The sequence below is a fragment of the Roseomonas elaeocarpi genome (assembly GCF_042433915.1).
Taxonomy (GTDB): Bacteria; Pseudomonadota; Alphaproteobacteria; order Acetobacterales; family Acetobacteraceae; genus Roseomonas; species Roseomonas elaeocarpi.
This window is the reverse complement of record NZ_JBHLUN010000014.1, coordinates 1-112,096: the sequence shown is the minus strand read 5'-3', so window position 1 is coordinate 112,096 and position 112,096 is coordinate 1. Positions and strand designations below refer to the sequence as shown.

Below are 112,096 nucleotides of genomic sequence, written 5' to 3'. Positions count from 1 at the left end.
CGGTGGCCAGGGTGAAGCCCAGCAGCGCCTCGGTGTTGCGCCCGCCCTGGCCGGGCGGCCCGTCACTGGGTCGCAGCGTCACCGTGGTCTCGCCGCCCGACAGCAGCACGCAGGGCGCACGCACCGGCAGCCCGTGCTCGGCCACCGACCGCGCGATGCCGGCCAGCGCCGTGCCGACGTCGCGCGCCTCGCCCTCGATCGCGTCACCCAGGATCAGGGGCGTGAGGCCCTCGGCGCGCGCCGCCGCGGCCACGGCCTCCAGCGCCATCAGCGGGGTCGCGATCATCCGGAACTCCGCCCGTGCCAGGCGCGGGTCGCCGGGCTTTGGGGTTTCCTCACCCGCCGCCTCCAGGTGGTGCCACACGGCGGGCGGCAGCGCGTCGCGGTGCGCGCGCAGGATCTCCCGCGCCTCGGCGAAGGTGCCCGGATCGGCCACGGTGGGGCCGGAAGCGATGGTGCCCGGGTCGTCGCCCGGCACGTCCGAGATCGCCAGGGTGAGGAGCCGCGCCGGATAAACGGCCGCCGCCAGCCGCCCGCCCTTGATCGCCGACAGGTGCTTCCGGACGCAGTTCATCTGCCCGATCGTGGCCCCGGAGGCGAGCAGCACCCGGTTCACCGCCTGCTTGTCGGCCAAGGTCAGCCCCGGTGCCGGCAGCGACAACAGCGCTGAGCCGCCGCCCGAGGCCAGGAAGATCACCAGGTCGTCCTCGCTCAGCCCATCGCACAGCTCCAGCATCCGCCGCGCCGCCGCCTCGCCCGCCGCGTCGGGCACGGGATGGCTCGCCTCCACGATCTCGACCCGTCGCGTCGGCACCGCGTGGCCGTAGCGCGTGACCACGAGGCCGCCGATCGCCACCTCCGGCCAGGCTTCCTCCAGCGCCGCCGCCATCAGCGCCGAGGCCTTGCCCGCGCCCAGCACCAGCACGCGGCCACGCGCGGGAGGCTCGGGCAGGTGCTGCGCCAGCACCGCGCGCGGGTCGGCGGCGCGCAGGCCCGCCTGGAACAGGCGCAGCAGGGTTTGCAGCGCTGCCGGGTCGCTATCGGTCATGAGGAACTGCTCCGCTTCCCTTGTCGGCGCCGTGAACGACCGCACCGGCAGCCTCCGTCGCTTTCTTGATGAACTGAGATCCAGGGGATGAGCCGGGATCGGGCGCGAGAATGCCAGAGGCAGCCACGCGCTCAACCATGCCGCGGCGCCGGCCGATGCGGGGTGGTGCCGCCGCGGCCCCGCGCGGGTTGCCGGCGATGGGAACCACGGTCGGCGCCGGGACGGACACCCATGATGGTTGCATGCTCCTCGGCGCGATCACCACCTGGGGTGTTTTCGCGACCGGATGTGTACAACTTCCAATCTGGATGACATTCTGTCTGACAGACCGATTGGCTATCATGTGTTTAAGCACTGACATCGACTGCGGGAGGCCCGGCCTCCCCCTACACCAGTGTACAGCTTGAGGGCCGCTGGCATGGACTCATCCTCGCCCTCTCCGTTGCCCGACGCCGTCGAGGCCGACCGGCTCGCCAGCCTGCAGGCCTACGCCGTGCTGGACACGCCGCCCGATCCCCGGCTCGATGCGCTGACCCGCCATGTGGCGCGCCTGTTCCAGGTGCCCATCGCCGCCGTGACCCTGATCGACGAGACGCGGCAGTGGCGCAAGGCTCTCGTAGGCTGCCTGGAAATCGGCACCCAGACCGAGCGCGTCCTGGCGATCTGCTCGCACCTCCTGAGCGGTGCGACGGGGCCGCTGGTGGTGGAGGACCTGTCGCGCGACCCCCGCTTCGCGGCGCATCCGCAGGTCATGATCTGCCCCTCGCTACGCTTCTACGCGGGCGCCCCCCTGATCGGCCGGGAAGGGCTCGTGCTCGGCGCGCTCTGCATCCTCGATACCACTCCCAGGCGGCTTTCCCCGGCCGAGGTCGAGTCCCTGGCCGAGCTCGCCTCCGTGGCGACCGCGCTGCTCGACCTCCATCGCTGCCAGCTGGAACTGCAGGAAAGCGTCGAGGATCACCGCCACTTCGTGGAGCTGAACCCGCAGATCCCCTGGATCGCCGACCCCGAGGGCCGGGTCCTGGACGTCAGCCCGCAGTGGCTGGCGAAAACGGGCTTCAGCCGGGAACGGGCGCTGGGCTCGGACTGGCTCGACGCCGTCCACCCTGACGACCGGGCCGAAACGGTGCGGCAGTGGTCGCTGTCGCTGCGCAGCGGCCAGCCCGTCGACATCGAGTACCGCCTGTGCAACCCGGAAGGGGGCTATCGCTGGTTCCGCGCCTTCGGCGCCCCCCGGCGCGGCGCGGACGGCACGATCCTGCGCTGGTACGGCACCGTCGAGGACGTGCACGACCGCAAGATGAGCCAGGCGCATGTCGAGTACCTGGCCTATCACGACAGCCTCACGGGGCTGTGGAACCGCGCCCGCTTCGACGAGGTCCTGCAGGAACGGGTGGCCCAGGCCAAGCCCGGCAGCTCCTTCGCGCTGATGAGCATCGACCTCGACGGCTTCAAGGCGGTCAACGACTCGCTCGGCCACCTGGTGGGCGACGACCTGCTGCGCCAGATCGGCCAGCGGCTGGACGAATGCGTGCGCGGCGCGGGCCTCGCGGCCCGGGCGGGCGGCGACGAGTTCCACGTCCTCCAGGACGATGCGCTGCAGCCCGCGTCGGTGCGCTGCATGGCGGAGCGCATCCTCCAGGCGCTGGCCTCGCCCCTGAAGCTGGGCGACCACACCCTGACCATCGGGGCCAGCATCGGCATCGCCGCCTGGCCCGCCGCCGGCGAGCAGCCGCTGCAGCTGCTGCAGAATGCCGACCTGGCGCTCTACCGCGCCAAGGCCGCGGGCGGCGGGTGCTACCGCGTCTTCGAGACGGGCATGGGCGAGGAGCTGCGCCGGCGGCAAACCCTCAAGGTCGACCTGAGCGGCGCGATCGAGCGGGGCGAGCTCGAGCTGGCCTTCCAGCCCATCGTCGACCTGCGCTCGGGCCGGGTGGGGAGCTTCGAGGCGCTGATGCGCTGGAACCGCGCGCGTCGCGGCCTCGTGGCGCCGGCGGAGTTCATTCCCACCGCCGAGGAAACCGGGCTGATCCTGCCCATCGGCCGCTGGGCGCTGGAACATGCCTGCACCGAGGCCGCGGGCTGGCCCGCCGAGGTGAAGGTCGCGGTGAACCTGTCACCCTTCCAGTTCCGGCAAACGGACCTGGCACAGGATGTCGCGGCCGCGCTGCGCGTCAGCGGGCTTTCCCCCGGCCGGCTGGTGCTGGAGATCACGGAGTCGCTGCCGCTGCTGGGCAACTGCGAGAACCTCACGGTGCTGCACCGCCTGCGGGAGCTGGGCGTGCAGATCGCGCTGGATGACTTCGGCACCGGCTATGCCTCGCTCGGCTACCTGCATCAGTTCCGCTTCGACAACCTCAAAGTCGACCGCTCCTTCGTGTGTTCCATCACCAAGGGCCGGGAAGCGCGCACCATCCTGCACGCCGTCACGCGCATGGCGCACATGCTGGGCATGACCGTGACCGCCGAGGGCGTGGAAACGCCCGAACAGCTGCGGCACGTGCAGATGGAGGGCTGCGACCACGTGCAGGGATACTTCTTCAGCCGCCCTGTGCCCGCCTCGGAGGTCGGGGCGCTGATCGCCTCCCTGAACGGCGCCGCCATTCCTTAGAACGGGCGGCACCGGGCCGGCGGAATCGAGGCCCAGCGCGTCGAAGGCCCCCGGGGCGGCCGTTTCACGAACAGAACCCTATCGGTCCGGATCACGCAGCTTTATTGTTGTTCCTGACTATCCCCCTCCCAAGGTAGCCCGCCCCCAAATGTTCCAGCACAGTTCACCCGTTGGCAGGCCGGGCCATGCGAACTGGGATGAGGCTTCGGAACAGCTGACCCTGGTCCTGATCCAGTTCCAGGGGCACGACCTGCCGTTGAGCCTGGTGGAACTCCGGGAGCTGACGGGCCTGCGCAAGAACGTGCTGCTTCGCGTTCTTTCCGCCGCCCGGCAGCGCGGCGACCTCGTGCAGGCCGGTCCCTACCAGTGGCGGCTCAGCCAGGGAGGCTGAACGCCGCCGGTGCTGCGCGGGCGGTCTATGCTCCTTCCGTGCTCAGCTTCGGCCCTTCGCCCCGCAGCCTGCCCCACTGCTCCTGCCACAGGTCCTCGTCGTCGAGGATCGCCAGGTCCCCCGCGGCGCGGCAGCGGTCGAGGGCGAAGGCGACGGCCGCCGGCATGGTCATCACGGCGTACTCGTGATCCCCCGGACCCACGACCTCCGCCAGGACCCGGCCGCTCTCGTTGAACAGGATCAGGGTCACGCCGGTCTCCAGGATGTCGCGCGTCGTCCAGAACTCATCCGGGATCTTGGTCATGCGTTGGCCCTCCACCTGCAATCATAGGTTGCATGCGGAAGAACGCCAGACGGTGACGCAACGTCTCGAAACGGAACCGTGGCGCGGCACTGCCGATCGGGGGCGCCCCGGGGCCCGTGCTCCCGGAGGGAGCCTTTGGCCCGTGCTCCCGAAGGGAGGCTTTGGATCGTGCCGGCCGCATCTGGTATCAGGGGCAGGCGCTCGCCCATCCTCCGTCACGCGCCGCACCGCGGGGAACAGCCGACCTTGCCACCCACCCCGCCCGTGCCGGAGCCCGCGTCCCAGTCGCTGGAAGCGCGCATCTACGCCGCCTACGAGGCGCTGTCGCCGGCCGAGAAGAAGCTTGCCACCGTGCTGCTGCAGTACCAGAAGGACCTGCCGAGCTACACGGTGGGGGCGCTGGCGGACAAGGCCGGCGTGTCCCGGGCCACGGCGGCGCGCCTGATCCGCGCCCTGGGCTACGCGACCTATCCGGACGCCAAGCGCCTGATCCGCGCCGAACAGCACTGGGGCTCGCCCCTGGCCCGGCTCGGCGCGCCCGGCGGCGAGATCCCCGGCGCGGTGCTCGGCCAGATGGTGCAGGCCGACCTCGACAACATCCGCAGCACCGTGGAGGGCATCCCCGAGCGCGTTCTGACCGAGGTCGCGCGCGTCATCGCCAGCGCCCGCCGCCTGCGCATCATGGGCCTGCGCAGCGGCTACGGGTTGGCGCACCACGCGGCGCATTACTTCAGCCTGGCGATGGGCGACGTGCAGGTGCTGCCCACCGGCGGCGGCAGCTACTCGCACGAGATCGCCTCGGTCGCGGAGGGCGACGTGCTGCTGGTGATCGCCTTTCGCCGCCGCCCGCGTCTGCTGCCCACCATCCTGGCGGAAGCGCGCGCCAGCGGGGCCGCGACGGTCCTGATCACCGACCTCAGCGCCACCGCCAGCGCCCGGGTGGCGCAGCACGTCCTGCGCTGCCGCTGCCACTCGCCCTCGCCCTTCAACTCCTTCGCCGCGGCGGTGACGCTGATCAACTTCCTGGCCTGGAGCGTCACCACCATGCTGGGCGAGGCGAGCCGCACCAGGCTGCGCCGCATCGACCGGCTGGTGGGCCTGCTGGACGACGTGTCGACGCCGCAGACCACCGCCCCCGGCCGGTAACCCGCACCCGGTAACCCGCGCCCCCTTTACCCATGCCTGCCGAACCCCGCCCGCCAGCTCCCACCTGCCGGGCCGCCTCCGGCGCGGGCGCCGGGCCTCAGGCCACGGCGACATCCTCGGTCGCGCGCAGGTCGATCAGCGTCTCGTAGGGAATGGGGGCCGCGGTGAGGTGGCCGGCGGCGATGCCCCCCTGCCAGCGCTCATAACCGGCACGGTCGATGCGCGGCGTCGTCCACATGCCGGTGCGACGGTACAGATCCACCAGCCGCACCAGCGTGCCCACCTCGAAGCGTGGAAAAGTCTGCGCGAGGAAGTCCCCGAACGACGCGGCCTCGTGCGCCATGATCCAATCCATGCCGCGCCCCAGCGCCCGCACGAAGCGCCGCTGCACCGCCAGCCGCTCCGCGTCGCTCTCGCCCGGCGCGTAATAGACGCTCCAGGGCACGTCGCCGGCGCTCTCGGCCAGGATCGTCGCCACCCGGCCGCCGCCGGCCGCTTCCAGGGTCAGCGCCGAAGGACTGTCCACCACCAGGAAGTCGCCCATGCCGCCGGCGAACAGCGTCGCCAGCATCTTGCCGTCCAGGTCCTGCACGAAGCCGACCTCGCGCGGGTCAATCCCGTGTTCGCGCAGCACCATCTTGATGAACAGCCCGACGCTGGCGCCGTTGCTGCCCTTCATCATGACGACCTTGCCGCGCAGCATGCGCCATTCGAACGGACCGATCGCCTCGCGTCCTACCAGCGCCAGCGGCGCGCGGGCGGACACCTGCGCGAAGGGCGTGTAGCGGGCGGCGCGGTTGAGGTACATCGACGGCACCCAGATGCCGCCCAGCGCCGCCTCGGCCGCGCCCGTGTTGATCTCATCCAGCACCAGGTCCCAGGGCGAGGGCACGGTGGCCGACACCTCCAGGCCTTCGGCGGCGAAGAAGCCCTGCCAGCGCGCCACGTATTCCGGCAGGTAGTTGACGCTGTGGCCCGTGGCGGAAACGCGGAACGGCTGCATGTCGGATCCTCGGTGGCGGAGGTGGTTCAGGACAGGACCGGCACGGCTTCGGCCGCCGCCGCCGCGCGCCCGTCCAGGCGGTGGCCCGACGCGCCGTCGAACCACAGCGCGTCCGCGTCCAGGTAGTCGAGCGAGCAGCGCTGCTCCGGCGTCACGCGCGGATTGCCGGGCAGGCGCACGAAAACCAGGTCGTGCTCGATCAGCGCCGCCTCGCCGTGCTCCTGTCCCGACAGCAGCCGGCACCCCAGGATGGTTTCGGCCCCCAGCCGCTCCACGGTGGCCACCTGCGCCGGCAGCCGTCCGATCCCTTCCGCGTGCAGGCTCAGCTTCTCGGGCCGGATGCCCAGCAGCAGCGCGGCCGAGTGCGGCACCGCGCCCGCGTGCTCCCAGCCCAGCGTGTCCGAAACGGTGAGCCGCGAGCCGCGCGCCACCACGGGAACGAGGTTCATCGGCGGCGCGCCCACGAAGCGCGCGACGAAGGTGTTGGCCGGGTTCTCGTAGATGCCTTCGGGCGTGTCGATCTGCTGCACCACGCCGCCGTTCATGACGATGATACGGGTGGCCATCGTCATGGCCTCGACCTGATCGTGCGTCACGTAGATGAAGGTCTTGCCCACCTTGTTGTGCAGGGCCGAGATCTCGGTGCGCGTCTGCGTCCGCAGCTTGGCGTCGAGGTTCGAGAGCGGCTCATCGAGCAGGTAGAGCGACGGGTCGCGCACCAGCGCGCGGGCCAGCGCCACGCGCTGCCGCTGCCCGCCCGACAGGCTGCCCGGGCGGCGGTCGAGCAGCGGCTCCAGCTCCAGCTGCCGGGCGATGCGTTCCACCGCAGCCGCGATCTCCGGCCGGCGCGTCAGCCGGCGGCGCATCACGCTGCCCACCACCGGCAGGTGGTACCACGGCCGGAAGGCGTCCATCACCAGCGGAAAGGCGATGTTCCCGCGCACCGTCAGGTGCGGGTACAGCGCGTAGCTCTGGAACACGAAGGCGACGCCGCGCCGGCGCGGCTCCCACTCGTTGGCGCGCACGCCGTCGAACAGCAGCTCGCCGGAGGAGATGTCGCTGATCCCCGCGATCATGCGCAAGAGCGTGGACTTGCCGCAGCCCGACGGCCCCAGCAGCACCAGGAACTCCCCGTCCGGCACGGTGGCGTCGAAGGCGCGGATCACCGCGTTGTCGCCGAACGACTTGGAGACCTCGCGGAAGCGCAGCTCAGGCATGGCTCAGCCCTTCACGGCGCCGGCAGTCAGGCCGGCGACGATCTTTCGTTGGATCAGCAGGAAGAACACGAGGGCCGGGATGCTGAACACGAAGGCCGATCCCATCACCGCCGACATCGGCGTCTCGTACTGACCGATAAACGAGGCAAGCCCCACGCTGGTCGGCCACAGCCCGCGGTCGCGCAGGAAGGTCGCGGCGAAAAGGTACTCGTTCCAGCCGGCAAAGAAGGCGATCACCGCCGCCGCCGCCAGGCTGGGCGCGATTAGCGGCAACACCACCAGCGTCAGGATGCCCAGGCGCGGGCAGCCGTCCACCGTGGCGGCCTCCTCGATCTCGTGCGGGACCGCGTCCATCGCGCCCTTGAGGATAAAGGTCGCCACCGGCAGCGAGAAGGCGACGTTGGCCAGCACCAGCCCCGTGAGGCTGTTCAACAGTCCCATGGTGATGAACATGGCGTAGAGCGGCACCAGGATCAGCGCCTCGGGCACCACCTGCGTCATGAACAGCAGGAAGCCCACCAGGCCCCGCCCGCGAAAGCGGAAGCGGCTCAGCGCGTAGCCGCCCACCGCGCCGAGCACGATGCTCAGCACCGTGGTCCCGGCGGCGATCACCGCGGTGTTGGCGAGCCATCCCAGGATCGGCACGGAGGCGAGTTCGCCCAGCAGGGCCGGCAGGTTGTCCGGCCGTGGCCAGAACATCTGCCCGCTGCCGTAAAGCTCGGCATTGGACGACAGCGCCGTGGTGGCCATCCAGTAGACCGGGAAACCCGCGAAGATCACCAGCAACAGGATCAGCAGCGCGCGCAGCACGCCCCGCAAGGCCCGGCCCCTCATGCCCGTCCCTCCGCGCCGGCCCGCCGGCGTTCCACCGCGATGTGCAGCGCCGCCACCAGCAGCGCCAGCACCAGCCCGACCACGCCGTAGGCGCTGGCCAGGCCCAGCTGATAGCCCTCGAAGGCCACCTGCCGGATCCTGACCACCAGCGTGCTGGTGCTCCCGAGCGGCCCGCCGCCAGTGAGCAGGTAGATGATGTCGAAGCGCCGGATCGACCACACCGCCACCAGCAGCGACACCAGCTGCACCGACGGGATGATGTGCGGCAGCGTCACGGTGCGGAACACGTTCAGCGCATCGGCCCCGTCGATCCGCGCCGCCTCGCGCAGCTCGCCCGGCACCGACTGCAGGGCTGCCAGCACCACCAGCATCACGAAGGGCGCCACCTGCCACACCGTCACCAGCAGGATCGAGGGCAGCGCCAGCGTGGTGCTGGTCAGCCAAGCGAAGCGCCCGAGGCCCAGCGCCTCCACCACGGTGTTCAGCACGCCCGACTGCTCGTTGAACATCCACAGCCAGATCAGCGCCGTCGCCACGTTGGGCATGGCCCAGCCGAACAGCAGCACCGACCGCACCACCGCCCGCCCCGGGAAAGGCCGGTCGATCGCCAGCGCCGAGATCACGCCCAGCAGCACGCCCAGCACCACCGACACGGCGGCGTAAACCGCCGTGGTCCAGAGCGAGCCGTAGAAGGACGGGTCGTCCAGCAGCCGCTCGTAGTTGCGCAGGCCGATGAAGCTGCCGCCGTTGGGATTGACGATCCGCGTGTTGGTCAGGCTGATCCAGATCTGCCGCCCCAGCGGCCAGAACATGAAGACGCCCAGGTAGGCCATGGGCGCCGCGAGAAAGGCGTAAGGCAGCAGCGCCCTGCCCGCGCCCCGCCCGCCGGAAGTTGCGCGCGCCACCAGACCCTCCCGTCCGCTCAGAACTGCTGATCGACGCGCCGCTGCGCCTCCGCCAGCGCCGGTTTGGGATCGGCACCGGCGACGATCACCCGCTCCAGCGCTTCCATCACCGGGCGCATGATCTGCGTGGTCTCGACCTCGTAGCCGGGGATCAGCGTGCTGCGCGACGTCTTGGCCAGTTCCACGAAACGGTCCGCCCAGGGGTTGGCGGCGCGGAACTCCTCGGTCACCGGCACGTCGGTCGCCAGCGCGTCGGGGCCCGATGCCTTGCGCAGCGACATCTGCCCGTCCGCGCTCACCAGCCAGCGCAGGAAAGCGATCGCCTCGTCCTTGTGCTTGCCGTTGCCATTCACGCCCAGGAAGATCTGCTGGTGCGCGCCGGGCTTCGGAAAGGGCAGGGGCGCGGCGTAGAGGTCCTTCGCCGCCAGCGCGCCGCCGGACACGATGTTCAGCGTGCCGCCGCTGTTGTCGATGCTGAAGGCGACCTTGTTTTCCTTGAAGCGGGTGCGCTGCGTCGGCATGTTGTCGCCGATCGGCAGGATCTTCGCGTCGTACATCTGCTTGAAGGCGCGAAAGGCCGCCAGCGCTTCCGGCGTGTCGACGGTGATCTTCTGCCCGTCCACCCAGTTCACGCCGTAGCCGTAGGCCCAGTTCTGGAAATCCATGAACCAGCCCGAGAAGTCGGCGATCTGGTGGCGCGCGGTGAAGCCGATGGCCCCCGTTGCGGCCGTGACGGCGCGGGCGGAGGCGATCAGCGCCTCCACCGTCGTCGGCACCGCGGCGTGCCCCGCGTCGAGCAGCGGCTTGTTGTAGATCAGCGCGTAAACGGCGCGCTGCCAGGCGATGCCCAGGCGCTTGCCCTTCACCACGCCGTTGCCGTTGGTCGCGTTGAGGTTGGAAACACCCTGCGCCACGGGCGCGAGGTCCACCAGGAAGCCCGCATCGGCGATCGAGTAGAACAAACCTTCCTGCATGATCGCGATGTCCGGACCCTGCCCGGCACCGAATTCCGTGGTCAGCCGGTTGTCGAACTCGGCGGAGGGGATGGCCTCCTGCTCCAGCGTGACGTGCGGCGCGACCTTCTGATACTCCAGCACCGCGTTCCACAGGCTCTTGCCGCGCAGCGCGTCGAGCCACTGCGAATTGGCCAGCACCAGCGTCACCGGCGCCTTCGCGCCTTGCGCCGCGGCCTTGCCCGCCCGCGCCGCCATCACGCCTGCGACGCCCGCGGCCGCGGCGGCCTTGATCATGGAGCGGCGGTTAAGGTGTTCAAACCCCATCGAACTCTTCTCCTCGGGTGTTGCGCGCCGGCGTGGCGTCAAACGGTGATGCGGTGCGTCTCGAGCGGCGTGTGGCAGCTCAGGTTCTCGAGCCCGTCCGCCGTCACGAGGTAGCAGTTGCCGAGGTTGGCCCCCGCGACCTCGGGCTCCAGCCACTGCGAATGCAGCACGAAGGTCATGCCTTCCTCGAGCACGTCGTGGTTGTTGGAGGCGATGTTGTAGTTCGCGAAGCGCGGCATCGAGACGGAATGGCCGACGTTCGGATTGTGCGGCCCCTGCGTCGCCGGATAAACGTGCATCAGCCGGCGTCCCTGACGCTCCCAGTCCTCGTCGGCGACGTGGCGACGTGGCACCAGGCGCGGGCCGCCATCCTCCGCCGCTTCCCAGTTGTAGGGCATGGTCCGGCTGTCGTGGGAAGCGAGGTAGCCGCGGCGGATATAGGGCTCGAAGGAGGCGTTGGCGACGGTGGACACCAGCGCGCCGGGCCGCGCCGCGGCGGCCGCGGCCTCGACGCCCTCGGTGCACATCCGCAGCACCTCTTCCTGCTTCGCCGTGATGTCGCCCACCGCGATCATCCGCGCGATCTGCGCGTTGTAGCCGTGATAGGTCACGCCCGAGATATACAGGTTGATCAGGTCGCCCGGCCGCACGACGTGGCCGTAGGGCTTGCCGCAATGCGTGCCGTAGCGGTTGATGCCGATCTGGTAGCCGTCGCCGCTCTCGCCGCCACGCGCCATCTGCGCGAAGGTGAAGGCGGCGTAGATCTCGTGGTCGGTCACGCCCGGCCGGATCACGTGATAGGCCGCCTGGATGCCAATGTCCGCGAGCTGCGCCGCGGCGCGCACCTGCTGCTGTTCCAGCGGGGAACGGCGGCGCTGCATGCGGTCGATGATCGCCTCGGCCTTCTCGAAGCGGCAGCGCGGCAACTCCCGCCGCAACCCGTCCCAGCACCCTTGCGACAGCCCGTCACCGATCAGCCCGACCTGCGAGGCCGCGAAGCCCGAACGCTCCAGGAAGCGCGCCACCGCCTCCACCAGCTTGTCCACACCCCGCCCCGGGCGGTTGTAGGTTTCGCGCCCCCAGGTGCCGATCTGCCAGATATCCTCGACCAGCAGCGGCTCGCCCGCCGGCGGCAGCACCACGGAGGAGGAGAAGAACGAGAACATGGTCAGCGGCCGGTCGTCGTCGGTCGGCACCACCAGCAGGCCTTCGCGCGTCCAGTCGCACATGTAGCGCAGGTAGGAGTTCGACACCCGGTACCAGCCGATGCTGTCGGCATGCACCAGCATCACGTCGTGCCCCGCCACCGTGGCCTCGCGCCGGATGCGCCGCAGCCGGTCCGCGAACTCCGCTTCCGGCAGGGGGTTCACGGGCTGGAACTCGAATGTCGGCTCGAAGCCGTCGAGCAGCGCCTCGGCACGGTTGCGCTGCATCCCCGGGAGGGTGTTCGAGGGGGAGGGCAGCGAGGAGGTCATGGGCAGGTTCCGGTCACGCGGCTTTCGCTGCGGCGGATCGTAGGAAATCAAAAATCCGCTGTATACCAAGCCGTTAAGCCAGTTTCTCGCTCAGTTGCTTGCGCCGGAGGCAGATCATCAATATTCGGCCGGCCGGCGCAAAATAATTCCAGCGGCTTCCTGCGCCTGCCCGCGGTAATGGAGCAGAAACATCGCGCTATGCCGCCGTGGCCCGGCTGGCCCTGATGCAAAAAACCCGGATCGACCTGAAAAATGCGTCAGGGATGGTCGCAGGGGATGCACAAAGCATCAGCAGGGGTGGAGGCCGAGGCGCCCACCCCCGCGCCTCGCCCGGGCTCTCGCAACTGATCGCCTCGCGCGTCATGAGCACCCGTTCCGGGGTGGGCGCCGGAAGCGCGCTGATCCGGCGGAAACACCGCCCGGCGGGCGACCGCCACCGCCTGGCCTGCGTCACGCCCGTTCTTCGGCGGAACTGCTGAAACGCTTGCGAACCGGGCTACGGGTCCTGCACATTCGCGTCGCCACGTTCCGCACGCGCCGGGGTTCCCGGCCGCGGACGGTGCGGGCCGCCCCGCACCTGACCGGGGGCAAAACGGCCGGTAAGGAAGTAAGATAGTAAGATGGTAAGGAAGTAAGGCGAACCGGCCGGTCGCTTGACGGGGCGCTTCCCGCGCGGGAAACCCCAGCGCTTCCAACAACAGCAACGGTCTCCACCCCCGATGCAGCGCGTCTTCTCCGGAATCCAGCCTTCCGGCATTCCCACGCTGGGCAACTACCTCGGCGCGATCCGCAACTGGGTGCCGATGCAGAACGGCGACAACTCGCTCTTCTGCGTGGTGGACCTCCACGCCATCACCGTGTGGCAGGACCCGAAGGAGCTGAGCCGTCAGACGCGCGAGATGGCGGCGGCGCTGATCGCCTGCGGCCTCGACCCCGAGCGCTGCATCCTGTTCGTGCAGAGCCACGTCCACGCGCATCACCGCCTGGCCTGGATCTTCACCTGCGTGGCCCGGATGGGCTGGCTGAACCGCATGACGCAGTTCAAGGACAAGGCCGGCAAGGACCGCGAGAACGTGTCCACCGGCCTCTTCGTCTACCCGAACCTGATGGCGGCCGACATCCTGGCCTACCATGCGACGCAGGTGCCGGTGGGCGACGACCAGCGGCAGCACATCGAACTCGCCAATGACATCGCCCAAAAGTTCAACCACGACTACGGCGAGGAGTTCTTCCCCAACATCACGCCGCTGATCCAGGGCGTGGCGGCGCGCGTCATGTCCCTGCGTGACGGCACCAAGAAGATGTCGAAGTCCGATCCCTCGGACCAGTCGCGCATCAACCTGACCGACGATGCCGACACCGTCGCGCTGAAGATCCGCCGCGCCAAGACCGATCCCGAGCCGCTGCCCTCCGAACTGCGCGGCCTCGAAGCCCGGCCCGAGGCGCGCAACCTCGTGGGCATCCTGGCGGCCATGACCGACACCACGCCCGACGCGGTGCTGGCCGAGCACGGCGGCAAGGGCTTCGGCGCCTTCAAGGAAACCCTGGCCGAGGCGCTGGTGGCGAAGCTGTCCCCCATCCAGGGCGAGATGCGTCGCCTCCTCGACGACCCGGCCGCCGTGGACGCCTCGCTGCGCCGGGGCGCCGAGAAGGCCGCGGCCATCGCCGACCCGATCGTGACCCGCGCCGAGGCGCTGGTGGGCTTCCTGCCGCGCGGCTGATCCGTGCGTGGTGCTGTCCCGGGGGAGAGAAGGAATTCTCTCCCCCGGACCCCCACTCATCTTCTTTTGGGACGCTGCCGCGGGAACGGGGCAGGCTGGTCGCGAAAACGGCGGCGGCCGGCGCTACTCAGAAAAACCAAGCTTCCTGTCAGCCCTTGCTGACGCATCCCTCGCTCCGGCTCCATGAGCCGGAGCGCACGGCCCTGACCACGTTCGCGCGGCAGCGTCGGAGAAAGAGATGAGGGAGAGGGGTCCGGGGAGGGGGGGGAACACCTTCTCCCCCTCCCTGGGTCCAGCAACCAGCACCACCCGCCAGATCACCCCCACCGATGACGCGCAGAGCCGCACGGCGCGGCTTCCGCCCGCCCTGGCACTTCGCTAAGCAACACCGCTCCGCCGCGTGGGGACGCGATGGAACCGTGGGGGGCTGGACAAACATGCTTCGGGGCATCCTGACCGTCGGCGTCTGGACGCTGGCGAGCCGCGTGCTGGGTTTCGCGCGCGACATGCTGGTGGCGGCGCTGATGGGCGCGGGGCCGGTGGCCGACGCCTTCTTCGTGGCGCTGAAGCTGCCCAACCTGTTTCGCCGCTTGTTCGGCGAAGGTGCCTTCAACGCCGCCTTCGTGCCGGCCTTTGCCGCGACGCTGGCGGGTGACGGCCCCGGCCCGGCACGCCTGCTCGCCGAGCGCATGGGCACGCTGCTGACGCTGTGGCTGGCGGCGCTGACGATCCTGGGCTGGATCTTCATGCCGCAGGTGCTGACGGTGCTGGCGCCGGGCTTCAGCGATGACCCGCTGCGCTGGCAATACGCCGTCGAGATGACGCGGATCACCTTTCCCTACCTGGTGTTCATCTGCCTCACCGCGCTGGTGTCGGGCGTGCTCAACGGCTTGAACAACTTCGCCGCCGCGGCCGCCGCGCCGGTGCTGTTCAACATCTTCGCCATGGCGGCGCTGCTGGGCCTGACGCCGCACGTCGCCACGGCCGGCCACGCGCAGAGCTGGGGCGTGCTGGCCTCGGGCGTGGCGCAGCTCGCCTGGGTCTGGTGGGCGGCCAAGCGCGCCGGAATGCCGCTGCACTTCCGGCTGCCGCGCCTCGATCCCAACGTGCGCGTGGTGCTGTGGCGGATGGTGCCGGGCGTGCTGGGGGCGGGCGTGACGCAGCTCAACCTCGCGGTGGACGTCATCATCGCCTCCACACTGCCGGCGGGGGCGGTGTCCTACCTGTACTACGCCGACCGCGTGGCGCAGCTGCCGCTGGGCGTGATCGGGGCTGCGGTCGGCACGGCACTGCTGCCGCTGCTGGCCCGCCAGTACCGTGCGAAGCAGCCGCTCTCGGCGCACCGCACCCTCAACCGCGCGGTGGAGTTCTCGCTGGCACTCGCCCTGCCGGCGGCGGCCGCGCAGATCGTGGTGGCGGCGCCGATCGTGGACGCGCTGTTCCAGCGCGGCGCCTTCGGTACGCAAGCCGCCGCCGCCACGGCCGAGGCGCTGGTCGCCTACGGCATCGGCCTGCCGGCCTTCGTGCTGGTGAAGGCCTTTGCGCCCGGCTTCTTCGCGCGCGGCGACACGGCGGCGCCGGTGCGCATCGGCATCGCGGTGGTGGTGCTGAACCTCGGGTTGAACCTCGTGCTCAGCCGCTACCTGGCCCATGCCGGCATCGCGCTGAGCACCGCGATCGCGGCCTGGGTCAACGTGGCGGCGCTGTCGGTGATGTTGCGCCGGCGCGGCGCCTGGCAGATGGACCGGCGCCTGCGCACCAAGCTGCCGCGCCTGATCATCGCCACGGCGGTGATGACGGCGGTGCTCTGGGGCGCGGCCTCCCTGCTGTTTCCGGCCGAGAGCCTGCGCGTGCCCCGGCTGCTGCTGCTGGTGGGGCTGGGCCTCGCCACCTATTTCGGCGCGGCGCATCTCCTGGGCGCGCTGGACCTGCGGGAGCTGCGCGGGATGCGCCGGCGCCGCACCGCCTGAGCCTCCCGGTGCGCACCTGGGCCGCCCGCGCGCCGCAGCGGGCGGATGACCGGTTTGGGCGTGGCCGGTCCCGGAGTTGGCGTCGGGGAACGGCCTCCGCGGGCGGTTCCGAAAGACGGGCAGGATACGGAATTCCCGTGACGCCCACCGATGGCGGCGCCCGGCACCGTTCCGCTCAGCCCTGGCGGACCTCCAGGTCCGTCAGCCCCATCGCCAGGACGCGCAGCAGGTCGGGCAGGGGCAGGGCGACGCAGCCCTCGGTGGGCCGCAGGTCGGGCCGCGCGACGTGGAGGAAGATGGCACTCCCCCGGCCGCGCACCACGGGCGCGTCGTTCCAGCCCAGCACGCCCACCACGTCGTAGAGCCCGTCGGAGCGCCACAGCTCCTCGTGCCGGGCGGGGTGGGGCAGGCGCACCGCGCGGTTGTAGTCGGGGTGGGTGGCGTCGTCGCACCAGCCGTCGGTGGGCGCGATCGGCTCCACCGGCACGGCGCAGCGCGGGGGGCTGAGGCGGTCGGCGCGGTAGAGCACGCGGCGCAGCGGCAGCCGGCCCACCGGCGTGGCGCCGTCGCCCTCGGCCTTGTCGGCGCGGATGCCGCCGGCGCCGAGTGCGCAGGGCCAGCTGTCGCGCTCGATCACCAGGCGCCCGGTGCGCGCGCCCGGGGCGTCGGGCAGGACGAGCGCGATCATCCGAACAGGTGCCCAAAGCGGCGCGCCTTGGTGTCGAGGTAGCCGTCGTTGACGCCGTTGGCCACGAAGGCGTGGCGGACGCGCGCCGCCACCTCGATGCCGCAGGCGGCCAGGCCCGCCACCTTCTCGGGGTTGTTGGTCAGCAGACGCACGCGGGGAATGCCCAGCGCACGCAGCATCTCGGCCGCCACCAGGAAGCTGCGCTCGTCGGCGCCGTATCCCAGCGCCCGGTTCGCGTCGAGCGTATCCAGGCCCCGGTCCTGCAGCGCGTAGGCGCGCAGCTTGTTCACCAGCCCGATGCCGCGGCCTTCCTGCGCCAGGTAGAGCAGCACGCCGCCACCCTCGGCCGCCATGCGCGCGAGCGCGCCGCGCAGCTGCGGCCCGCAGTCGCAGCGCAGCGAGCCCAGCAGGTCGCCGGTGAAGCACTCGGAATGCACGCGCGTGAGCGGCGCGCCGCCCGTCGCCGCCAGGGCTTCCGGCTGCCCCACCAGGATCGCCAGGTGCTCGATGCCGCCATCGGCGGCGCGGAAGGCGACCACCCGGGCCTCGGGCGCATCCTCCAGCGGCACGGAAGCCTCGGCCACACGGGTCAGCGTCGCGGCGGCGGTGCCGGGATAGCTCAGGATATCGGCCGCCGGCACCTCGGTCAGCCCGGGCGGCAGCGCGCCCAGGGGGGTGGCGACCAGGGCCGGCAGCAGGCGGCCCAGCTTGGCCAGCGCCACCGCCGCCGCGGCCAGCGGCGGCACGGGGGCGGGCTGCGGACGCTCCGGCAGCAGTGTTTCCAGCGTGGGGTCGGCCAGCGAGCGCAGCACCTCGGGCAGCAGCAGCGCGGGCGAGGTCCGCAGCGCCACGGGCGCGGCCTCCGCCTCGCGCGGGGCTGCGGGCTGCAGCTCGACCGGGCGCGACAGCAGGGCCGCGGCGCGAACGGGCGAGAGCAGCAGCACCGGCTCCGTGCCGGTGAATTCCGCCAGGCCACGGGCCGAGACGGTTTCCGCCGCGGCCACCAGCAGCCCCTGGCCCAGCGAGGTTTCCGTGCAGACCGCCGTTCCGGCAGGGCTGGCGCCGGGGACGAGGCCGCGGATCAGCACCGGCGTGCCGCGGCGCAGCTCGCCCAAGGCGCGGTGGACGCGCCGCATCGCCATCACGCGTGGGTCCGGCACCTCTGCCTTGCGCTGCCGGCCGGAGGCCTGCGCCTCCCCGGCCCCACGCGGCTCCCCCGCGCTGTCCTGCGTCGGTCCGGAATGTGTCGGCCTGGGGCCGGCAAGACCACTCATTCTACGGCGTTCCCGTTCTCGCGTCCCTCGCGGCGACGCGGGGCCCTGTTCCAGGAGGATCTGGACCAGGGTCCGGTGACTTCGACCCGTGGCTCCGAGACTTCAAGCCACCGCCTCACGGCCAGTGGCATGCGACAGGATGGACGCCAAGGGCCCTTTTCCTGATCTATGGTGGTGCCGAGCGGCCACAATGTGACCTGCATGTCGGGAATGACAGGCACCACCCCTTGCGTTTGCGGCCCCCCGCACGAAATCGCGACCGCACGCCCTTGCACGGCCGTTCGGCGGTCTGCACAATCCGAGAACATGTCCGGGAACCCCCTCAGGGTATTCCGGCCGCCCGAAGAATGAGGATGGTATGTCCGGCCCGCGGCCGATCCTGATCGTGGACGATGATTCATCGCTGCGCGCGACGCTCAGCGAGCAGCTTTCCCTCGAGGGCGAGTTCACCGCTCACGAGGCCGGCACGGCCGACGAGGCGAGCAAGGCACTGCTGGCGCCGGGCGCCCGCTTCGATGCCGTGCTGCTGGACATCGGCCTGCCCGACGGCGACGGCCGCGACCTTTGCGCCCGGCTGCGGCGCGAGGGCGTTCGCGTGCCCATCGTCATGCTGACCGGTGCCGACGGCGAGAGCGACGTTGTGCGCGGCCTCGACGCCGGCGCCAACGACTATATCGCCAAGCCCTTCCGCATCAACGAGCTGCTGGCACGCCTGCGCGCCCAGCTGCGCGTCTTCGACAACAGCGAGGACGCTGTGTTCGTGGTGGGGCCCTACACCTTCCGCCCGGCCTCCAAGGTGCTGCAGGACACGGCCAAGAACCGCCGCATCCGCCTCACCGAGAAGGAGTGCTCCATCCTCAAGTTCCTGTACCGCGCGGGCGGCCGTCCCGTGGCGCGGCAGGTGCTGCTGAACGAGGTCTGGGGCTACAACGCGGCGGTAACGACGCACACGCTCGAGACGCACATCTACCGTCTCCGCCAGAAGATCGAGCACGACCCGGCCAATGCCGCGCTGCTGCTGACCGAGGGCGGCGGCTACCGCCTCGACCCGGCTGCCGGGCGCGCCGTCGCGGCCTGAGGGCCGCCCGGAACACAACACGGACAGCGCTTCTGCCGCGTGCGGCGGGGCTGCTGACCGATCCCCCCCACCGCACACCAGCATTCCTTTCCGGACGCGTCCCGGCCCGTCTCAGCCGAGCGTGAAGTAGCGGTAGCGGTACACCTCGCGCAGCCCTAGCCGCGCGTAGAGCGCCAGGGCCGGAGCGTTGCCCGGCGAAACCTGCAGCCAGGCATGGCGCGCACCCTGTTCCAGCCCCCAGGCGGCGGCACTGGCCAGCACCCCCTGAGAAAGCCCCCTGCGACGCTGGGCCGGCGCGGTGGCCACGTCGAAGAAGCCGCACAGCGAATCGTCCGCCACCGCGTGTGCCGCCGCCGCCGGCTGCCTCCCCACCCGGTGCAGCAGCCAGCAGCCCGGCCGGGCGAGCAGGGCGGCCGCTTCCAGCTTCTCGGCGCGCCGCGCCGGCGTCTGGTGCTCGGCCGTCGCCTGCACGGCGATCCAGTCCTCGCTGGGTTGGGCCAGCCGTTCCCCTAGCGGTGCCGCGGCCGCGGCAACGGCGGCGAGCGGGCCCAGCAGGATGCAGGCGCCCTCCACCTCGCCGTAGCCGCGCGCGCGCAGCGCCGCCTCCAGCCCCGGCGGGTCCAGCGGGGTGGACCGGAAGCGCGGCCGCAACCCGTGGCGGCGGAAATCCCGCTCGATCCGCGCGATCCGGTCCGGCAGCGCCGCGTCGGGCGAGGGGTCGAGGCAGCTCGCGGCGTTGGCGCGGCCCGTGCCGCCCCGGAAAAGGCGCACCACGAATCCCCCGTCCCAGGCCAGGCGCGGCGCGGGCGTGGCGGTCAGCGCGGCGCGCTCCAGCGTCAGGATGTCGGGGATGGCCGGCGCGGCGGAAGGGGGGATGGGATCGCTCATGCTCCGGCCCTCCCACGGGTTTTTCCGCGCGGCAAGGGGGCGCGCCCGATGCCGGTCCCGGCCCGGTGGAGGCGGGGGCTGGGCCGTTGTTTTACCGTTGCATGAACAGGGTTTCCGCCAAGTGACGAAGGCTAAACACTTTTTTCCCTTGACCTGCGCGACGCGGCTTCCCTAATGTCACCTTGCTTCCCAATAGAGGTGCCGCAAGCTCCGTAGAGCCTTGCCTCAGCTTCTACCCTCCTCAAATCCGGGACACCGCCGTTTCCGCCATCCGCGCTGGATGCGTGGTCCATAACGGCAAACAGCGTTCCCGCCCGCGCCCCACGCGCCGGCAGGCCCGCTCAGTGGAAGGGTCCCGCCCTCCCTGTCGAGACGGACACGTCCGCCGCCATGCATCTGTCTGAACTTAAAGCCAAGAGCCCGGGCGATCTTCTCGCCTTCGCCGAGTCGCTCGAAATCGAGAACGCCTCGTCCCTGCGCAAGCAGGACATCATGTACGCCATCCTCAAGACGCTGGCCGAGAACGACCAGGCGATCCACGGGGAGGGCACGCTCGAAATCCTGAGCGACGGTTTCGGCTTCCTCCGCTCCCCCCAGGCGAACTTCCTGCCCGGGCCGGACGACATCTACGTTTCCCCCACCCAGGTCCGCCGCTTCGGCCTGCGCACCGGCGACACGGTGGAGGGCCAGATCCGCGCGCCCAAGGATGGCGAGCGCTACTTCGCGCTGCTGAAGGTCGAGGCGATCAACTTCGAGCCGCCCGAGGCGCTGCGCCACCGCATCAACTTCGACAACCTCACCCCGCTCTACCCCACCCGCCGGCTGCGGATGGAGAACGCGGAGCTTGAGGCGCAGCAGGCCAACAACAAGGGCCCGACCAAGGACAACACGCACCGCGTGATCGACCTGGTGGCGCCGATCGGCATGGGCCAGCGCGCGCTGGTGGTGGCGCCGCCGCGCACCGGCAAGACGGTGATGCTGCAGAACATCGCCAAGTCGATCTCGGCCAACCATCCGGAAGTCTTCCTGATCGTGCTGCTGATCGACGAGCGGCCCGAGGAAGTCACCGACATGGCCCGCACCGTGCGCGGCGAGGTCGTGGCCTCGACCTTCGATGAGCCGGCGACGCGCCACGTCCAGGTCACCGAGATGGTGCTGGAAAAGGCCAAGCGCCTCGTCGAGCACAAGCGCGACGTGGTGATCCTGCTGGATTCCATCACGCGCCTGGGCCGCGCCTACAACTCGGTGGTGCCGTCCTCGGGCAAGGTGCTGACCGGTGGTGTGGACGCCAACGCGCTGCAGCGCCCGAAGCGCTTCTTCGGTGCCGCCCGCAACATCGAGGAAGGTGGTTCGCTCACCATCATCGCCACCGCGCTGATCGACACCGGGTCGCGCATGGACGAGGTGATCTTCGAGGAGTTCAAGGGCACCGGCAACTGTGAGCTCGTGCTCGACCGCAAGCTGTCCGACAAGCGCGTCTTCCCGGCGATCGACATCACCAAGTCGGGCACCCGCAAGGAGGAGATGCTGGTGGAGCGCTCCGACCTGTCGAAGATGTGGGTGCTGCGCCGTATCCTGAACCCGATGGGCACGCAGGACGCGATGGAGTTCCTTCTGGACAAGCTGAAGTACTCCAAGACCAACCACGACTTCTTCGACGCCATGAACACCTGACGCGGCCGGGCAGGGGCGTTGCGCTCCTGCCCTGTCATGGATCGAAAAGGGCGCAGGTTCCTCGCGGGGCCGGCGCCCTTTCTCTGTTCCGGCGCTTCCAGGCCACGGCGCCTGCACCGGCAACGAGCCCATGGCGCCGTCCCACGTGCTGGCAGGCACGCGGCTGTGACGGGGCTGTGCGCGCGATGCCTGATTTCGCCGGCGGCCGATCTGCTCTAAGCCTCCTGCCCGTGGATGCCGACCTTGCCCCCCTGCCGGACGTTGATCACCAGCGCGTGGTGTTCGAGGACGGGATGCTGCTGGACTGCGGCACCGTGCTGGCACCGATGGCGGTGGCCTACCGAACCTACGGGCGGCTGAACGCCGACCGTTCCAACGCCGTGCTGGTGTGCCACGCCCTGACCGGCGACCAGTACGTGGCCGAGACGCACCCGGTGACGGGGCGCGAGGGTTGGTGGAAGGGCGTGGTGGGGCCGGGCGACCCGGTGGACACCAGCCGCTTCTTCGTGATCTGCGCCAATGTCCTGGGCGGCTGCATGGGCTCCACCGGCCCGCGCGAGGAGATGACCGACCCCGCCACCGGGCGCGGGCTGGGCCGGCCCTGGGGCACGGATTTCCCGCACGTCACCATTCGCGACATGGTGCGCGCCCAGGCCAAGCTGGTGGAGCACCTCGGGATCAAGCGGCTGCTGGCGGTGGTGGGCGGCTCCATGGGCGGGATGCAGGCGCTGGAATGGGCGGCGACCTATCCGGAGCGTGTCTTCGCCTGCGCGCCCATCGCCACCGCCGCGCACCACTCGGCGCAGAACATCGCCTTCGACGAGGTCGGGCGCGCCGCGATCCATTCCGACCCGGCCTGGAAAGGCGGCCGCTACTGGGAAGACGGCTCGGTCCCGGCGCAAGGGTTGAGCGTGGCGCGCATGGTGGCGCACATCACCTACCTCTCCGAGGCCGCGCTGACCCGCAAGTTCGGCCGCAGGCTGCAGGGTGCCAAGGCGCTGACCTTCCTGGAGGACGTGTTCCAGGTGGAAAGCTACCTGCGCCACCAGGGCTCCACCTTCGTGCGGCGCTTCGACGCCAATTCCTACCTGACGATCACCCGGGCTATGGACTACTTCGACCTGGCCGCGGAACATGGCGGCGAGCTGTCGACCGCGTTCCAGAACACCGCGACGCGGTTCCTGCTGGCCTCCTTCTCCTCCGACTGGCTGTTCCCGACCGAGGAATCGCGCGAGGTGGTGCGGGCGTTGAACAAGGCTGCGGCCAACGTGTCCTTCGTGGAGATCGCCTCCGACAAGGGCCACGACGCCTTCCTGCTGGATGAGCCGGAGTTCCGTCAGACGCTGGCGGGTTTTCTGCGCGGGGCGGCGGAGAAGCTGGGGGTCTGAGGCCGGGAAGCCCGGGCTGGCGGGGTTGGCCGCAGGCCCGGCAGCCGTGCCGGGGCCTCGGGGGTGGGGCGCTGGAGCGGAGCCTGGCGCCGTCCGACATCGTGGGAAGGTAGCCGGTACGGAAACCTTCCGCCGCGGCTGGCAGAAAGTTCCGGACTGTTAACGAATTTGATTGAGCCGCCCTCCGGCCGAGGCACATCCTCAGCCCGCCGGGGGAGGGTGCCATGGCCAGCGAGAACGAGCCGTTGGGAGTGGGTTTCGATGCCTCGGGCGACAGAACCGAGGACCCGAGGTGGCGCTGGTTCTACAACCTGCTTCCGCCGGCCTTGGTGATCCTGGTCGTGCTCGCCTTCTGGCGCATCATCTTCAGCAACACGGGCGAGGTCTCGCTGCCCCTCGTGCTGTCGGCCTTCCTGTCCGTGTTCCTGGCCTTCCTGCCAAGCCTGATCTGCGTGGTGCAGAACACCAGCAAGCGGCGGCAGCACAACCGCCTTTCCTCGCTGAGGGATTATACCGTGAGCCGCACCGTCCATTACCGGGCGGCCAGGACGATCCTGAACACGGACATCGCCGGCCGGGTGGACCGCGACTACGCGGTGCCGATGTTCTCGTACTTCGTGATCCTGTTCGGCGGCTTCCTGACCGTGTTCATCGGCTTCTTCCACCCGGAATACTTCCGCATCCCCATGGTCGTCCTCGCCGGGATGCGGGTCGAGGCCGGGTCCGACACGACGGCCTACCAGCTCCAATCCTTCTCGATGCTCTCCTTCGCCTTCCTGGCCGCCTATATCTACTCGCTGGGGCGCCTGCTGGACCGGGTGAACAACAACGACCTTTATCCCATCTCGCTCTACTACTACGCCGCGCGCATCGTGATCGCCGTGGTGGTGGCGGCCGTGCTGCGTCACGCGGCGAGCGCCGTCGGGCTGAACGGAAATTCCTGGCTCCTGCTGATCGCTTTTACCGTGGGCTTCGCGCCCGACCTGCTGATCCTGGCCCTCATGCGGCGGGGCTTCCAGGCGATGAAGATCTGGGGGGTGCGCGACGACCCCGCGCCGGACGCGACGCCGAGCAGCTTCTCGCTGCTGCTGATCGACGACCTGAGCCGGGAAAAGATCGACCGGCTCAACGAGCTCGGCATCGACAACGCCCAGGTCCTGTCCCAGCAGAACCCCTTCCTGCTGCTGCCCCGCCTTCCTTACGACCTGGTTCTGATCGTCGAGTGGATCGCCCAGGCGCAGCTCTACTGCCTTGTCGGTGAGCAGTTGCTCGGACGGTTGCGGGCGGACTGCGTGCGCAACATTTGCGACTTGCACGAGCGCCTCCGCGATGCCGCGACGCGCGATGCCTTCGGCGCGAGGGTGGGCCTGCCGGCGGAGACGGCCGGGGCCATTCTCCGCCAGATCGAGCAGACCCCGTCCTTCGGACGGTTGTGGGAGGTCCGGCAGGCGCTGCTGCTCGACCTCCAGCAGACCGACACCCGAACCGCCGCGTGACGGCGCGCCGGGCCGGAACGCCCGCGGAGGAACCACGCGGGGGCCGCGGCGCGGGCGGCTGGCATGCTCCTTGTATGATGCGGAGGCGAAAGGGTGCGGCAAACGCGTCCCGCCTTCGCCAGGATCGAAACGCCATGATGCTTTCCCGTCGCGCCGCCCTCGCCGCCGGTGGCGCCCTCCTCGCCGCGCCTCGCCTCGCGCGGGCGCAGGCGCTGCCCAAGGTCCGCTACTCGCTCGACTGGGCGCTGCAGGGGCCCAACGCCTTCGTGCTGCTCGGCCGCGACAAGGGCTTCTTCCGCGAGGCCGGCGTGGACGTGACGGTGAGCCGCGGCTTCGGCTCCGGCCGCGTGCCGGTGGACCTGGCGGCGGGCGCCTACGAGATGGGGCAGGCCGACATCAACCCCGCGCTGAAGTTCATGGCCGAGAACCCCGATGCCGGGCTGGTGGTCGTGGGCATCTGGGGTGATGCGAGCCTGCTCAGCGCCACGGTGCGGGCCGACGGGCCGATCCGGGCGCCCAAGGATCTCGAGGGCAAAACGCTGGCGGCACCGGAATCCGACGCCGGGCGGCAGATGTTCCCGGCCTTCGCCAAGGCCGCCGGCTTCGACGCCGCGAAGGTCAGTTGGATGACGGTGAACCCGGAGCTGCGCGAGCCGATGCTGGTGCAGCGCCGCGCCGACGGTGTCACCGGCCTGACCACCACCACGGCGCTGTCGCTCAAGGCGCTGGGCATGGACTGGCCGCAGCAGCGCATCCTGTACTACCGCGACCACGGCCTCGACCTGTACGGCAGCTGCTTCCTCACCACCCGCGCCTATCTCCAGCGCGAGCCCGAGGCGGCCAAGGCCACGCTGGCGGCGCTGTTCCGCTCGCTCGTGTATGCCCAGGCGCATCCGGACGAGGCGATCGCGGCGCTGCGCAAAGCCGAGCCGCTGACCGACGTGGCGATCGAGACCGAACGGCAGAAGGTGGTGTTCGACGACATGGTGGCGAGCCCGGCCGCGCGCCGCGACGGGTTGTCGGTGGTGGACGCGGCACGGCTCAGCCGCGCGGTCCGCACCGTCGAGGAAGCCTACGGCCTCACGCCCAGGCTGACGGCGGAGGCGGTTTACACCGACGCCTTCCTGCCACCGCTGGCGCAGCGCCGCCTCCAGGCGTGAGCCCGGGTTAGCTGAACCGGCTTAGCGAGCCCAGGTTAACGCCTGGGCGGCCGCGGCCGGCAGGGGCGGGGAGCCGGCCTGCCAAGCCGGGCACGGCGGTTCCTGCGCCGCAGCCGCCGGGCTCCACCGACATGGCATCCCAGAGGATCAGCCCCCCTGCCGGATCGCCGCGCGCAGCACGGTCTTCATTTCTTCAAGCAGGATTTCCGTGTCCTTGCCCGAGGCTGCGCGTTCCAGCCCCGCGGTGAAATGCTGGGAGGCCAGCAGCACCGCGACCTCGCGCAGTGCGGCCGTGACCGCGCTGATCTGCTGCATTTCCTCGAGGCAGTAGCGGTCCTGTTCCACCATCTGCTGCAGGCCGCGCACCTGTCCCTCGATCCGGCGCAGGCGCTGGAGGATAGGCTCCCGTTCCTCCGGCGTACGGCGGAGGTACAAACGCCCGTCGGTAAATAGATGCTCCACCTTCCGTGATACTCCGTAGGGGTATCTTTTGGAGGAACCGGGCGTTGCTGTGCTGGCGGTTCGGAGCCGCCTCCATCCCCTGCGCAGGACGACCCAATCATGTTCTACCACGATAAGAAGCTGCAATATCCTGTGAAGGTGAGCACACCGGATCCGGTTTTCGCGCGGATGTTGCAGCAGGCCATCGGTGGCGTGGAAGGCGAGATCCGCGTCTGCATGCAGTACATGTTCCAGGCCTGGGGCGCACGCGGCCCGACCACGAAGTACCGCGACATGCTGCTGCACACGGCGACCGAGGAGATCGGTCACATCGAGATGCTGGCGACCGCCGTGGCGATGAACCTCGAGACGGCGCCCACCAAGGTGCAGGAAGCGGGTGCCGCGGACGGCATCGTGGGCACGGTGATGGGCGGCGGCAGCGCCCGCGGCGCCATCGAGGGCATGCTGCACCGGCATATTCTGTCCACCGGCATGGCGGCCTTCCCGGCCAACGCGGAGGGCGTGCCCTTCGACATGTCGCACATCTACGCCAGCGGCAACCTGGCCGCGGACATGTACTGCAACGTGGCGGCCGAGGCGACGGGCCGCGTGCTGGCGGTGCGGCTGTTCAACGCCACCGACGACACCGGCATGAAGGACATGCTGCACTTCATGATCGCCCGCGACACCATGCACCAGCAGCAGTGGCTGGCGGTGGTCGAGGAGCTGGGCGGTGCGCAGGGTGCGCTGCCGATCCCGAACTCCTTCCCGCAGAGCGAGGAGCACCAGAAGTTCAACTACAACTTCTTCGCCACCGCTGCCGACGGTTCCGCGCCGCAGGCCGGCCGCTGGACGCAGGGCCCCTCGATCGACGGCAAGGGCACCTTCAGCGTGTTCCAGAACGTGCCGATGGGTGAGGAGCCGGTTCTGGGCCCGGCCCGTCCGGACAGCGGCGCGCAGTCCGAGCAGATCGCCTGAACGGCGCGTTGCCCCGGCCGGGAGGCCGGGGCAACGCTGTTGCAGCGGCCCTTCGCCGCAGGACCGGGCGCGCATCGCGGCTCTGCCCGGCCACCGTCGCCACGCGCCCGCCGACAGCCATGCGGCCGTGTGTTCCGGCTCCCCACTCTCAGCGTCTTCATCCTCCGGCGGCTCATCACGGTGGCCCGTCCATGATTGAGGGGCCTCGCGCGGAAGCTTCGTGCCTGGACGTCGGGAAGCAGCTTCTCTAAGTCCGGCACGATATCGCGGCGTGCGACGCACCGCCCGCGCTGGGGAGCCTTGCCTTGCCCGACAGCCTGCCGATCCGCTTCGTCGCCAAGAACATGCGGCTCGACCTGCGCCTGATCGCCGACATGATCCCGCAGGGCGCCAAGGTGCTCGACATCGGCTGCGGCGACGGCGCGCTGCTCGACCACCTGACGCGCGAGAAGGATGCCGACGCGCGCGGCATCGAGATCGACATGGCCCAGGTGGCGCGCGCCGTGGGGCAGGGGCTCGCGGTGATCCACGGCGATGCCGATGCCGACCTCGCCTTCTATCCCGACCAGGCCTTCGACTGCGTGGTGCTGTCGCGCACCTTCCAGGCGGTGGAGAAGCCGCGCGAGGTGCTCCGCCAGATGCTGCGCATCGGGCGCACCGCGGTGGTGTCCTTCCCGAATTTCGGGCACTGGCAGATGCGCTGGCGGCTGCTCACCACCGGGCGGATGCCCGACACCGACACCTGGGACCGCCCCTGGTACGAGACGCCCAACATCCACCCCTGCACCATCCGCGACTTCTTCGCGCTCTGCGCGCTGGAAGGCTACGTGGTGGAGCAGTGGCTGGCGGTGGATGAGCGGGGCTTACGCGCCCCGTGGCGGCGCAGCGTGTGGCTGGCGAACCTGTTCGGCGAGCAGGCGCTGTTCCGCCTGCGCCGCGCCTGACGGCAGGCCGGAGCCGCCGTCGGACCCTTGGTCACGCCGGCGCGCGGGGCGCGGTCCTCAGGCCGCGCGGCGGCGGCTGGCCTGGTCGCGCAGCAGGGCGTCGACGGCGCGCTGCAGGTGCTCGGCGGCTTCCTCGGCCCCCATCTCGAGGCAGCGGCGCTCCAGCATCTCGAGCATGCGCAGCATGGCCTGCGGCTCACGGCGCGCGTGCTCGGGCCAGAGGATGGCGGCGATCGGTGTGTCCATGGTCGCAAAGAGCTCCTGCTGCCGTGCCGCTTCGGGGACGGGCGGCGGCGTCCTAGCACCGGCGGGGCTGCCCGCGCCACGTCTTTCCTGCGACCGAGTCCCCCGAAATCCGAAATCATAATGTTTTGTAGACGTAACAGTGAGGCGCGGCCGGGATCTTCTTGGAAACGCTTCGCCGGGGTCGCACCTTGTAAGACACCGAAGCCCGGATGAGATGGAACTGGAGCTCGGTTCAAGGAGGAACCAAGATGGCACGTGTCGCACTCGTCACCGGTGGCCAGCGGGGCATCGGCGCCGCGATCAGCGAAATGTTGCGCGACCAGGGACGCAGCGTCGTCGCCTCCTACGCGGGCAACGAGGACGCCGCGCGCGCCTTCACGGAGCGCACCGGCATTCCCTGTCGCAAGTTCGACGTGGGGGACTTCGAGCAGTGCAAGGCGGCCATCGCCGCCATCAAGGAAGAGTTCGGGCCGGTCGAGATCCTGGTGAACAACGCCGGCATCACCCGCGACGGCACCATGAAGCGCATGAATCGCGACATGTGGGACCAGGTGATCGACACCAATCTCGGCTCCTGCTTCAACCTGTGCAAGCTGGTGTGGGACGACATGACGGCCGGGAAGTTCGGCCGCATCGTCAACATCGGCTCGATCAACGGGCAGGCGGGCCAGTACGGGCAGGTGAACTACGCCGCCGCCAAGTCGGGCATCCACGGCTTCACCAAGGCGCTGGCCCAGGAAGGGGCGCGCGCCAACATCACCGTCAACGCCATCGCGCCGGGCTACGTCGACACCGAGATGGTGCGTGCCGTGCCGCCCGACGTGCTGGAAAAGATCGTGGCGCGCATTCCCGTCGGTCGCCTGGGTCAGGCGGAGGACATTGCGCGCGGCGTGTGCTTCCTGACGGCCGATGACGCGGACTTCATCACGGGCTCGACGCTGTCGATCAACGGCGGCCAGCACATGTACTGAGGCGGTCCGGCACCGGGGCCGCCGCTCGCCCCGGTGCCGGCTGTTTCCCGCAGGGGCAGGTTCCCGGTGGAGGGGCCCCGCCGGGCCGGCTCCGGCCGGCAGCTGGGCCCCACAGGCTGGGCCTGCGGCCCCGAGGAGGCGGAAGAGCCGGACCCGGCTTCACTGGCGCCGGTCGCGCCGGTACTGCTTCGTGCCGGCGAAGCCTGCCGTCCGGGCAGGGCTTCCCGCGAAGCGGAGAAGAACCCATGGCCTTCCTGGTGATCGCCCATGACGGCACGGACGAAGGCGCCCTTGCCCGGCGCATGGCGGCGCGCCCGACCCACTTCGAGCGCGTGACCCCTGAGGCGGAGCGTGGCGTGTTGCTGATGGGCGGCGCGCTCACCGACGCGGAAGGGCGGATGACCGGCTCGATGCTGGTGCTCGACCTGCCCGACGAGGCGGCGGTGCGGCGCTGGCTGGCGGAAGACCCCTACAGCCAGGGCGACGTGTGGCGCGAGGTGCAGGTGACGCCGTTCAGGCCGGCGGCACTGCCCTACCAGCCGCCGCGCGCCGGCTGAGCGCGTCGCGCGGCACCGCCCAAGGCGCGGGCCGGAGCTTGGGTCAGGGCCCGACGCCTCAGAGCCGGTCCGACACCACGCGGCTGGCGGCCCAGGACACCACCGTCACCACCAGCGCGCCGAGAAAGGCCGCGCCGAAACCGTCGACGCTGATCGGCGACAGGGCCGCGGTCAGCGCGAACATCAGGGCATTGATGACCAGCGTGAAGAACCCCAGCGTCAACAGGGTGAGCGGCAGCGACAGCAGCGCGATCACCGGGCGCACCACCGCGTTCACCAGCCCGAACACCACCGCGGCGAAGAGCGTGCCCACGACGCCGGGCAGGTGGATGCCGTCCACCAGCGCATCGGCCACCCAGAAGGCGAGGGCGGTGATCACGGTGCGCAGCAGGAAACCCATGGGAGGCGAAGCCTTTCAGCAGGAATGGCGGGGAGGCTCTACATGGTTCCTCTCGGCCGGTGCGACCAGTGGCGCGGACCCGGCCCGACGGCATGACTGGACGGGCGGGGCCCCGCGGCGCGGCGGTTGCGCGGCATGGCCGGGAACCGGGCGGTGACGGGCCGGGCATCGGCGGGGCGGAGCGGGAAGAGCGCGACGCTGGCCGGGATCGGCGCCCTGGTGCTCTGGGCCTCGCTGGCGCTGCTGGGCCGCCTGGCGGCGGGGCTGCCACCCTTGCAGATCACCGCGATGGCCTTCGCGGTGGGCGGGGTCCTCGGCACCGCGGCCGTGGTGCTGCGGGGAGAGCTGGGGCAGCTGCAACAGCCGGCCCTCGCCTGGCTGCACGGGGTCGGGGGGCTGTTCGGTTACCACGCCCTCTACTTCGCCGCCCTGGCGCTGGCGCCGGCGGTGGAGGCCAACCTGCTGAACTACCTGTGGCCGCTGCTGATCGTGCTGCTGTCGGGCCCGCTCCTCGGCCTGCCGCTGGGCGCGCGCCGGCTGTCGGGCGTGGCGCTGGGCTTCTGCGGCTGCGCGCTGATCGTGGGGGCGGGCGCCTCCTTTCCACCCGGTGCGGGGGCGGGCTTCCTGTGCGCGGCCGCGGCGGCGCTGGTCTGGGCGCTGTATTCCGTCACCTCGCGGCGCATGGCGGCGGTGCCCACCGCGGCGGTGGCGGGCTTCTGCCTCGTGACCGCAGTCCTGGCGGCGCTGGCGCACGCGCTGTTCGAGCGGACGGTGCTGCCGGGGGCGGGGCAATGGGTTGTCGTGGTCCTGATGGGGCTGGGACCCGTGGGGGCCGCCTTTTTCCTGTGGGACATCGGCATGAAGCGGGGCGACCCGAGGCTGCTCGGAACGCTGGGCTACGCGGTGCCGGTGGCCTCGACGCTGCTGCTGATCCTGCTGGGCGGGGGAGAGCTGGGCTGGCGGGTCGTGGTCGCCATGCTGCTGGTGGCGGGCGGCGGCTGGATGGCGGCCAGGGCAGCCTGAGAAGCCTGCCGCCGCGGGCGCAGCCTCGCGTGGCGGCGGTGGGGAGGCGGCCGCTGCCGGTCCCCGGGGGCGGGCACCGGCCTCCGTTCGGATGTGGAGGTTCAGCCCTGCTCCGGCCGCTGCCATAGGCCGCGCACCACCTCCGCCTCGCCCTGGTGGCGCGGGCCCTCGTCGAGGCGCACCGTGCCCTCGAGGCATTCCAGCACGATCAGGTTCCGGAACAGGTGACGCAGCTCCGCCCCGGTGGGCAGCAGCGCCGGGTCGCGCGGGCCACCGGAACGGCGACCCTCCTGCGCAGGGGTGAAGGCCTCCACCGCCAACAGCCCGCCCGGCCGCAGCGCCGCCATCGCCCGATCCGCCACCAACGCACGGTCCGCGGGTGGAAGGTGAACGAAGATCCAGGCCACGAGGTCGTAGCCTTCCGCCGGCCAGCACCAGCGCGTCAGGTCGGCGCACTCGCTGCGCAGCGCGACGCCACGGGCAGCGGCCAGGGTGCGGGCCTTCTCCAACCCGACCTCGGACCAGTCGAGGCTGGTGACCTCCAGCCCTTGTTCCGCCAGCCAGACGCCGTTGCGCCCCTCGCCGTCGCCCAGCGACAGGGCGCGCATCCCCGGGCGCAGGCGCGGCTGGAGGCTGCGCAGGTACAGGTTGGGCGCGGCGCCGAAGGTGAAGCCCTGCTGTCCGTAGCGCGCGTCCCAGGCGCTTGCCTCGCTCATCCGCGCCGCCCCGGCTGCCAGCCGGGCGGGGCCATCTCGAAGCCCTCGAAGCGAAAGGCCGGCGACACGGTGCAGCACACCAGCGACCACGTCGCCGTGCCCGCCGCCGGGCACGAGGACGCCGCCTGCCACCAGCCCGCCGGCACCATGGCCGAGAGCGACTGCCCGGCGCCGATCACGGGGCCGAGCATCGTGCTGGCCGGGTCGTCGCCGTCGCGGCACATCTCGAGCCGGAGCGGGGCGCCGGCCTGCCAGTGCCAGCCCTCGGCGGCGTCCACGCGGTGCCAGTGGCTGCGCTCCCCGGCCGCGAGCAGGAACAGGATGCTGGTCCCGGCGCCCCGGCCGCCATCCGCGGGGTGGTCGCGCCAGGTTTCGCGGTAGCGCCCGCCCTCGAGATGCGGCCGGAGGTCGAGCGCCGCCGCCACCGCCTCGGCCGTCAGGCTCGGGTCCCGCAGGTCCAGCGCGGTTGTGCGGGGTTCAGCCACGGAACACGTCCTTGGCCCGGCGGCGCGCGGCCAGGGTCTGCACGTCCACCGCCCGCAGGAAGGGGTTGGTGGCGATCTCACCCTCGAGCGTGGTGGGCACCGTGGGCTGGCCGGCCGCGCGCTGCGCCTCGGCCTCCCGCACCCGCGCCTGCAGCGCCTGGTTGTCGGGCTCCACGGTCAGGGCGAAGCGGGCATTGGACAGAGTGTATTCGTGGCCCGGGCAGACCAGCGTGTCGGGCGGCAGGGTGCGCAGGCGCTGCATCGACAGGAACATCTCCTCCGCCGTGCCTTCCAGCAGCTTGCCGCAACCCAGCGAGAACAGCGCGTCGCCCGACAGCAGCACGTCACGCTCCCGCCCCGGCGCCTGGACATGGAAGGCGACGTGGCCGCGCGCGTGGCCCGGCGTGTCGATGACGATGGCGCGCGCGGCACCGATCGCGATGCCGTCGCCCGGGTTCAGGGCGTGGTCGAGCGGCGGCAGCCGCACGCCTTCAGCGGGGTGACCGACCGTCTTGGCGCCCGTGGCCGCCACGAGTTCCGCCACGCCGCCCACGTGGTCGCCGTGGTGGTGGGTGATCAGCACGAGGTCGCAGCGCCCCTCGGGCAGGGCGGCCAGCACGGGCGCGGCCTCGCCGGGGTCGCACACCGCCACGGTGCCGGTGTCGGAGCAGGTGAGCAGCCAGGCATAGTTGTCGGACAGGCAGGGGATCGCCCGCACATTCAGGGTCATCGTGGTTCCTTCGGGGCCGTGGTGCCCTATATTCCCGTCCCATGAGCGCTGAGGTCCATGGGTTCGATAGCTTCTACGCCTCACCCACCGGGGTCGTTGCGAAGCGCCTGCTCCGGACGCGGCTGCGCGCCCTCTGGCCCGAGCTGGCGGGACGTGAGGTCCTGGGGATCGGCCATGCCGGGCCCTACCTGCGCCTGTGGCGACGACGGGCGGCGCGCGTGGTGGCCGTGGCGCCGGCGCAGCTGCACCCGGGCACCATGTTGCCCTGGCCGCCCGATGGCCCTTGCGCCGCCGCCCTGGTGGAGGAGGAAAGCCTGCCCTTCCCGGACCTCAGCTTCGACAACGTGCTGATGGTCCACGGGCTGGAGAATGCCGCGCATTCCCGCCGCCTGCTGCGCGAGGTCTGGCGGGTGATGAAGGACGAGGGGCGGCTGTTGGTGCTGGTGCCCAACCGGCGCAGCATCTGGGCCCATCTGGAGCGCACGCCGCTCGGCCACGGGCAGCCCTACAGCCCCGGGCAGCTCGCACGGTTCCTGCGGGCGGGGATGTTCCACGTGGAACGTCGCGACGGCGCGCTGTTCGTGCCGCCCTTCCGCTCCCGCTTCCTGCTCCGCGGTGCCCGCGCCTGGGAGGCAATGGGGCGCAGCGTGGCGCCGAAGCTTGCCGGCGTGACGATCATCGAGGCGCGCAAGGAGGTCTTCGGCGTGATGCCGCTGCGGCCCGAGGCGGCGGGGCGGCGGGTGACGGTGCCGGCCTGGGTCAGCCGCGGCCTCGTCCCGGCCTCCCGCGCCGCGGAGGAACAGCCCAGCGAGGAAGCGGTGGCCCGGAGCGGCAGCCAGGACTAGCGGGCAGGTACGCGCCGGAAGCCGCGAAAGCCCCGGCGCGCTGGTTCTTACGGCGCCGCCTGCGCACCGGCGCCCGGACAGCTCAGACGGCCTCGACGCACATGGCGACGCCCATACCGCCGCCGATGCACAGCGTGGCCAGGCCCTTGCGCGCCCCCTTCGCCTTCATGCCATGGAGCAGGGTGGTCAGTACGCGCCCGCCGGAAGCACCGATCGGGTGGCCCAGCGCGATGGCACCGCCGCTGATGTTCACCTTGTCGGTGTCCCAGCCCATCTCCTTGTTCACGGCGCAGGCCTGCGCGGCGAAGGCCTCGTTCGCCTCGATCAGGTCGAGGTCGGCCACCTTCCAGCCCGCTTTTTCCAGCGCCTTGCGCGAGGCCGGGATCGGGCCGGTACCCATGAGCGACGGGTCCACGCCCGCCGTGGCCCAGGAGGCGATGCGGGCCAGCGGTGTGATGCCGCGCCGCGCGGCCTCGGCCCCCGACATCACCAGGATCGCCGCGGCGCCGTCGTTGATGCCGGACGCGTTGCCGGCGGTGACGGTGCCCGACTTGTCGAAGGCCGGGCGCAGCTTGGCCAGGACCTCGCGGGTGGTGTCGGGCTTCGGGTACTCGTCGGTGGAAACGGTCACCTCGCCCTTGCGGGTCTTCACCGTCACCGGAGCGATCTCCTGGGCGAACAGCCCGCTGCGCATCGCCTCGCCCGCCTTGCGCTGCGAGTTGAAGGCGTACTCGTCCTGCTGGTCGCGGGTGATCTGGTACTTCTCGGCCACGTTCTCGGCGGTGACGCCCATGTGGTAGCCGTTGAAGGCGTCCCACAGCCCGTCGCGGATCATGGTGTCGATCAGGTTCAGGTCGCCCATCTTCTGCCCGGCGCGCAGGTTCGCGCAGTGCGGGGCCTGGGTCATGCTTTCCTGGCCACCCGCCACCACGATACGGGCATCGCCGGTGGCGATCTGCTGCGCCGCCAGCGCCACGCTGCGCAGGCCCGAGCCGCAGAGCTGGTTCATGGCGAAGGCGGTGCGCTCCACCGGGATGCCGGCCGCGACCGAGGCCTGGCGCGCCGGGTTCTGTCCTTCGCCCGCGGTCAGCACCTGGCCCAGGATGACCTCGTCCACCTCCTCGGGCGAGACCCCCGCGCGCTCCAGAGCCGCCTTGATCGCGACGGCGCCCAGTACGTGCGCCGGCAACGTGGCGAAGGCGCCGTTAAAGGAGCCGACCGGCGTGCGAGCGGCGGCGGCAATCACAAGATCGTCCATGGCGTGTCGTTCTCCCAATGGGGGAAAGATGGGATGTTGCCGGGGCACTCCACAAGGCCGCTATCCCGATGCTCCGCACCGGGGACCGCCCCAGCGCGATCGGGGCGCCGCCCGGGGAGACGGCGCCGGCCCCCGCCTCAGCCGCCCGGAACCGGCGCGGCCTCGGGCAGGACGTGCTCGTGCTTCAGCTCCGCCCAGAAATCCGCCGGGATCGATTGCGCCATCAGGGCGACGTTCTCGCGCACGCGCGCCGGGTTCTTGGTGCCGGGGATCACGGAGCAGACCACCGGATGGGCGGCGCAGAACTGCAGCGCCGCGGCACGCAGGTCCACGCCGTGTTGTTCCGCGATGGCGCGCAGCCGGTCCCGGGCCGAGATCTTGTCCGCGGAGGCCGGCTGGTACTCGAAGTTCTTGCCGCCCGCGATCAGGCCGGAATTATAGGGGCCGCCCACCACGACGTGGGCGCCGCGCTCGGCGCAGCGGGGGAAGAACTCGTCCAGCGCCGGCTGGTTCAGCAGGCTGTAGCGGCCGGCCAGCAGGAAGACGTCCGGGTCGGCCTGTTCCAGCGCCATGACGCAGGGCTCCACCCGGTTCACGCCCAGGCCCCAGCCGCGGATCACGCCTTCCTCGCGCAGCTTCGTCAGGGCGACGGCGGCGCCGGTCATGGCGGTGTGGAAGACCTCGCGCCAGTGCTCGCCATGCGCGTCCTCGGCGCAGTCGTGGATATAGACCACGTCGATGCTGGCCAGCCCCAGGCGCTGCAGGCTGTCCTCGAGCGAGCGGCGGACGCCGTCGGCGGAATAGTCGTAGTCCACCCGGAAGGGCAGTCCCTTCACGAAGGGGCCGTGCTGCCCACCCTTGCTCGCGTCCGCGCGCAGGAGGCGACCGACCTTGGTGGACAGCACGAACTCCTCGCGCGGGTGCTGCCGCAGTGCCTGGCCGAAGCGGTGCTCGGAGATGCCCGGGCCGTATTCCGGCGCGGTGTCGAAGTAGCGGATGCCGCTGTCCCAGGCAGCCTCCAGCGTGGCGGCGGCGTCAGCCTCGGACACGACTTCGAACATGTTGCCGAGGGGCGCGCCGCCGAAGCCGAGCGGGCCGGGCGGGGCGTAGTGCTGTGTGGCGGACATGGGGAAGCACCTTTCGGAAGGGTGTCGGGGATGTTCCAAAGGAGTCCTCCGGCGCCCGGAAGTTGCAAGGCCCTGCCTGGGGCAGTCGCGCGGCATGGCTGGCCGCGTGGTCCAGGGCGGGCACGGTCAGGTCGTTTCAGGCCGCCGGGTACGACCTGTTCCACCTGACTCAGGGTGCCACCATCCCGAAGCGCACCTCGGACCAGGGTTCCGCCGGTGCGGCGGCGATGCGTCACGATGCCAGCTCGGGAAGGCCGCCCACCGCGTATACGGAGCCAAGCACGGCCCGAACGCGCTCAGCCCGGCAGCGTGGCCATCCATTGCCGCAGCGGCCGCCACAGCGCCGCTTCCGCGCGTCCGCCCGCGGCCATGCCGATATGCCCGGCCGGTGTTTCGTGCAGCACCGCGCGCGGCAGTGCTGCGGCCAGGGCGCGGGCGCTGGCCGGGGGCACGATCCGGTCGCGATGCGGCACGGCGACGAAGGCCGGGATCTCCAGGCGCCGTGGCGACACCACCTCGCCCGCGATGCGCCATTCCCCGCGGGCCGGCGTGTTGCGGCCGTACCAGCCGCCGAGGCACTCGCGCGCCACGGGGGCGGGCAGGGGCACGCCGTCGTTGAGCCAGTCTTCCAGCGCCACGAAGTGCCGCAACTGCGGCGAGCCCTCGGCCAGGCGGCCGAAGCGGCGGAACTTGCGGGCGATGCTGAAGGGGTCGAGCGAGGCGAAGAGCGACTGGATCACGTCCACCGGCAGGGTGCCGGTGGCGGCGAGCAAGGGTTCGAGCACCGGCAGCAGCGCCGCCAGCCCGCGCGACGCGGCCCCAGCGCCGCCTTCGGACGCATCCCCCGGCTCCTTGCCTTGGGAAGGTGCCCCGACCCAGAAATCCCAGGGCGTGGCGAGCAGCGCGAGGCCCTGCACCCGCTCCGGCTGCCGCAGCGCCGCCGCCAGGGCCAGCAGCCCGCCCATGCAGTAGCCCAGCATCACCACGGGCCCGTCCACGGCACGCAGGGCGCGCTCCAGCCGACCGGCGGTAAAGGCCGACAGGTCCATGGCGCGCTCCGCCTCGCCCGGCATGCCCCAGTCGAGCAGCAGCGGCCGCGTGTCCTGCGCCGCCAGCCAGCGCAGCATGGAGCGTTCGGGCAGGAGGTCCAGCACGCGGGCGCGGTTCACCAGCGAGGGCACCACCAGCAGGCGCGGTCCCGCGCTGGCCCCGGGGGCGTAGTCCAGCAGCCGGCTGGCACCTTCGCGCCAGAGCACCGGTGGTTCCGGCGGCAGCGCAGGCCGGGGATGGCGGCGATACCGGGCGAGGCCGTGCACCAGCGCCGCATCCTCGATCAGGAGGCGCTGCCCGACCGCGGCGGCGAGGTCAGCGGCGCCGAAGCCGGACGCGTCGAGGGCGTCGAGCAGGCGCCTCGCTTCCTTCCGCCCTGCCGTCGAGACCGGCCAGGCGCCGCTCCACGCCGTCCAGTCGTGAGAGCAGGAGGGCGAGGAGCGTGGTGGAAGCGCTGCCAGCGCTGTCCAGCCCCGCAGTGCCGAAAGCCCCAGGTGCAGCGCCAGCGGGCGCGGGCCCAACGGAGGGGAAGCCAGAGGGGGGGAAGCCGGTGGGGGAGAGTCCGGAAGGGCCATGGGGCTGGGGTCCGTAGGGCCAGGCTTCGTGGGGCCAGCCCCCGTGAGGAGAGTGTCCGGCGGCGCGTAGGGTTTCGGCGAGCCAGGGCGGAACGAGGCTCCAGGGGGCGCTGCCGGGCCCGCCGCCCGCCGCCGTGGGACCAGCCTTGGCCGCGTCAACGGCGCCGCCCGTGACCCAGGCGGCGAGGAGGCGCCGCAGCTCCGGCTCGGCCATCCATCCCGCGACTTCCGACTGCCACAACGCGATCCAGTCATCCGCCAGGTGATCCAGCGCCGGGTGGCCTGCTGCCGGATCGTCCTGTCCCGATGGGTTCTGCGCGGGAGGCTCCGCCGATCCTTCCGGATCCCCCGTCATTGCCGCTCCTCTTTGAACTCTTCCGCAGCGCGGCACGATGGGACTAGCATGGGTCACAAATCAGAGGGAGGTCACCCATGGCCGAGCCCAGCAAATTGCGGGAGGTAGCCGGGGAGTCGGGCGAGAGTGCGGCGCCCGCCAGTCCACCGGTCGTGGTCAAGAAGTACGCCAACCGGCGTTTGTATAACACCGAGAGCAGCTCCTACGTCACGCTCGAGGACCTGGCGCGGATGGTGCGCGCGGGTCGCGACTTCGTGGTCTACGATGCCAAGTCGGGCGACGACATCACCCGTTCCGTGCTGACGCAGATCATCGTCGAGGAAGAGGCCAAGGGCAGCGCCATGCTGCCGACCTCCTTCCTGCGGCAGCTGATCGGCATGTACGGCGGCAACCTCCAGGCCGTGGTGCCACGCTACCTCGAGACCATGATGGGTGGCTTCGCGCAACAGGGTGAGCAGATGCGCCGCTCCATGGAAGCCATGAGCGGCGGGGTGGGCAACGGGTTCGGCGCCTTTCAGTCCCCGCTGGCCGGGCTGGAGGAACTGAGCAAGCAAAACATGGCGATGATGGAACGCGCCATGAGCCTGTTCAGCCCGTTTCCCAACGGCGCCAACGGGCGCGGCGCGGCGGAAGCGCCGCCGTCCGAGGTCGAGGTGCTGCGCGAGGAGATCACCTCGCTCAAGCAGGAACTGTCGCGCCTTCGCGGCGGCAAGGGCTGAGGCGCGGCGGCGCGGTCTGCGCCGTCGGTGGCCGGCGCAGACCGCGCCGGCGCCCCGCTGCGTGACCTGATCCTTCCTCGGCACCGGTTGCGCCGAGGGGCGGGAGGTCAGGCGACCGCGCCCAGCAGCGCGGCCAGGATGCGGCCCATCGCGGGCTTGCCCACGATCCGGAAGGGTTCCACCTCGGTCTGGGCGCGGTGCACCACCACGAGGTCGTGCGCCGGCACCACGATCAGGTGGTGCCCGCCCCAGCCCCGCGCGGAATAGGTGCCGGGCGGCACCCGCAGGCCGGGCAGATGCGTGCCGTCGCGCGACAGCCACCACAACCGGCCGTAGGCACCGTCCTCGCCGGCGTCGGAAAGCGGCTCCAGCGAGGCGCGCACCCAGTCCGCCGGCACGAGCTGCCGGTCCCCCCAGCGACCCCGGTTCAGCCAGAGCAGCCCGAAGCGGGCGAGGTCGCGCGCCGACAGGGTGATCGGATAGGCGGGATGCACGCTCTCGGCCGAGGGGACATGCGTGGCGTCGCCGGGGCGGAAATCCTCCATGCCGAGGGGCGCTGCCAGCTCCTCGGCGAAGGCGTCCGGCACGCCGCGGCCGGTGCAGCGCTCGAAGATCGTGCCCAGGGCGTTGAAGTCCCAGTTGTTGTAGCACCAGTGGGTGCCCGGCGCGTGGGCGTGGCGCGGCGCCTTGAGCGTCTTCATCCAGTCGCTCTCGTAGCCGGCCGGGTGCATGATGCCCGAGCGCGCCGCCAGCAGGTCGGCCACCGTGGCGCCGCGCTCCACCTCGCTGAGGCCTTCGCTGTCCTCGATCCCGAGGTCGCGCAGCGTGGCCGCGAGGTCGACCTGCCCGCGTGCCACCGCGATCCCGAACAGGGCGCACAGGATCGACTTTCGGATCGAGCGCGCGTTGGCGCGCCAGGCGGGATCGCCCAGCCCGTTCAGGGGGCGGCCGTCGCGCACCAGGAACAGCCCCGCGGAGCCGAGGCTCTGTGCCAGCGCCGTCGCACGGGCGAAGCGGGCCGGGTCGAAGCCGGCGGCCGCGGGGTTGGGCCAGGATGGCCAGGTTTCGTGCGGCGCGGGGGAAACGAACATCGGGGTATCATGGCGCCCTCCGGCGGAGCGGCCAAGCAGGACGTGCCTTCGGCACCGAGCGGAAGGCCATCCCGTGTTCCGCGCGACGGCTGAGAGTTGGAGGCCCGAACACAATCGGCGGGCACGCACAACTTTGCATCTTCCCCGCAGTTGTTGGGCTGATCGGACGACCGTCCAGCCCTGTCCGTGCGACCGAGCCCGGAACAGGCCCTGGTGGTTTCTTGAACAAAGGAAGCAGCCACCATGCAAAGCCCTACCAGCGGATCGCCCCACGGGGCGAGCTTTCCCGCGGGCACCGGCCCGGCGACCGTCGAGGGGGCGCCTTCCGTCCGCTCCCGCATCTCCTGGGGCGCGATCTTCGCCGGCGCGGTGATCGCGCTCGCGATCGGCCTGATGCTCAACGTCCTGGGCGCGGCCGTGGGCGCCACGCTGGTGGACGCCACCAGCCGGCAAACGCCCGACGCCTCGAGCTTCGGGATCGGCGCCGGGATCTGGCTGCTCGTGGCCAACCTGATCGGCCTGGCAGTCGGCGGCTACGCGGCGGCCCGGCTGTCGGGTACGGCGGACGGAACCGACGGGACGCTGCACGGCTTCGCCGTCTGGGCCGCGACCTTCCTGGTCTCGGCGGTGCTGCTGGGCAACCTGGTCGCGGGCGTCGGCGCCACGGCGGCCAACGGCGTGGCGGGCGTGGTCGGCAGCCTGGGCCGCGGCGCGGGCTCGCTGGTCTCCGGCATCGGCGAGCAGGCGGCGAACCGCACCAGCACCTCCTCCATCCAGTCGGCCACGCAGTCGGTGATCGACCGCGCGCAGAACGCCCTGAGCGGTGGCGGCGGCGATCCGGCGGCCATGAACTCCGACCAGCGCAAGGCCGAGATCGGGACGCTGGTCGGGCGCCGCATCACCGACGGCAACCTGTCGCAGGGAGATCGTGACCGGCTGAATGCGCTGGTGGCGGCCGAGTACAACATCTCGCCGCAGGACGCGCAGGCGCGGGTCCAGGGCGCCGAGCAGCAGGCGCAGCAGGCGATGCAGCAGGCCGAGGAGCGCGCGCGGCAGGCCGCGGACGCCGCGGCCAAGGGGGCATCGGTCGCCTCCTTCTCGGTGTTCGCGACCATGCTGCTGGGCCTGATCGCCGCGGTGCTCGGCTCGCGCCTCGGCACCCGGGCGCTGGTGGCGGCACGCGGCGGGCGCTGACGGCGGAGGGCCCGTGCCCGGCGGGGCGCGGGCCGCCTGACAGGCCGGAACGACGTCGCCTGAGGGATGGCATCAGGAGGGGCATCGTTCCGCCAGGCCGGCGCCGCCTCGCAAAGCAGGGCAGCCGTGGCAGCGGCACACTTCCCAGGCGCGGAGCGGGGGCTTAATCCTCTCCTCCAAATGTCCTCGACCCAGATCTCCCCGCCGGACGGCACGGGCAACGACGCCCCCGCCCGCTACGACTTCGCCCAGGCCGAGCCGCGCTGGCAGCGGCTCTGGGAGGAACGCGGCTGCTTCCAGGTGCCCGACGTGCCGGCACCGGGCACGCCCAAGGCCTACGTGCTGGAAATGTTCCCGTATCCTTCGGGCAAGATCCACATGGGGCACGTGCGCAACTACACGCTGGGCGACGTGATCGCGCGGCACAAGCGCGCCACCGGCCACGCGGTGATGCACCCGATGGGCTGGGACGCCTTCGGCCTGCCGGCCGAGAACGCGGCGCGCGATCGCGGCGTGCACCCGGCGACCTGGACCTACAGCAACATCGCCAACATGCGCGCCGAGCTGAAGAGCATGGGCCTCTCGCTCGACTGGACGCGCGAGTTCGCCACCTGCGACCCGGAATATTACGGCCAGCAGCAGGCGCTGTTCCTCGACTTCTGGCGCGCGGGCCTCGTCGAGCGCAAGGAAAGCTGGGTCAACTGGGACCCGGTGGACAACACGGTCCTGGCCAACGAGCAGGTGATCGACGGCCGCGGCTGGCGCTCGGGTGCGGTGGTCGAGAAGAAGTCGCTGAGCCAGTGGTTCTTCCGCATCACCAAGTTCGCGCCGGAACTGCTGGAAGCCCTGGATGGGCTGGAGCGCTGGCCCGAGCGCGTGCGCACCATGCAGCGCAACTGGATCGGCCGCAGCGAGGGCGCCCGCGTGCGCTTCGCCCTGACCGAGCCGGTGGAGGGCACCGACGAGGTCGAGGTCTTCACCACCCGCCCCGACACGCTGTTCGGCATGAGCTTCCTGGCGGTTGCCGCCGAGCACCCGCTGGCCGCGGCCGCCGCGGCGCGCGACCCGAAGGCCGCCGAGTTCGTGGCCGAGTGCCGCGCCATGGGCACCTCGGAAGCCAGCATCGAGCAGGCGGAGAAGCGCGGCTTCGACACCGGCTTCCGCGTGAAGCACCCCTTCATCGAGGGCGCGAGCTTCCCGGTCTGGATCGCGAACTTCGTGCTGATGGAATACGGCACCGGCTCGCTGTTCGGGTGCCCGGCGCATGACCAGCGCGACCTCGACTTCGCGCGCAAGTACGGCCTGCCGGTGGTGCCGGTGGTGCTGCCGGCCGGCACCGAGGCCGCGACGTTCACGGTGGGCGACACCGCCTTCACCGAGGACGGCACGCTGATCAACTCGGGCTTCCTCGACGGGCTCGACGTGGCGGCCGGCAAGCGCGCGGTGATCGACGCGCTGGAAGCCAAGGGGGTCGGCCGCGGCGTGGTGAACTGGCGCCTGCGCGACTGGGGCGTGTCGCGCCAGCGCTACTGGGGCTGCCCGATCCCGGCCATCCACTGCGAGGCCTGCGGCGTCGTGCCGGTACCCGCCGACCAGCTGCCGGTGCGCCTGCCGGAGGACGTGGACTTTTCCCGCCCGGGCAACCCGCTGGACCATCATCCGAGCTGGAAGCACGTCAGCTGCCCGCAATGCGGCAAGGCAGCGCGGCGCGAAACCGATACCTGCGACACCTTCGTCGACAGCTCCTGGTACTTCGCCCGCTTCACCGCGCCGAAGAGCGACGCGCCGATCCGGCGCGAGGCCGCCGACAGCTGGATGCCGGTGGATCAGTATATCGGCGGCATCGAGCACGCGATCCTGCACCTGCTCTACTCGCGCTTCTTCACCCGCGCGCTGCACAGCATGGGCCAGCTTTCCACGCCCGAGCCCTTCGCCGGGCTGTTCACGCAAGGCATGGTGACGCACGCCTCCTACCGCGCGGCGGATGGCCGCTGGCTCTACCCGGAGGAAGTGGTGGTCGCCGCCGACGGGTCCGCCACCAGCCGCGACACGGGCGAAGCCGTGACGGTCGGACGCGGCGAGAAGATGTCGAAGTCCAAGAACAACACGGTGGACCCACGCGCCATCATCGGCCGCTACGGCGCCGACACCGCGCGCTGGTTCATCCTGGCCGACAACCCGCCCGACCGCGACATGGAATGGTCCGAGGCCGGTGTCGCCGGCGCGCACCGCTTCGTGCAGCGCCTGTGGCGCCTCGTGCACAACGCACTCGACGGGCTGCCGGGGCCGGAACTCGCGCCGGGCGAGGGCGGGCGGGCGCTGCGTCAGGCGACGCACCGCGCCATCGCGGCCGTGACCGAGGCCTGGAGCAACTTCACCTTCAACGTCGGCGTGGCCCGCCTGTACGAGTTCACCAATGCCATCGAGGCCGCGAAGGATGCCGATGGTGCCGCGCGGCGCGAGGCGCTGGAGGTGCTGGCGCAGCTGATCTCGCCCGCCATGCCACACCTGGCGGAAGAGCTCTGGTCCATGCTGCGTCCGAACAGCGACCGGCTGGTGGCGGAGCTGCCCTGGCCCGAGGCCGACCCGGCGTTGCTGGTGGCGGATACGGTGAAGATCGCGGTGCAGGTGCTGGGCAAGCTGCGCGGCACCGTCGAGGTCGCGGCGGATGCCGACGAGGCCACGGTGCTCGCGGCGGCCGAGGCGGAGGAGAACGTGGTGCGCGCCATTGCCGGCAAGCCGATCCGCAAGCGCATCTACGTGCCCGGCCGCATCGTCAACTTCGTCGTCTGAGGAGGGGTCATGACCCGAGGGATCACGCGTCGCGCTCTTCTCGGCTCCACCCTGCTGGGCGGGGCGGGGCTGCTGTCGGGATGCGGCTTCCAGCCGCTCTACGCCACGCGCGACGGCGGGCCGCCCACGGCCGAGCTCGCCTCGGTGCGCGTCGGCCTGATCCCGGACCGCAGCGGGCAGCTGCTGCGCCGCGCGCTGGAACAGCGCTTCGGCTCCGGCAGCGGGGTGCCCGGGCAGTACGAGCTCAAGACCACCTTCCAGACCGGCATCGAGCAGGAGGGCTTCCGCCGCGACGGCGTCGCCACCCGTTCGCGCATCACCGCCACGGCGCCCTGGCAGCTCTACACCATGAGCGTGCCGCCGGTGCTGGTGGCGAGCGGCACCGAGCGGAGCTTCGATGCCTGGAACATTCCGGACAACCAGTTCTTCGCGGCCGATGCCAGTGCCGACGCGGCGCAGCAGCGCCTCGTGGTGGTGATCGCCAGCGACATCAGCGAGAAGGTCGCCCTCGCGCTGCGCGCCCGCAACCGCGGCACGACCTGAGCGGAACGGCCTGGGGACAGGGCACGCTTGCCGAAGATCGAGCCCCGGCGCGTCGCCGCCTTCCTGCGTGACCCCGGCAAGACGCGGCTGGTGCTGCTGCACGGCGACGATGCCGGGCTGGTGCGCGAACGTTCCGACGCGCTGATGCGCGCCGTGGTGGGCGGCGACGATCCCTTCCGCGTGGCGGAGCTGTCGCGCGACCAAGCGCAGCGCGGCGGCGCTCTGGCCGGCGAGGCGGCGGCGCTGGCTCTGACCGGTGGCCGGCGTTTCGTGCGGGTCCGCGACGCCACCGACGCCGTGGCACCGGCCGCGCGCGAGGTGCTGGCCGGCCGTGGCGAGGCGCTGATCGTGCTGGAAGCGGCGGAACTGTCGCGCGGCTCCAAGCTGCGCGCCCTGGCGGAAGGGCCGGGCGAGGCGCTGTCGCTGGAATGCTGGCGCGAGCACGGCGCGGCGCTGTCCGCCAGCATCACGGAGATCCTGGGCGAGGAGGGCGTGACGGTGGAGCCCTCCGCGCTCGACTGGCTGGCCGAGCGCCTGGGCGACGACCGCCGGCTGATGCGCCGCAGCCTGGAAAAGCTCGCCCTCTACGTGGGACGCGGGAACCGGGTGGGCGAGGAAGACGTGCTCGCCTGCCTCGATGAAGGGCTCAGCGCCGAGATCGGCGAGGCGCTGCTGGCCGCCACGGCCGGCGACGTGCTGCGCACCGATGCCCTGTTGGAAGCGGCGATGACCGAGGGCACGCATCCGGTGGCGGCGATCCGCGCCGCCCTGCGCCACGTGCAGCGCCTTCACCTCGCCTCGCTGGCGGTGGCGGCGGGGCAGCCTCCCGGTGCCGCGCTTCAAGCCCTGCGCCCACCCGTCTTCTTTCGCGACAAGCCGGCCTTCGAGCGCGCCCTGCGCATCTGGCGCCCCGCGCCGCTGGCCGAGGCCGGTGCTGCGCTGCTGCGCGCGGAAGCCCGGGTGAAGTCCGGTGGCACCGGTCGCCCGGTGCCGGATGGTGCGGTGGCACGCGAGGTGATCCTGTCGATCGCCCGCCGTGGGGCGGCGCTGGCCCGGCGATAGGCGGGAGGCGTTGATACCGTGGCCAGGAGGGAGAAAGAATTCTCCCTCCCGGACCCACCCTCATCTTTTTCCGGGACGCTGCCGCAGGGCGGTGGGTAGCGGGTGTGACAACTGCAGGCCGGCTCGGATGAACAGGCAGCCCGCGGACAGGTTCGTGCGCCCGAGGTCCATGACCTCGGGCGAGGAACGATGCCGCCTGCGCGAGGAAGCAAAAGCTTCCTAAGCTAAATCATCCCGCGACCACGACGGACGTGGCCCTGCGGCAGCACCCACGCGGGTCTGGGGAGGCCGTTGCCTCCCCAGCGGAGGGTCCGGGAGGCAGCGCCTCTCGGGACAGCGCCACGCAGAAAGATCAGGCGTGCTCGTTCGGCTGCAGCAGCCGGATGATGCCTTCGAGCTGATCCAGATCCTTCCAGGCCAGCACCAGCTTGCCGCCCTTGCCGGCCCGCTTGATCGCGACGCCGAGGCCGAGCCTGTCGCCCAAGCGGCGTTCCAGATCCCGCGTCTCCGGGTCGGAGGCGGTGCGCGCGGCGTTCGGCTTGGCCGGGGTGGCGGCCGCCAGCGCCTCGGTTTGCCGGACGTTCAGGCCGCGCGTCACCACCTGCTCGGCCAGCTTCACCGGATCGGCGGCGGTCAGCAGGGCACGCGCGTGACCGGCGGTGAGGGAGCCGGAGGAAAGGAGGGCGCGGACCTTCTCGGGCAGGTTCAGCAGGCGCAGCGTGTTGGCGACGTGCGAGCGGCTCTTGCCCACCGCCTGACCCAGGCCTTCCTGCTTCAGCCCGAACTCGTCGAGCAGGCGCTGGTAGCCGATCGCTTCCTCGAGCGGGTTCAGGTCCTCGCGCTGGAGGTTCTCCACGAGACCGGCCGCCATAGCGGTGCGGTCGTCGAACTCGCGCACCACCACCGGCACCTCATGGAGGCGAGCCAGCTGCGCCGCGCGCCAGCGGCGCTCGCCGCCGATGATCTGCCAGGTTCCCGAGGCGTCCGGCTTGGGTCGCACCAAGATCGGCTGCAGCACGCCGTGTTCCTTGATGGAGGCGGCGAGCTCGGCCAGAGCCTCGGGCTCCATCGGGCCGCGCGGCTGGAAGGGACCGGGCTCGATCGCCTCGATCGGCAGGTGGCGGGCGATCTCGTTGCCGGAGGTGGCGGCGGGGGCGTCACCCAGCAGGGCGGACAGGCCCATGCCGAGGCGGGCGGGCTTCTTCATGACTTCACCGTTCCGGTGTCCTGGTTTCCGGTTTCCGCCGCACCGGCATCGCCACCCTGTCGGGCCACCGTGCCAGCTTGCCGCTTGCGCGCGCGCTCCCGCTTCAGCAGCTCGTGCGCCAGTTGGATGTAGGCCTGCGCGCCAAGCGAGCGGCTGTCGTAGAGGATCACCGGCAGCCCGTGCGAGGGCGCCTCGCTGACCCGGACATTGCGGGGAATGGTTGTGTCGAAGACCTTGTCCTTGAAGAAGGATCGGACGTCGGCGCCCACCATCTCCGACAGGTTGTTGCGACGGTCCACCATGGTCAGCACGATGCCCTCGAGCTCCAGCGCCGGGTTGAGCCCGCGTCGGACGCGGTCGAGCGTGCGGGCGATCTGCGACACGCCTTCGAGCGCGAAGAACTCCGCCTGCAGCGGCACGATCACCGCATGGGCGGCCACCAGGGCGTTGAGCGTCACGAGGCCGAGCGAGGGCGGGCAATCGAAGATGATGCGGTCGAAGCCGGCCAGCACCTCGGCGCCGGCATCGAGCGCGTCGGCGAGGCGGCGCTCCCGCCGTTCCTCGCCCACCAGCTCCACCTCGGCCGCGGCGAGGTCGGAATCCGCGGCGAGCAGCGACAGGTTGGGGATCGGGGTCGGGTGGATGACCTCGGCCAGCGTCTTCTCGCCGGTGAGCAGGGCGTAGGTTCCGGCGCCGCGGCTGGTGCGCGGCACGCCCAGGCCGGTGGAGGCGTTGCCCTGCGGGTCGAGGTCGATCAGCAGCACGCGCTCGGTGGAGGCCAGCGCGGTGGCGAGGTTGACGGCGGTGGTGGTCTTGCCGACGCCGCCCTTCTGGTTCGCGAGGGCAAGGCGGCGGGCGGGGCTCGCGCGCCTGCGGGATGAAGTCTCAGAGGCCGGCACGTCGTATCCCGGAAATGCGTAGGAGGCTGGCAGCGGGGTCGGTTCGGCTGGGGAACCGCTCCACCGCCATGGACCATGAGGGAAGGGCCGCGGTCAACTCATCCTCGGCGGTTCTTCCTTTGGGAAACAGCGCGATACCCTCGGGTGCCAGGAAGCGCGCCGCCCAGGGCAGCAGTTCCGTCAGGGGTGCCAGGGCGCGGGCGGTCAGGACGCCCAGCGGCGGCAGGCTGACATCGTCGATGCGACGCGGATGCACCGTGACGTTGCCGGCCCCCAGTTCCGCCGCGGCCGCCTGAAGAAAGGCGGCCTTGCGCTTGTCTGACTCCACGAGGTTCCACAGCCGCCCCGGATCGGCCAGCGCCAACACGAGGCCCGGCAGCCCGCCGCCGGAGCCGAGGTCCGCGGCCGGGGCGTTGTTCTCGGGCAGGAGGGGGAGGAGCTGCAGCGAATCCTCGACGTGGCGGGTCCGGAACTCCGCCGCGTCGCGCGGGGCGATCAGGTTGATGCGCTGGTTCCAGCGCAGCAGCATGGCGGCGTAGGCATCCAGGCGCTCCGCTGTTTCACGTGGAACAGGGATCATGCTGCGGTGTTCTCCAGCCTGGGGGAGGTGGCGCGGCGGAGATAACCTGCCAGGGCCGCGATGCCGGCGGGCGTGATGCCGGGAACGCGGGTGGCGCTGCCCAGCGTGGCGGGGCGGGCGAGTTCCAGGCGCTGGCGCATCTCGGTGGACAAGCCGGGCACGAGGTTGAAGTCGAGATCGGCCGGGATGTTCAACCGCTCTTCCCGCTCCAAGAGGCGCATCTCCGCTTCCTGGCGGCGCAGGTAGGGGGCGTAGAGGGCTTCCGCCTCCAGCTGGGTCCGGACATCGCGCGGCAGGTCGCGCAGCCAGGGGAAAGCGGTTGCGGCGTCGAGCTCCGGCAGCGACAGGAGCTCCAGCACGCTGCGGCGGCGGCCATCCTCATTGATCGGCAGGCCCTGGCGCGCGAGCTCGGCCGGCGTGGCGCTCTCGGCCTGGGCGCGGGCGAGGGCATCGCGAACGGCCTCAGCGAAGCGGCGATGGCGTGCCGCGCGCTCCGGTCCGACGCAGCCCCAGCCGATGCCGGTCTCGGTCAGACGCAGCCCGGCATTGTCGGCGCGCAGCGACAGCCGGTGCTCGGCACGCGCCGTCAGCATCCGGTAAGGCTCGCTCACGCCCTGGGTGGTGAGGTCATCCACCAGCACGCCGAGATAGGCCTCGGAGCGCAGCAACAGCCGATCGCCGGAGCCGGAAGCGCGTGCCGCGGCGTTGAGGCCGGCGAGCAGCCCCTGCGCCGCCGCTTCCTCGTAGCCGGTGGTGCCGTTGACCTGCCCGGCCAGGAAGAGGCGAGGGACGGTCTTCACCTCCAGCGTCGGGCGCAGCGCGCGGGGGTCGACGTGATCGTATTCCACCGCGTAGCCGGGCCGCAGGATCACCGCGCGCTCCAGCCCGGGGATGGTGCGGATCATCTCGTGCTGCAGGGCGGCGGGCAGGGAGGTGGAGATCCCGTTGGGATAGACCGTGGGATCGTCCAGCCCTTCGGGTTCCAGGAAGATCTGGTGCCGCTCGCGCTCGGCGAAGCGGGTGACCTTGTCCTCGATCGAGGGGCAGTAGCGCGGCCCGCGCCCGGTGATCTGGCCGGAATGGATCGGCGCGTGATGCAGGTTGCTGCGGATCAGCGCGTGCGTTTCGGCCGTGGTGCCGGTGATGCCGCAGGCCACCTGCGGGTTGGTGACCGCCTCCGTCATCCAGCTCAGCGGCTCGGGCTCCGCATCGCCTTCCTGCCGTTCCAGCGCGGCCCAGTCGATCGTGCGGCCGTCGAGGCGCGGCGGCGTGCCGGTCTTCAGGCGGGCCATCGGCAGGCCCAGCGCCAGCAGCGACAGCGCCAGTCCGACCGAGGGCGCGTCGCCGACGCGGCCGGCCGGCTGGCGCTCGGGCCCGGTGTGGATCTCGCCGCGCAGGAAGGTGCCGGCGGTGATCACCACGGCGCCGGCGCTTAAGTGCTCGCCGCCGTTCAGGATCACGCCGGTCACGGCGCCGGAGGCATCGCGCTCCAGCCCTTCCACCGCGGCGGCGCGCAGCGTCAGGTTCGCGGTTTCCTGCAACAGGCGCTGCACCGCGGCGCGGAACAGCGCCCGGTCCGCCTGCAGCCGAGGCCCACGCACGGCCGGGCCCTTGGAGCGGTTGAGCAGCTTGTAGTGGATGCCGGCCGCGTCGGCGGCGCGCGCCATGATGCCGTCGAAGGCATCGACCTCGCGCGCCAGGTGGCCCTTGCCGACGCCGCCGATCGCCGGGTTGCAGCTCATCTCGCCCAGCCGGTCGAGGCGATGGGTCACGAGCAGGGTGCGGGCGCCGCAGCGGGCGGCGGCGGCGGCGGCCTCGGTTCCCGCGTGGCCGCCGCCAACCACGATCACGTCCCAGGAAGCCGTGCCCCCGGACGTCGTGTTCGGAGTGGTGTTCATGGGGTGGCCCTATAGCGCGAGGCAGGGGTGCCGGTCGCGCCCGGAATAAGCGGGTCGGCTTTACTTGCCGATGCAGAAGCTGCCGAACACCACGTCCAGTACGTCCTCCACCCCGACGCGACCGCTCAGCCGGCCGAGCGACTGGCTGGCCTGACGCAGCGCCTCGGACACCAGCTCCGGCACCGGCGCGTCCGCCGCCGCGGCGAGGTGGCGGGCGGTGTCTTCCAGCGCGGCACGGTGGCGCGGACGGGTCAGCAGGCTGCCGCCGCCGGCGCGGGACGCGACCTCCTCCTCGAGCCGGGCGCGCAGCGCGTCGAGGCCCTGGCCGGTCAGTGCCGAGACGGCCAGCGCCGGCTCGCCCGCCACGGTGGCGGGCAGGGGCGAGGGTGCGAGATCGCAGCGGCTGAGCAGCACCAGGCAGCGGCGCCGGCCGAGGACCGCCAGCGTTTCCCCATCCGGCGGCGCGTCGGCGGCGAAGAGGGCCAGGACGACGTCGGCCTCCTCGCCGCGGCGATGGGCGCGGCGGATGCCCTCGGCCTCAATCTCGTCGGCACCGTCGCGCAGCCCGGCGGTATCGGCCAGCGTCACCGAGACCCCCGCGATGTCGAGACGGGCTTCCACCACGTCGCGCGTGGTGCCGGCGCGGGCGGACACGATGGCAGCCTCCCGCCCCACCAAGGCGTTGAGCAGCGAGGACTTGCCGGCATTGGGCGCACCGAGGATGGCGATGTCGAGGCCTTCGCGCAGCCGCTCGCCGCGCCCGCCATCCGCCAGGGCCGCGGTGATCTCGCACGCCAGGGCGGCGGCACCGGCGCGGACCTCGCCATCAAGGCTGGAGGGCAGGTCCTCCTCGGCGAACTCGATGGCCGCTTCTTCCTGCGCCAGCAGGGTCGTCAGGCGCCCGGCCCAGTCCCGAGCCTGCCGGGCCAGCAACCCGCCCGCCTGCGCCAGCGCCTGTTGCCGCTGCGCCTCGGTCTCGGCCTCCACCAGCTCGGCGATGCCCTCGGCCTCAGTCAGGTCGAGCTTGCCGTGCAGGAAGGCGCGCCGGCTGAACTCGCCGGGCTCGGCCGGGCGGGCGCCCAGTGCCGCCAGCGCCTCGCCTACCGCGGCGATCACCGCGCGGCCGCCATGGAGGTGCAGCTCCGCCGCGTCTTCGCCGGTAAAGGAGCGCGGCCCGGGAAACCAGAGCACCAGGGCGCGGTCCAGTGCCGCGCCATCCCCCCGCCGCAGCGTCCGCAGCGTGGCCATTCGGGGTGTGGGGAGCGTGCCGGCGAGGCTGCGGATCACCGCGGCGCAGTTCGGGCCGGACAGGCGCAGAACCGCCACGGCGGCGCGGCCGGCGCCGGTGGCCAGGGCGAAGATGGTGTCGGCATGGCTCATGGCCTCAGGCAGTTGCGACGGCGGGGGGCCTCTGTCCAGGGCTTCCGGCGGGCGGGCTTCCCCGGTCCGGCAAGCAGCCCCGGTCCGGCGCCCCAGCGACGGGAGTTGCGCAACGGCACGACCGGGCATGGGCTCCGGCAGCTGGACGTGCCCCCGTGGCGGACGCGGCGCAACGTCCAGGGCGCGCGGCGGTTACGGCTCCGACAACCCAGGTGTGGCCCATGTCCTCCGACCGTTTCCCGCCCGAGAACCTCCTGCGCCACGAGGCCAGCCCCTACCTGCTGCAGCACGCCGACAACCCGGTGCACTGGCGGCCCTGGGGCAGCGCGGCGCTGGCGGAGGCCGAGGCGACGAGGCGGCCGATCCTGCTCTCGGTGGGCTACGCCGCTTGCCACTGGTGCCACGTCATGGCCCATGAGTCCTTCGAGGACCCGGACACGGCGGCGCTGATGAACAGCCTCTTCGTCAACGTGAAGGTGGACCGGGAAGAGCGGCCGGAGATCGACGCCGCCTACATGAACGCGCTGCACCTGCTGGGCGAGCAGGGCGGCTGGCCGCTGACCATGTTCCTGACCCCCAAGGGCGAGCCCTTCTGGGGCGGCACCTACTTCCCGCCCGAGGCGCGCTGGGGTCGGCCTTCCTTCCGCGAGGTCCTGCAAAGCATCGCGGCCACCTTCGCGCGGGAGCCGGACAGGGTCGCGCAGAACACCGCCGCGATCACGCAAGGGCTGGAGCGCATGTCGGCCAGCCATCTCGGGGCGCTGCCAGATCCGAAACTGCAGGAACGGGTGACCGAGGCCGTGCTGGGGCTGCAGGATGCGGCGCAGGGCGGGCTGCGCGGGGCGCCGAAGTTCCCCAACGTGCCGGTCTTCCGTTACCTCACGCAGATGGGCTTCCGACTAGGGGAGCCGCGCGCGATGGAGGCCGTCCACCTGCTGCTGCGCCACATGAGCCAGGGCGGCATCTGGGACCATCTGGGTGGCGGCTTCAGCCGCTACAGCACCGACGACCGCTGGCTCGTGCCGCATTTCGAGAAGATGCTCTACGACAACGCCCAGCTGCTGGAACTGCTGGCACTGGCCTACGCACACCGCGCCGACGCCCTTTACGCCACGCGGGCGGAGGAGCTGGTCGCCTGGCTGGAGCGCGAGATGGTGGCCGAGAACGGCGCCTTCGCCGCCTCGCTCGATGCCGACAGCGAGGGCGAGGAAGGGCGCTTCTACGTCTGGACGCGCGCCGAGGTGAACGCGGTGCTGGAGCCCGCCGAGGCGGAACTGTTCAGCGGAGTCTACGACGTTTCGGCCGAGGGCAACTGGGAGGGCCGCTCGGTGCTCAACCGTTCCGCCCATCCCGACCCGCTGCCGGAACCCACCGAAGCGGCGCTGGACGTGGCGCGGGCGAAGCTGCTCTCGGCGCGCAACCGGCGGGTGCGGCCGGCGCGCGACGACAAGGTTCTGGCGGACTGGAACGGCCTCACCGTCGCGGCACTGGCGCGCGCGGCGGCGGTGTTCGACCGGCCGGACTGGCTGGCCATCGCGCGGCGGGTCTTCGGCGCGGTGGTGCTGACCATGGGCGCGCCGGACGGCCGGCTGCACCACGCGTGGCGCGGCGGGCGGCACACCGCGGCGGGGCTGCTGGACGACCAGGCCGCCATGGCGCGCGCGGCGCTCTCGCTCCATGAGGCGACTGGCGAGGATGGCTACCTCGAACAGGCGATCGGCTGGGCCGAGGCGGCGGACCGCCATTTCCGGGCCGCGGATGGCGGCTACCACGGCAGCGCCGACGATGCGGCCGACGTCCCCTACCGCGTCCGCACCGCGGGCGACGGGCCGGTTCCTTCGGGAAACGGGCTGCTGGCGGAGGTGCAGGCGCGGCTGTTTCACCTGACCGGGGAGCAGCGCTGGGCCGAGCGGGCCGAGGCGACCGTGGTGGCCTTCACGGGGCTGGAAGACCACCTCGCGGCGATGCCGACGCTGATGGCCGCCGCCGACCTCCTGCGCGACGGGCGAAGCGTGGTGGTGGCGGGCGAGGGCGCGGCGGCGGCAGTGCTGCTGCGCGCGGCGCTGCGGGCGCCGGACCCGGCCACCGTGGTGCTGCGCGCCGAGGAAGGCAGCAGCCTGCCGCCGCTGCACCCGGCCGCCGGCAAGGGACCGGTGGAAGGCTTGCCGGCCGCCTATCTGTGCCGCTCCGGCCGCTGTGGCCTGCCGCTCACCGCTGCGGCGGCGCTGACCACCGCGCTGCATCAGGCCGACTGAGGCAGGGTCACCCGGCGGGCGGGCTCGGCATGGTTGTCGAGCTCCCGCCCCAGCGCCGCCACCAAGTCGAGGAAGCGGTTGCGCACCTCGCGGGCATGCGGGTTGTCGCGCTCGATCGCCAGGAAGACCTCCTGCGCGTCGTGGCGGACCATCTCCACCGCCTGCATCATCAGCTCGAAGGAGCGCGTGCTCAGGCGGGTGGGAAAGGGCTCCATCCGCACCAGCACCTTGGCGATCAGGTGCGTCAGGCCCTGCACCACCGCGGCCTCGCGGTCATGCGCCTCGGGCGTGCTGAGAAAGGGCCGCAGCCCGAGGCGGGAGCGCAGCAGCGCCGCCAGGCGACGCGCCGGCCGGGTGCCGCGCACCGGGCAGACCGCGACGGAAAGGCCGCGGATGCCGCCGGCGGCGCTCTGCGGTCCGAAGAGCGGATGCGTGCCGACCGCCTCCACGCCAAGTGGCAGCAACTCGCGCAGCAGCGCGGCCGGCCGCTGCTTCACCGAGCCGACATCCACCACGAGGCTGCCCGGCCGCAGGTGCGGGCGGATGCTCTCCAGCACCTCGCGCAGCCGCTCCACCGGCATGGCCAGGATCACCACCGGGCAGGCCGCCGCCCCGGCCAGCGTCGCGAGGCGAACGCCGTCCCGTTCGCCCGCCTGGGGCAGCAGGGGATCGAAGGCGAGCAGCGGGGCATGCGGCTGCAGGTACCGCGCGATCAGCCGGCCGAAGGCGCCGAAGCCGATCAGGCCGACCGTCGGGGGCAGGGCGTGGAGGGAGGAGGGAAAGGTCATGTGAGCATCCGGCGGAGGCTGCGCCGCGGGCGCACCGACCGGATGGGGCAACCGCTGGCAGGCAGCGGTTGGGGAGAAAGAATCACACACCAGGCCGCTTAGGGAAGCAGCGCGTAATACAGTCCGGCGAGGGTGGTGATCATGGGCGGCAGTATGGCGCGGGGGTGGGCGCTTTTGTCAACGGTAGCGGGCCGTGGGTGCCTTTCCGGAGGGGGCGACCTCCCGAACGCTTGACGGCGAGGGGCGGGAAGCAGCCAATCCGCTTCCGACATGCCTCAACTGACCCTCCATACGCCGCTGGGCGAGATCACCCTGTCCGAGGACGAAGGCGCGCTGGTCGCGCTCGATTGGGGACGCGGCCGTGACCAGGACGCGACGCCGCTGCTGCGCGAAGCCCGCGCGCAGCTGCACGACTGGTTCGACGGCAAGCGCGTGGATTTCGACCTGCCGCTGCGCCCGCACGGAACCGCCTTCCAGGGACGTGTCTGGGACGTGATGCGGGCGATCCCGCCTGGCGAAACCCTGACCTACGGCGCGGTGGCCGCCCAACTCAACAGTTCCGCCCGCGCCGTCGGCATGGCCTGCGGCGCCAACCCGATCCCGATCATCATTCCCTGCCACCGGGTGGTCGCGGCCAGCGGCCGGCTCGGCGGCTATTCCGGTGAGGGCGGCGGCGGCACCAAGCGCTTCCTGCTGCGCCTGGAGGCCGCTTCCGCCGGTCTCCTCGCCGGCGCACCCGCCGCCTCACCCAACGACCCATCCGCCACCTCTGTGGGGGAACCCGCCCGATGAACCACGCGATCCGCATCCACGAGTATGGCGGCCCCGACAAGCTCCTGTGGGAGGAGGTGCCGCTGCCCTCGCCGCGGCCCGGCGAGGCGCTGGTGCGGCACAAGGCGGTGGGGCTGAACTACATCGACGTGTATTTTCGCACCGGCCTCTACAAGGCACCCAGCCTTCCCGCGGTGATCGGGCTGGAGGCCGCGGGCGTGGTGGAGGCGGTGGGCGAGGGCGTGACCGCCGTGGCGCCCGGTGACCGGGTGGCCTACGCCTCCGGCCCCATGGGCGCCTATGCCGAGGCTCGCGTGATCAAGGCGGAAGCGCTGGTGAAGCTGCCCGACAGCATCTCCGACGAGGTCGCGGCGGCGGCCATGCTGCAGGGCATGACGGCGCAGTACCTGCTGCACCGCACCTTTCCGGTGCAGGCCGGCCAGACCATCCTGGTGCACGCGGCGGCGGGCGGCGTCGGGCTGATCCTGTGCCAGTGGGCCAGGGCGCTGGGCTGCACCGTGATCGGCACCGCCGGCACGGAGGAGAAGGCCGCGCTGGCACGGGCGCACGGCGCGGCGGAGGTCATCCTGCCGCACGAGGACATGGTGGAGCGGGTGAAGGCCATCACCGGCGGCGCCATGCTGCCGGTGGTGTTCGACAGCGTCGGGCGCGACACCTTTACCGCCTCGCTCGACTGCCTGGCGCCGCTGGGCACCATGGTGAGCTACGGCAACGCTTCCGGCCCGGTGCCGCCAGTGGAGCTGGGGCTGCTGGCGGCCAAGGGATCGCTGTTCCTGACGCGACCGACGCTGGCGACCTACGTTGCCAAGCGGGAAGATCTGCTGCGCACGGCGGAAAGCCTGTTCGGGGCCATCGCCGGGGGCGCGGTGCAGATCCGCGTGAACCAGCACTGGCCGCTGCGGGATGCGTCCGCGGCGCACGAGGCGCTGGAAGGCCGCCTCACCACCGGCAGCACGGTTCTGCTGCCAGGCTGAGAACGCCGCGCTGAGAACGAGGGATCAGACCCTCGGAACGGCGCGCCGGATCAGGGGCGCGCCGCCGGTGGCTTGTGTCAGGCCTCGACCTGCTCCACCGCCACGACCTCGGGCACGTAGTGGCGCAGCATCGACTCGACGCCGTGCTTCAGCGTGGCGCTGGAGCTCGGGCAGCCGGAACAGGCGCCCTGCATCCGCAGCCGCACGATGCCGTCCCGGAAGCCGCGGAACACGATGTCGCCGCCGTCGCCGGCCACTGCCGGGCGCACGCGGGTGTCGAGCAGGTCCTTGATCTGCGCCACCACCTCGGCATCGGCGGGATCGGTGTCCTCTTCTTCCTCGGCATCGAGCGCCTCGGCCAGCACCGGGCGGCCGGCCATGAAGTGCTCCATGATCGCGCCCAGCACCTGCGGGCGCAGCGACTGCCAGTCAGCCTCGTCGGACTTGGTGACGGTCACGAAATCGGCGCCCAGGAAGATGCGCGACACGCCTTCGAGGCGGAACAGCCGCTCGGCCAGTGGGGAACGCTCGGCACCCTCGGCCTCGGCGAAGTCGGCGGTGCCGCGGCTGCCCATCACGTCCTGCCCGGGCAGGAACTTCAGCGTGGCGGGGTTCGGCGTGGATTCGGTTTCGATGAACATGGCGGGATCCTCTTCCTCCGGCCATGTGGGGGCAGCCGTGTGACGAAGCAACACGAATCCGCCAGGCGGGCAGCCGCGACGGCGCGTGTCTGCTTCCACCGGGGAACGACCCGGCTTCCCTCCTGAAGAGCCTCCCCCGGACGTTCCGCCCGATACTCCCAGGCGGAACGTCCTGGGGGAACCGCCGCCGGCTGTCGGCGTTCGGATAGACACCGGCTTCCCCGGCCGAACCCGGGGTCCGAACCCGGAGGCTTTGAGAACAGCATGGCGCAACGGTCGATCCCTGCCGGTCAGGGGCAGGATTTCTCCCTTCTCACAGGCCACGTCCAGAATGTCGGCGGGTTGGAACGCTGGGTGTCGGGCATCGCCGGCGGCCTGCTGGTCGTGGCGGGGCTGCGGCGCGGCGGGCTCGGCGGCACGGCGCTGGCGCTGGGCGGCGCGGCGCTGGCCGGGCGCGGGGTCGGGGGCTACTGCCCCGTCACCGCCCGCCTCGGCGCCAAGCCGGCCGAGCGCCGGGTGGCGGAGAAGCTGGGCTGGCGAACCGCCGCGGCGGTGTCGCGCAGCGTCACGATCGCGAAGCCGGTGGAGGAGGTGTACCGCTTCTTCCGCGACTTCCGGAACCTGCCCGGCTTTATGGAGCACGTGGAGCGCATCGACGTGCGCGACGACACCCATTCACACTGGGTGGTCCGCGCACCCTTCGGACCCCCGGTGGAATGGGATGCCCTGGTCACCGAGGACCGCCCCAACGAGAGCATCTCCTGGCGCTCCGAGGAGGGGGCCGACGTGCGAAACACCGGCACGGTGGAGTTCCTCAAGGCGCCGGGCGAGCGCGGCACCGAGGTGCGCGCCACCATCGCCTACGAGCCTCCGGCCGGACAGCTCGGCCGCGCCCTGGCGAAGCTCTGGGGCGAGGAGCCGGGCAAGCAGGCCCATGACGACCTGCGCCGGCTGAAGCAGCTGCTGGAAACCGGCGAGATCCCCACCCCCGTCCTGCGCGCCGCCGACCGCTCGTCCGGCACGCCCGACAGCGCCTGAGGAGAAAGCGACCGATGCGTGCCCTTTGCTGGAACGGCGTCAACGACCTGCGCGTCGAAACGGTGCCCGACCCCGAGATCGTCAACCCGCGCGACGCGATCATCCGCGTCACCAAATCCTCGGTCTGCGGCTCCGACCTGCATCTGCTGGGCGGCTACATCCCGGCCATGAAGCCCGGCGACATCATCGGCCACGAGTTCATGGGCGAGGTGGTGGAAACCGGCCGCGGCGTTTCGGGGCTGAGCAAGGGTGATCGGGTGGTCGCCATCTCGATCATCGGCTGCGGCGGCTGCGAGCACTGCAAGCGCACGGCCTTTTCCTGCTGCGACAATTCCAACCCCAAGCCGCTGATGGCGGAACAGGTCTGGGGCCACAGCTCGGCGGGCATCATCGGCTACTCGCACATGCTGGGCGGCTATGCCGGCAGTCATGCCGACTACATCCGCGTGCCCTATGCCGACGTGAACGTCTTCAAGATCCCGGAAGCCATTCCGGACGAGAAGGCGCTCTTCGTGTCGGATGCCTGCCCGACCGGCTTCATGGGCGCCGACCTCGCAGGCATCGAGGGTGGCGACGTGGTGGCCGTATGGGGATGCGGCGGCGTCGGGCTGATGGCGATCCAGAGCGCCTGGATCCTGGGTGCCGGCCGTGTCATCGCCATCGACCGCCTGCCCGAGCGGCTGCAGCTCGCCGAGGAGCACTGCAAGGCCGAGGTGCTCGACTACTCCAAGGTGGACGTGTTCGAGGCGCTGATGGCCATGACCGGCGGTCGCGGCCCGGACCGCTGCATCGACTGCGTGGGGATGGAGGCGCACGACTACTCCGCCTCCTACCTTTACGACCTCGCCAAGCAGCAGGTTCTGTTGACCGAGCGCATCACCGCGCTGCGCCAGGCGATCGAGTGCTGTCGCAAGGACGGCACGGTGTCGGTGATGGGCGTTTACGGCTCTTTCGTGGACAAGTTCCCGATGGGGGCGGTGGTGAACAAGGCGCTGACCATCCGCTCCGGCCAGCAGCACGGGCAACGCTACGTCGAGCGCCTGTTCGGCCACATCGAGCGGGGCGAGATGGACCCGTCGCCGCTGCTGACCCATCCCATGTCGCTGGAACAGGGGCCGCAAGGCTACGACCTGTTCAAGAACAAGAAGGACAGCTGCCTGCGCGCGGTGTTCATGCCCTGACAGGGGGAACAGGCGGCGCGGCAGGCAGGGGAGACGCGGCCATGGCGCAGGATCGGCCCGTCCGGCCGGAGGTGGTGGCCTTCGACATCATCGGCACCACCTTTCCGCTGGCCCCGCTGCGGCCCCTGCTGACGGCGCTCGGGCTCCCGCCCGCGGCGCTGGAGGCATGGTTCGCCGCCGGGCTGCGCGATGCCTTCGCGCTGAGCGCCACCGGCAATTTCCGGCCGCTGACCGAGGTGCTGTCGGGCGGCCTCGACCAGCTGCTGGCGCAGGAAGGGCTTTCCGCATCCCATGGCGAGAAGTCGGCCGTGCTGGAGGCGATGGGGCGGCTGCCGCCGCGCCCGGACGCGCGCGAGGCTTTCGAAACGATCACGGCCGCGGGGATGCGGGTGCTGGCGCTGAGCAACGGCGCGGCGGATGCGACGCGGGCGCTGCTGCGCGCCGGCGGGCTGGAACACCTCGTCGGTCCGGTCGTGTCGGTGGAGGAGGTCCGGCTCTTCAAGCCGCGCCGCGAGGTCTACGAGCACGCGGCCCGGATCGCCGGGGTTCCGGCGGGACGGATGGCGCTGGTGGCGGTGCATTCCTGGGATATCCAGGGCGCCGGGGCCGCCGGCCTGAGCACCGCCTACGTCTCGGCGGAACAGCCTTTCTCAACCGTGATGCGCCGGCCTGACCTTGAGACCCCGACGCTCGCCGCCGCGGCGCGCGCCCTGATCGCGCTTTAAAGAACGGCTGGGCGATCGTTTACCGGCTGCTCAGGTGACGCGTTCGAGATCCGCGTCGCTCAGGCTGCCCGGCACCACCGTCACGGGGCAGCTCATCCGGTGGGCGAAGCGGCTGGTGACGGCGGTGATCAGCGGGCCCGGGTTGCTGCCGGAGGTGGCGGAGGCCAGCACCAGGATCGAGATGCGCGGGTCCTCGGAGATCAGCGACAGGACCTCCTCCACCGGCTCGCCTTCGCGGATGATCAGCAGCGGCAGGCCGCCGGTGATCTCGTTCACCTCGGCCGCCAGCGAGGACAGCAGCTGCTCCGCCTCCTCGCGCCGTTCCTCCTGCATCAGCTGGCCGACGCCGGCCCATTCCTGCAGCCCCACCGGCTCGGTGACGCGCAGCAGCGCCACCCGGCCGCCGGTCTTGCGGGCGCGCAGGCAGGCGTAGCGCAGCGCCACCACCCGCTCGGGGCTGTCATCCACCACCACCAGGAAGACGCGGTCGTTGGCCAATCGACGGTCCTTACGTTCGTTGGGGCAAAGCCCCTGGGACTTTCCTTGGGGCTGAAGCCCCCGGGACTTTCCTTGAGGCTGAAGCCCCGGGCTTTCCTCGGACTAAAAAAACCCCCGGCACCCGCCTCAGCGGCGGAACAGCACGCTGCCGAGCCACCCGGCCAGGGCCGCGAGCGCGACGCAGGCCGAGCCATACAATAGCGGCTGGCCGCGCGAAACATCGGTGATCTCGGCTGCGGTGCCGACGCGCTGGACGCGCAGTGGCAGTTCCTGGCGCGCGGCCACGCGGCCGTCGCGGATCAGCAGCACCTGCACCAGGTAGTCGCCGGTGGGCGCGGTGGAGGGCAGCGGCAGGCGCGCGTGGAACAGCCGCCCGCCCGACACGACCACGGGGTCCTCGTCCTCGTTCCACAGGTCGGCCGCGACCTTGCGCTCCAGCAGCGCGTCGCGGAAGTCCGGGTCGCTGCGGCCCACGGCCCGGCGCGCCAGGGCGTTGAGGCCCAGCTGCAGCGCCCGCCGCTCGTTCTGGGCCAGCAGGTCGCGCAGCGGCTCCGTCCCGGTCAGCGTGTACCAGGAGGGCACGTCGTCGAAACGGGCGGAGGGACCGTTGATCCAGGCGCCCAGGACCCGCACGCGGCGGCGCACCACCTGCGACTGCGCGGGACCGATGCCCACCACGATGACGTTGTCGCCCTGCGGCCCCAGCAGCCGCTCGGTGGCGCCGAACACCAGCACGTCGGTGCCGGCAAAGGCGGTGGTGACCTGCACCTGCGGGTCGCCCAGCTGCGCCACCAGGGCCGGCACGCCGACGGTGGGCTCGGCCGGTGGCGGGGGCGGCAGCAGCGGGCGGGCCGGCGCGGGACGGGGGGCGGGTGCGGCCGGCGGACGCGCAGGCTGCGCCAGAGCCGGCGCCACGAAGTGCGGAAGCAGCGCGCTCCAGGCGGCACCCCCGCGCGACGCCGGGTCCGGCGGAACACCGTCCCGCGCCCCGGGAGGAGCCGCCAGCAGCGTCGCCAGCAGAACCAGCGCCGGGACGATCGCCCTGCGTGCCGTGGTGGGCCGCTGCGCGGACGGTTCCGGCGCCACGGGGGCCGAGGCACCGGCCCGCGCCGGATCGGACCTCAACCGCCCAGCCCTCAACGAACCGGGCCGATCACGTAAAGGCTGTCAGGCGTGCGGAACAATTCCCAGAGCAGGCTGAGCGCCACCGCCAGCACCAGCGAGCCCAGCAGCGCCCGCATCTCCTCGCCGCGCAGCCGGTTGCCCATGGAAGCGCCGAACTGCGCACCTACCACGCCGCCCACCAGCAGCAGCAGCGTCAGCACGATGTCGACCGACCCGGTCTGCAGCGCCTGCAGCAGCGTCACGCTGGCGGTCACGAAGGTCACCTGGAACAGCGAGGTGCCGATCGTGGTCGAGGTCGGGATGCCCAGCGTGTAGATCATCGCCGGCACCAGCATGAAGCCGCCGCCGACGCCCATGATGGCCGAGAGCAGGCCGATGCCCGCGCCCACCGCGAAGGGCGGTATCACCGACATGTACAGGCGCGACTTGCGGAACCGGACCTTGAAGGGCAGCCCGTGCGCCCAGGAATGCTGGTGCAGGCGACGCGGCGCGGCACCCCGCCTGCGGCGCAGGATGGCGCGCACGCTTTCGCGCACCATCAGCAGCCCCACCGTGCCCAGCACCACGATGTAGAAGAGAGAGATGGCGAGGTCGGCCTGGCCGAGCCGGCGCAGCAGCACGAAGATCTGCGTGCCCAGCGTGGAGCCCGTCAGGCCACCGGCCAGCAGCACCAGCCCCATGCGCACGTCGACGTTGCCGCGCCGCCACTGCGCGATCAGCCCCGACACCGAGGAGCCCAGCGTCTGGTTGGCACCCGAGGCCACCGCGACCGGCGGCGGGATGCCGATCAGGATCAGGATCGGCGTCAAGAGGAAGCCGCCGCCCACGCCGAACAGGCCCGACAGGAAGCCCACCGCCGCGCCGATGCCCAGTAGCACCAGGGCATCCACCGACATCTCGGCGATCGGCAGGTAGACCTGCATCGGCGTCCTTACATCCTGGCGTCACGGCATCGGCGGAACGACCCGGGCAGGGCCCTCCGCGTCGCCGGCTGGCAGCGCACGCACGAAACGGGCCAACGCCGGGCCGCGGGGCGCCGTCGTTGCCGTTCCTGTCCGCTATTCAACTTTCGGATCGTGGCAGGTTTCCGGCTAATGAGAGAAGAATGTGACCTGTTGGTCCCGGCTGGAGCTCCGAGCCTTGCAGAACCCTCCTCCCTCCTTGCTTCCCACCCGCGGCGGGCTGTCGCGCCGCGGGCTGCTGGCCGCGACCCTGGCGCTGCCGCTGGCCGCGCCGGCGCTGCGCCGCGCGGCGGCCGAGCCCACGGGGCGCATCTCGGTGGTGCACTTCAACGACTTCCATTCGCACCACGATCCCATCGTCGCCGGCGGCGCTGCCTGCCGCGAAGGCAAGACCTGCTACGGCGGTGCCGCGCGGCTGGCCACCGCCATCAAGGAGGCACGCGCCGCGGCCGTGACGGACGGGCGGGCGCCGCTGACGCTCGATGCCGGCGACGAGTTCACCGGCACCCTGTTCTACACGCTGCACCGGGGCGCCGCGGAGGCCGCGGTGCAGAAGGCGAATGGCGTGCAGGTCATGACGCTGGGCAACCACGAGTTCGACCAGGGTCCGGCCAACCTCGCGCAGTACCTGGCCATGCTGCCCTTCCCGATCGTGTCGGCGAATCTCGACCTCGCGGATGAGCCGCAGCTGCGCGACCGGGTGATCCCCTGGACCACGCTCGACGCCGGCGGCCGCAAGGTGGCGATCATCGGCCTGACCACGCAGGAAACCGCGGTCACCTCCTCGCCGGGACCGACCATCCGCTTCGGTGACCCGGCCGCGGCGCTGGAGCGCGTCTTGCCGCAGGTCCGCGCGCAGGGTGCCTCCACCGTGCTGGTGCTGTCGCACCTGGGGCTGGAGAACGACCGCAAGCTGGTCAAGCAGGTGGGCGGCATCGACCTGATCGTGGGCGGCCACTCGCATACGCTGCTGGCCAACGGGCTGGAGGGCGCCGAAGGTCCGGACCCGGTGATGGAGGAAGGCCCGACCGGCCTCGTGCGCATCGTGCAGGCGGGCTGCTACAGCCGCTACCTCGGCCGGCTCGACCTCGACCTGTCGCCCGAAGGCCGCATCCTCGCCCATAACGGCGTGATGCGGGAGCTGACCATGGACGTCGCCCCCGACCCCGAGGTCAGCGCCATCGTGGCGAAGTTCGCGGCCCCCCTGGAGGAGCTGCGCCGCAAGCCGGTGACCACCATGCCCACCACCCTGTCGAACGGGGGCTGCACCCAGGGCGAATGCGCGCTGGGCAACCTGATGGCCGACGCCATGCTGGCCGCGGCGCCCAAGGCCGAGATCGCCATCAACAACGGCGGCGGCCTGCGCGCCGGCCTGGTGGAAGGCACGGTGACCATGGGCGACATCCTGGCGATGCTGCCCTTCAACAACACCCTGGCCACGGTGACTGTACGCGGCCATGACCTGCAGGCGGCGCTGGAGAACGGCGTGTCGCAGATGCCGGGCGCGGCGGGCCGCTTCCCGCAGGTCGCCGGCATGACCGTGGTCTGGAGCCCCGACCGGCCGAAGGGCAGCCGCATCATCCGCGTCGAGGTTGGCGGCCAGCCGCTCGATCCGGAGCGCGCCTACCGCGTGGTGACCAACAACTTCATGCGCAACGGCGGTGACGGCTACGACAGCTTCCGCGACGCGGCGCTGGAGTATTACGACAACGGCTCGCCGCTGGAGGATACGCTGATCGACTACCTGTCGGCCGGCAAGCCGGTGCCGGGCGTCCAGGGGCGCATCGTTCGCGGCTAGGCTGAGGGCGTTGCCCTGTCCCGGGTGAGAGAAAGAATTCTCCCCCCCGGACCCCCTCTCATCTTTTTCTGGGAGTGCTGCCGCGCGGTGGGCGGAGACCGGTCGCGATACGGCGCCGCCGGTGCTGCTGAAATAAACAAAGCTGCTGTTCAGCGCGGGCTGCGATGTCGCTCGCTCCGGCTCGATGAGCCGGAGCGCACAGCATCAGCCACGTTCCCGCGGCAGCGTCTGAGAAAAAGATGAGGGGCGAGGGGTCCGGGGAGGGGGAGAACACCTTCTCCCCCTCCCTGGCCACGGCGACACACCCCTGCCGGGCAAGAGCCTCAGGCGTGGCCCGCCGCCGGCGCCGCCATGCCGCCGCGGCGCGACTGCCACAGCGCCACGAAGTCGATCGGCGTCAGCAGCACCGGCATGAAGCCGCCTTCGCGCGTCGCATCGGCCAGCACGTTGCGGGCGAAGGGGAAGAGCAGGCGCGGGCATTCCACCAGCAGCACCGGCTCCAGCGTGTCCTCGGGCACGTTCACGGTGAAGATGCCGCAATACACCAGCTCGGCGATGAAGGCCGTGGTCTCGCCCGACTTGGCGTCGCAGCGGATCTGCAGCGACACCTCGAACACGTTGCTCGGGCCGCCTTCGGCCGGCGGCAGCGGACGCGCCTGGACGTCGAGGCCGATATCGATGCGCGGCTGTTCGCGCAGCTGGGTGAAGACCTCCGGCGCGCCGGGCACCTCGAAGGACAGGTCCTTCACGTACTGCATGTTGACCACCAGCGGCGCGGCCGGGGCGGCGTCGGGGTTGGCGGGCAGGGTGGGGTCGGACATGGGGTGCCTGCGGTCGGTTTGGGGTGAAGGGTTGGTTCTGACGCGCGGAAAGCCAGCGCGGTAGCACGCAGCGGCCCGTGCCGGAAGGCGCCGCGCGGTGCGTGCGCTCGTGCGGCCGGAGGACCGCTCCTACTGGGCCGGACGTTCGCCGAAGATGGCGGTTCCGACGCGGACATGGGTGGCGCCCGCGGCGATCGCCGCCTCGAAATCGCCACTCATGCCCATGGACAGGGTGTGCAGCCCGTGCCGGGCGGCCAGTTCGGCCAGGTAGCGGAAATGCGGCACCGGGTCCTCGCCGGCCGGCGGGATGCACATCAGGCCGTCGATCCGCAGGCCGTGCTCCTCGCGGCACTGGCGGAGGAAATCCTCCGCCCCGGCGCGCGCCACCCCGGCTTTCTGCGACTCGTCGCCCGTGTTGACCTGCACCAGCAGGGTCGGCGCGCGGCTCTCCCGCGCCATGGCCTCCGCCAGCGCGGCCGCGAGCTTGGGCCGGTCCAGGCTCTCGATCACGTCCGCCACCCGCACCGCGTCGCGCGCCTTGTTGGTTTGCAGCGCCCCGATGATGTGCAGCCGCAGCGCCGGATGCTCCGCCCGCAGCGCCGGGAACTTCGCCTGCGCCTCTTGGACGCGGTTCTCGCCGAAGTGGCGCTGGCCCGCCGCCAGTGCCTCGGCGACGCTGGTTGCCGGGTGGAACTTCGAAACGGCCACCAGCTCCACCGATCCCGGCGGACGGTTGGCGCGGAGGCAGGCCTCGGCGATGCGGTCGCGGATCCGGCGCAGGCCTTGCGCGATCGGGGCGTCGGCGGTGTCGGTGGGGCTCATGGAGGGGGAAACTAGGCCTTTGCGGGATACCGGAACAGCGCGGGCCGCGCGGCAGCTGCGCGGGAAGCGGCCGCGACTCGGCGCGCAAGCACCGCTCGCGGTCAGGGCGGCGCTGCCGGTGTCGTCGCGGCGCCGAGTCGCGCCGAACCTTTGGCTCGTGACCGATGCGCGCCGCCTGCCGGACCCGCTGGCCGCCGCGCGGTGCCTGCCACCCGGCGCGGCGGTGCTCGCGCGTGACCTGGCGCCCGACGTTCTCTTCGGGCTGGCCCGGCTGTGCCGGCAGCGACGGCTGCAGCTGATGGTGAGCGGCGACGGTCGCCTGGCCCTGCGGCACCGGGCCGGGCTGCACCTGCCGGACCGGCGGCAGGTACGGGGCCTGCTGCCTTTCCTGCGACTGTGGCGCGGCGGCCGCGGTGGCCTTCTCTCGGCGGCGGCGCATGGCAGGCGAGGCCTCGGACGCGGCCGCCGGCTGCGGGTGGACGCCCTGCTGCTGTCGCCCGTCTTTCCGACCCGGAGCCATCCCGGCGAGGGCGCGCTGGGACTGCTGCGCTGGTGTGCGCTGGCGCGGGACGCGGCGGGGGCGGTGATCGCGCTGGGCGGCATGAACGCCGCGGGCACCCGGCGCCTGCCGCGCTGGGTCCACGGCGTCGCGGCGCTGGAAGCGCTGTTGCCTCCTCGCCACAGTGTCTCACGGATGTCGCGTGAGATCGTTACCGGCCATTGCTCGGGGCGAACGGGCTGAACCATAGTCCGCCCGGGCCTGGCTTCAACAGGTGCATCTCAGGGATGCGCTTTGCGGGAAGCAACCTTGTCAGGGGGACAGGCGGGCCGAGGGAATGACCGGGTGGTGCGACCTGGTTCGTGAGGAGGGATTTTTTGGATGCGTAAGCTTCTTCTGGGCAGCACCGCGGTCGCTGCCGCGGCACTGATGACGCCGCAGGGTGCCAAGGCTCAGGGTGCGGATCCGTTCCTGCCCGCCGGCCCGCCGATGGTGTCGCACCGCGCGCTCGAGGTTCGCGTCGGCGGTTACTTCCGGTTCAACTACTCCTACACGGATGAGGGGCAGAACCAGAACAACACCGACAGCCGCCCTGGCGCGGCGACGGTCAGCGGTCCGTTCACGACCACGAGCACCGGCGTGAACGCGGGCACCAACGGCGCGAACCAGACCACGGTCACCAACTCCCCGGCTGTCCAGACGGCGCGCCGCGGCAAGTCCGACCTCGCTTCCGACGCCGAAATCCACATCGTCGCCAACGGCAAGGCCACCAACGGCCTGCGCTACGGTGTCGCGATGGAGCTTGAGGTCGACTACAACAACGCGAACTACAGCACGAGCTCGGGTACGCGCGCGGCCAAGACCGCGATCGATACCGATGAGATGTGGATGTACATCGCTGGCGACTTCGGTCAGTTCCGCTTCGGTGACGAAGACAACGTCATCAACCTGATGAGCGTCGGCCACGTCGCGAACTTCGGCACCGGCGGCATGGACGGTGACCAGAACGACACGATCACCACCAACAGCCGCTTCGCCACGACCTGGACGTCGGACACGGGCGACAACACCAAGATCATCTACATGTCGCCGCAGTTCTTCGGCTTCGACTTCGGTGGCTCCTTCGCCTTCAACACGGGCGAGGGCGAGGATACGGGTTGTAACCTTGGCTACGTGACCTCCGAGTGCGACTCGGCCAACGCCTTCACCGGCAGCTCCCCGCGCCGTCGCAACGAAGTGGCGGCGATCGTGCGCTGGCGCGGCTCCTTCGGCGGCGTCGGCCTGCAGGCGGCCGGTGGTCTCTGGCACTCCGACGTGACCAAGGTGCTGGGCGTCACCAGCACCCGCGGCATCGGCCTCGGCAAGGAAATGAACGTCGGCTACGCCGCCGCTCAGGCGACGGCCTACGGCTTCACGGTCGGCGGCGAGTATTACTGGGGCTCCACCAACGCCACCTTCAACCCGCTGGTCCGCAGCGACATCAGCCAGCAGAACCTGAAGAACTTCTTCGGCGGCATCTCCTACACGATCGGTCCGGTGACGGTGGGTGCCAACTACGCCCGTCAGCTCTCGGCCGGCAGCCAGTCCGTCGCGGCGGTCCGTCAGGAAGGCGGCTGGGCGATCGGCGCCACCTACGTCCTGGCCCCGGGTCTCTCGCTGGTGGCCGACTTCGTCGACCAGAGCCGCAAGGAGCGTGGCTTCAACTTCTCCACCGCTTCGGCTGGCGCTTCCAACAACCGTGCCGACGTGCGCTCGGTCCTGATCGGTACGCGCATCGCCTTCTGATCCCGCTTTCGCAGGATCATCTTGTTACGGGGCGGCAGGGCAACCTGCCGCCCCGTTCTTCATTTCGGGGGTAAGCCCCTTGTCAGGACGGTGGCGCCCCCTATCGTGCGCCCGCCATGACAAAGACCCGCATCGCCTTCCTGTTGCTGCCGGTGCTGCTCGGAGCCTGCTCCTACGGCCGCACGGTGAACAATGACGAGTACACCGACGACAGCCGGCGTGCCCGGGTGCGCGGTCGCCTCAACGGTTCCGACGGCGTGCTGCTGCTCGGCACCGACCGCACCGGCCGCAACGGCCAGGATGACGGCACGGGCACCGGCCTGGGCGTGAACGCCTATCTCTGGCGCGCGGCGCTCAACACCCTGTCCTTCATGCCGCTCAGCTCGGCCGATCCCTTCGGCGGCGTGATCATCACCGACTGGTACTCGCCCCCCGCGGCCGAGGGCCGGGAACGGTTCCGGGTCACCGCCTACATCCTCGGCCGCCAGCTGCGCTCCGACGGCGTGCGCGTTTCGGTGTTCCGGCAGGAGCTGCGCAACGGAACCTGGCAGGATGCCGAGGTCGCGGCCTCCACGGGTCCGGACTTGGAAGACAAGGTCCTGGCCGAGGCGCGCGAGCTGCGGAGCCAGACGGCCTCGAACTGAGCGCCGTCACCTCTTCGCCCGATCCAACGAGAAAGGCCCTTCCGGTTTCCCGGAAGGGCCTTTCGCTTGATCTCACCCGCCCTTCGCGAACGGTGCCCCGGCTTACCAGTAGGCGGCGCGCGTTTCCGGGTAGACAGGGGCCGCGCGGTAGACCACCGGCGGCGGCTGATACACGACCGGCGGCGGCTGGTAGACCACGGGCGGGGGCGGGGCATACACCACCGGCGGCGGCGGCGCGTAGTACACGGGCGGGGGCGGTGCGGCCTGGTTCAGGGCCAGCGCGCCCAGCACGCCGACACCCAGGCCGAGGGCCAGGGCCCCGCCGGCGCCGATGCCGCGGTCATGGCCACGGTAGTAGCCACCACCATGGTAGTAGCCGCCGCGGCGACCCCAGTAGGGATCGGCATGGGCCGTGGTGGAAAGGGCTGTCCCGAAGGACAGGGCGGTCAGGGCAGCGATGCCAAGCTTGGTGAAGCGACGCATGTCTTTTGCTCCTCGACCGTGAAGATGGGGAGCGGGCGTGGCGGAATCGAGGCGTGTCTGCCACGCGGTCGAGGCGAAGTGATTCAGACTGTAACCGGATCGACGGGCCGGACAGGCTCGGGCGCGATGATCTCGCCGGCCTGAAGCAGCAGGTCCTCGCGGTAGCGCCCGGCCACCAGCTGCACCCCCATCGGTGCCGGCGCATCGCCCGAGGTGGCGACGCTCAGCCCCGGCAACCCCATCAGCGGCAGTCCCACCTGGGTCAGCTGCGCCTCGACCACGCGCTCGAAGCCGTCCGGCGTGGCGATGTCCAGGGCGTCCACGAAGGGCGGCTCGGCGGAGACCGGCAGCAGCACCACGGGATAGCGTTCCAGGAAGGCGATCCATTGCCGCAGGAAGCCCGCGCGGGCGGTGAGCGCGTCCGCGACGCCGTGCTGTTCGGACGGCGGCGCCAGGCGCTCCATGGCTGCCAGCACCGCCAGGGATTCCGGCTCCGCCTCCTCCGCGAAGGCACGGTTGCCGCCCCGCCGGCTCTCGGCCAGCCAGAGCACGGCCTGCAGCCGGGCGGGTTCGCGCAAGGGCGGGCAGGGAGTTTCCGCCACGGTCCAGCCGGCCTCCTGCAGCTGCAGCGCCGCCGCCCGCAACGCGGCCTCGACGGCGGGGTGGGTGGCAAGCCCTTCCGGCCGGACGCAGAGCGCCGCGCGCCTGGGCGCCGGCGGCCCTTCCAGCGGCGCCGGAACCCACCAGGGATCGCGCGCGTCCGGCGCCGCCATGGCGGCCAGCGCCAGGCGCAGGTCGGGGATCGAGCGCGCCAGCGGCCCGGACACCGCCATCAGCTGCGCGCCGATCGCGCGCTCGGGGCTGCTGGCGTTGAAGGCGGCGACGCGGCCCAACGTCGGGCGCAGCCCGTGCACCCCGCAGGCATAGGCCGGGTAGCGGATGGAGCCGCCGATATCGGTGCCGTGCGCCAGCGCGCCGATGCCCGCCGCCAGCGAGGCCGCCGCCCCACCCGAGGAGCCGCCGGGCGTCAGCGCGGGGTCGCGCGGGTTGCGGGTGTTGCCGTGCAGGGCGTTGCGGGTGAACCAGCGCAGCGAGAAGGCCGGCGTGTTGGTGCGGCCCAGGATCACCGCTCCGGCACGGCGCAGGTTGGTCACCACGGGGTTGTCGTGCTTCGCGATCAGGTCGCGCTGCAGCCGCAAGCCGTTGGTGGTGGCGTGGCCGGCCTGGTCGGCATTGACCTTGATCGTGACCGGCACGCCAGCGAGCGGCCCCAGCGCTTCGCCGGCCGCACGCCTGGCGTCGAGGGCGCGTGCCTCGCGCAGGACCTCCTCGGGCTGGCAGTCCACCACGGCGTTGATGGCGGGGTTGGCCTGCTCCAGCCGTTCCAGCGCATCCCGCGCCACAGCCTCGGCCGACAGTGCGCCGGAGGTGACCCGATCGGCCAGTTCCGCGGCTCCCAGACGCCAGAATTCCGTCATCCGCCTCTGCTCCCGCCCCGGTCGTGCCGCGGCGCAGTGTCGGACGGTGCGGGCGCGGTTGTCGAGCCTGCCCGGCACGGACCTTCCTCCGGGCGCGACACCCTCGCAGCGGTTCCTCCAGCCTGGGCTACCTCGAGGCGAAAGGCCTCCAGCGGGAGGCTCCAGGCGGGCAGCCGTGGACATGTGCCTCCTTCGGCGTAACCCTTACGGACTAATCCCGCTGAGGGCTAACACCGGAGGACTGGTCCAGGGATCGAACCCCGGGCGCCGTCCCCAGGGTTCGCTTCTCAGCGCAGGTTGGTGGGCGGGTGCAGCCGCGTCTGGCCGGGCTCCTGGCCGTGCAGGACCCGCAGCAGCTGCGCGGCCAGGGCCGCGTCCTCCAGCGCCCCGTGCAGCGCCGTGTCACGCCCCAGGCCCAGCGTGGCGGAAGCATGTGCCAGACCCGCCTTCTCGCCGGGACGGAAGCGGCGCCAGGCGCGCAGGGTGCAGTAGTCCGCTTCCCAGGGCAGCGGCTGGTCGAGCAGCGCGTATTCCCGGCACAGCATCCGGCGGTCGAAGCTCAGGTTGTGCGCGCAGGCCACTGCGCCCCGGAAGAAGCGCGCGATCTCCCGCGCATGAACCTCGAAGCGCGGCTGACGCGCCAGGAAGCGGTCGCTCATGCCATGAACGCGCGCCGCGCCGGGGTGGCAGGGGCGCCCGGGCGCGAAAACGAGGTGCAGGCTGTCCACCACCTCGAACCCGGCATCGAGGCGCAGGGCGCCCAGCGACACCACACGGTCGCCAACGGTGCAACCAGTGGTTTCTGTGTCGAAGACGACGGCCTCGGCGCCGGGCGGCAGTCTGGGTGGTGGCTGATCTGGAACAGGGGGCATCTTGCTGGGGCGGAGCTTAGCGTCCCTCGCCCCAACAGAACAATTCCCGAACCGCGGGCCTCCTCCGCCGCGGCGGGCACCGGGCGCCTTGTTTCACGTGAAGTCGGAAGCGGCGGCCCCGACCTGCGGTGGCGGAAAGAACCCGTCGTCGTTCAGCGCACCGGCCCGGTGCCTGGACCGCCGCCCGTGTCGGACGAACCGGCGTTCGAATTGTCGCGCGGCGTGGAGCCCGCACCGCCCGAGGTGGTGGGCGTGCTGGGTGAGGGCGAGGTCACGGCGGGGCTGGAATTCGTCGAGGACCCGCCGCGCGGCGTGTCGTCGCGCATCGGCTGGGTGGTGGGGGTGGACGCGCCCGGCTGCGACGTGCCGCGCGAGGAACCCGCGCCGGAATTGTCGGTGGGCGTGGACCCTACGCTGGGCTGGGTGGTCGGCACCTGCGCCATGGCCGTGCCGGTGGCGAGAAAGATCGCGGCCGCGACGGGAAGGAAGCGCATGACGTTCTCCTGCTCCGGCCATCGGATGCGCGGGCAGGGGGGACCCGTGCCCGACGCCCCGCGCCGCTGTGTTGCAGGCTTAACGATGCAACCAGGGGATGGTTGGACCGGATGGTTGGACTGGCGCGACCCGCAGCCGGGTGCCGGCCGGAAAACGGACCCGGGGGCCGGCTCACCCGGTCAGGCGCGTCGCCCCTTTCCCAGCGGGTGCGTCGGACGCCTCAGAACGGCTTCACGATCACCATGATGACGATCAGGATCAGCAGGACCGTCGGGATCTCGTTCACCATGCGCCAGAACCGACCGGAGTAGCGGCGCTCGTCGCGCTCGAAGCCCTTCCGCTGCGCCGCCAGGAAGCCGTGCGTCGCGGTCATGGCCAGGAAGCCGAACATCTTGCCGTGCCACCAGCCGGCGCTCCAGTCCACGACGCCGGGCGTCATCACCAGCGTCAGGCCGAAGATCCAGGCCAGGATCATCGCCGGGTTCATGATGCCGCGCAGCAGGCGCCGCTCCATGGTCTTGAAGGTTTCGCTGGTGGCGGAACCGACCGGCTCGGCGGTGTGATAAACGTAGAGGCGGGGCAGGTAGAACATCCCGGCCATCCAGGCGATCACCGACAGGAGGTGCAGCGCCTTGGTCCAGGGATACAGCAGCGCCAGGTCCATCACGCCGCTTCCCGCCGCAGGCCCAGCAGCGCCGGCAGGTCCCGCATCTGCGCGAACAGCGCCGCGACGCCCACGGCCCGCAGCGCGTCGGGGTCGGTCTCGCGGCAGAAGCCCAGAACGCGGCAGCCGGCGGCAACACCCGCCCGGGCGCCGGTGGCGCTGTCCTCGATCACCGCGCAATCCGCAGGGCGGGCGCCGCAGGCCGTGGCCGCGGCCAGGTAGATGTCCGGGTGCGGCTTGGCGCGCGCCACGTCCTCGTAGGAGAAGACGCGGTCCCCGAAGTAGCGGCCGAGATCCAGGCGCTCCAGCTTCGCCCGCAGCTCCACGCGTGAGGAGTTGGAGGCCAGCGCCACCGGCACGCCCGCGGCCAGCAGCGCGTCCAGAACCTCGCGCGCGCCGGGCACGGGCGGAACCTCGCGCGCCATGGTGTCGGTGATGCGCAGCTTCAGCGCCTGCGCCCAGTCGGGCGGCAGGGCGCCGACCCGCGCCTCGATCAGCGGCACCATGTCCGGCAGCGCCATGCCGAGAAACACCGTGCCGGCCTCGTCCGGCGTCAACGGCCAGCCGCGCGCCGTCAGCTCGGCCGAGACGACGCGGTTCACCAGGTGCTCGCTGTCGGCCAGCACGCCGTCGCAGTCGAACAGCACGGCGGTGGGACGCCAGCCGCTGGGAAGGATCTGGGTGGTCATGCGGCGCGCTTGGCTTCCTGGGCTCGGGCGTGTGGGCAGTCGCGTTGACCCTTAGGACACTGCCGCCCGCCTGCCCAGGAACACAGGCTGCGGCCGGAACCGCGGGCATGGCGCACCAGCCCGGCCAGCGAGGCGATGAAGTCGCCATCGGTGTTCTGCGTCGGCACGCGGAAATAGCCGGGCACGCCGTCCTTTTCCGCGACTTCGCGGTATTCCACGTCCAGCTCCACCAGGGTTTCGCTGTGTTCCGACACGAATGCGATGGGGCAGACCAGCACCGCCACCTTGTCCCGGCCCGCCGCGGCGATGGCATCCTCGGTGGAAGGGCCGATCCATTTCTGCGGCGTGGCGCGCGACTGGTAGCAGATGGCGTGTTCCGCGCCCTCGATCCTTAAGCGTTCACACACCGCGGCCACGGTGCGCTCGACCTGCCACTGGTACGGGTCGCCATGCCGGACGATGCTTTCCGGCAGCCCGTGCGCCGAGAACAGGATGCGCAGGCCCGTTTCCGCCGGCAGCTTGGCGCGCGCCTCGTGCCAGGCCCGCCGCACGATCGCCGCGGTGCTCTCGGCGAAGGCAGGATCGGAATGCCAGCAGCACAGCGTCGTGGTCGGCAGCGCCAGCCCGGCCTTGCGGCAGGCCTCGTTCCAGTCGTCGATGCTGCTGCCGGTGGTGGTGGTGCTGAACTGCGGATACAGCGGCAGCAGCACGACCTCCTCGGCGCCCCACTCCCGCACCGCCCGCACGGTCTCCTCCGCGAAAGGATGCCAGTAGCGCATGGCGATGAAGCAGCGCGCTTCCATCTCCGGCTGCAGCACCGCTTCCAGCGCGCGCGCCTGTTCCTCGGTCAGCTCCAGCAGCGGCGAACGGCCGCCCAGGATCGCGTAGTTCTCGGTGGCGGGCTTCAGCCGACGCGCGGCGATGAGGCGCCCCAGCGCCGGGCGCAGGAATCCCGGCACGCGCAGGATCGCGGGATCGGTGAACAGGTTCACCAGGAACGGCTTGATCGCCGCCGGCGAGTCCGGGCCACCGAGGTTGAACAGCACCACGGCCACCTTGCGGCTGTTCTGACTACCAGGGCGGGGCGGAAGAGAAAGGTCGTTCATGCGTGCGGCGGAGATGACACGCGACGGCAGGAGGTCAAGTGACGTTCTCGGGGGTGGTGTTGGGGGAGGCGCTGTGTCGGGGGATGGCTCCGCCTTCCCCCGGAACCCCCAGCCGCCAGGAACCTGAGGTTCCTGGACCTCCCGGGAATTAGCGCTCCGAGGCTCAGACGCGTGCCCGTTCCCCGGTCAGCTCACGCCGGAGAGCCTGGCTCTCCGGCGACTGCCAGGGCAGCCCGCGCGGCCTCATAGATTCTTTTCTGGCCCTTTGCCGGCAGCGTTTCGCCCGCTTCCGGAATGGCGCACGCGTTTACGGCGCAGCGCGCTTCACGGTCCTGTCTAAACACGCGCATCACCCGATCGGACCGCAGCGCCCCGGCTGCCACGCGGCACCAAGCCCCCGGCGGGGTCTCGGGGTGGCCCGGCCACCCCGAGCGGAAAGGGTCCGGGAGAGGCAGCGCCTCTCCTGGCCACGGCACGACGGCGCCGGCGGCAGAAACCGGCGCCCAACTCTCAGCGCGGCGTGACCTTCGCCTCGATGGCATCCCAGATGGCGCGCTCGAGGAAGATGTTGTCGAAGCGCGCGATTTCCTGGAGGCCCGTGGGCGAGGTGACGTTGATCTCGGTGAGGTAGTCGCCGATCACGTCGATGCCCACGAAGATCAGCCCGCGCGCGCGGAGGTCGGGACCGATCCGCGCGCAGATCTCGCGCTCCTGGTCGGTCAGCGTGGTCTGGGTGGCCTTGCCGCCGACATGCATGTTGGAGCGGCTTTCGCCCTCGGCGGGCACGCGGTTGATGGCGCCGCCGATCTCGCCGTCCACCAGGATGATGCGCTTGTCGCCCTTTCGCACGGCGGGGACGTATTTCTGCACCATCAGCGGCTCACGCGAGCGTTCGGTGAACATCTCGAGCAGCGAGGCGATGTTGGGGTCGTCGGGGCGCAGGTGGAACACGCCGGCGCCGCCATTGCCGAAGAGTGGCTTCAGGATGATGTCGCCGTGCTTTTCCCGGAAGCGCAGGATGGCGCGGCGGTCCGCCGTCACCAGGGTTTCGGGCATCAGCTCCGGATACTGGAGGACGTAGAGCTTTTCCGGCGCGTTGCGGACCTCGGCCGGGTCGTTCACCACCAGCGTCTTGGGGTGGATGTGCTGCAGGATGTGGGTGGCCGTGATGTAGGCCATGTCGAAGGGCGGATCCTGGCGCATCAGCACCACGTCGACCTCGCCGAGGTCGAGCTCCACCGTCTCGCCCAGCGTGGCGTGGTTGCCGTGCTCGCGCCGCACCTCGACCGGCTGGGCCCAGGCGGTGACGCGGCGGTTGCTCATCGCCAGGTCGCGCGGGTGGTAGTGCCAGAGCTGGTGGCCGCGATTCTGCGCTTCCAGCATCAGCGCGAAGGTGCTGTCGCCCTTGATGTCGATGCCGCCGATCGGGTCCATCTGGACCGCCACCTTCAAGCTGCGCGTCATGCACCTGCTCCTCAAGCCCCGAGCGGGGGCAAACCCTGTGCGAGTGGCGATCTTGGTGGCATCCCTGCGCGCGCAACACCAGGGGGAGGCTGAGAGGTGCTGACAGGCAAGGCGAAGCTCGCGGGCGTGATCGGCTGGCCGGTGGGGCATTCGCGGTCCCCGCGCCTCCATGGTGCCTGGCTGGAGCGCTACGGGATCGACGGCGCCTACGTGCCGCTCGCCGTGCCGCCCGGCCGGCTGGAGGAGGTGGTGCGCGCCCTGGCGCTGGCGGGGTTCCGGGGCGCCAACGTCACCATCCCGCACAAGGAGGACGCCTTCCGCGCCTGCGACGTGGTGGAGGAAAGCGCCCGCCGCGCCGGGGCGGTGAACACGCTGGTCTTCGAGGACGGGCAGATCATCGGGGGCAACACCGACGGCTGGGGCTTCCTCGAGAACCTGCGCGAACAGGTGCCGGGCTGGGACGTCACGGCCGGAACCGCGGTGATCCTGGGGGCCGGCGGTGCGGCGCGGGCGATCGCGGCGGCGCTGCTGGATGCCGGCTGCCCGCGCCTGGTGATCGTGAACCGCAACACCGCGCGCGCCGAGGCGCTGGCCGCGGCGCTGCGCCAAGGGGGCGCAGGGGATGGCGAGGAGGCCGGGCGGATCCGCGTGGCCGCCGCGCCGCCACTGGCCGAGGCCGCGCTGCTGGTGAACACCACGCCGCTGGGGATGCAGGGGCAGCCGCCGCTGGAGATCGACCTCAGCCCCCTGCCGGACACGGCGGTGGTGGCCGATATCGTGTACGTGCCGCTGGACACCGCCCTGCTGCGCGCCGCCCGGGCACGGGGCCTGCGCGTGGTGGAGGGGCTGGGGATGCTGCTGCACCAGGGCCGGCCCGGCTTCCAGCGATGGTTCGGCGTGCTGCCGGAGGTGGACGCGGCGCTGCGCACGCACGTGGCGGCGGACATCCCGCGCGAGGGTTGAGAGATGCCGGTTCCAGGATGGACGCGGGCGTTTTCCACCGCGCGGGCGGGCCTTTCCGGCGGCCTGCCGCCGCCGTCGGTCGTAGCCGGTCTCGGTGCCCCGAGGGCCCCTGCCCCTGCCGCCCCGCGCGCGCTTTCACCCCGCCCGTTCACCTTGGCGGCATGAGGCAGCCGGAGGGTGACGGCCTGCCCATCTTGCCGCGATCGGGCGCAGGGCGACATGCCCGCCGCGATGGCGCGTCAATGAGGGTGTATCCTTGAAAATCCTGGGCCTCACCGGCAGCATCGGCATGGGCAAGTCCACCGCCGCCCGCGCGTTCCGCCGCCTGGGCGTTCCGGTCTTCGATGCCGACGCGGCGGTGCACCGCCTCCAGGCGCGCGGCGGGCGCGCCGTGCCCGCCATCGACGCGGCCTTCCCGGGCGCGGTGCAGGACGGCGCGGTGAACCGCGAGGCGCTGCGGCGCGCCGTGATCGGCAACGACGCCGCGCTGAACCGGCTGGAGCGGATCGTCCACCCCCTCGTGCGCGCGGAGGAACGGCGCTTCGTGGCGGCGGCGCGGCGGCGCGGGCGGCCGCTGGTGGTGCTCGACATCCCACTGCTGTTCGAGACGGGGGCGGAGCGCCGGGTGGACGCGGTGGCCGTGGTTTCCGCCCCCGCGGCCGTGCAGCGCGCCCGGGTGCTGCGCCGCGCCGGCATGACGCCGGATCGGCTGCGCGCGATCCTGCGGCGGCAGGTGCCCGACGCGGAAAAGCGCCGCCGCGCCGACCACCTCATCCCCACCGGCCTGTCGCGCCACCTGGCCCAGCGCGCGGTGCGGATGCTCGTGCGGCGGTTCCAGGGCGGCCAGGCCTGACGGCAGCGCCCGCAGCCGCGTGACCCTGGGCTGCGGGAAGACCAGGGATGCGGGACGCAAGGCCGCGGAGGCCGGATCGCGTTCCTCTCGCCCTCCACCGAACAGTGCCCGGGTTGGGCGGCCGTGCTAGGATGGCGCCATGCGCGCCCTGATCCTGGATACCGAAACCACCGGCCTGGACCCCGCCACCGGCGACCGCGTCCTGGAGGTCGCGGCGATCGAAGTGATCAACTTCATGCCGACCGACCGGACCTTCCACAAGCTGATCGACCCGGAGCGCGACGTGCCCGAGGAAGCCGCCCGCGTCCACGGCTTCACGCGCGAGATGCTGATCGGCAAGCCGCTGTTTGCCGAGATCCTGCCCGAGCTGCTGGACTTCCTGGGCGACGACCCGGTGGTGGCGCACAACGCGCCCTTCGACTTCGGCTTCCTCGACCACGAGTTCCGCCGCTGCAACGTGCCGGTGATCGACCGCTCCCGCATGGTGGACACGCTGGCGCTGGCCAAGAAGCGCTTTCCAGGCCTGCCCAACAGCCTCGACGCGCTGTGCCGGCGCTTCGCGATCGACAACTCCATGCGCACCTCGCACAACGCGCTGCTCGACGTGCAGCTGTTGTCGCAGGTCTACCTGGAGCTGATGGGCGGCAAGCAGCCAGGCCTCAGCCTGGGCATCCAGGGCAACGGGCCGATGCTGGTGGCCTCGGCCGGGCCGGTGGGGCCGCGCACGCCGCGCCCGATCCTGCCCTCGCCTGAGGAGCTGGAGCGCCACGCGGCCTTCGTGGGGCGGCTGAAGGACAGCCTTTGGTCCAACTTCCCGCCTGCCGGGGGGTGAGGGCGCGCGGTGGCCAGGAGAGGCGCTGCCTCTCCCGGACCCTCTCCGCTCAGGGTGGCAGGGCCACCCCGAGACCCCGCCGGGGGTTTGGTGCCGCGTGGCAGCCGGGGCGCTGCGGGCTGATCGGGTGATGCACGCGTTCAGGCAGGGCCGTGAAGCGCGCTGCGCCGTAAACGCGTGCGCCATTCCGGAAGCGGGCGAAACGCTGCCGGCAAAGGGCCAGAACAGAATCTATGAGGCCGCGCGGGCTGCCCTGGCAGTCGCCGGAGAGCATGGCTCTCCGGCGTGAGCCAACTGGGGAGCAGGCAAGCGCCTGATCGCGGAGGCACCCCTTCCTGGGAGGTCCAGGAACCTCAGGTTCCTGGCGGCTGGGGGTTCCGGGGGAAGGCGGAGCCATCCCCCGACACAGCGCACTATCCGAACCTCAGGACGCTCAGGGCTGCAACCCGAGCGCCGCGCGCAGCTCCGCCCGCGCCTTCGCGAAATCGGCCTGGAAGGCAGGCTTGGTCATCATCACCGCCGCCGCCGCGGTGCCGGCGCGGTAGCCGGCCTCGATGTCGCTGGCGTAGTGGATACCGCCCACGAGGCGGCTCTGCCCGTATTCCTGCACCCGCGCCAGGATGGCGTCGTGGCGTTCCGGCACCATCGCCGCCAGCACGATCCCGGTCATGGTGCCGCGCGTGGTGTGTCCCGACGGGTAGGAGCCCGAGGTGGACAGCGGCACGATCGGCTTGATCTCCGCATTCACCAGGTGCGGCCGCGGCCGGCCGAAGCCCTTCTTGGCGGGGTCGGTCAGCACGTCCTCGTTCTCGGCGACGTGGGCAAGGAAGGCGATCGTCAGCGGCAGTTTGGCGGCGGTGAAGTCCGGGCCCATCACGGTGCCGAACATGGCTTCCGGCGTTTCCGTGGCGTCGTGCACCGCCAGCGCCGCGCGCTCGGGCGAGCGGCTGCGCTGGATCTCGAGAACCTGCGCGATCTCGGCCTGATCCAGCGCCGAGTTGCGCGCGGGCGGCGGGGGCAGCAGCAGCAGGAAGTTGACGTCGGCCGCCGTGACGTAGGGCGCATCCTCGGCCAGGACCGGCAGGGCGGCGAGAAGGGGCAGCGACGCGGCGGCGGCGAGCAGGCTGCGGCGGAATGTGGACACGGAAGCGACCTCACGGCGGATGGACGCCCGGGGCGGGCGCCTCGCGCGCATCTCCGGGCAAGACGCCGCGCGGTCAAAGGACAGATTGATGACAGGGTATCCCGGCGCCGGGCATCCGGAACGGGGGCGAGACGTCACGCAACTGTCTCGCGACCGCCGCGGGTTCCGCTGGCAACAAGCGCGACCCGAAAACGGAGACGCGACGATGGCGGCGGCCAGCCCGGACAACAAGCCGTCCACCCCGAAGCAGCTCGGCCTCGAGCCCCTGATCCACGCCACGGCCGAGGTGCGCAACAGCAGCTTCGGCCATTACTGCGAGGTCGGCGCGCGCACCAAGGTCGTCGACAGCCGCTTCGGCGACTACAGCTACGTCGCCGAGAACAGCGACATCATGGACACGACGCTGGGCCGCTTCTGCTCGGTGGCGGCGCAGGTGCGCCTCAACCCCGGCAACCACCCGCTGGAGCGCGTGGCGCTGAGCCACTTCACCTATCGCTCCGCCAGCTACGGCCTGGGCGAGGACGACGCGGCGTTCTTCGCCTGGCGGCGCTCGACGCCCGTGACGCTGGGCCACGACGTGTGGATCGGCCACGGCGTGACGGTGCTGCCCGGCGTCACGATCGGCGACGGTGCGGCGATCGGCGCGGGCGCCGTGGTGACGCGCGACGTGCCGGCCTTCGCGATCGCGGTGGGCGTGCCGGCGCGGGTGCTGCGCTTCCGCTTCGAGGCGCCGGTGATGGAAAGCCTGGCCCGCATCCGCTGGTGGGACTGGCCGCACGAGCGGCTGGGCGAGGCGCTGGAAGACTTCCGGCACCTGGGCGCGGCGGCGTTCTGCGGGCGCTACGACCCGGGTTTCGAGGATCGGGCGTAGCGTCCGGGGGGCCGTGGCCAGGGCGGGGGAGAAGGAATTCTCCCCCGCCCCGGACCCCAACCCCCTCATCTTTTTTCGGGACGCTGCCGCGGGATTGTGGTGGGGGTGTGCGCTCCGGGTCGATGACCCGGAGCGAGGATCGCCTCAGCACACCGGGAGGAAGTCTGCCCGTTTATCAGAGGAACGGCCTGACCCGTTCCACGACCGCCCACAACCGCCCTGCGGCAGCGTCGGGAAAAAAGATGAGTGGGGGTCCGGGGGAGAGAATTCCTTCTCTCCCCTGGGACGCGCCCAACCCATTGAGGCATGGCCTCAGCCGAAGCTGGTGCCCGCCGCGTAGTGGCCGGTGCGGCTGTTGCGGGTCAGGTCGATGCCCAGCCGGTCCAGCGCCCGCCACACGGCCTCGAGCGTGGCCGGACGGACGCGGCGATGGCCGCACTCGATGCGCGACACGGTGGAGGGCGAAAGCCCCGCCTCGGTCGCCAGTTGTTCCTGATCCAGGCCGGCCAGCATGCGACCGGCGGCGATGACCCTGCCCTGGGCCACCAGACTGTTCATCTGCATGGGAATCTCCAAGTCTCGGTTGCTTCGAGAGATGGTGATTGCAGCGTTCCGGAACAAGGATGAACGGGGCTTAGGGCACAGTTCGGAAAGGATTTTTCCGGCATCCGGGGCACCGCGTGGGCACCGGTCGGAGGCTCGTCGCAGCAGGGCGCCGGGGGTGGTGGCAGGACGCCTCGCCGACCGCGCCAGAGGGGGCGCCGGCAGCCGCCGGCACGCCCCGTGCCGGAATCAGACCGCGGCCTCGTCGAAGATGCGCCGCACGTCGCCGTTCCAGACGGTGCGCGAACGCTCCAGCCAGTGGTCGGCCTGCGTCATGCCGCTTTCCGCGATCGCCTCGACCGGGGCCAGCAGCACCTCCTCGCCCAGGCCCCGCGCCCGCAGCCCGTCTCGCGCGATGCGCACCACGTCCCGCGCCACGTCGCGCAAGGACCGGCCGCCGACGGTGGCGCGCAGCCCCAGCTTCGGGACCTCCGCGCGCAGGCGCCGCATCTCCTCGACGCTCCAGCCGCGCACCAGCTCCAGCCCCGCCTTCTGCGCCGCGTCGTCGTAGAGCAGCCCTGTCCAGAAGGCCGGGTGCGCCACGATCATCTCGGGGCTGCCCACGTCGGCGCCGCGCATTTCCAGGAAGCGCTTGAGGCGAACGTCGGTGAACACCGTGGTCACGTGGTCGGCCCAGTCGCCCATCGTGGCCCGGATCTCCGGCCGGCCCGGCAACCCGTCCGCCATGAAGCGGCGGAAGCTGGTGCTGGTGGCGTCCACGAAGGCGCCCTCGCGCATCACGAAGTACATCGGCACGTCGAGGACGTATTCGACGAAGCGCGCGAAGCCGAAGCCTTCCTCGAACACCACCGACGGGATGCCGGTGCGGTCCGGGTCGGTGCGGGTCCAGACCTCGCCCCGCAGCGTCAGGAAGTCGGTGGCAGCTCCTTCCCGGAAGGGCGAGCTGGCCCAGAGCGCGGTGGAGAGCGGCTGCAGCGCCAGCGAAAGGCGCAGCTTCTCCACCATGTCGTTCTCGTCGCCGAAGTCGAGGTTGCTCTGCACCGTGCAGGTGCGCAGCATCATGTCGAGGCCGAGCTCGCCCACCCGCGGCATGTAGTCGCGCATGATGGCGTAGCGCTGCTTGGGCATCCACGGCATGTCGGCGCGGCGGGCGAGGGGATGGAAGCCCACCGGCAGGAAGGCGATGCCCAGCGGTTCCGCGACCTCGCGCAGCTCCGCCAGGTGGGAGTCGAGCTCCCGCTTGGTGGCGTGCACGTCGGCGACCGGCGCGCCCGACAGCTCCGTCTGCCCGCCCGGCTCCAGCGACACCGAGGCGTTGTCCCGCACGAGGCCGATCGGGTTGCCGCGGTCGAGGATCGGCTCCCACCCCTTGGCGGCCACGCCTTCCAGGATGGCGCGGATGCCGCCGCGCGGGTCGTCATAGGTCGGTGCCGAAAGGTCGTCGCGGCGGAAGCCGAACTTCTCGTGCTCGGTGCCGATGCGCCAGTCGCCGCGCGGCTTGGAGCCGGCGGCGAACCAGTCGGCGAGTTGGCGCACGGAGGTGATCGGCGTCAGATCGGCCTCGCCGGGATTGGACATGCTTCGCTTCCGTGTGCGCTCTCGGGCAGGATGCCCTTCGAGCCGGCGCCGCCCCGGAGAGGGCGAACCGGCTCGCGTTGGTGTTGTTGCGTGTTCCGGCCCCTGGCGGTGCCGCCCGGCCGGAAAGCGCGTCAGTTCCGGCCGTGGCCGAGGTCGCCGCAGATCGCCTGCAGCACCGCCAGCCCCGAGACCGCCGCCGTTTCGGCCCGCAGGATGCGCGGGCCCAGGGCAGCTTCGACAACAAAGGGGCGCCGCCGCATGGCGTCAAGTTCCACCGGTGTGAAGCCGCCCTCCGGCCCGGTCACCAAGCCGACAGGCATGGCCCGGCCCTCCTCGGCAAGCCTGGCCGCCGCCACGGGCAGGGCAGGGGCCGCGCCGCGCTCGGCCAGGAGGAACAGCGGCACCGCCGGGTCCCAGCGGTCCAGCGCCGCGTGCAGCGGCAGCGCGTCCGCGATCGCGGGGATGTCCAGCCGCTCGCACTGTTCCGCCGCCTCGCGCGCGATCAGCCCCAGCCGGGCGAGGTTCACCTTGTCGGCCACGCAGCGCGCCGTGATGACCGGCTGGATGGCCGCGACGCCGAGCTCGGTGGCCTTTTCCACCACCCATTCCATCGCGTCGCGCTTGATCGTGGCCAGCAGCAGCTGCGGCCCGCCCGGCTCTGGCTGCGCCCGCAGCCGGGCACCCACGGTGAAGCGCGCCTCGTCCTTGCGGATCGTGCTCACCGTGGCGGCGAACTCGCCGTCGCGGCCATTGAAGACCACCACGGGATCGCCCGGCCCGCGACGCAGCACGGAACCGAGGTAGCGGCCCTGGCCGGGCAGGGCGGGAACCTCCTCACCGGGGCTGAGGGGCGCATCGAGGAACAGGCGTGGGATGGACATGGCGTGCTGGGAGGAGACACTAGCACGCATGGCCGCTTTCACCGACATCCGGGCAGAGGGGTGGGTTTCCCACCTGCCCGCCGCTGCCCGCCCCTATGCTCTGCTGGCCCGAATGGACCGGCCGATCGGCTCCTGGCTGCTGTTCCTGCCCGGGCTCTGGGCCTTCGCGGCCGCGGCGCCGGACTGGGGCACGGGGCTCTGGCTCACGCTGCTGTTCGCGGTGGGGTCGGTGGCGATGCGCGGGGCCGGCTGCGTGGTGAACGACCTGTGGGACCGCGACATCGACCGCCGGGTGGAGCGCACCGCCGGCCGCCCGCTCGCCTCGGGCGCGGTGCGGCCGCGGCAGGCGCTGCTCTGGCTGGCGGCGCTGTGCCTGGTCGGCTTGATCATCCTCTTGCAGCTCAACCGCACCGCCATCCTGCTGGGCGTGCTGTCGCTGGTGCCGATCGCGCTCTACCCGCTGGCCAAGCGCGTGACGGACTGGCCGCAGGCGATGCTGGGCTTCGTGTTCTCCTGGGCAGCGCCCACCGGCTGGGCCGCCGCCACTGGCGCCCTGCCGCCCGCCGCCGTGGTGCTCTGGGTGGCCGCCTTCTTCTGGATCCTGGGCTACGACACGGTTTACGCCCACCAGGACCGCGAGGACGACGCGAAGGTCGGCATCGGCTCCTCGGCGCTCACACTCGGCGAGCGGACGCGGCCCTTCCTGCTGGTGGTCTACGCGCTGGTGGTCGCGCTGCTGGTGCTGGCGGGATGGCTGGCCGGGCTGCGTCCGCTCTTTATTCCGGCGATGATCCTGCCGGCGGCGCTGCTGCTGCGGCAGGTGGTGCAACTGCGGATCGACGACCCTGCGCTCTGCCTCGCGCTGTTCCGCTCCAACCGAGAGGTCGGGCTAGCCGTCGCGCTCGCCTTCCTGATCGGCCGCCTGTGAACGATCCCGGCCAGAACAAACCCGGCCAGAACAGACCCAGCCTGGGCGGCGTCAGCTCCGGTGAACCCGGCTCGGGCGAAGCCAACCCTGGTGAATCCATTCAGGGCGAACCCGGTCGGGGCGAACCCAGCCGGGATGAGCTTGGCCCGGATGCATTGAGCCGGGATGAACCCGGAACCGGGACGGCGGCGCACGGCCCCGCACCGGCGCCGCGCGACGCCGCGGCCGACGAGCGCTTCGTGCGCGACCACACGGTTCTGGCCCGGCCGCCCCTGGTCCCGGAGATCGAGCTCCACCTCGCCACCGAGATCACGCCGATCTGGCAGGCCACCGAGCGCTGGCTGGCGCAGGAAGGCATCGAGCCACCTTTCTGGGCCTTTGCCTGGCCCGGCAGCCAGGCCCTGGCACGGCTGGTGCTGGATGAGCCCGCGCGCGTCCGCGGCCGGCGCGTGCTGGACTTCGCGGCCGGCGGCGGCCTCGCCGCGATCGCCTGCCATCGCGCCGGGGCGACGGTCGTGGAGGCGGCCGAGCTCGACCCGCTGGCCTGCGCCGCCACCCGCCTCAACGCCCGGCACAACGGCGCCCCCGTGCGCGACATCTGCGGCGACGTGGTGGGCGAGGGGCTGCGGGGTGCGCCCCGGGATTCGTCGGGCGAGGCACTGCGGCGCTGGGACGTCGTGCTGGCCGGCGACGTCTGCTACGAGGCGCCGATGACCGGCCACATCCTGCCCTGGCTGCGGCGCCTCGCGGGTGAGGGGGTTGAGGTCTGGGTGGCCGACCCCGGCCGTGCCTACCTCCCGCGCGAGGGGATGGAGGCAGGCCCCCGCTTCCTGGTGCCCACGACTCGGGAGTTAGAGGACCGCGACCAGCGCGAAGTCACGGTCTGGCGCCTGCGGCCCTGACCGGCGCGCCCCGGCACCGGGGTGCTGACCCGATCCGGGCGCCGGGCTGCCTCGCCGCTGCCGGAGGCGGAACCGTCCCGCTCCCGCCCGGCCTTCCGGGTGGCCGACGCGCGCAACCGTTGCGCCCGTCGCACCGCTGCCGGATGATCCCGGCCGCACCGTGGCCCATCCTCTTACGCACTGTATCGCCAGGGCCCGCAGCAGCGTGGCCCTCGCCATCGGCCGGGTCGCCATTGGACGCGGCCACTTCCGTGTTTCGCGGCAACCGCGAGGCGACACCGGTCGGGCGGCAACCGCCCGAGGCGAAACGTTCTTCTAATGTTCCGGAAGAAGCCAGGGTGCCGCTTCGCTAAAGGCGCAAGACATTTCGCGCGACGTATGTATCTCGATGCTCGGCAGCACGCATATTCCTGTGCGCGTGTCTTGCCGGCACCTTCTCGTTTCGGACGCGAACGAAAGCGTCGTTCGGCAAGACAGTGACAGTCTATTCTGCCGAACACAACCAGAGCGAGAAAATATACATGTCATTTCTTCCCTCCCGCCAGCCGGATCCGGCGCAGCTTCACTCCGCCTCTTTCCTGCGTGACGACCCGCGCGGGCGCATGGCCGAACGCCTGCCCCGCGCGATACAGCCCTTCCTGACCTGGATCACCGCCAAGCCCGCTCCGGGCGAGGATGCGCCCGAGCGCCCGGCGCACAGCTTCGTCGCCGGCGCGCTGGGCGCCATGGCGGCGGGCGTGCTGCTGAGCGTGCTGGCGCTGGCGGTGGCGATGCCGCTGTGGCTCGCGGCCGCGATGCTGTTCGTGGGGCTGACCGCGACCTCCTCGGGGCTGGGCGTGTTCCAAGTGGTGATCTTCCACCACTGCTCGCACGGCACCGTCTTCAAGACGCGCGAGCGCAACCGCACCGTCGGCCGCCTCGTCTCGGCGCTGCTGCTGTTCAAGCGCTTCGAAGACTACCAGCGCGAGCACATGCTGCATCACTCCGCCAACAAGATGCTGACCGACGAGGATGAGTTCACCGGCTTCGTGTTCGGCATCTGCCGGCTGGAGCCTGGCGTCAGCAAGCGCGAGCTGTGGCGCCGCGTGGTCGTGAACCTCGTCTCCCCGAAGTTCCACGGCACCTTCATGATCAAGCGCATCAAGTCCGCGATGTTCGGCGGTGACCGCCAGCACGACTGGACCAGCCGTGCCGCCTACGGCGCCGCCTTCGCCATCGCCGCGGCGACCGGCACGCTGACGGAGTTCCTGGTGGCCTGGATCCTGCCGCTGACGGTGCTGCTGCAGATCGCCACCGTGTTCCGCATCCTGTGCGAGCACCGCTTCCCCGAGGTCGAGCTGATCCAGGCGCGCGGCAAGGCCTTCGTCTGCGCCTCCACCACCGGCGTCTTTCCCGGCGCCATGCCCCCGGCCGAGCGCGCCACCACGCTGCGCGGCTTCGTGCTCTGGGCGTTCTGGTGGGCCAACACGCTGACCGCCACGCTGTTCTCGCGCGTCTTCGTGATGGTGGGCGACGCCCCCTGCCACGACTTCCACCACCGCCGCCCGGCCAACCGCAAGTGGACCACCTACGCCCACGCGCGCCAGCAGGACTCCGACGCGGGCTCGCCGGGCTTTCCGGCCGGCTACACCGAGAACTGGGGCCTGCTCCGCGCGGTGGACGCCAACCTCGCGACCCTGGCCGCCACGCCGCCCGGCATCGTGGCGTGAGCCACGTGGGACAATCCGACGGCGTGAGCCGGGTGAGAAAACCCGGTGGCATGAGCCGGGTGGGGAAACCTGATGGCGTGAACTGGGCGAAGCAGCCCGATGGTATCAGCCCTGCGGGACAGCCCGGTGATGCAGGCCGCCCGGAAAACTCCGGCGGCACGGGCCGCCCGGGGAAAGCTGCTGAACGCCATCCGGGAAGCACCCGGGGCCCTGGCGCCACGGCGCGTAGCCCCGGCGGGAGGGCTGCGCGAACAGGTCGCGACGGGGGCCGCGTGGTGCCGCGTCACGGCCCGGATCAGGCGGCGCTCACCCCGCCGCGCGGCCGGAGGACGTGCAGACATCCTGCCCGAACCCGGCCTCGCGTACCGCTCCGGCCGCTGCGGGCCGGGCTACGGCCGCCACGGCGTGCCGCGACCTGTGCGCCGCCGACGCCCGTCGGGCATGGCAGCCGTCAGGCGGGGGGCTCGACGCCGTGGTGCACCCGCGCGGCCGGCAGGATCACCGTCACGGTGGTGCCCACCCCCGGCGCGCTCTCGATCTCGAGCCTGCCGTCATGGGCCTCCACCAGCCCCTTGGCGATCGGCAGGCCCAGACCGGTGCCGGGCGAGGAACGGCTGAGCAGGTCGCCCACCTGCTGGAAGGGCTCCAGCGCCCGCGGAATGTCCTCGGGCGCCATGCCGATGCCGTTGTCGGCGATGGCGATGCGCAGCGGCTCGGCGGGATCGGACTGGGTGACGCGCAGCACCACCTTGCCGCCCGGGGGCGTGAAGCGCAGCGCATTGCCCAGGAGGTTGTCCAGGATCTGCCGGAAGCGGGTCCGGTCCATCCGCACCCAGCACAGGGCCTCCGGGTCGATCCCCGGCTGGACCGGAAACTCCATCAGGATCTGTAGGTCGCGGTCCGCCGCCATGCCGCCCGCGGCGCTCGCCGCGTCGCGGACCATCTCCACCAGCGGCAGCCAGCGCAGCGCCAGCGGCGTCCGCCCGCCGGCCAGGGCGGAATAATCCAGGATCTCGTTGATCAGCGACAACAGGTGCCGGGCCGAGTTCAGGATGTGGCGGTTGTATTCCCCGCGATCCGCCTCCGAGGGCGTGAAGGAGGAGCCGGTGGCCATCATCTCGCTGAAGCCGATGATGGCGTTGAGCGGCGTGCGCAGCTCGTGCGTCAGCGTCGCCAGGAAGCGCGAGCGGGCCGAGCTCGCTTCCTCGGCCACGCTCTTGGCCTGGCGCAGCTCCACCTCCGCCTGCTTGCGCAGCAGCACGTCGATATAAACCGACAGCGCGCCCTCGATCAGCTCCTGGTCCGCTTCCTCGAAGGGACGCGACACGTTGCTCTCGCTCTGGTTGCCCAGGATCAGCGCGATGCCGGTGGCGGCGTCGTAGGCCCACAGGATGTAGGGCAGGCGCAGGATGCCGGTCAGCTCGTAGGCCGGCGGCTCGAGCCGGGTGCGCGAGGTGGTGAAGAAGAAGGCGGGCGGCGAGGGGATCGACACCCAGGCGCCCGGGCCCTCGCCGCCGTGCTCTCCCCCGAGGCCCATCGCGTGGGTCAGCCGGAAGCGCTGGCTGCCGCGGGGATGTTCCTGCAGCAAGGCCGCGCGGTCGCACATGGCGTTGTCCACCACGATCTCGAGCATCGGCTCGCCGATCTCGGCGGGCGAGGTGTTGCGGTCCGCCAGGCGATAGGCCTCGCGGATCAGCTTGGCCACGGTGCGCGACCGCCGCGCCTCGCGGAAGGCCTGGCTCTGTTCCTCCTGCAGGCGCAGCAGCCGCGCGCCCAGCGCGTTGCACTCGCGCCGGTAATAGGCGAGCTCGCGCTCGAGCTGCCCCGCCGGGCCGGGCACGGGGGTTCCGGGGATCGGTCCTCCGGGTACCGGCCCACCGGGGGGCGGGGTGGCGGCGGGGGGATAAACCGTCACGCGTCCTCCGCCCGCCCCTCGCCGACGCGCAGCACCGTCATCACGCCGGTCCAGTCCAGCGGCCGGCTGTAGCCCTCGAAAGGCGCGATCTCCACGCCCGAATAGAAGCCGGCGAAGGGCACGCCGGGCGGCAGGCCGCGCAGCACCATCTCCACTTCCTCGACCGGGGCGCCGGAACGCGCGCTCGCCCGGCCGGCGCAGTCGATATAGAGGGCGAGGAAGCAGGACGGATCGCTCAGCGCCGAATGCAGGCCCGCCATGCCGGCGCGCACGGAGTCGAGCATCAGCATGTTGTCGCGCGCCATGATCTGCACCAGCGCGCCCTGCCGGAAATCCGGTTCAAACAGCGTCACCGAGCCGGTCTCGGGATTGGCACTCAGGATCAGGCGGTTGACGTAGTCGTTCTCGTCGTAGTCGCCGAAAGGGTCACCCTGCTTCTGTCCCAGCGTCGCCAGCAGCGACAGCTCCTGCCCGCGGGTGGCGCCCAGCGACAGGCCCAGCATCCGCTCGATCACGCCCAGCGCCGGCTGGCCGTCCAGCTCGTATACCTCGGCACCCTCGACGCGGGTGATCTCCATGAAGGTGCTAACCGGGCGGCAGCCATGGAGGATCGCGGTTTCCACCGTGACCTCGGGCGGAAACACCAGCGCCACCGCCAGGTGCCGGTGGACCTGCCCGTCGTGGAACACCCAACCGTCCGACAGGTTCATGTCCGTGAGCGTGCCGCCGCCCACGAGTCGCACCGGGTGCCCGTCCAGCCCCTGGCCGAAGCCTTCCACGATCAGGCTGCCGGGATGCAGCCGCAGCGGCGACCGGCTGGCCACGCTGTCGAACAGCATCAGCACCGTGGCATCGGGTGCCGCCGTGGCGCGCACGCGCTCGCCCAGCAGCCGGCCGCCGGCGACCTCGTCGGGCAGCAGCTCGGCCGACACGATCTGGGGGAGGGGGTCGTCCTCGCCGAAGGCCAGGACCAGCAGCTCCAGCCCGCTGTAGCCGAAGGCCGCGCGCGACACCGCGCCCGCCGCCGCCCCGCCCACCACGGGCACCGGGCCCAGCCGCTCATGGAGGACGCGCAGCACGGTTTCGCCGTCCAGCTTGCCGCCGCAGAAGACGATCAGCAGGCGCGGCACGGCACCGCCCAGCTCATCCAGGCAACGGCCTGCCGCAACGGCCGCGTCCCCGTGACGCTGAAACGCGACCCGGATCACATCTTCACTCCCGCCTGAAACACTGTCCGCCTGCCTTCGCGCTGCCGCAAAATCTTGGTCTTGGCAATTGGGAACCGCCGAACGGAGCCGCAGATCCTTTCGGCGCCTCACGTCACTATCGCCATGGTTGTGGCTGCAACATAAATTTTACGGCATCGTATCTTTTGTGAGATTGATGATTGACGAACGGTTAAGCTAGAAACCAGTGCCGGTGTCAGTCATGGTCACGCCGGTGCCGTTGCCGAAGACGACGGCCTCCAGAAAGGGGGAACGCGTCCGGTCGCTTTAGCGGAGGACGATGAGTTGGGTGACGGATCCTCCATGTCCGGAGACATCCCGCTGGTGCGCGAAGGACAGACCAAGATTTCCGCGACCACGCCGCACATCGTGCTCGACGTGTCGCGCCTGCTGGCCTCGGGCGGCAAGATGGCCCCTTCGGGCATCGACCGCGTGGAATTCGCCTATGCCCGGCGCTGGGCCGGGCTGCCCGCCTCGCGCTGCACCTTCGTGGCCGGCACGCCCGCCGGCGGCTGGAGCGTGCTGCCCCACGCCGCGGTGGTGGAGCTGGTGGTGGCGCTGAGCGCCGCCTGGTCCGGGCAGCTGGAAGGCGAACCCGGTCCCGAGGCCCAGGCCGCCAAGCGGCTGGCCGGCCGCCTGCGCCTGCGTACCACGCTGGGGTTGGGCGTCGGGTCGCTGCGGTCCGTGCTGAACCGCCCCGGTCCGAAGGCCTTCCTGCTGGTGTCGCACCGCGCGCTGGAGCGTCAGGGGCCGATCCGCGCCCTGCGCGCGCGGGGCTGCGCCTTCGTGCCGCTGATCCACGACCTGATCCCCGCCACCCACCCGGAATATGCCCGCCCCGGACAGTCGGGGCGCCACCTGCGCCGCATCGCCACCACCGCGGCGCTGGCCGACGGGGTGATCGCCAACTCGCTCGACACCGCCAACGTGCTGGCACCCCACCTGCGCGCCCGCGCCCTGCCGCCGCCGGTGCTGGTCGCGCCGCTGGGCATCGAGCCGCCCGCGCCGATCCCCGGGCCCCCGGTGCGGCAGGAGCCCTACTTCATCACCATCGGCACGATCGAGCCACGAAAGAACCATCTTCTCCTGCTGCACCTGTGGCGCGACCTCGTGCGGGTTTACGGCGCCGAAACGCCGCGCCTGCTGATCGTGGGCCGCCGCGGCTGGGAGAACGAGAACATCGTCGACATCCTCGACCGCTCCGCGGTGCTGCGCGGCACGGTGCACGAGCTCGGGCAGCTGCCCGACCGGCGGGTGTCGGACCTGCTGCGCGGCGCCCGCGCGTTGCTGTTCCCTTCCTTCGTGGAGGGCTACGGCCTCCCGCTCGCCGAGGCGCTGGCGCTGGGCGTGCCGGCGATCTGCTCCGACCTGCCCGCCCTGCGCGAGGTCGGCGGAACCGTGCCCGACTACCTCGACCCGCTCGACGGTGCCGGCTGGCGCGAGCTGGTGCTCGACTACGCGCAGCCCGACAGCCCGGCCCGCGCGGCGCAGCTGTCGCGCCTCGAGGGCTGGCACGCGCCCGGCTGGGACGATCATTTCCGCCGCGTGGACGCGCTGCTGGCGCGCGTCACGGGCTGCGAAACACCGGGCGGCGCCGCGCGGCAGGCGAAACCGCCGGAACACGATTTGCATGAGAGTATCCTGACCAACGCTCTGGTCAGCGACCGCACTGCAACGTAAAGTTTTAGAAATGCGCAGAACGCAACGGCGGGACAAGGATCAGACGGTTCGCCCCCTGGCACCCCAGGCCGTGGCGATCGTCGGGGCAGGGTGCCGTTTCCCCGGCGCACCTGACCTGGAGGGTTTCTGGCAGCTGCTGGTGGAAGGCCGCGACGCGGTGTCCACCCTGCCGGAGAGCCGCTTCAACCAGCGGCTGTTCCACCACCCCCGCAAGGGCGAGCCCGGCCGGTCCTACACCTTTGCCGCGGGCCACCTGGGCGACGTGTCGGGCTTCGACGCCGTGGCCTTCGGGCTTTCCCCGCGCGAGGCGGCCGAGGCCGACCCGCAGCAGCGCCTCCTGCTCGAGGTCACGGCGGAAGCCTTCGAGGATGCCGGTTGGCGCCCTTCCGCGGTGGCGGGGCGCGAGATCGGCGTGTGGATCGGCGGCTCCTCCACCGATTACGGCGAGTTGCGGCTGAGCGACCCTTCGGGCGCCGACCGCTACTTCATGACCGGCAACACGCTGTCGATCCTGGCGAACCGGCTGACCAACGTGTTCGACCTGCGCGGCCCGGCACAAACGATCGACACCGCCTGCTCCTCGGCGCTGGTGGCGCTGCACCACGCGGTGCAGGCGATCGCGCGGGGCGAGGTCGAGGCGGCGGTGGTGGGCGGCGTGCAGCTGCTGCTCTCGCCTTACGCCTTCAGCGGCTTCTCCAAGGCGTCGATGCTGTCGCAGGTCGGCCGCTGCCAGGCCTTCGACGCCGCGGCCGACGGCTATGTCCGGGCCGAGGGCGCGGGTGCGGTGCTGCTCAAGCCGCTCGACCAGGCCATGGCCGATGGCGACCGCGTGCGCGCGGTGCTGCTGGCCACCGGCGTCAACAGCGCCGGGCGCACCATCGGCCTGTCGCTGCCCAATGCCGAGGCGCAGGCCGCGCTGATGCGCCGCGTGCTCAACCGCGCCGGGGTGAAGCCCGCGCGCGTCAGCTACTTCGAGGCGCACGGCACCGGCACCGCCGCGGGCGACCCGGTGGAAACCTGGGCCATCGGCCAGGCCGTGGCGCGCGAACGCCGCACGCCGCTGCCGATCGGCTCGGTGAAAACCAATATAGGCCATACCGAGCCCGCTTCGGGCATGGCCGGGCTGCTCAAGGCGATGCTGGTGCTGGAACACGGCACCATTCCGCCCAACCTCCACTTCCGCAATCCCAACCCGAACATCGGCTTCGACGCACTGAACCTGCGCGTGCCGACCGTGGCCGAGCCGCTGGTGGGCCCGGGCCGCGGGGTGCCGGTGGTGGGCGTGAACTCCTTCGGCTTCGGCGGCACCAACGCCACCGTGCTGCTGGCCCCGGCGCCGCCCGCCGCCCGCACCCGCGCGGAGGCCGCCGCCCCGATCACCCTCGCGGACGCTGCCCAGGCCCCGCTGCCGCCGCTGCTGCTTTCGGCCGCCTCGGTTGCCGCGCTCAAGCCGCTCGCCGCGCGCTGGCGCGAACGCCTCGAGGCCACCGAGCCCGCCGCCCTGCCGGCGCTGCTGCGCGGCGCCGCCCGCTTCCGCGACCTGCGGGCGCATCGCCTCGCGGTGCGTGGCGACAGCCCGGCCTCCCTGGCCGAGGCGCTGACGGACTGGGCCGAGGGCCGCCGGCCGCTGGCGGTCACGGAAGGCCAGGCCGGCGCGCCCGGCAAGCTCGCCTTCGTGTTCAGCGGCAACGGCGCGCAGTTCCCCGCCATGGCGCGCGACGCCATGGCCAACAGCCGTCACTTCCGCGACGGCATGGCGGCGGCCGACGCCGCGCTGCGCCCGCTGCTGGGCTGGTCCGCGGCCGAGCGCATCGCCGAGGGCGTGACGGAGGAAGCGCTGCGCGGCACCGACGTGGCGCAGCCGCTGCTCTTCGCGGTGCAGGCGGCGCTGCTCCACGCCCTGGCGGCGGAAGGGCTGCGGCCCGACCTCGTGCTGGGCCATTCGGTGGGCGAGGCCGCGGCGGCGCTGGCGGCCGGCATCCTCGACCTCGACGGCGCGGCCCGGCTGGTGGTGGCGCGCTCCGCCGCCCAGCACCGCACCGTGGGGCAAGGCCGCATGGCGGCGCTGGCGCTCTCGGCGGAAGAAGCGGCGCCCCTGCTGGCCTCCTGCGGCCCGGGGCTGGAGATCGCGGCCTTCAACGCGCCGCGCGCCGTCACCGTGGCCGGCCCCGCCGAGGCCGTCGCCCGGCTGGTGGAGGCCGCCAAGGCGCAGCGCGCCAACTGCATCCCGCTCGACCTCGACTACGCCTTCCATTCCGCCGCGATGGACCCGGTGCAGGGCGAGCTGCTGCGCTCGCTGCGCAACATCGCGCCGCGCGGCGGGGCGCTGCCCTTCATCTCCACCGTCACCGGCGCCATCCTTCCGGGCGAGGCGGCGGATGCCGACTACTGGTGGCGCAACCTGCGCGCGCCGGTGCGCTTCCGCGAGGCCGTGGGCGCCGCCGCGCACGAGGGCGCGCGGCTCTTCCTGGAGATCGGCCCCAACCCGGTGCTGCAATCCTACCTGCGCGAGGGCACGCGCGCCGCGCAGGCGCCGTCGCAGGTGCTGTTCAGCCTGTCGCGGCGCGACAAGCCGGAAAGCTTCCACGCCAATGACGCGGTGGCCGCCGTGGCGGACCGCGTCACGGTGCGCGGCGCCGACCCGCGCGAAGGCCCCGCCTATGGCGGTCCGGCCGAGCGCCGCCTGCCGCTCTCGCCCTTCGCGCGGGAACGCCACTGGCTGAGCGGCACGCACGAGAGCAACCGCCTGCACGACGCCAGCCACGACCACCCGCTGCTGGGCGTGCGGCGCGACAACGAAACCTTCCGCTGGACCCGCGACATCGACACGGCGCTGGAGCCCTGGCTGGCCGACCACCAGCTGGGCGGCGAGGCGGTGATGCCCGCGGCCGGCATGGTGGAAATGGCGGTGGCCGCCGCGGCGCTGCGCTTCCCCGACGCCGCGGTGATCGAGCTCGCGACCTTTCAGATCCTGCGCCCCCTGCCGCTGGCGGCCGACGAGGCGCGCCAGCTGCGCTGCCGCCTGGGCGACGACGGCGTGGTCACGATCGAGAGCCGCCGCCGCCTGGCCGAGGAAAGCTGGACGCTGCATGCCCGCGGCCGGGTGGGCGAGGCGACAACCGCCGCCCTGCCCGAGGGCGCAGCCGCCCTGCTCCCCGCGTCGCGCCGCGTCGAGGGGCCCGAGATCACCGCGCTGGCCGCCCGCTTCGGCCTCGACTACGGCCCGGCCTTCCGGCCCGTCGAGGACGTGCTGACCGGCGAGAACCGCGCGCTGGTGACCCTGACGCTGCCCGAGGCGGCGCCGGCCGACCAGGGCTTCCACCTCCATCCCGTGCGCCTCGACGGGGCGCTGCAGGGGCTGATCGGACTGCTGGCGCCGCGCGTGGCCGCTGCCGCCGCGGCCGGCGAGGCCCTGGTGCCGGTGCGCTTCGAGCGGCTGCTGGTGCGCCGCGACGGCGCCGCCGCGGCGCAGGCGGAACTGATCCTCGACCGCGCCGGCGAACGCTCCGCCGCCGCGCGGCTGGTGCTGCGCGACGCGCAAGGCGCCGTGGTGGCGCTGGCCGAGGGCGCCACGCTGCAGCGCGTCCGCCTGAACCGTGGCGAGGACGCCCAGGCCACGCCCTTCCGGCTGGAAGACCTGCCCGCGGCCGACCCGGCGCTGCCGCCGCCCGAGCCCGCGCTGGCCGCGGCGCTGCTGGCGGCCGACCGCGCCGACGAGATGCTGGACCTCAGCGAAGCCTCCATGCTGCTGGAAGGCTGGGCCGGCGCGGTGTCGCACCGCGCGCTGGGCACGCTGGCGCAGATCCCGGCGCAGTCGCCGCTGGCCGCCGCCCTCCTGCGCGCGCTGGAAGAGGACGGTCTGGCGGAATCCGATGCCGGCGTCTGGCACCTGCTGGCCGACGAGGACCTGCCGGCGCCCGAGGAGATCTGGCAGCAGGTCATGGCCGAGCAGCCGGCGATGGCGCACGACCTCGCCACCCTGGCCCTGGCGGCCGAGCGCCTGCCGGCCGCGCTCTCGGCGCAGCCGCACGGCAGCGCGCCGACCCTGCACGAGGAAGCCGGCGGCTTCGACCGCCTGGCCGAGGTCCTGGCCGCCGCCGCCGGGGCGCTGGCCATGGCCTGGCCGGCGGAACGCCCCTTGCGCGTGCTCGACCTCGGCGGCGCGCCGCTCACCCGTCGCCTCGGCGGCGTCCTGGCCGCTTCGGGGCGCGAGGTGCTGCACATCGTGGCCGGCGAGAACCGCGCCCTGCCCACGGCGCGCGGCAATGTTTCCGTGGAAGCGCTGAACTGGGACCCGGCCGGTGAGGCCGCCTGCCCGGTGGCGGTGGACCTCGTGGTGGGCATCGGCACCGCGCTGCGCGCCCGCTCCGGCACCGCGGTGCTCGGCCGCCTCCTGCCGGCGCTGCGCGAGGGCGGCGCCCTTCTGCTCGCCGAGCTCCTGCCCGGCCGGATGCTGGACTTAGTGCTGGGGCAGGAGGCCGGCTGGTGGACCAGCCGTCCGCTGCCCGCCCTGCCGGAATGGCAGGACGCGCTGGCCGACCCCGCGGCGGAATGGTCGCAGGGCCGTGCCGAACCGCTGCGCGCCGCACCCTGGCCGACGGTGCTGCTCTCGGCCCGCCGCGTCGCGCCGGCGCAGGCCCTGCCCACGGTGGCCGAGCCGCTTCCGTCGCTGATCTTCGCCGACACCGGCGCCACGGCCTTGCGCGACGCGCTGGCCGATCTGCTGCCCGGCGCCACGCCCGCCGGCCTGCGGCTGGAGGACGCCGCCGCCCTGCCGCCGCGCCGGTTGCGCGACGCCGCCGTGATCGCGGTGTGCAACCCCGACAGCGCGGCGCTGCCGACCACGCTGGCGGCGCTGGCCCGCCTGGCTTCGGCGTCGCAAGGGTCGGCGAAGCGCTTCACCGTGGTGATCGAGGGCGACGACACCCATCCGCAGGCCGAGGCGGTACGGGCGCTCTGCCGGACGCTCGCCAACGAGATGCCCGACCTCGCGCCGCGCCGCATCCTGATCGACGCCGCGCTCTCGCCGGCCGCGGCCGCGGCGCGCCTCCTGCCGGAGCTGCTGCTGCCGGGCGAGGAGCCCGAGCTCCTCCTGGCGCAGAACAGCCGCCGCGCCCCGCGCCTGCGCGCCGGTCTGGCCGACAACGGGCCGCCGGAAAGCCCGTCGCGCCTCGCGGTCCGCCATCCCGGGCAGCTCGGCACGCTGGAATGGGACACGCTGACGCCGGCGGCGCCGGGTCCGGGCGAGGTTTCGGTGCGCGTCGAGGCGGCCGGGCTGAACTTCCGCGACCTGATGTGGGCGCAAGGGCTGCTGCCGGAAGAAACCCTGCAGGACGGCTTTGCCGGCCCGGGCCTGGGCATGGAATTCGCGGGCACGGTGGAAGCGGCCGGCCTCGGCGTGTCGCTGCGGCCGGGCATGCGCGTCTTCGGCTTCGCGCCGCGCGCGCTCGCCAGCCACGCGCTGACGCGGGCCGAGGCGATCGCGCCGATCCCCGAAGGCCTGGGCTTCGCCGCCGCCGCGACGGTGCCGGTGGCCTTCCTGACCGCGGCCTGGGCACTGGAATCCTGCGCCCGCGTGCTGCCGGGCGAGCGCGTGCTGGTGCATGGCGGCGCCGGTGCCGTGGGGCTGGCGGCGCTGCAGGTGGCGCGCGCCGCCGGGGCGCGGGTGGCGATGACCGCGGGCACCGAGGCCAAGCGCGCCTTCCTGCGCGCGGCGGGCGCCGAGCTCGTGCTCGACAGCCGCGACCCGGGCTTCGCCGACGTCTTGCGCCGCTCCTGGCCTGAGGGCGTGGACGTGGTGCTGAACTCGCTCGCCGGCGAGGCGATGGAGCGTTCCATCGCCCTCTTGCGCCCCTGGGGCCGCTTCATCGAGCTGGGCAAGCGCGACTACGCCGAGGACCGCCGCATCGCCGTGCGGCCATTCCGCAAGAACATCTCCTACTTCGGCGTGGACGTGGACCAGCTGCCCGCCGCGCGGCCGGCCGAGGCGGCACGGATCATCGAGTCGCTCTGCGCGCGGCTTGCCTCCGGTGAGCTGATGCCGCTGCCGCGCATCACCCGCCGGGCCGAGGAGGTGGAGGAAGCCTTCCGCACCCTCCAGGCCAGCGCGCATATCGGCAAGATCGTGGTGATCCCGCCGCGGGTTGCCGCCGCCGAGGCGCCGCGCTGGCAGGCGCCGCAGGGTGCCGTGGTGATCACCGGCGGCACCAACGGCTTCGGGCTGGAATGCGCCAAGTGGCTGGCGGCCAACGGCGCCTCGCGCCTGGCGCTGGTGTCGCGGCGCGGCGCGGCCGCCACGGGCATCGAGGCGGCGGTCACGGCGCTGGCGGCGCTGGGCGCGCGCGCCTCGGTCCACGCCTGCGACGCGACGGACGCGGAAGCGCTCGGCGCGGTGCTGCGGGCGCTGCGGGCGGAAGGGCCGATCGGCGGCGTGGTGCACGCGGCCGCGGTGTTCGACGACGGCGCGGTGGAGGCGCTCGACACCGCGCGCTTCGCCCGCGTGCTGCTGCCCAAGCTCGCGGCGGCGGAAAACCTCGACGTGCTGACGCGCGAGGATGCGCCGGAACTGTTTCTCCTGTTCTCCTCGGCCACCACGCCGCTGGGCAATCCGGGACAGGGCAACTACGTCGCCGCCAACGCGGCGCTGGAGGCCATGGCGCGCGCGCGCCGCGCCCGCGGTCTGCCGGCGCTCGCCGTGGGCTGGGGGCCGATCAGTGACGCCGGCGTGCTGGCGCGTGACACCGGCACCGCCGCCACGCTGGCGCGGCGCTTAGGGGTCGAGAGTATGACGGCGCGCGACGCGCTGGACCGCCTGCCGGAGCTGCTGTCGGGCCCGCGCCCGGTGGTGCACCTGGCGCGGCTGGGCTGGCGGCGCCTGGGCGCCGCGCTGCCGGTGCTGCGCGAGCCCGCCTTCGCCATGGTGCGCGAGGCCGGCGGCGGCGCGGCCGAGGTCGAGGACATGCGCGCCCACCTGACGGCGCTGCCGGTCGAGGAAGCGCGCACGCTGCTGGTGCGCCTGGCCGCCGAGGAGCTGGGCCGCATCCTGCGCCTGCCGGTGGAGGCGATGCCGGCCGACATGCCGGTGGCGCGCCTGGGGCTGGACAGCCTGGGCGGGCTGGAGCTGCGCGGTGCGCTGGAACAGCGGCTGGGCCTTTCGGTGCCGCTCGCGGCCGTGACGGAGGATCTGACGCTGGGAAGCCTGGCCGCACGGGTGATCGAGGGGCTGCACGGCGGCCGCTCGGAGGAAACGCAGGTGGCGGTGCTGCTGGAACAGTTCGAGCCTTCCGCCGCGCAGCGGAACGACGTGGTGCAGGAAGCCGCCGAGTGACTCAGGGATTCGGCCTTTCCGCCGGCGCGCGCATCGCCCTGCTGCAGCGCCTGGCCAAGCGGCGGGCGCGGCAGGACGACGCGGGCGAGGCCGCGGCGCCCGGCCGCGCGAAGCGGCGTGGCTTCTCGGACCTGCCGGGGATGCGCGACTTCGCGCTGATGCAGACGGCGGTGGAGGAGCTCGACATCGAGAGCCCCTTCTTCCGCGCCCATAACGGCATCGCCGGCGCCACCACGGTGATCGGCAACGCGGAATACCTGAACTTCTCCTCCTACAACTACCTCGCGCTCAACGGCGATCCGCGCGTCACGGGGGCGGCCGTGGCGGCGGTCGGGCGCTACGGCGTGTCGCCCTCCGCCTCACGCCTCGTGAGCGGCGAGCGGCCGATCCACCACGAGCTCGAGGCCGCGATCGCCGCGAACTACGAGGCCGAGGCCGCGCTGGTGATGGTGTCGGGCCACGCCACCAACGTCACCGTCATCGGGCACCTGATGGGCGCGCGCGACGTGATCGTGCACGACGCCTCGATCCACAATTCCTGCACCGAGGGCGCCCGCCTGTCGGGCGCGCGGCGCATCCCCTTCGCGCACAACGACTGGCGCGCGGCGGAGCGCGAGATGGCGGCGGCGCGTCGCAACGCCGGGCGCGCGCTGCTGGTGATCGAGGGCCACTACTCGATGGACGGCGACGTGCCCGACCTCGCGCGCTTCGTGGAGATCGCGCGCCGGCACGACGCCTGGCTCATGGTGGATGAGGCGCACTCGCTGGGCGTGCTGGGCGAAACGGGGCGCGGCATCTTCGAGGCACAGAACGTCGATCCGGGCGAGGTCGACATCTGGATGGGCACGCTGAGCAAGACGCTCTCGGGCTGCGGCGGCTTCATCGCGGCGGGGCGCGACCTGATCGAGTGGCTGCGCCACACCGCACCCGGCTTCGTGTATTCCGTGGGCCTGCCGCCGGCACTCGGCGCCGCGGCGCTGGAATCGCTGCGCATCATGCAGGCCGAGCCCTGGCGCGTGCGGCAGCTGCAGCACAACGCCCGCTTCTTCCGCGACCGGGCGCGGGCGAGGGGCTTCGACACCGGCGCCTCGGAAGGGCTGGCCATCGTGCCGATCATCACGGGCTCCTCCGTGCGGGCGGCGCGGCTGTCGAGCGCGATGTTCGCGCGCGGCGTCAACGTGCAGCCGATCGTGTTCCCGGCGGTGCCCGAGCAGGCGGCGCGGCTGCGCTTCTTCATATCCTCCGAGCACACCGAGGCGCAGCTGAGCCGCGCCGTGGACGTGCTGGCGGACGCCACGGCGAGCCTGTCGCCCCTGGAACTGCATGGCTGAGCCATGGGGGCGCCGGTCTTGCGGCGCGCCGGTTCCGGGTGCAGAGGGCAGGTCCACCCTGCCGGACACACTACGCTGAGCACCACCATCGAGGTCCGTGAGGTCACCGGTGCGGCGGAGGCCGAGCTCTGGCTGGCGCTGCCGTCGCGCCTCGGCGGCGAGGCGGCCGGCTGGACGGTGCCGCTGCTGTACGAATCGCGCCGCGTCTTCGACCCCGGCTTCAACACCGCACTCAGCGAGTGGCACCTGGCGCGGCTGCTGGCCTGGCGTGATGGGCAAGCTGTCGGTCGCCTCGTGGTCGCCCTGCCACGCGACGGGGCGACGGCGGGGATCGGCAATTTCGGCTTCCCCGCGCTGGTGCAGGACCCGGCGGTGCTGCGCGCGCTGCTCGACGCCGCGGCGGAGCGGCTGCGGCGCTGGGGCGCCACCGCGATGCGCGGGCCGGTCTCCTTCTCGGTCAACCACGAGGTCGGCGCCCAGATGCCCGGTGGCGATGGGGAGCCGATGCTGCGGATGCCCCGCAACCCGCCCTGGCTGACGGCCATGCTGGACGACCCGGCGGCGAATGGTGGCCTCGGGCGGGAACAGGACGTGGTGGCCTGCACGCTGACCGTGGCCGAGGAGCGGCACCGCGCCCGCTTCGCACCCGTGCTCGCCGCCTGGCCCGGGCGCGACCGGCTGCGGGTGCGTGGCATGAACCTCGCGCGGCTGGGCGCCGAGATCGCCATCCTGCGCGACATCTACACCGACGCCTGGGCCCGCAACTGGGCGGCGCAGAGCGTGTCCGAGGCCGAGGCCGGGGTGATGCGCAAGCTGCTCACCCCGCTGCTGGGCACGGGCCGCGTGTTCTTCGCCGAATGGGACGGCGTGCCGATTGGGCTGTGCTCGGTGGTGCCCAACCTCGAGGAAGTGTCGCAGCACCTGGACGGGCGGCTCTGGCCGACGGGCTGGGCGGCGATGGCGGGCGCGCTGATGGGCCGCGTCGGCTCGGCGCGCATGCCGCTGCTGGGCGTGCGGCAGCAGTGGCGCGGCACCACCGTCTCGGCCATGGCGGTGGGGGCGATGCTCAGCCGCGCGATTGATCTCGCGGAGCGGCGCGGCTGGGGACGGCTGCAGATCTCCTGGATCCTGGAAGACAACGCCGCGATGATGGCCACCATGCGCCGCCTGCCGGCGCCCGAGACCGGCCGCTGGCGCATCTGGCGCCGGTCCCTGGACGGGGCCGCGGCGTGAGGGCGGACCCCACCCTGCCGCGCGGCGTCGCGCCACGCCCGGCGATGCCCGGGGCCGCATCCTCCGGCCTCATCGCCACGTCGCGGAGCGTCGATCGGCCGTGACGGAGCGGCGCTCCTTCGTGTTCCTGCAGGGTCCCATCAGCCCCTTCTTCCGCGAGGTCGGCGCCGGGTTGCGCGCGCTGGGCCACGCGGTGGTGCGGGTGAACCTGAACCTCGGCGACTGGCTGATCTGGCACGGCGCGGATGCGCTGAACTACCGCGGCCGCTTCGGCGACTGGGCCGACTGGATCACCAAGCTCTTCGAGGAGCGCGGCGCCACCGACCTCGTGCTGCTGGGCGAGCAGCGGCCGATGCACAAGATCGCCATCGCCATCGCGCGGGAACGCGGGATGCGCGTGGTGGCCACCGATTTCGGCTACATCCGCCCCGACTGGATCGTGCTGGAGCGCGACGGCATGAATGCCGAGAGCCAGTTCCCGCGCGACCGCGAGACCATCGTCAACATGGGCCGCGCGCTGCCGCCGCCGGACTTCGTGGTCCACCACCGCGATAACTTCCGCAACCAGAGCATCTGGGACATCGCCTACCACTTCGCGATGATCGTGCGCGTCTTCTTTCCGCACTACCGCAGCCACCAGCTCTACGGCCCCTTCGCGGTGTACGGCGGCACGCTGCTGCGGCTGCTGTCGCGCCGCTACGACAACCGGCGCGCCGACGCGATCGTGCGCGAGCTGCAGGGCAAGGGGCCGATGTTCCTCTTCGCCATGCAGATGGAGACCGACTACTCGCTGCGCGCCTACTCGCATTATCCGGACATGGACACCGCGATCACCGAAACGGTGGAATCCTTCAGCCGGCACGCGGCGCCGGAGGCCAAGCTGCTGCTGAAGGTCCACCCGCTCGATCCGGGGATGAAGCGCTGGAGCCGGCGCGTCGCCCGCATCGCCGAGCGCTTCGGCGTGGCGGACCGGGTGTACTACCTGGGCGGCGGCAACCTCGGCGACATCGTCGAGAGCGTGCAGGGCGTGGTGACGGTGAACAGCACCGTGGGCCTGCGCGCCATCATCGACAACCTGCCGGTGCACGCGCTGGGCCAGGCGATCTACCGCATTCCCGGCCTCGTGCATTCCGGGCCGCTGGATGCCTTCTGGAAGCTGCCGCCGGTGCCGGACATGGAGCTGCGCGAAGCCTTCCTGCGCGGCATCGCGCACTGCCTGCATATCCGCGGCGTGTACTACGCCCGGCCCGGCCTCGATCAGGCGGTGCGGCAGGCGGTGTTCCGCCTCCACCACGACCGCGTCAACGAGCCGGTGCTGGACTTCACCGCCGCGTCCTGAGCCGCGCCCCGGTTCACGGGGAATTCGCCTTACTTCCTTACTATCTTACCATCTTACTATCTTACCGGCCCGCCGCCGTGCCGCTTCCCGGCGCGGTTCGTGGTGAACCGGGTGGGGGATGCGCGGCATGGACAGGGTGGAACGGGCGGAGGCGGCGCGGCAGCCCTCGGTGACGGATCGGCCGGGCCTCGCCTTCAACGGCTACGTCGCGCTGTTGCTGATGCTCGTGCTCGCGGGCTGCGGCGTGGCGCTGGGGGCGGGCAGCGTGCTGGTGAACCGGCCGTTTCTCAGCCCCGGCGGCGTGGTGCTGCTGGTGCTGGCCGCCTTTCTGCTGCGCGGGTTGTACGTGCTGGCGCCCAACGAGAGCGCGGTGTTCCAGCTCTTCGGCTCCTATGCCGGCAGCGACGGAACCATGGGGCTGCGCTTCACCAACCCGCTCTACACGCGCTCGAAGGTGTCGCGCCGGCTGCGCACGCACGAGATCGCGGCGCTGAAGGTCAACGACGCGGTGGGCAACCCGATCGAGATCGGCGCCGCGGTGGTGTGGTCGGTGCGCGACGCCGCCGCCGCGCTGCTGGAGATCAACAGCTACGAGAGCTTCGTCCGCGTCCAGAGCGACACCGCGCTGCGCCGCATCGCGGGTTCCCACGCCTATGACGCGGCGGAGGTGGAGATGGTGGAGGCCGCCGACGATCTGCCCGCCACGGGGCCGGGCACGGGCGGCGCTGCGACCGCACCCGGCACGGGCGGGATGCCGCTTCCGGCGCGAAGCGCGGCGCGGGCGCCGGCGACGCTGCTGGACGGCGGCGACGAGGTGATGGGCGCCCTGGTGCGGGAGCTGCAGGACCGCGTGCGCCGCGCCGGCATCACGGTGGAAGAGGCGCGCATCACCCACCTGGCCTACGCGCCCGAGATCGCCGGCGCGATGCTGCGGCGGCAGCAGGCGGAAGCGGTGCTGGCCGCGCGGCGCAAGATCGTGGCGGGTGCGGTGGACATGGTGGAGGACGCGCTGACGGCGCTGGAGCGCAAGGGGCTGGCGCTGGATGCCGACCGGCGGGCCTCGATGGTGGCCAACCTGCTGGTGGTGCTGGTGGGCGACAAGGACACCACGCCGGTGATCAATGCCGGGATGGCGACCACGCGCTGAGACGGAGGGCGCGGGTGGCGCTCACCGGGCAGCGGGGGCGGGACGGGAGCGGAGTTCAGAACAGGATATAATTCCTATATCTCGCGTGCTGCCGCTTGGCAAGGCTTTCCTGCGCCTCGCCCCCGCCACCATCACCGCGGCCGCAGCAGCGACCTGATCCGCGCCGCGTCCTCCGGCGTCGAGGGGTTGTAGACCACCATGCCGAGGTCAGGCCGCCCTTCCACCACGAAGGAGGAGTATTCCAGCGCGACCGTGCCGGCGACCGGGTGGCGGATGCCCTTGGCGCCCTCGCCGTGGCCGCGAACCTCCTGGCTGCGCCACATCGCCGCGAATTCGGGGCTGCGCTGGCTGAGCTCCGCCACCAGCGCGTCGCGCTGCGCGGTGGCGCCGGCGCGCGCCGCGTCGGCCCGGAAGGCGGCCACCACGAAGCGGGCGACGCCTTCCCAGTCGAGCTGGGCGGCGCGCACGCGCGGGTCGAGGAAGACGAGGCGCAGGACGTTGCGCCCTTCCGGCGGCAGGGCGGCGTAGTCGGTCAGCAGCACTGCGGCGGCCCGGTTCCAGGCGATCACGTCCCAGGTGGCGGTGCGCACCAGCGCCGGGCTGAGCTCCAGCGCGTCGAGCACGCGTTGCAGCCTGGGCGTCACGCTGCCGGGCTGGTAGCGCACGGCGGGCGGGCGGCCGAGGCCCACCAGGAACAGGTGCTCGCGCTCGACCTCGGTCAGCATCAGGGCGCGGGCGAGGCGGTCGAGCACCTCGGCCGACGGGGCGCCGCCGCGGCCCTGCTCCAGCCAGGTGTACCAGGTGGCGCTGACATTGGCCTGCTGTGCCACTTCCTCGCGCCGCAGCCCGGCGGTGCGCCGGCGCGTGCCGGTGATGCCGAAGGCCGCGGGGTCGAGCCGGGTGCGGCGGTCGCGCAGGTAGCGCCCCAGGTGGTTCTCGTTGCCGTCGGGCATGGGCAGCCTGTTAGGGTTTATACCCGTGTAACCTTTCGGCTTCACCGGGATGAGCCGCGCCCCGAGATTGCGCGCGGATCATCCGCGGAGGCAATCACCATGCGTATCTTCGTCACCGGCGCGACCGGCTTCGTCGGCACCGCCGTGGTGCGGGAACTGCTGGGTGCCGGGCACCGGGTGCTGGGCCTCGCGCGCTCCGACGCCGGCGCCGCGGCGCTGCGGGCGGCGGGTGCCGAGGTGCAGCGCGGCACGCTGGAGGACACCGAAGGGTTGCGCCGCGCCGCGGAAGGTGCCGACGGCGTCATCCACACCGGCTTCAACCACGACTTCTCGCGCTTTCTCGAGAACTGCGCGCTCGACCGCCGCGCCATCGAGGCGCTGGGCGCCGGGCTGGAAGGCAGCGAGCGGCCGTTGCTGGTGACCTCGGGCCTGGCGCACCTGGCCACCGGCCGCCCCGCCACCGAGGCGGACCGGCCGCCGCCGCCGGATCGCTTTCCCCGCGCCTCGGAAGCGGCGGCCGAGGCGCTGCGGGCGCGCGGGGTGCGCGCGGGCGTGGTGCGGCTGCCGCCCTCGGTGCATGGCGAGGGCGACCACGGCTTCGTGCCGATGCTGATCCACCGCGCGCGCGAGGCTGGGGTCTCGGCGTTCGTCGGCGACGGGGCGAACCCGTGGTCGGCGGTGCACCGCCACGACGCCGCCCGGGTGTTCCGGCTGGCGATCGAGCGCGGGGCGGCGGACGGGCCTTATCACGCGGTGGCCGAGGAGGCCGTGCCGTTTCGCGACATCGCGGCGGCGATCGGCCGGGGCCTGGGCGTGCCTGCGGTGTCGCTGCGGCCCGAGGCGGCGGAAGGGCATTTCGGCTGGCTCAGCCGCTTCGCCGGGGCGGAGATGGCGGGTTCGGCCGCGCAGACGCGGGCGCTGCTCGGCTGGGCGCCGCAAGGGCCGGGGCTGATCGAGGATATCGGGCGGGCGGGCTACTTCGGCGGCTGAAGCCGGGGGGCGGTGCGGGTGCCGTCGGGCCGGAGGGTGGATCGAGCAGCGGCAGCCTGGGCCCTCACCCCGGGTGCCTGCCCATGCATGCGCGGGCTGGCGCGCTACTTCACGGCGTTTGGAAAAGATGGAGCGTGCTGCGAACCTATTTGGCGGTCGTGCCTGCATTCGATGTGAGAACGCCTGGGACACGCACCCCCCAACCTAGCTACGCTGCCGACAGCAGGTCAGGCAGGGAAAGCACGTGGATTGGATCATAAATCAAGGTCACCGGGCACGGCTTATCAAAAGCATTTCCACACATGCTTTGTCTCGCGACGGAATGAAGCATTTGGAGGCAATGCGAGGGGAGGCTGAGGCGCTCCGTGCCAGCTCCGAGTGGATGTGGCGTGGGTTGGTGCTATCTTTTTCCACGGTTCAGAATAAAGGAAACAGAGTCTGGAAAAATGTCGAGGCGAGATTGCCTTGCATAGCCTTTTCAAATGTGGCGGCCATTCATGATGAGGCTGCGCGCAAAGGTTTTCTCGCTGAACAACTACACGGTGTTGGCTATCGCTATCCTGATCGGTTTTGTGGCTATCTGACGCATGCCGTGCAAATTTTTGAAGCGGCGGGTGGTCCTGCGAAAGCTGCCACAGATCTCTTGGGAGCGTCTGACACCGAGAAGATTGCCTTCATGTCTCAGTTTAAAGGAATAAGCCACAAGTATGCGCGCAATATGTGGATGGACAGCCATCCTGATAGCTTAAAAAAAGCATTCGCTATTGATAGCAACATTTTGCAAATAGTTCTGGCGTTGTTCAATCAAGTTCCACGAGGTGTTAAGCCCACTGGCATTGCAAACTCGATACGCTACCAAGAGGCTGAAGCTCATCTGGCAGAGATCTCGCATGAAGCAAACGTGACAACATGGGAGGCTGATCGCCTAATGTACCGATTTCGAACCGCAATTCTGAACGACATGAGCGATGCCTAGAACCCGCTCATCTTGGGTCGAATTTGGCGGCGCGGCGGGGATCCTCCCCTTTCCGCACCGCCACCCTGGTCCGTGATCCCTGCCGTGCCTCAGCTCGTCGGCGAACCCGCCGCGGTGTCCTGGGCCACGGGTGCGGCGCGCACGCGTTCCACCGGCAGGGGGATGAACTCCTGGTCGTCGCCGGGCACCGTGCCGAAGCGGCCGGCGCGCCAGTCCGCCTTGGCCTGCTCGATCCGGTCGCGCGAGGAGGACACGAAGTTCCAGAACAGGTGGCGCGGCCCGTCCATCACCGCGCCGCCCAGCAGCAGCAGCCGCGCGCCCCGCGGCCCGGCCCGAAGCGCCAGCCCGTCGCCGGTGCGGAACACCAGCATCCGCCCGGCCTCGAAGCGGTCGCCCGCCACGGAAACCTCGCCTTCGACGACGTAGGCGCCGCGTTCCTCGTGCTCGTCGGGCAGGGGAATGGCGGCGCCGGGGGCCAGCACCGCGTCGGCGTAGAACAGGTCGGAGGGCGTGGCGACGGGGGATCGCGCGCCCCAGCCGTGGCCCGCCACCAGCCGCAGCCGCGCGCCGCCGGCCTCGATCACCGGCAGGGTCGCGCCCGGATGGTGCACGAAGCCTGGCGCCGTTTCTTCCTGGTCGCGCGGCAGGGCGACCCAGGACTGGATGCCGAAGAGGCGGTTGCTGTGGGTGCGCAGCTGCTGGTCCGTGCGCTCGGAATGCACCATGCCGCGGCCGGTGGTCATCCAGTTCACGTCGCCCGGGCGGATCGCCTGATCGGTGCCCAGGCTGTCGCGGTGCTGGATCTCTCCGTCGAACAGGTAGGTCACGGTGGACAGGCCGATATGCGGGTGCGGCCGCACGTCGAGGCCGCGCCCGGTGAGGAACTCGCCCGGCCCCACCTGGTCGAAGAAGATGAAGGGGCCGACCATCTGCCGCTCGGTCGCCGGCAGGGCGCGGCGCACCTCGAAGCCGCCGATGTCGTGGGCGCGCGGCACGATGACCTGCGCCACGGGAGCGGCGGCATCGCCGGTTGGCATCAGCCCGGCGGGATCGGTTTCGACGCTCATGCGGATTCTCCCGGCAAGGCCGCGATCCAGTCGCGGGCGAGGTTCACGTCGGTCTGCGACAGCCCGTGACCGGTGGGCAGCGTCCGGTGCGTCACCGCGGCGCCCGCATCCGTGAGCATGGCGGCCAGCCGCGCGCTGACGGCCGCCGGTACGATGGGATCGGCCGCGCCCGAGAGCAACAGCACCGGGGTTCCGTCGAGCTGCGCCGGGGGCGCCACGCGGAAGGGCACCATGGCGCGCAGCAGCACCGCGCCGCGCAGCAGCGCCGGGTGGCGCAGCAGCAGGCTGGCCGCGATGTTGGCGCCGTTGGAGAAGCCCAGCGCCACCGGGGCGGCGAGGCCGTGCCGGTGCTGCATGTCCCGCACGAACGCCGCGAGGTCGTCGGTGCGGCGGCGCAGGTCGTCCTCGTCGAACACGCCTTCGGCCAGGCGGCGGAAGAAGCGGGGCATGCCGTTTTCCAGCACCGTGCCGCGCGGCGAGACGAGGGTGGCGCCCGGCGCCACGAGGCGGCCCAGCGGCAGGAGGTCGTTCTCGTCGCCGCCGGTGCCGTGCAGCAGCAGGATCGGCGGGCGGGCGGCGTCGGTGCCGGGCTCGAAGCGGTGGGGCGGGAGGAGGAGCGTCTGGCTCATGGGGTGTCGGGCTCCCGGGCCGCACCGGGGAAGGGGTGCGGCCCGCGATGGGGGTGTCCGGCCGGGGAAAGGCCGGCCGGGAAGGGTTCAGGCGAGGGCGGGCAGGGCCTGCTCGATCTCGCGGCGGTGGGCTTCCAGGAAGCGCGGCAGCTTCAGCGCCTGGCCCAGGCTGTCGGCGGGCTCGTCCACCGCGAAGCCGGGGATGTCGGTCGCGATCTCGAACAGCACGTGGCCGGGCTCGCGGAAGTAGACCGAGCGGAAGTAGTCGCGGTCCTTCTGCTCGGTGGTGCGCAACCCGTGATTGGCGGCAAGCTTGCGCACCATCTCCATCTCGGCCGCGTCATCCGCCGCGCGGAAGGCCAGGTGGTGGACGGAGCCGCGACCGAGGCGGCCGGGCGCCAGGCCCGCCACCGCGCGCAGGTCAACGATGCCGCCGGGCACGCCGGGCTGGTCGGGCACCTGGAAGCGCAGCGTGTCGCCGTCCTTGGCCGCCTCGCGGAAGCCGAACACGTCGGTCAGGATCGCGCCCGTCGCCGCCGTTGCGCCCAACGTCAGCGTCACGCCGTGGAAGCCGCGCAGCGCGTGCTCGGCCGGGACGGCGTCGCTCGAGGAGGCGCCGCCATGGGTGGTGCTGTCCCAGGCGGGCTCGTTCTCGATGCCCGGGATCGCCACCAGCGAGAGCGGCAGCCCGTCGGGGTCTTGGAAGCGCAGCACGGTTTCGCCGAAGCGCTCGGTCCGCTGGAGGCCGTGATCCATCAGCCGCCCGGTCCAGTAGCCGACCGCGCCCTGCGGGATGCGGAAGGCGGTCTCGCTCAGCTCACCCGCGCCGGCACGGCCGGGGGCGGCGTGTTCCCAGGGAAAGAAGGTCAGGATCGTGCCGGGGCTGCCGGCCGCGTCACCGTAGTAGAAGTGGTAGGCGCCGGGGTCGTCGAAGTTCACCGTCTTCTTCACCAGCCGCAGCCCGAGGGTGCGGGTGTAGAAGTCGAGGTTGCGCCGCGCGTTGCCGGCGATGGCGGTGACGTGGTGGATGCCGTGGATGGGAGTGGCCATGGGAGGTGCCTCTGCTTCGGGGTGGAGCCCGGCGGCTCCGTTGCCGCCACAGATGCGCCGGGGCAGGGCGGAAAGACAGGGTGAAGTGATTGCACCCGTGCAATGCCGATCTTGCGGTAAGGGTGATGGCATTGTTCCGTGGCCGGCATCAGGGTGCCGCTCCGTCCGCTGGACGATGTGGAGCTTTCCCGGTGTTCGACCCCCTTCTCACCTCCTACGCCATGACCCTGGCACGCCTGGCGCCCAGCCTGCTGGTGGTCGCCCAGGCCTGGATGAAGGTGAGGGGCCTGGTTCTGCCAGACCTCCTCCTCCCCCTGCTGGTGCACGGGGTTCTGCCCCTGCTGCCGGCCCGGCCCGCTCTCGCGCCCAGCCTCGCAACGGTGGCGGCGGGGCTTTCCGGCAGGCGCCGCGCCGCCCGCGCGCCCCGGCACCAGCGCCACGCCGCGCCATGGATGCCCGCGTGCCCCTGCGCCGCCACGGGATGAGCGGGCGCGGCGTGCTATTCCTGCCGGCCGACGGAGGAGGACGCCCTTGAAGGAACCCGCCCGGACCCTGGCCTGGGACGATTTCCGCCTGATCGACGCGGTGGCGGCCACGCGCAACCTGCCCGCCGCGGCGGCGCGGCTCGGCATCGACCATTCCACCGTGTTCCGGCGGCTCAAGACGATCGAGGAAACGCTGGGGCAGCCGCTGTTCGAGCGGCACCGCGCCGGCTACGCGCTGACCGCCGCCGGCGAGGAGGTGGCGGCGCTGGCCGCGCGGGTGGACCGTGACATCACCGACGTGACGCGCCGGCTCGCGGGGCAGGCGGTGGCGCCCTCGGGCGAGGTGCGGATCGCCACCAGCGACACGCTGCTGGCCGACCTGCTGATGCCGATGCTGAGCGAGTTCTGCCGCCGCAACCCGGCGATCCGCCTCGACGTCGTGACCGGCAACGCGTCGCTGAACCTGTCGCGGCGCGACGCGGACGTGGCGGTGCGCGCCACCGACGCCCCGCCCGACACGCTGGTGGGCCGCCGCGCCGCGCGGATCGCCTGGGCGCTCTACGGCGCGGCGGGGCCGGCCTCCGGGGCGGGAGCGGCGTCTCCCGGGGCGGCGCCGTCCGATGCGGGACCGCCAGAGGCAGCGCCACCCGGGGCGGCGCTGGCGGCGGGGGGTGCGCGCTGGGTCGGGCTGGGCGACAACCTCGGCGCGCTGAAGGTCGCCCGCTTCACGCAGGCGCTGGCGGCACCCGCCCGGCTGGCCGCGCGCTTCGACACGGTGATGGGGCTGGCGCAGGCGGTGGCGGCCGGGGTCGGGATCGGCCACCTGCCCTGCTTCGTGGGCGACGCGCGGGCCGACCTCGTGCGGCTGGCGCCGCCGGAGCCGGACTTCGCCACCGATCTCTGGCTCCTCACCCATCCCGACCTGCGGCACACGCCGCGCGTGCGGGTGCTGCTGGATCACCTGGCCGAGGCGATCGGGGCGCGGCGGGCGCTGATCGAGGGTCAGGCGCCACGGCAGGTGGAGGAGGTCGGCGGGGTTTTGGCCTGACCGTGCGGGCGCCAGGGCGGCGTCGCCGGGGGAGAGAAGGAATTCTCTCCCCCGGGCCCCCACTCATCTTTTTTCGGGACGCTGCCGCGGGAAGGCTGAAAACCGATCGCGGTACGGCGCCGCCGACGCTGCTGAAATGAACAAGGCTCCCTGGCAGCGCTTGCTGACCTGTCCCTCGCTCCGGGTCCATGACCCAGAGCGCACACTCCCGGCCACCTTCCCGCGGCAGCGTTCCGAAAAAAAGATGAGTGGGGGTTC

At 71.8% G+C, this 112,096-nt stretch carries 99 protein-coding genes (1 of these 99 cut by a window edge); 48 read left to right on the top strand and 51 right to left on the bottom strand.

The window, feature by feature from the left end; all coding sequences use genetic code 11:
* A protein-coding gene (locus tag ACFFGY_RS18815; RefSeq protein WP_377046064.1) for a glycerate kinase type-2 family protein crosses the window boundary here: on the bottom strand, positions 1–1,048 show its 5' portion. The gene continues 242 nt to the left of window position 1, outside the view; the window shows 1,048 of its 1,290 coding nt (coding positions 1–1,048); its start codon is at positions 1,046–1,048; its stop codon lies beyond the left edge, outside the window.
* A 418-nt stretch (positions 1,049–1,466) separates the two neighbouring features.
* Between ACFFGY_RS18815 and ACFFGY_RS18810 the strand changes: the two genes are divergently transcribed.
* A complete protein-coding gene (locus ACFFGY_RS18810; RefSeq protein WP_377046063.1) occupies positions 1,467–3,659 on the top strand; it encodes a putative bifunctional diguanylate cyclase/phosphodiesterase in 2,193 nt (730 codons plus the stop codon).
* Positions 3,660–3,807: 148 nt separating this feature from the next.
* On the top strand, positions 3,808–4,050 hold the full coding sequence (locus ACFFGY_RS18805) for a hypothetical protein (RefSeq protein WP_377046062.1): 243 nt from the start codon (positions 3,808–3,810) through the stop codon (positions 4,048–4,050).
* Positions 4,051–4,075: 25 nt separating this feature from the next.
* Here the strand turns inward: ACFFGY_RS18805 and ACFFGY_RS18800 are convergent, their stop codons facing one another.
* Complete coding sequence (locus ACFFGY_RS18800; protein WP_377046061.1) at positions 4,076–4,354, bottom strand: hypothetical protein; 279 nt, start codon at positions 4,352–4,354, stop codon at positions 4,076–4,078.
* 246 nt (positions 4,355–4,600) lie between these two features.
* On the opposite strand from ACFFGY_RS18800, the gene ACFFGY_RS18795 reads away from it, so the two are divergent.
* Positions 4,601–5,500, top strand: a complete 900-nt coding sequence (locus ACFFGY_RS18795; RefSeq protein ID WP_377046060.1) for a MurR/RpiR family transcriptional regulator — start codon at positions 4,601–4,603, stop codon at positions 5,498–5,500.
* A gap of 97 nt (positions 5,501–5,597) precedes the next feature.
* Here ACFFGY_RS18795 and ACFFGY_RS18790 read toward each other — a convergent pair whose 3' ends face one another.
* The 6 genes from ACFFGY_RS18790 to ACFFGY_RS18765 are packed head-to-tail and all read right to left on the bottom strand — an operon-like array spanning position 5,598 to position 12,214.
* Complete coding sequence (locus ACFFGY_RS18790) at positions 5,598–6,503, bottom strand: ABC transporter substrate-binding protein (RefSeq protein ID WP_377046059.1); 906 nt, start codon at positions 6,501–6,503, stop codon at positions 5,598–5,600.
* A gap of 26 nt (positions 6,504–6,529) precedes the next feature.
* Positions 6,530–7,720 (bottom strand): ABC transporter ATP-binding protein, encoded by a 1,191-nt coding sequence (locus ACFFGY_RS18785; protein ID WP_377046058.1) that lies wholly within the window; start codon positions 7,718–7,720, stop codon positions 6,530–6,532.
* Between the two features lie 3 nt (positions 7,721–7,723).
* The gene (locus ACFFGY_RS18780; protein ID WP_377046057.1) at positions 7,724–8,554 is read right to left on the bottom strand and encodes a carbohydrate ABC transporter permease; all 831 of its coding nucleotides are present in this window, start codon (positions 8,552–8,554) and stop codon (positions 7,724–7,726) included.
* The gene (locus ACFFGY_RS18775; RefSeq protein WP_377046056.1) at positions 8,551–9,459 is read right to left on the bottom strand and encodes a carbohydrate ABC transporter permease; all 909 of its coding nucleotides are present in this window, start codon (positions 9,457–9,459) and stop codon (positions 8,551–8,553) included. The genes ACFFGY_RS18780 and ACFFGY_RS18775 overlap by 4 nt, the downstream gene beginning before the upstream one ends.
* Before the next feature lie 17 nt (positions 9,460–9,476).
* A complete protein-coding gene (locus ACFFGY_RS18770; RefSeq protein WP_377046055.1) occupies positions 9,477–10,739 on the bottom strand; it encodes an ABC transporter substrate-binding protein in 1,263 nt (420 codons plus the stop codon).
* 38 nt (positions 10,740–10,777) lie between these two features.
* Positions 10,778–12,214, bottom strand: coding sequence for a M24 family metallopeptidase (locus ACFFGY_RS18765; protein WP_377046054.1), 1,437 nt, complete (start codon positions 12,212–12,214; stop codon positions 10,778–10,780).
* A 719-nt stretch (positions 12,215–12,933) separates the two neighbouring features.
* Here ACFFGY_RS18765 and trpS point away from each other — a divergent pair.
* Positions 12,934–13,935: a tryptophan--tRNA ligase gene (trpS, locus tag ACFFGY_RS18760; RefSeq protein WP_377046053.1), complete on the top strand. Its 1,002-nt coding sequence runs from the start codon at positions 12,934–12,936 to the stop codon at positions 13,933–13,935.
* Between the two features lie 437 nt (positions 13,936–14,372).
* The gene (gene murJ, locus ACFFGY_RS18755) at positions 14,373–15,905 is read left to right on the top strand and encodes a murein biosynthesis integral membrane protein MurJ (protein ID WP_377046052.1); all 1,533 of its coding nucleotides are present in this window, start codon (positions 14,373–14,375) and stop codon (positions 15,903–15,905) included.
* Between the two features lie 175 nt (positions 15,906–16,080).
* Here murJ and ACFFGY_RS18750 read toward each other — a convergent pair whose 3' ends face one another.
* A complete protein-coding gene (locus ACFFGY_RS18750; RefSeq protein WP_377046051.1) occupies positions 16,081–16,593 on the bottom strand; it encodes a L,D-transpeptidase family protein in 513 nt (170 codons plus the stop codon).
* Complete coding sequence (locus ACFFGY_RS18745) at positions 16,590–17,867, bottom strand: GTP cyclohydrolase II (protein ID WP_456316174.1); 1,278 nt, start codon at positions 17,865–17,867, stop codon at positions 16,590–16,592. The genes ACFFGY_RS18750 and ACFFGY_RS18745 overlap by 4 nt, the downstream gene beginning before the upstream one ends.
* Before the next feature lie 358 nt (positions 17,868–18,225).
* Here ACFFGY_RS18745 and ACFFGY_RS18740 point away from each other — a divergent pair, with 358 nt between their 5' ends.
* A complete protein-coding gene (locus ACFFGY_RS18740) occupies positions 18,226–18,945 on the top strand; it encodes a response regulator transcription factor (RefSeq protein WP_377046050.1) in 720 nt (239 codons plus the stop codon).
* Between the two features lie 111 nt (positions 18,946–19,056).
* Here the strand turns inward: ACFFGY_RS18740 and ACFFGY_RS18735 are convergent, their stop codons facing one another.
* On the bottom strand, positions 19,057–19,833 hold the full coding sequence (locus tag ACFFGY_RS18735; RefSeq protein ID WP_377046049.1) for a GNAT family N-acetyltransferase: 777 nt from the start codon (positions 19,831–19,833) through the stop codon (positions 19,057–19,059).
* Positions 19,834–20,223: 390 nt separating this feature from the next.
* Between ACFFGY_RS18735 and rho the strand changes: the two genes are divergently transcribed.
* The 4 genes from rho (at position 20,224) to ACFFGY_RS18715 (ending at position 25,551) form a co-directional block, all read left to right on the top strand.
* Entirely contained in the window at positions 20,224–21,507 is a 1,284-nt protein-coding gene (gene rho / locus ACFFGY_RS18730; RefSeq protein WP_377046048.1) for a transcription termination factor Rho, read from the top strand.
* Positions 21,508–21,692: 185 nt separating this feature from the next.
* Entirely contained in the window at positions 21,693–22,895 is a 1,203-nt protein-coding gene (gene metX, locus ACFFGY_RS18725) for a homoserine O-acetyltransferase MetX (protein ID WP_377046047.1), read from the top strand.
* Between the two features lie 224 nt (positions 22,896–23,119).
* Positions 23,120–24,391 (top strand): hypothetical protein, encoded by a 1,272-nt coding sequence (locus tag ACFFGY_RS18720; RefSeq protein ID WP_377046046.1) that lies wholly within the window; start codon positions 23,120–23,122, stop codon positions 24,389–24,391.
* 134 nt (positions 24,392–24,525) lie between these two features.
* Entirely contained in the window at positions 24,526–25,551 is a 1,026-nt protein-coding gene (locus ACFFGY_RS18715; RefSeq protein WP_377046045.1) for an ABC transporter substrate-binding protein, read from the top strand.
* A gap of 147 nt (positions 25,552–25,698) precedes the next feature.
* Here ACFFGY_RS18715 and ACFFGY_RS18710 read toward each other — a convergent pair whose 3' ends face one another.
* Positions 25,699–26,013: a metal-sensitive transcriptional regulator gene (locus ACFFGY_RS18710; RefSeq protein WP_377046044.1), complete on the bottom strand. Its 315-nt coding sequence runs from the start codon at positions 26,011–26,013 to the stop codon at positions 25,699–25,701.
* A 99-nt stretch (positions 26,014–26,112) separates the two neighbouring features.
* Here ACFFGY_RS18710 and ACFFGY_RS18705 point away from each other — a divergent pair, with 99 nt between their 5' ends.
* Positions 26,113–26,970 carry a manganese catalase family protein gene (locus tag ACFFGY_RS18705; RefSeq protein WP_377046043.1) on the top strand — a complete coding sequence of 286 codons (858 nt, stop codon included), beginning with the start codon at positions 26,113–26,115 and terminating at the stop codon, positions 26,968–26,970.
* 344 nt (positions 26,971–27,314) lie between these two features.
* A complete protein-coding gene (metW, locus tag ACFFGY_RS18700) occupies positions 27,315–27,914 on the top strand; it encodes a methionine biosynthesis protein MetW (RefSeq protein ID WP_377046115.1) in 600 nt (199 codons plus the stop codon).
* 57 nt (positions 27,915–27,971) lie between these two features.
* On the opposite strand, the gene ACFFGY_RS18695 is transcribed toward metW, so the two are convergent.
* Positions 27,972–28,160, bottom strand: coding sequence for a soj family protein (locus ACFFGY_RS18695; protein ID WP_377046042.1), 189 nt, complete (start codon positions 28,158–28,160; stop codon positions 27,972–27,974).
* Between the two features lie 248 nt (positions 28,161–28,408).
* Between ACFFGY_RS18695 and phbB the strand changes: the two genes are divergently transcribed.
* Positions 28,409–29,131, top strand: coding sequence for an acetoacetyl-CoA reductase (phbB, locus tag ACFFGY_RS18690; protein ID WP_377046041.1), 723 nt, complete (start codon positions 28,409–28,411; stop codon positions 29,129–29,131).
* Between the two features lie 245 nt (positions 29,132–29,376).
* Entirely contained in the window at positions 29,377–29,688 is a 312-nt protein-coding gene (locus tag ACFFGY_RS18685) for a YciI family protein (protein WP_377046040.1), read from the top strand.
* A 58-nt stretch (positions 29,689–29,746) separates the two neighbouring features.
* On the opposite strand, the gene ACFFGY_RS18680 is transcribed toward ACFFGY_RS18685, so the two are convergent.
* The gene (locus ACFFGY_RS18680) at positions 29,747–30,088 is read right to left on the bottom strand and encodes a phage holin family protein (protein WP_377046039.1); all 342 of its coding nucleotides are present in this window, start codon (positions 30,086–30,088) and stop codon (positions 29,747–29,749) included.
* A 153-nt stretch (positions 30,089–30,241) separates the two neighbouring features.
* On the opposite strand from ACFFGY_RS18680, the gene yddG reads away from it, so the two are divergent.
* On the top strand, positions 30,242–31,111 hold the full coding sequence (yddG, locus tag ACFFGY_RS18675) for an aromatic amino acid exporter YddG (RefSeq protein ID WP_377046038.1): 870 nt from the start codon (positions 30,242–30,244) through the stop codon (positions 31,109–31,111).
* Between the two features lie 101 nt (positions 31,112–31,212).
* Here the strand turns inward: yddG and ACFFGY_RS18670 are convergent, their stop codons facing one another.
* From ACFFGY_RS18670 to gloB, 3 genes are read right to left on the bottom strand one after another with little or no spacing between them, the layout of a single operon-like run.
* The gene (locus ACFFGY_RS18670) at positions 31,213–31,827 is read right to left on the bottom strand and encodes a class I SAM-dependent methyltransferase (protein WP_377046037.1); all 615 of its coding nucleotides are present in this window, start codon (positions 31,825–31,827) and stop codon (positions 31,213–31,215) included.
* Complete coding sequence (locus ACFFGY_RS18665) at positions 31,824–32,312, bottom strand: cupin domain-containing protein (RefSeq protein ID WP_377046036.1); 489 nt, start codon at positions 32,310–32,312, stop codon at positions 31,824–31,826. The genes ACFFGY_RS18670 and ACFFGY_RS18665 overlap by 4 nt, the downstream gene beginning before the upstream one ends.
* Positions 32,305–33,042: a hydroxyacylglutathione hydrolase gene (gene gloB / locus ACFFGY_RS18660; protein WP_377046035.1), complete on the bottom strand. Its 738-nt coding sequence runs from the start codon at positions 33,040–33,042 to the stop codon at positions 32,305–32,307. Before gloB ends, ACFFGY_RS18665 begins: the two co-directional genes overlap by 8 nt.
* Positions 33,043–33,083: 41 nt before the next feature.
* Here gloB and ACFFGY_RS18655 point away from each other — a divergent pair, with 41 nt between their 5' ends.
* Positions 33,084–33,887: a class I SAM-dependent methyltransferase gene (locus ACFFGY_RS18655; protein ID WP_377046034.1), complete on the top strand. Its 804-nt coding sequence runs from the start codon at positions 33,084–33,086 to the stop codon at positions 33,885–33,887.
* A gap of 82 nt (positions 33,888–33,969) precedes the next feature.
* On the opposite strand, the gene ACFFGY_RS18650 is transcribed toward ACFFGY_RS18655, so the two are convergent.
* From ACFFGY_RS18650 to ACFFGY_RS18640, 3 genes are all read right to left on the bottom strand, one after another.
* The gene (locus tag ACFFGY_RS18650; RefSeq protein WP_377046033.1) at positions 33,970–35,145 is read right to left on the bottom strand and encodes an acetyl-CoA C-acetyltransferase; all 1,176 of its coding nucleotides are present in this window, start codon (positions 35,143–35,145) and stop codon (positions 33,970–33,972) included.
* 137 nt (positions 35,146–35,282) lie between these two features.
* Entirely contained in the window at positions 35,283–36,272 is a 990-nt protein-coding gene (locus ACFFGY_RS18645) for an aldo/keto reductase (protein ID WP_377046032.1), read from the bottom strand.
* Between the two features lie 296 nt (positions 36,273–36,568).
* On the bottom strand, positions 36,569–37,843 hold the full coding sequence (locus ACFFGY_RS18640; RefSeq protein WP_377046031.1) for an alpha/beta fold hydrolase: 1,275 nt from the start codon (positions 37,841–37,843) through the stop codon (positions 36,569–36,571).
* A 486-nt stretch (positions 37,844–38,329) separates the two neighbouring features.
* Here ACFFGY_RS18640 and phaR point away from each other — a divergent pair, with 486 nt between their 5' ends.
* The gene (gene phaR / locus ACFFGY_RS18635) at positions 38,330–38,971 is read left to right on the top strand and encodes a polyhydroxyalkanoate synthesis repressor PhaR (protein ID WP_377046030.1); all 642 of its coding nucleotides are present in this window, start codon (positions 38,330–38,332) and stop codon (positions 38,969–38,971) included.
* A gap of 107 nt (positions 38,972–39,078) precedes the next feature.
* Here phaR and ACFFGY_RS18630 read toward each other — a convergent pair whose 3' ends face one another.
* Complete coding sequence (locus tag ACFFGY_RS18630; RefSeq protein WP_377046029.1) at positions 39,079–40,062, bottom strand: serine hydrolase domain-containing protein; 984 nt, start codon at positions 40,060–40,062, stop codon at positions 39,079–39,081.
* A gap of 243 nt (positions 40,063–40,305) precedes the next feature.
* On the opposite strand from ACFFGY_RS18630, the gene ACFFGY_RS18625 reads away from it, so the two are divergent.
* From ACFFGY_RS18625 to holA, 4 genes are all read left to right on the top strand, one after another.
* A complete protein-coding gene (locus ACFFGY_RS18625) occupies positions 40,306–41,256 on the top strand; it encodes a hypothetical protein (RefSeq protein ID WP_377046028.1) in 951 nt (316 codons plus the stop codon).
* Between the two features lie 180 nt (positions 41,257–41,436).
* Entirely contained in the window at positions 41,437–44,049 is a 2,613-nt protein-coding gene (leuS, locus tag ACFFGY_RS18620; RefSeq protein WP_377046027.1) for a leucine--tRNA ligase, read from the top strand.
* A 9-nt stretch (positions 44,050–44,058) separates the two neighbouring features.
* The gene (lptE, locus tag ACFFGY_RS18615; protein ID WP_377046026.1) at positions 44,059–44,592 is read left to right on the top strand and encodes an LPS assembly lipoprotein LptE; all 534 of its coding nucleotides are present in this window, start codon (positions 44,059–44,061) and stop codon (positions 44,590–44,592) included.
* A 27-nt stretch (positions 44,593–44,619) separates the two neighbouring features.
* Complete coding sequence (holA, locus tag ACFFGY_RS18610; protein ID WP_377046025.1) at positions 44,620–45,654, top strand: DNA polymerase III subunit delta; 1,035 nt, start codon at positions 44,620–44,622, stop codon at positions 45,652–45,654.
* A gap of 352 nt (positions 45,655–46,006) precedes the next feature.
* Here the strand turns inward: holA and ACFFGY_RS18605 are convergent, their stop codons facing one another.
* The 5 genes from ACFFGY_RS18605 to mnmE are packed head-to-tail and all read right to left on the bottom strand — an operon-like array spanning position 46,007 to position 51,618.
* Positions 46,007–46,861 carry a ParB/RepB/Spo0J family partition protein gene (locus ACFFGY_RS18605; protein ID WP_377046024.1) on the bottom strand — a complete coding sequence of 285 codons (855 nt, stop codon included), beginning with the start codon at positions 46,859–46,861 and terminating at the stop codon, positions 46,007–46,009.
* Positions 46,858–47,760, bottom strand: coding sequence for a ParA family protein (locus ACFFGY_RS18600; protein ID WP_377046023.1), 903 nt, complete (start codon positions 47,758–47,760; stop codon positions 46,858–46,860). The genes ACFFGY_RS18605 and ACFFGY_RS18600 overlap by 4 nt, the downstream gene beginning before the upstream one ends.
* Complete coding sequence (gene rsmG / locus ACFFGY_RS18595; protein ID WP_377046022.1) at positions 47,747–48,340, bottom strand: 16S rRNA (guanine(527)-N(7))-methyltransferase RsmG; 594 nt, start codon at positions 48,338–48,340, stop codon at positions 47,747–47,749. The genes ACFFGY_RS18600 and rsmG overlap by 14 nt, the downstream gene beginning before the upstream one ends.
* Positions 48,337–50,238, bottom strand: a complete 1,902-nt coding sequence (gene mnmG / locus ACFFGY_RS18590) for a tRNA uridine-5-carboxymethylaminomethyl(34) synthesis enzyme MnmG (RefSeq protein WP_377046021.1) — start codon at positions 50,236–50,238, stop codon at positions 48,337–48,339. The genes rsmG and mnmG overlap by 4 nt, the downstream gene beginning before the upstream one ends.
* A 60-nt stretch (positions 50,239–50,298) precedes the next feature.
* A complete protein-coding gene (gene mnmE, locus ACFFGY_RS18585; RefSeq protein ID WP_377046020.1) occupies positions 50,299–51,618 on the bottom strand; it encodes a tRNA uridine-5-carboxymethylaminomethyl(34) synthesis GTPase MnmE in 1,320 nt (439 codons plus the stop codon).
* A 221-nt stretch (positions 51,619–51,839) separates the two neighbouring features.
* Here mnmE and ACFFGY_RS18580 point away from each other — a divergent pair, with 221 nt between their 5' ends.
* The gene (locus ACFFGY_RS18580) at positions 51,840–53,873 is read left to right on the top strand and encodes a thioredoxin domain-containing protein (protein ID WP_377046019.1); all 2,034 of its coding nucleotides are present in this window, start codon (positions 51,840–51,842) and stop codon (positions 53,871–53,873) included.
* Here ACFFGY_RS18580 and ACFFGY_RS18575 read toward each other — a convergent pair.
* Positions 53,861–54,661: a prephenate dehydrogenase/arogenate dehydrogenase family protein gene (locus tag ACFFGY_RS18575; RefSeq protein ID WP_377046018.1), complete on the bottom strand. Its 801-nt coding sequence runs from the start codon at positions 54,659–54,661 to the stop codon at positions 53,861–53,863. The genes ACFFGY_RS18580 and ACFFGY_RS18575 overlap by 13 nt on opposite strands.
* 270 nt (positions 54,662–54,931) lie before the next feature.
* Here ACFFGY_RS18575 and ACFFGY_RS18570 point away from each other — a divergent pair, with 270 nt between their 5' ends.
* Positions 54,932–55,453 carry a methylated-DNA--[protein]-cysteine S-methyltransferase gene (locus tag ACFFGY_RS18570; RefSeq protein WP_377046017.1) on the top strand — a complete coding sequence of 174 codons (522 nt, stop codon included), beginning with the start codon at positions 54,932–54,934 and terminating at the stop codon, positions 55,451–55,453.
* Positions 55,450–56,427 (top strand): quinone oxidoreductase family protein, encoded by a 978-nt coding sequence (locus ACFFGY_RS18565; protein WP_377046016.1) that lies wholly within the window; start codon positions 55,450–55,452, stop codon positions 56,425–56,427. Before ACFFGY_RS18570 ends, ACFFGY_RS18565 begins: the two co-directional genes overlap by 4 nt.
* A 77-nt stretch (positions 56,428–56,504) precedes the next feature.
* Here the strand turns inward: ACFFGY_RS18565 and ACFFGY_RS18560 are convergent, their stop codons facing one another.
* A complete protein-coding gene (locus tag ACFFGY_RS18560; RefSeq protein WP_377046015.1) occupies positions 56,505–57,068 on the bottom strand; it encodes a NifU family protein in 564 nt (187 codons plus the stop codon).
* A 264-nt stretch (positions 57,069–57,332) separates the two neighbouring features.
* On the opposite strand from ACFFGY_RS18560, the gene ACFFGY_RS18555 reads away from it, so the two are divergent.
* From ACFFGY_RS18555 to ACFFGY_RS18545, 3 genes are read left to right on the top strand one after another with little or no spacing between them, the layout of a single operon-like run.
* A complete protein-coding gene (locus ACFFGY_RS18555; RefSeq protein WP_377046014.1) occupies positions 57,333–58,106 on the top strand; it encodes an SRPBCC family protein in 774 nt (257 codons plus the stop codon).
* A 14-nt stretch (positions 58,107–58,120) separates the two neighbouring features.
* Positions 58,121–59,287: a zinc-dependent alcohol dehydrogenase gene (locus ACFFGY_RS18550; RefSeq protein ID WP_377046013.1), complete on the top strand. Its 1,167-nt coding sequence runs from the start codon at positions 58,121–58,123 to the stop codon at positions 59,285–59,287.
* 41 nt (positions 59,288–59,328) lie between these two features.
* Positions 59,329–60,012: an HAD-IA family hydrolase gene (locus tag ACFFGY_RS18545; RefSeq protein WP_377046012.1), complete on the top strand. Its 684-nt coding sequence runs from the start codon at positions 59,329–59,331 to the stop codon at positions 60,010–60,012.
* Between the two features lie 30 nt (positions 60,013–60,042).
* Here the strand turns inward: ACFFGY_RS18545 and ACFFGY_RS18540 are convergent, their stop codons facing one another.
* From ACFFGY_RS18540 to ACFFGY_RS18530, 3 genes are all read right to left on the bottom strand, one after another.
* On the bottom strand, positions 60,043–60,510 hold the full coding sequence (locus ACFFGY_RS18540) for a universal stress protein (protein WP_377046011.1): 468 nt from the start codon (positions 60,508–60,510) through the stop codon (positions 60,043–60,045).
* 126 nt (positions 60,511–60,636) lie between these two features.
* Positions 60,637–61,635, bottom strand: a complete 999-nt coding sequence (locus ACFFGY_RS18535; protein ID WP_377046010.1) for a TIGR02186 family protein — start codon at positions 61,633–61,635, stop codon at positions 60,637–60,639.
* 11 nt (positions 61,636–61,646) lie between these two features.
* Positions 61,647–62,558 (bottom strand): sulfite exporter TauE/SafE family protein, encoded by a 912-nt coding sequence (locus ACFFGY_RS18530; protein WP_377046009.1) that lies wholly within the window; start codon positions 62,556–62,558, stop codon positions 61,647–61,649.
* Positions 62,559–62,796: 238 nt separating this feature from the next.
* Here ACFFGY_RS18530 and ACFFGY_RS18525 point away from each other — a divergent pair, with 238 nt between their 5' ends.
* Positions 62,797–64,395, top strand: coding sequence for a bifunctional metallophosphatase/5'-nucleotidase (locus tag ACFFGY_RS18525; RefSeq protein WP_377046008.1), 1,599 nt, complete (start codon positions 62,797–62,799; stop codon positions 64,393–64,395).
* Positions 64,396–64,718: 323 nt separating this feature from the next.
* Here the strand turns inward: ACFFGY_RS18525 and secB are convergent, their stop codons facing one another.
* Positions 64,719–65,216, bottom strand: coding sequence for a protein-export chaperone SecB (gene secB, locus ACFFGY_RS18520; protein ID WP_377046007.1), 498 nt, complete (start codon positions 65,214–65,216; stop codon positions 64,719–64,721).
* 129 nt (positions 65,217–65,345) lie between these two features.
* Positions 65,346–66,038 carry a YggS family pyridoxal phosphate-dependent enzyme gene (locus tag ACFFGY_RS18515; protein WP_377046006.1) on the bottom strand — a complete coding sequence of 231 codons (693 nt, stop codon included), beginning with the start codon at positions 66,036–66,038 and terminating at the stop codon, positions 65,346–65,348.
* 157 nt (positions 66,039–66,195) lie between these two features.
* Between ACFFGY_RS18515 and ACFFGY_RS18510 the strand changes: the two genes are divergently transcribed.
* The 3 genes from ACFFGY_RS18510 (at position 66,196) to ACFFGY_RS18500 (ending at position 68,966) form a co-directional block, all read left to right on the top strand.
* The gene (locus tag ACFFGY_RS18510; RefSeq protein WP_377046005.1) at positions 66,196–66,780 is read left to right on the top strand and encodes a thiamine phosphate synthase; all 585 of its coding nucleotides are present in this window, start codon (positions 66,196–66,198) and stop codon (positions 66,778–66,780) included.
* Between the two features lie 138 nt (positions 66,781–66,918).
* The gene (locus ACFFGY_RS18505) at positions 66,919–68,322 is read left to right on the top strand and encodes a porin (protein WP_377046004.1); all 1,404 of its coding nucleotides are present in this window, start codon (positions 66,919–66,921) and stop codon (positions 68,320–68,322) included.
* A gap of 116 nt (positions 68,323–68,438) precedes the next feature.
* Positions 68,439–68,966 (top strand): DUF3576 domain-containing protein, encoded by a 528-nt coding sequence (locus ACFFGY_RS18500; protein WP_377046003.1) that lies wholly within the window; start codon positions 68,439–68,441, stop codon positions 68,964–68,966.
* Between the two features lie 102 nt (positions 68,967–69,068).
* Here ACFFGY_RS18500 and ACFFGY_RS18495 read toward each other — a convergent pair whose 3' ends face one another.
* From ACFFGY_RS18495 to gshB, 8 genes are all read right to left on the bottom strand, one after another.
* Positions 69,069–69,449: a hypothetical protein gene (locus ACFFGY_RS18495; RefSeq protein ID WP_377046002.1), complete on the bottom strand. Its 381-nt coding sequence runs from the start codon at positions 69,447–69,449 to the stop codon at positions 69,069–69,071.
* An 83-nt stretch (positions 69,450–69,532) separates the two neighbouring features.
* Positions 69,533–70,927 carry an amidase family protein gene (locus ACFFGY_RS18490; RefSeq protein ID WP_377046001.1) on the bottom strand — a complete coding sequence of 465 codons (1,395 nt, stop codon included), beginning with the start codon at positions 70,925–70,927 and terminating at the stop codon, positions 69,533–69,535.
* Between the two features lie 287 nt (positions 70,928–71,214).
* Positions 71,215–71,799, bottom strand: coding sequence for a 3'-5' exonuclease (locus tag ACFFGY_RS18485; RefSeq protein WP_377046000.1), 585 nt, complete (start codon positions 71,797–71,799; stop codon positions 71,215–71,217).
* A gap of 152 nt (positions 71,800–71,951) precedes the next feature.
* Positions 71,952–72,293: a hypothetical protein gene (locus ACFFGY_RS18480; RefSeq protein WP_377045999.1), complete on the bottom strand. Its 342-nt coding sequence runs from the start codon at positions 72,291–72,293 to the stop codon at positions 71,952–71,954.
* 221 nt (positions 72,294–72,514) lie between these two features.
* Positions 72,515–72,958 carry a protoporphyrinogen oxidase HemJ gene (gene hemJ / locus ACFFGY_RS18475; protein ID WP_377045998.1) on the bottom strand — a complete coding sequence of 148 codons (444 nt, stop codon included), beginning with the start codon at positions 72,956–72,958 and terminating at the stop codon, positions 72,515–72,517.
* Positions 72,958–73,647: an HAD family hydrolase gene (locus ACFFGY_RS18470; RefSeq protein ID WP_377045997.1), complete on the bottom strand. Its 690-nt coding sequence runs from the start codon at positions 73,645–73,647 to the stop codon at positions 72,958–72,960. The genes hemJ and ACFFGY_RS18470 overlap by 1 nt, the downstream gene beginning before the upstream one ends.
* Positions 73,644–74,753 (bottom strand): ferrochelatase, encoded by a 1,110-nt coding sequence (hemH, locus tag ACFFGY_RS18465; protein ID WP_377045996.1) that lies wholly within the window; start codon positions 74,751–74,753, stop codon positions 73,644–73,646. Before hemH ends, ACFFGY_RS18470 begins: the two co-directional genes overlap by 4 nt.
* Before the next feature lie 510 nt (positions 74,754–75,263).
* Complete coding sequence (gene gshB, locus ACFFGY_RS18460) at positions 75,264–76,217, bottom strand: glutathione synthase (protein WP_377045995.1); 954 nt, start codon at positions 76,215–76,217, stop codon at positions 75,264–75,266.
* A gap of 96 nt (positions 76,218–76,313) precedes the next feature.
* Between gshB and ACFFGY_RS18455 the strand changes: the two genes are divergently transcribed.
* The 3 genes from ACFFGY_RS18455 to dnaQ all read left to right on the top strand — a co-directional run bounded on the left by ACFFGY_RS18455 (position 76,314) and on the right by dnaQ (position 78,865).
* Positions 76,314–77,180 (top strand): shikimate dehydrogenase, encoded by an 867-nt coding sequence (locus tag ACFFGY_RS18455; protein WP_377045994.1) that lies wholly within the window; start codon positions 76,314–76,316, stop codon positions 77,178–77,180.
* A 256-nt stretch (positions 77,181–77,436) separates the two neighbouring features.
* On the top strand, positions 77,437–78,033 hold the full coding sequence (gene coaE, locus ACFFGY_RS18450) for a dephospho-CoA kinase (RefSeq protein ID WP_377045993.1): 597 nt from the start codon (positions 77,437–77,439) through the stop codon (positions 78,031–78,033).
* Positions 78,034–78,172: 139 nt separating this feature from the next.
* A complete protein-coding gene (gene dnaQ / locus ACFFGY_RS18445) occupies positions 78,173–78,865 on the top strand; it encodes a DNA polymerase III subunit epsilon (protein ID WP_377045992.1) in 693 nt (230 codons plus the stop codon).
* A 433-nt stretch (positions 78,866–79,298) separates the two neighbouring features.
* Here dnaQ and ACFFGY_RS18440 read toward each other — a convergent pair whose 3' ends face one another.
* Positions 79,299–80,009: an acid phosphatase gene (locus ACFFGY_RS18440; RefSeq protein ID WP_377045991.1), complete on the bottom strand. Its 711-nt coding sequence runs from the start codon at positions 80,007–80,009 to the stop codon at positions 79,299–79,301.
* 205 nt (positions 80,010–80,214) lie between these two features.
* Here ACFFGY_RS18440 and ACFFGY_RS18435 point away from each other — a divergent pair, with 205 nt between their 5' ends.
* A complete protein-coding gene (locus ACFFGY_RS18435) occupies positions 80,215–80,880 on the top strand; it encodes a DapH/DapD/GlmU-related protein (RefSeq protein WP_377045990.1) in 666 nt (221 codons plus the stop codon).
* Positions 80,881–81,192: 312 nt separating this feature from the next.
* Here ACFFGY_RS18435 and ACFFGY_RS18430 read toward each other — a convergent pair whose 3' ends face one another.
* The 3 genes from ACFFGY_RS18430 to ACFFGY_RS18420 all read right to left on the bottom strand — a co-directional run bounded on the left by ACFFGY_RS18430 (position 81,193) and on the right by ACFFGY_RS18420 (position 83,933).
* Complete coding sequence (locus ACFFGY_RS18430; RefSeq protein WP_377045989.1) at positions 81,193–81,444, bottom strand: helix-turn-helix domain-containing protein; 252 nt, start codon at positions 81,442–81,444, stop codon at positions 81,193–81,195.
* 228 nt (positions 81,445–81,672) lie between these two features.
* Entirely contained in the window at positions 81,673–83,022 is a 1,350-nt protein-coding gene (locus ACFFGY_RS18425) for a glutamate--cysteine ligase (protein ID WP_377045988.1), read from the bottom strand.
* 131 nt (positions 83,023–83,153) lie between these two features.
* Positions 83,154–83,933 carry a 16S rRNA (uracil(1498)-N(3))-methyltransferase gene (locus ACFFGY_RS18420; protein WP_377045987.1) on the bottom strand — a complete coding sequence of 260 codons (780 nt, stop codon included), beginning with the start codon at positions 83,931–83,933 and terminating at the stop codon, positions 83,154–83,156.
* Here ACFFGY_RS18420 and ubiA point away from each other — a divergent pair.
* From ubiA to ACFFGY_RS18405, 3 genes are all read left to right on the top strand, one after another.
* Positions 83,932–84,831, top strand: coding sequence for a 4-hydroxybenzoate octaprenyltransferase (gene ubiA / locus ACFFGY_RS18415; RefSeq protein ID WP_377045986.1), 900 nt, complete (start codon positions 83,932–83,934; stop codon positions 84,829–84,831). The two genes, ACFFGY_RS18420 and ubiA, sit on opposite strands and share 2 nt — an antisense overlap.
* 155 nt (positions 84,832–84,986) lie before the next feature.
* On the top strand, positions 84,987–85,733 hold the full coding sequence (locus tag ACFFGY_RS18410) for a class I SAM-dependent methyltransferase (RefSeq protein ID WP_377045985.1): 747 nt from the start codon (positions 84,987–84,989) through the stop codon (positions 85,731–85,733).
* 521 nt (positions 85,734–86,254) lie between these two features.
* A complete protein-coding gene (locus ACFFGY_RS18405) occupies positions 86,255–87,442 on the top strand; it encodes a fatty acid desaturase (RefSeq protein ID WP_377045984.1) in 1,188 nt (395 codons plus the stop codon).
* A 451-nt stretch (positions 87,443–87,893) separates the two neighbouring features.
* Here the strand turns inward: ACFFGY_RS18405 and ACFFGY_RS18400 are convergent, their stop codons facing one another.
* Both ACFFGY_RS18400 and ACFFGY_RS18395 read right to left on the bottom strand, forming a co-directional pair.
* Positions 87,894–89,282, bottom strand: coding sequence for a sensor histidine kinase (locus ACFFGY_RS18400; protein ID WP_377045983.1), 1,389 nt, complete (start codon positions 89,280–89,282; stop codon positions 87,894–87,896).
* Between the two features lie 71 nt (positions 89,283–89,353).
* Positions 89,354–90,487 (bottom strand): FIST signal transduction protein, encoded by a 1,134-nt coding sequence (locus ACFFGY_RS18395; protein ID WP_377045982.1) that lies wholly within the window; start codon positions 90,485–90,487, stop codon positions 89,354–89,356.
* Between the two features lie 399 nt (positions 90,488–90,886).
* Between ACFFGY_RS18395 and ACFFGY_RS18390 the strand changes: the two genes are divergently transcribed.
* From ACFFGY_RS18390 to ACFFGY_RS18365, 6 genes are all read left to right on the top strand, one after another.
* Positions 90,887–92,263, top strand: a complete 1,377-nt coding sequence (locus ACFFGY_RS18390; protein WP_377045981.1) for a glycosyltransferase family 4 protein — start codon at positions 90,887–90,889, stop codon at positions 92,261–92,263.
* Positions 92,264–92,333: 70 nt separating this feature from the next.
* Positions 92,334–99,590 (top strand): SDR family NAD(P)-dependent oxidoreductase, encoded by a 7,257-nt coding sequence (locus ACFFGY_RS18385; protein WP_377045980.1) that lies wholly within the window; start codon positions 92,334–92,336, stop codon positions 99,588–99,590.
* On the top strand, positions 99,587–100,921 hold the full coding sequence (locus tag ACFFGY_RS18380) for an aminotransferase class I/II-fold pyridoxal phosphate-dependent enzyme (RefSeq protein ID WP_377045979.1): 1,335 nt from the start codon (positions 99,587–99,589) through the stop codon (positions 100,919–100,921). Before ACFFGY_RS18385 ends, ACFFGY_RS18380 begins: the two co-directional genes overlap by 4 nt.
* Before the next feature lie 3 nt (positions 100,922–100,924).
* Positions 100,925–102,154, top strand: coding sequence for a GNAT family N-acetyltransferase (locus tag ACFFGY_RS18375; RefSeq protein ID WP_377045978.1), 1,230 nt, complete (start codon positions 100,925–100,927; stop codon positions 102,152–102,154).
* Positions 102,155–102,254: 100 nt separating this feature from the next.
* Positions 102,255–103,493: a capsule biosynthesis protein gene (locus ACFFGY_RS18370; protein ID WP_377045977.1), complete on the top strand. Its 1,239-nt coding sequence runs from the start codon at positions 102,255–102,257 to the stop codon at positions 103,491–103,493.
* Positions 103,494–103,620: 127 nt separating this feature from the next.
* On the top strand, positions 103,621–104,640 hold the full coding sequence (locus tag ACFFGY_RS18365) for an SPFH domain-containing protein (protein ID WP_377045976.1): 1,020 nt from the start codon (positions 103,621–103,623) through the stop codon (positions 104,638–104,640).
* Positions 104,641–104,771: 131 nt separating this feature from the next.
* Here the strand turns inward: ACFFGY_RS18365 and ACFFGY_RS18360 are convergent, their stop codons facing one another.
* Positions 104,772–105,593: a helix-turn-helix transcriptional regulator gene (locus ACFFGY_RS18360; protein ID WP_377045975.1), complete on the bottom strand. Its 822-nt coding sequence runs from the start codon at positions 105,591–105,593 to the stop codon at positions 104,772–104,774.
* 99 nt (positions 105,594–105,692) lie between these two features.
* Between ACFFGY_RS18360 and ACFFGY_RS18355 the strand changes: the two genes are divergently transcribed.
* The gene (locus tag ACFFGY_RS18355) at positions 105,693–106,583 is read left to right on the top strand and encodes an SDR family oxidoreductase (protein ID WP_377045974.1); all 891 of its coding nucleotides are present in this window, start codon (positions 105,693–105,695) and stop codon (positions 106,581–106,583) included.
* Positions 106,584–106,827: 244 nt separating this feature from the next.
* On the top strand, positions 106,828–107,559 hold the full coding sequence (locus ACFFGY_RS18350) for a hypothetical protein (RefSeq protein WP_377045973.1): 732 nt from the start codon (positions 106,828–106,830) through the stop codon (positions 107,557–107,559).
* 89 nt (positions 107,560–107,648) lie between these two features.
* Here the strand turns inward: ACFFGY_RS18350 and ACFFGY_RS18345 are convergent, their stop codons facing one another.
* The 3 genes from ACFFGY_RS18345 to ACFFGY_RS18335 form a co-directional block, all read right to left on the bottom strand.
* Positions 107,649–108,626 (bottom strand): pirin family protein, encoded by a 978-nt coding sequence (locus tag ACFFGY_RS18345; RefSeq protein ID WP_377045972.1) that lies wholly within the window; start codon positions 108,624–108,626, stop codon positions 107,649–107,651.
* Complete coding sequence (locus ACFFGY_RS18340) at positions 108,623–109,255, bottom strand: alpha/beta hydrolase (RefSeq protein WP_377045971.1); 633 nt, start codon at positions 109,253–109,255, stop codon at positions 108,623–108,625. Before ACFFGY_RS18340 ends, ACFFGY_RS18345 begins: the two co-directional genes overlap by 4 nt.
* Before the next feature lie 87 nt (positions 109,256–109,342).
* Entirely contained in the window at positions 109,343–110,305 is a 963-nt protein-coding gene (locus ACFFGY_RS18335) for a ring-cleaving dioxygenase (protein ID WP_377045970.1), read from the bottom strand.
* A gap of 191 nt (positions 110,306–110,496) precedes the next feature.
* Between ACFFGY_RS18335 and ACFFGY_RS18330 the strand changes: the two genes are divergently transcribed.
* Entirely contained in the window at positions 110,497–110,790 is a 294-nt protein-coding gene (locus tag ACFFGY_RS18330; RefSeq protein ID WP_377045969.1) for a hypothetical protein, read from the top strand.
* A gap of 46 nt (positions 110,791–110,836) precedes the next feature.
* Positions 110,837–111,838, top strand: coding sequence for a LysR family transcriptional regulator (locus ACFFGY_RS18325; RefSeq protein ID WP_377045968.1), 1,002 nt, complete (start codon positions 110,837–110,839; stop codon positions 111,836–111,838).
* Positions 111,839–112,096 lie beyond the last annotated feature (258 nt).

Excerpts from the sequence above, each read along its gene's own strand:
- ACFFGY_RS18810 (WP_377046063.1), top strand. The coding sequence starts at position 1,467 with ATGGACTCATCCTCGCCCTCTCCGTTGCCCGACGCCGTCGAGGCCGAC.
- ACFFGY_RS18805 (WP_377046062.1), top strand. The coding sequence starts at position 3,808 with ATGTTCCAGCACAGTTCACCCGTTGGCAGGCCGGGCCATGCGAACTGG.
- ACFFGY_RS18800 (WP_377046061.1), bottom strand. The coding sequence starts at position 4,354 with ATGACCAAGATCCCGGATGAGTTCTGGACGACGCGCGACATCCTGGAG.
- ACFFGY_RS18790 (WP_377046059.1), bottom strand. The coding sequence starts at position 6,503 with ATGCAGCCGTTCCGCGTTTCCGCCACGGGCCACAGCGTCAACTACCTG.
- ACFFGY_RS18785 (WP_377046058.1), bottom strand. The coding sequence starts at position 7,720 with ATGCCTGAGCTGCGCTTCCGCGAGGTCTCCAAGTCGTTCGGCGACAAC.
- ACFFGY_RS18780 (WP_377046057.1), bottom strand. The coding sequence starts at position 8,554 with ATGAGGGGCCGGGCCTTGCGGGGCGTGCTGCGCGCGCTGCTGATCCTG.
- ACFFGY_RS18770 (WP_377046055.1), bottom strand. The coding sequence starts at position 10,739 with ATGGGGTTTGAACACCTTAACCGCCGCTCCATGATCAAGGCCGCCGCG.
- ACFFGY_RS18765 (WP_377046054.1), bottom strand. The coding sequence starts at position 12,214 with ATGACCTCCTCGCTGCCCTCCCCCTCGAACACCCTCCCGGGGATGCAG.
- trpS (WP_377046053.1), top strand. The coding sequence starts at position 12,934 with ATGCAGCGCGTCTTCTCCGGAATCCAGCCTTCCGGCATTCCCACGCTG.
- murJ (WP_377046052.1), top strand. The coding sequence starts at position 14,373 with ATGCTTCGGGGCATCCTGACCGTCGGCGTCTGGACGCTGGCGAGCCGC.
- ACFFGY_RS18750 (WP_377046051.1), bottom strand. The coding sequence starts at position 16,593 with ATGATCGCGCTCGTCCTGCCCGACGCCCCGGGCGCGCGCACCGGGCGC.
- ACFFGY_RS18745 (WP_456316174.1), bottom strand. The coding sequence starts at position 17,867 with ATGAGTGGTCTTGCCGGCCCCAGGCCGACACATTCCGGACCGACGCAG.
- ACFFGY_RS18740 (WP_377046050.1), top strand. The coding sequence starts at position 18,226 with ATGTCCGGCCCGCGGCCGATCCTGATCGTGGACGATGATTCATCGCTG.
- ACFFGY_RS18735 (WP_377046049.1), bottom strand. The coding sequence starts at position 19,833 with ATGAGCGATCCCATCCCCCCTTCCGCCGCGCCGGCCATCCCCGACATC.
- rho (WP_377046048.1), top strand. The coding sequence starts at position 20,224 with ATGCATCTGTCTGAACTTAAAGCCAAGAGCCCGGGCGATCTTCTCGCC.
- metX (WP_377046047.1), top strand. The coding sequence starts at position 21,693 with ATGCCTGATTTCGCCGGCGGCCGATCTGCTCTAAGCCTCCTGCCCGTG.
- ACFFGY_RS18720 (WP_377046046.1), top strand. The coding sequence starts at position 23,120 with ATGGCCAGCGAGAACGAGCCGTTGGGAGTGGGTTTCGATGCCTCGGGC.
- ACFFGY_RS18715 (WP_377046045.1), top strand. The coding sequence starts at position 24,526 with ATGATGCTTTCCCGTCGCGCCGCCCTCGCCGCCGGTGGCGCCCTCCTC.
- ACFFGY_RS18705 (WP_377046043.1), top strand. The coding sequence starts at position 26,113 with ATGTTCTACCACGATAAGAAGCTGCAATATCCTGTGAAGGTGAGCACA.
- metW (WP_377046115.1), top strand. The coding sequence starts at position 27,315 with ATGCGGCTCGACCTGCGCCTGATCGCCGACATGATCCCGCAGGGCGCC.
- ACFFGY_RS18695 (WP_377046042.1), bottom strand. The coding sequence starts at position 28,160 with ATGGACACACCGATCGCCGCCATCCTCTGGCCCGAGCACGCGCGCCGT.
- phbB (WP_377046041.1), top strand. The coding sequence starts at position 28,409 with ATGGCACGTGTCGCACTCGTCACCGGTGGCCAGCGGGGCATCGGCGCC.
- ACFFGY_RS18685 (WP_377046040.1), top strand. The coding sequence starts at position 29,377 with ATGGCCTTCCTGGTGATCGCCCATGACGGCACGGACGAAGGCGCCCTT.
- ACFFGY_RS18680 (WP_377046039.1), bottom strand. The coding sequence starts at position 30,088 with ATGGGTTTCCTGCTGCGCACCGTGATCACCGCCCTCGCCTTCTGGGTG.
- ACFFGY_RS18670 (WP_377046037.1), bottom strand. The coding sequence starts at position 31,827 with ATGAGCGAGGCAAGCGCCTGGGACGCGCGCTACGGACAGCAGGGCTTC.
- gloB (WP_377046035.1), bottom strand. The coding sequence starts at position 33,042 with ATGACCCTGAATGTGCGGGCGATCCCCTGCCTGTCCGACAACTATGCC.
- ACFFGY_RS18655 (WP_377046034.1), top strand. The coding sequence starts at position 33,084 with ATGAGCGCTGAGGTCCATGGGTTCGATAGCTTCTACGCCTCACCCACC.
- ACFFGY_RS18650 (WP_377046033.1), bottom strand. The coding sequence starts at position 35,145 with ATGGACGATCTTGTGATTGCCGCCGCCGCTCGCACGCCGGTCGGCTCC.
- ACFFGY_RS18645 (WP_377046032.1), bottom strand. The coding sequence starts at position 36,272 with ATGTCCGCCACACAGCACTACGCCCCGCCCGGCCCGCTCGGCTTCGGC.
- phaR (WP_377046030.1), top strand. The coding sequence starts at position 38,330 with ATGGCCGAGCCCAGCAAATTGCGGGAGGTAGCCGGGGAGTCGGGCGAG.
- ACFFGY_RS18630 (WP_377046029.1), bottom strand. The coding sequence starts at position 40,062 with ATGTTCGTTTCCCCCGCGCCGCACGAAACCTGGCCATCCTGGCCCAAC.
- ACFFGY_RS18625 (WP_377046028.1), top strand. The coding sequence starts at position 40,306 with ATGCAAAGCCCTACCAGCGGATCGCCCCACGGGGCGAGCTTTCCCGCG.
- leuS (WP_377046027.1), top strand. The coding sequence starts at position 41,437 with ATGTCCTCGACCCAGATCTCCCCGCCGGACGGCACGGGCAACGACGCC.
- lptE (WP_377046026.1), top strand. The coding sequence starts at position 44,059 with ATGACCCGAGGGATCACGCGTCGCGCTCTTCTCGGCTCCACCCTGCTG.
- ACFFGY_RS18605 (WP_377046024.1), bottom strand. The coding sequence starts at position 46,861 with ATGAAGAAGCCCGCCCGCCTCGGCATGGGCCTGTCCGCCCTGCTGGGT.
- rsmG (WP_377046022.1), bottom strand. The coding sequence starts at position 48,340 with ATGATCCCTGTTCCACGTGAAACAGCGGAGCGCCTGGATGCCTACGCC.
- mnmG (WP_377046021.1), bottom strand. The coding sequence starts at position 50,238 with ATGAACACCACTCCGAACACGACGTCCGGGGGCACGGCTTCCTGGGAC.
- mnmE (WP_377046020.1), bottom strand. The coding sequence starts at position 51,618 with ATGAGCCATGCCGACACCATCTTCGCCCTGGCCACCGGCGCCGGCCGC.
- ACFFGY_RS18580 (WP_377046019.1), top strand. The coding sequence starts at position 51,840 with ATGTCCTCCGACCGTTTCCCGCCCGAGAACCTCCTGCGCCACGAGGCC.
- ACFFGY_RS18575 (WP_377046018.1), bottom strand. The coding sequence starts at position 54,661 with ATGACCTTTCCCTCCTCCCTCCACGCCCTGCCCCCGACGGTCGGCCTG.
- ACFFGY_RS18570 (WP_377046017.1), top strand. The coding sequence starts at position 54,932 with ATGCCTCAACTGACCCTCCATACGCCGCTGGGCGAGATCACCCTGTCC.
- ACFFGY_RS18565 (WP_377046016.1), top strand. The coding sequence starts at position 55,450 with ATGAACCACGCGATCCGCATCCACGAGTATGGCGGCCCCGACAAGCTC.
- ACFFGY_RS18560 (WP_377046015.1), bottom strand. The coding sequence starts at position 57,068 with ATGTTCATCGAAACCGAATCCACGCCGAACCCCGCCACGCTGAAGTTC.
- ACFFGY_RS18555 (WP_377046014.1), top strand. The coding sequence starts at position 57,333 with ATGGCGCAACGGTCGATCCCTGCCGGTCAGGGGCAGGATTTCTCCCTT.
- ACFFGY_RS18550 (WP_377046013.1), top strand. The coding sequence starts at position 58,121 with ATGCGTGCCCTTTGCTGGAACGGCGTCAACGACCTGCGCGTCGAAACG.
- ACFFGY_RS18545 (WP_377046012.1), top strand. The coding sequence starts at position 59,329 with ATGGCGCAGGATCGGCCCGTCCGGCCGGAGGTGGTGGCCTTCGACATC.
- ACFFGY_RS18530 (WP_377046009.1), bottom strand. The coding sequence starts at position 62,558 with ATGCAGGTCTACCTGCCGATCGCCGAGATGTCGGTGGATGCCCTGGTG.
- secB (WP_377046007.1), bottom strand. The coding sequence starts at position 65,216 with ATGTCCGACCCCACCCTGCCCGCCAACCCCGACGCCGCCCCGGCCGCG.
- ACFFGY_RS18515 (WP_377046006.1), bottom strand. The coding sequence starts at position 66,038 with ATGAGCCCCACCGACACCGCCGACGCCCCGATCGCGCAAGGCCTGCGC.
- ACFFGY_RS18505 (WP_377046004.1), top strand. The coding sequence starts at position 66,919 with ATGCGTAAGCTTCTTCTGGGCAGCACCGCGGTCGCTGCCGCGGCACTG.
- ACFFGY_RS18500 (WP_377046003.1), top strand. The coding sequence starts at position 68,439 with ATGACAAAGACCCGCATCGCCTTCCTGTTGCTGCCGGTGCTGCTCGGA.
- ACFFGY_RS18495 (WP_377046002.1), bottom strand. The coding sequence starts at position 69,449 with ATGCGTCGCTTCACCAAGCTTGGCATCGCTGCCCTGACCGCCCTGTCC.
- ACFFGY_RS18490 (WP_377046001.1), bottom strand. The coding sequence starts at position 70,927 with ATGACGGAATTCTGGCGTCTGGGAGCCGCGGAACTGGCCGATCGGGTC.
- ACFFGY_RS18485 (WP_377046000.1), bottom strand. The coding sequence starts at position 71,799 with ATGCCCCCTGTTCCAGATCAGCCACCACCCAGACTGCCGCCCGGCGCC.
- ACFFGY_RS18480 (WP_377045999.1), bottom strand. The coding sequence starts at position 72,293 with ATGCGCTTCCTTCCCGTCGCGGCCGCGATCTTTCTCGCCACCGGCACG.
- hemJ (WP_377045998.1), bottom strand. The coding sequence starts at position 72,958 with ATGGACCTGGCGCTGCTGTATCCCTGGACCAAGGCGCTGCACCTCCTG.
- ACFFGY_RS18470 (WP_377045997.1), bottom strand. The coding sequence starts at position 73,647 with ATGACCACCCAGATCCTTCCCAGCGGCTGGCGTCCCACCGCCGTGCTG.
- hemH (WP_377045996.1), bottom strand. The coding sequence starts at position 74,753 with ATGAACGACCTTTCTCTTCCGCCCCGCCCTGGTAGTCAGAACAGCCGC.
- gshB (WP_377045995.1), bottom strand. The coding sequence starts at position 76,217 with ATGACGCGCAGCTTGAAGGTGGCGGTCCAGATGGACCCGATCGGCGGC.
- dnaQ (WP_377045992.1), top strand. The coding sequence starts at position 78,173 with ATGCGCGCCCTGATCCTGGATACCGAAACCACCGGCCTGGACCCCGCC.
- ACFFGY_RS18435 (WP_377045990.1), top strand. The coding sequence starts at position 80,215 with ATGGCGGCGGCCAGCCCGGACAACAAGCCGTCCACCCCGAAGCAGCTC.
- ACFFGY_RS18430 (WP_377045989.1), bottom strand. The coding sequence starts at position 81,444 with ATGCAGATGAACAGTCTGGTGGCCCAGGGCAGGGTCATCGCCGCCGGT.
- ACFFGY_RS18425 (WP_377045988.1), bottom strand. The coding sequence starts at position 83,022 with ATGTCCAATCCCGGCGAGGCCGATCTGACGCCGATCACCTCCGTGCGC.
- ubiA (WP_377045986.1), top strand. The coding sequence starts at position 83,932 with ATGGCCGCTTTCACCGACATCCGGGCAGAGGGGTGGGTTTCCCACCTG.
- ACFFGY_RS18420 (WP_377045987.1), bottom strand. The coding sequence starts at position 83,933 with ATGCGTGCTAGTGTCTCCTCCCAGCACGCCATGTCCATCCCACGCCTG.
- ACFFGY_RS18405 (WP_377045984.1), top strand. The coding sequence starts at position 86,255 with ATGTCATTTCTTCCCTCCCGCCAGCCGGATCCGGCGCAGCTTCACTCC.
- ACFFGY_RS18390 (WP_377045981.1), top strand. The coding sequence starts at position 90,887 with ATGTCCGGAGACATCCCGCTGGTGCGCGAAGGACAGACCAAGATTTCC.
- ACFFGY_RS18375 (WP_377045978.1), top strand. The coding sequence starts at position 100,925 with ATGGGGGCGCCGGTCTTGCGGCGCGCCGGTTCCGGGTGCAGAGGGCAG.
- ACFFGY_RS18365 (WP_377045976.1), top strand. The coding sequence starts at position 103,621 with ATGGACAGGGTGGAACGGGCGGAGGCGGCGCGGCAGCCCTCGGTGACG.
- ACFFGY_RS18360 (WP_377045975.1), bottom strand. The coding sequence starts at position 105,593 with ATGCCCGACGGCAACGAGAACCACCTGGGGCGCTACCTGCGCGACCGC.
- ACFFGY_RS18355 (WP_377045974.1), top strand. The coding sequence starts at position 105,693 with ATGCGTATCTTCGTCACCGGCGCGACCGGCTTCGTCGGCACCGCCGTG.
- ACFFGY_RS18345 (WP_377045972.1), bottom strand. The coding sequence starts at position 108,626 with ATGAGCGTCGAAACCGATCCCGCCGGGCTGATGCCAACCGGCGATGCC.
- ACFFGY_RS18340 (WP_377045971.1), bottom strand. The coding sequence starts at position 109,255 with ATGAGCCAGACGCTCCTCCTCCCGCCCCACCGCTTCGAGCCCGGCACC.
- ACFFGY_RS18335 (WP_377045970.1), bottom strand. The coding sequence starts at position 110,305 with ATGGCCACTCCCATCCACGGCATCCACCACGTCACCGCCATCGCCGGC.